Source organism: Arthrobacter sp. FW305-BF8, assembly GCF_021789315.1.
Lineage (GTDB): Bacteria > Actinomycetota > Actinomycetes > Actinomycetales > Micrococcaceae > Arthrobacter.
In genome coordinates, this window is sequence record NZ_CP084561.1 from 115,343 (window position 1) to 230,685 (window position 115,343).

106 protein-coding genes and 3 pseudogenes (2 of these 109 running past the window's edge) are annotated in these 115,343 nt (G+C 65.0%); 51 read left to right on the top strand and 58 right to left on the bottom strand.

Annotated features, from left to right (window positions below; genetic code table 11):
- Positions 1–47 carry the final stretch of a hypothetical protein gene (locus LFT45_RS00500; protein WP_236806018.1) on the top strand. The gene continues 217 nt to the left of window position 1, outside the view, so only the last 47 of its 264 coding nucleotides appear in the window; its start codon lies beyond the left edge, outside the window; it ends in the stop codon at positions 45–47.
- Positions 48–397: 350 nt separating this feature from the next.
- On the opposite strand, the gene LFT45_RS00505 is transcribed toward LFT45_RS00500, so the two are convergent.
- Positions 398–535 carry a hypothetical protein gene (locus LFT45_RS00505; protein WP_236806019.1) on the bottom strand — a complete coding sequence of 46 codons (138 nt, stop codon included), beginning with the start codon at positions 533–535 and terminating at the stop codon, positions 398–400.
- Positions 536–796: 261 nt separating this feature from the next.
- On the opposite strand from LFT45_RS00505, the gene LFT45_RS00510 reads away from it, so the two are divergent.
- Together LFT45_RS00510 and LFT45_RS00515 are read left to right on the top strand one after the other, a co-directional pair.
- Positions 797–1,237, top strand: a complete 441-nt coding sequence (locus LFT45_RS00510; protein WP_236806020.1) for a hypothetical protein — start codon at positions 797–799, stop codon at positions 1,235–1,237.
- 55 nt (positions 1,238–1,292) lie between these two features.
- A complete protein-coding gene (locus LFT45_RS00515) occupies positions 1,293–1,526 on the top strand; it encodes a hypothetical protein (protein WP_236806021.1) in 234 nt (77 codons plus the stop codon).
- Between the two features lie 96 nt (positions 1,527–1,622).
- Here the strand turns inward: LFT45_RS00515 and ilvD are convergent, their stop codons facing one another.
- On the bottom strand, positions 1,623–3,482 hold the full coding sequence (gene ilvD / locus LFT45_RS00520; protein WP_236806022.1) for a dihydroxy-acid dehydratase: 1,860 nt from the start codon (positions 3,480–3,482) through the stop codon (positions 1,623–1,625).
- Positions 3,483–3,567: 85 nt separating this feature from the next.
- On the opposite strand from ilvD, the gene LFT45_RS00525 reads away from it, so the two are divergent.
- Positions 3,568–4,413 (top strand): helix-turn-helix transcriptional regulator, encoded by an 846-nt coding sequence (locus LFT45_RS00525; RefSeq protein ID WP_236806023.1) that lies wholly within the window; start codon positions 3,568–3,570, stop codon positions 4,411–4,413.
- A gap of 338 nt (positions 4,414–4,751) precedes the next feature.
- Here the strand turns inward: LFT45_RS00525 and LFT45_RS00530 are convergent.
- The 9 genes and pseudogenes from LFT45_RS00530 to LFT45_RS00570 form a co-directional block, all read right to left on the bottom strand.
- Positions 4,752–5,113, bottom strand: a pseudogene (locus LFT45_RS00530) (recombinase family protein); the annotation flags it as partial.
- 1,157 nt (positions 5,114–6,270) lie between these two features.
- Positions 6,271–7,266: a sugar kinase gene (locus tag LFT45_RS00535; protein WP_236806024.1), complete on the bottom strand. Its 996-nt coding sequence runs from the start codon at positions 7,264–7,266 to the stop codon at positions 6,271–6,273.
- The gene (locus LFT45_RS00540; protein WP_236806025.1) at positions 7,263–7,838 is read right to left on the bottom strand and encodes a bifunctional 4-hydroxy-2-oxoglutarate aldolase/2-dehydro-3-deoxy-phosphogluconate aldolase; all 576 of its coding nucleotides are present in this window, start codon (positions 7,836–7,838) and stop codon (positions 7,263–7,265) included. The genes LFT45_RS00535 and LFT45_RS00540 overlap by 4 nt, the downstream gene beginning before the upstream one ends.
- A gap of 199 nt (positions 7,839–8,037) precedes the next feature.
- Complete coding sequence (locus LFT45_RS00545) at positions 8,038–8,766, bottom strand: FadR/GntR family transcriptional regulator (protein WP_236806026.1); 729 nt, start codon at positions 8,764–8,766, stop codon at positions 8,038–8,040.
- A gap of 173 nt (positions 8,767–8,939) precedes the next feature.
- The gene (locus LFT45_RS00550) at positions 8,940–10,097 is read right to left on the bottom strand and encodes a sugar ABC transporter substrate-binding protein (protein WP_236806027.1); all 1,158 of its coding nucleotides are present in this window, start codon (positions 10,095–10,097) and stop codon (positions 8,940–8,942) included.
- Between the two features lie 112 nt (positions 10,098–10,209).
- Positions 10,210–11,277, bottom strand: a complete 1,068-nt coding sequence (locus tag LFT45_RS00555) for an ABC transporter permease (RefSeq protein WP_236806028.1) — start codon at positions 11,275–11,277, stop codon at positions 10,210–10,212.
- An 8-nt stretch (positions 11,278–11,285) separates the two neighbouring features.
- A complete protein-coding gene (locus LFT45_RS00560; protein WP_236806029.1) occupies positions 11,286–12,293 on the bottom strand; it encodes an ABC transporter permease in 1,008 nt (335 codons plus the stop codon).
- Complete coding sequence (locus LFT45_RS00565; RefSeq protein ID WP_236806030.1) at positions 12,290–13,900, bottom strand: sugar ABC transporter ATP-binding protein; 1,611 nt, start codon at positions 13,898–13,900, stop codon at positions 12,290–12,292. Before LFT45_RS00565 ends, LFT45_RS00560 begins: the two co-directional genes overlap by 4 nt.
- A gap of 194 nt (positions 13,901–14,094) precedes the next feature.
- A complete protein-coding gene (locus tag LFT45_RS00570; RefSeq protein WP_021473239.1) occupies positions 14,095–14,799 on the bottom strand; it encodes a cysteine hydrolase family protein in 705 nt (234 codons plus the stop codon).
- A 384-nt stretch (positions 14,800–15,183) separates the two neighbouring features.
- Between LFT45_RS00570 and LFT45_RS00575 the strand changes: the two genes are divergently transcribed.
- The 7 genes from LFT45_RS00575 to LFT45_RS00605 all read left to right on the top strand — a co-directional run bounded on the left by LFT45_RS00575 (position 15,184) and on the right by LFT45_RS00605 (position 22,468).
- Positions 15,184–16,185: a dihydroxyacetone kinase subunit DhaK gene (locus LFT45_RS00575; protein WP_236806031.1), complete on the top strand. Its 1,002-nt coding sequence runs from the start codon at positions 15,184–15,186 to the stop codon at positions 16,183–16,185.
- A 2-nt stretch (positions 16,186–16,187) separates the two neighbouring features.
- A complete protein-coding gene (gene dhaL / locus LFT45_RS00580; RefSeq protein WP_236806032.1) occupies positions 16,188–16,832 on the top strand; it encodes a dihydroxyacetone kinase subunit DhaL in 645 nt (214 codons plus the stop codon).
- Positions 16,833–17,106: 274 nt separating this feature from the next.
- Positions 17,107–17,655 (top strand): type 1 glutamine amidotransferase domain-containing protein, encoded by a 549-nt coding sequence (locus LFT45_RS00585; protein ID WP_236806033.1) that lies wholly within the window; start codon positions 17,107–17,109, stop codon positions 17,653–17,655.
- A 270-nt stretch (positions 17,656–17,925) separates the two neighbouring features.
- Positions 17,926–19,524 carry a GMC family oxidoreductase gene (locus tag LFT45_RS00590; protein ID WP_236806034.1) on the top strand — a complete coding sequence of 533 codons (1,599 nt, stop codon included), beginning with the start codon at positions 17,926–17,928 and terminating at the stop codon, positions 19,522–19,524.
- A 15-nt stretch (positions 19,525–19,539) separates the two neighbouring features.
- A complete protein-coding gene (locus tag LFT45_RS00595; RefSeq protein WP_236806035.1) occupies positions 19,540–20,253 on the top strand; it encodes a gluconate 2-dehydrogenase subunit 3 family protein in 714 nt (237 codons plus the stop codon).
- Positions 20,254–20,341: 88 nt separating this feature from the next.
- A complete protein-coding gene (locus LFT45_RS00600; RefSeq protein ID WP_236806036.1) occupies positions 20,342–21,487 on the top strand; it encodes a mandelate racemase/muconate lactonizing enzyme family protein in 1,146 nt (381 codons plus the stop codon).
- Between the two features lie 102 nt (positions 21,488–21,589).
- Positions 21,590–22,468 (top strand): SMP-30/gluconolactonase/LRE family protein, encoded by an 879-nt coding sequence (locus tag LFT45_RS00605; RefSeq protein WP_236806037.1) that lies wholly within the window; start codon positions 21,590–21,592, stop codon positions 22,466–22,468.
- Here the strand turns inward: LFT45_RS00605 and LFT45_RS00610 are convergent.
- Positions 22,465–23,364 (bottom strand): annotated as a pseudogene (locus LFT45_RS00610) (IS5 family transposase). The gene LFT45_RS00605 and the pseudogene LFT45_RS00610 overlap by 4 nt on opposite strands.
- Before the next feature lie 481 nt (positions 23,365–23,845).
- Here LFT45_RS00610 and LFT45_RS00615 point away from each other — a divergent pair.
- Positions 23,846–24,516: pseudogene (locus LFT45_RS00615) on the top strand (NAD(P)-dependent oxidoreductase).
- Positions 24,517–24,900: 384 nt separating this feature from the next.
- On the opposite strand, the gene LFT45_RS00620 reads toward LFT45_RS00615, so the two are convergent.
- The 7 genes from LFT45_RS00620 to LFT45_RS00650 all read right to left on the bottom strand — a co-directional run bounded on the left by LFT45_RS00620 (position 24,901) and on the right by LFT45_RS00650 (position 32,544).
- On the bottom strand, positions 24,901–25,503 hold the full coding sequence (locus LFT45_RS00620) for a type 1 glutamine amidotransferase domain-containing protein (protein ID WP_236806038.1): 603 nt from the start codon (positions 25,501–25,503) through the stop codon (positions 24,901–24,903).
- A gap of 362 nt (positions 25,504–25,865) precedes the next feature.
- Positions 25,866–26,963, bottom strand: a complete 1,098-nt coding sequence (locus LFT45_RS00625) for a Gfo/Idh/MocA family protein (RefSeq protein WP_236806039.1) — start codon at positions 26,961–26,963, stop codon at positions 25,866–25,868.
- Between the two features lie 74 nt (positions 26,964–27,037).
- Complete coding sequence (locus LFT45_RS00630) at positions 27,038–28,033, bottom strand: sugar phosphate isomerase/epimerase family protein (protein WP_236806040.1); 996 nt, start codon at positions 28,031–28,033, stop codon at positions 27,038–27,040.
- 1 nt (position 28,034) lies between these two features.
- Positions 28,035–29,225, bottom strand: a complete 1,191-nt coding sequence (locus tag LFT45_RS00635) for a Gfo/Idh/MocA family protein (protein ID WP_236806041.1) — start codon at positions 29,223–29,225, stop codon at positions 28,035–28,037.
- An 82-nt stretch (positions 29,226–29,307) separates the two neighbouring features.
- Complete coding sequence (locus LFT45_RS00640; protein ID WP_236806042.1) at positions 29,308–30,168, bottom strand: carbohydrate ABC transporter permease; 861 nt, start codon at positions 30,166–30,168, stop codon at positions 29,308–29,310.
- Positions 30,168–31,148, bottom strand: a complete 981-nt coding sequence (locus LFT45_RS00645) for a carbohydrate ABC transporter permease (protein WP_236806043.1) — start codon at positions 31,146–31,148, stop codon at positions 30,168–30,170. The genes LFT45_RS00640 and LFT45_RS00645 overlap by 1 nt, the downstream gene beginning before the upstream one ends.
- A gap of 34 nt (positions 31,149–31,182) precedes the next feature.
- Complete coding sequence (locus tag LFT45_RS00650) at positions 31,183–32,544, bottom strand: ABC transporter substrate-binding protein (protein WP_236806044.1); 1,362 nt, start codon at positions 32,542–32,544, stop codon at positions 31,183–31,185.
- Between the two features lie 639 nt (positions 32,545–33,183).
- Between LFT45_RS00650 and LFT45_RS00655 the strand changes: the two genes are divergently transcribed.
- The 3 genes from LFT45_RS00655 to LFT45_RS00665 all read left to right on the top strand — a co-directional run bounded on the left by LFT45_RS00655 (position 33,184) and on the right by LFT45_RS00665 (position 36,476).
- On the top strand, positions 33,184–34,215 hold the full coding sequence (locus tag LFT45_RS00655) for a zinc-binding dehydrogenase (protein ID WP_236806045.1): 1,032 nt from the start codon (positions 33,184–33,186) through the stop codon (positions 34,213–34,215).
- A 43-nt stretch (positions 34,216–34,258) separates the two neighbouring features.
- Positions 34,259–35,116 carry a sugar phosphate isomerase/epimerase family protein gene (locus LFT45_RS00660; protein ID WP_236806046.1) on the top strand — a complete coding sequence of 286 codons (858 nt, stop codon included), beginning with the start codon at positions 34,259–34,261 and terminating at the stop codon, positions 35,114–35,116.
- 139 nt (positions 35,117–35,255) lie between these two features.
- Complete coding sequence (locus tag LFT45_RS00665) at positions 35,256–36,476, top strand: ROK family protein (protein WP_236806047.1); 1,221 nt, start codon at positions 35,256–35,258, stop codon at positions 36,474–36,476.
- Between the two features lie 236 nt (positions 36,477–36,712).
- Here LFT45_RS00665 and LFT45_RS23405 read toward each other — a convergent pair whose 3' ends face one another.
- The 4 genes from LFT45_RS23405 to LFT45_RS00680 all read right to left on the bottom strand — a co-directional run bounded on the left by LFT45_RS23405 (position 36,713) and on the right by LFT45_RS00680 (position 39,555).
- On the bottom strand, positions 36,713–37,324 hold the full coding sequence (locus LFT45_RS23405) for a Mov34/MPN/PAD-1 family protein (RefSeq protein ID WP_442863582.1): 612 nt from the start codon (positions 37,322–37,324) through the stop codon (positions 36,713–36,715).
- 745 nt (positions 37,325–38,069) lie between these two features.
- Positions 38,070–38,393: a GIY-YIG nuclease family protein gene (locus LFT45_RS00670; RefSeq protein ID WP_236806048.1), complete on the bottom strand. Its 324-nt coding sequence runs from the start codon at positions 38,391–38,393 to the stop codon at positions 38,070–38,072.
- Positions 38,375–38,845, bottom strand: a complete 471-nt coding sequence (locus LFT45_RS00675; protein WP_236806049.1) for a DUF4041 domain-containing protein — start codon at positions 38,843–38,845, stop codon at positions 38,375–38,377. Before LFT45_RS00675 ends, LFT45_RS00670 begins: the two co-directional genes overlap by 19 nt.
- Complete coding sequence (locus LFT45_RS00680; protein ID WP_236806050.1) at positions 38,842–39,555, bottom strand: DUF2510 domain-containing protein; 714 nt, start codon at positions 39,553–39,555, stop codon at positions 38,842–38,844. The genes LFT45_RS00675 and LFT45_RS00680 overlap by 4 nt, the downstream gene beginning before the upstream one ends.
- A 423-nt stretch (positions 39,556–39,978) precedes the next feature.
- On the opposite strand from LFT45_RS00680, the gene metH reads away from it, so the two are divergent.
- Positions 39,979–43,638 (top strand): methionine synthase, encoded by a 3,660-nt coding sequence (gene metH / locus LFT45_RS00685; RefSeq protein WP_236806051.1) that lies wholly within the window; start codon positions 39,979–39,981, stop codon positions 43,636–43,638.
- Here the strand turns inward: metH and LFT45_RS00690 are convergent.
- The 7 genes from LFT45_RS00690 to LFT45_RS00720 all read right to left on the bottom strand — a co-directional run bounded on the left by LFT45_RS00690 (position 43,628) and on the right by LFT45_RS00720 (position 53,100).
- Positions 43,628–46,543, bottom strand: coding sequence for an ATP-binding cassette domain-containing protein (locus tag LFT45_RS00690; protein ID WP_236806052.1), 2,916 nt, complete (start codon positions 46,541–46,543; stop codon positions 43,628–43,630). The two genes, metH and LFT45_RS00690, sit on opposite strands and share 11 nt — an antisense overlap.
- On the bottom strand, positions 46,540–47,097 hold the full coding sequence (locus LFT45_RS00695) for a hypothetical protein (protein ID WP_236806053.1): 558 nt from the start codon (positions 47,095–47,097) through the stop codon (positions 46,540–46,542). Before LFT45_RS00695 ends, LFT45_RS00690 begins: the two co-directional genes overlap by 4 nt.
- A gap of 88 nt (positions 47,098–47,185) precedes the next feature.
- Positions 47,186–48,106, bottom strand: a complete 921-nt coding sequence (locus tag LFT45_RS00700; RefSeq protein WP_236806054.1) for an AEC family transporter — start codon at positions 48,104–48,106, stop codon at positions 47,186–47,188.
- A gap of 78 nt (positions 48,107–48,184) precedes the next feature.
- Complete coding sequence (locus LFT45_RS00705; protein WP_236806055.1) at positions 48,185–49,513, bottom strand: enolase C-terminal domain-like protein; 1,329 nt, start codon at positions 49,511–49,513, stop codon at positions 48,185–48,187.
- Positions 49,510–51,114: an aldehyde dehydrogenase (NADP(+)) gene (locus LFT45_RS00710; RefSeq protein WP_236806056.1), complete on the bottom strand. Its 1,605-nt coding sequence runs from the start codon at positions 51,112–51,114 to the stop codon at positions 49,510–49,512. The genes LFT45_RS00705 and LFT45_RS00710 overlap by 4 nt, the downstream gene beginning before the upstream one ends.
- A 37-nt stretch (positions 51,115–51,151) precedes the next feature.
- A complete protein-coding gene (gene kdgD / locus LFT45_RS00715) occupies positions 51,152–52,066 on the bottom strand; it encodes a 5-dehydro-4-deoxyglucarate dehydratase (protein WP_236806057.1) in 915 nt (304 codons plus the stop codon).
- Positions 52,067–52,215: 149 nt separating this feature from the next.
- On the bottom strand, positions 52,216–53,100 hold the full coding sequence (locus tag LFT45_RS00720) for a LysR family transcriptional regulator (RefSeq protein ID WP_236806058.1): 885 nt from the start codon (positions 53,098–53,100) through the stop codon (positions 52,216–52,218).
- Between the two features lie 146 nt (positions 53,101–53,246).
- On the opposite strand from LFT45_RS00720, the gene LFT45_RS00725 reads away from it, so the two are divergent.
- The 8 genes from LFT45_RS00725 (at position 53,247) to treS (ending at position 60,529) form a co-directional block, all read left to right on the top strand.
- Entirely contained in the window at positions 53,247–54,248 is a 1,002-nt protein-coding gene (locus LFT45_RS00725) for a Bug family tripartite tricarboxylate transporter substrate binding protein (RefSeq protein WP_236806059.1), read from the top strand.
- Positions 54,249–54,253: 5 nt separating this feature from the next.
- On the top strand, positions 54,254–54,841 hold the full coding sequence (locus LFT45_RS00730) for a tripartite tricarboxylate transporter TctB family protein (protein ID WP_236806060.1): 588 nt from the start codon (positions 54,254–54,256) through the stop codon (positions 54,839–54,841).
- A 9-nt stretch (positions 54,842–54,850) separates the two neighbouring features.
- Entirely contained in the window at positions 54,851–56,383 is a 1,533-nt protein-coding gene (locus tag LFT45_RS00735) for a tripartite tricarboxylate transporter permease (RefSeq protein ID WP_236806061.1), read from the top strand.
- A complete protein-coding gene (locus LFT45_RS00740; protein WP_236806062.1) occupies positions 56,380–56,784 on the top strand; it encodes a universal stress protein in 405 nt (134 codons plus the stop codon). Before LFT45_RS00735 ends, LFT45_RS00740 begins: the two co-directional genes overlap by 4 nt.
- A 94-nt stretch (positions 56,785–56,878) precedes the next feature.
- Positions 56,879–57,196 (top strand): hypothetical protein, encoded by a 318-nt coding sequence (locus LFT45_RS00745; RefSeq protein WP_236806063.1) that lies wholly within the window; start codon positions 56,879–56,881, stop codon positions 57,194–57,196.
- Positions 57,197–57,308: 112 nt separating this feature from the next.
- The gene (locus LFT45_RS00750; protein ID WP_236806064.1) at positions 57,309–57,581 is read left to right on the top strand and encodes a hypothetical protein; all 273 of its coding nucleotides are present in this window, start codon (positions 57,309–57,311) and stop codon (positions 57,579–57,581) included.
- Between the two features lie 115 nt (positions 57,582–57,696).
- Positions 57,697–58,020 (top strand): hypothetical protein, encoded by a 324-nt coding sequence (locus tag LFT45_RS00755; protein ID WP_236806065.1) that lies wholly within the window; start codon positions 57,697–57,699, stop codon positions 58,018–58,020.
- A gap of 316 nt (positions 58,021–58,336) precedes the next feature.
- On the top strand, positions 58,337–60,529 hold the full coding sequence (gene treS, locus LFT45_RS00760; RefSeq protein WP_442863637.1) for a maltose alpha-D-glucosyltransferase: 2,193 nt from the start codon (positions 58,337–58,339) through the stop codon (positions 60,527–60,529).
- On the opposite strand, the gene LFT45_RS00765 is transcribed toward treS, so the two are convergent.
- Complete coding sequence (locus tag LFT45_RS00765; RefSeq protein WP_236806067.1) at positions 60,475–61,605, bottom strand: LacI family DNA-binding transcriptional regulator; 1,131 nt, start codon at positions 61,603–61,605, stop codon at positions 60,475–60,477. The genes treS and LFT45_RS00765 overlap by 55 nt on opposite strands.
- Positions 61,606–61,782: 177 nt before the next feature.
- Here LFT45_RS00765 and LFT45_RS00770 point away from each other — a divergent pair, with 177 nt between their 5' ends.
- The 6 genes from LFT45_RS00770 to LFT45_RS00795 all read left to right on the top strand — a co-directional run bounded on the left by LFT45_RS00770 (position 61,783) and on the right by LFT45_RS00795 (position 69,081).
- Positions 61,783–62,649, top strand: a complete 867-nt coding sequence (locus tag LFT45_RS00770; protein ID WP_236806068.1) for an ABC transporter substrate-binding protein — start codon at positions 61,783–61,785, stop codon at positions 62,647–62,649.
- A gap of 94 nt (positions 62,650–62,743) precedes the next feature.
- Positions 62,744–63,532, top strand: a complete 789-nt coding sequence (locus tag LFT45_RS00775; protein ID WP_236806069.1) for an amino acid ABC transporter permease — start codon at positions 62,744–62,746, stop codon at positions 63,530–63,532.
- Positions 63,529–64,314 (top strand): amino acid ABC transporter ATP-binding protein, encoded by a 786-nt coding sequence (locus LFT45_RS00780; RefSeq protein ID WP_272912733.1) that lies wholly within the window; start codon positions 63,529–63,531, stop codon positions 64,312–64,314. The genes LFT45_RS00775 and LFT45_RS00780 overlap by 4 nt, the downstream gene beginning before the upstream one ends.
- Positions 64,314–65,357: a Gfo/Idh/MocA family protein gene (locus tag LFT45_RS00785; RefSeq protein ID WP_236806070.1), complete on the top strand. Its 1,044-nt coding sequence runs from the start codon at positions 64,314–64,316 to the stop codon at positions 65,355–65,357. Before LFT45_RS00780 ends, LFT45_RS00785 begins: the two co-directional genes overlap by 1 nt.
- Before the next feature lie 100 nt (positions 65,358–65,457).
- On the top strand, positions 65,458–66,576 hold the full coding sequence (locus LFT45_RS00790; RefSeq protein ID WP_236806071.1) for an NAD(P)/FAD-dependent oxidoreductase: 1,119 nt from the start codon (positions 65,458–65,460) through the stop codon (positions 66,574–66,576).
- Between the two features lie 255 nt (positions 66,577–66,831).
- Complete coding sequence (locus LFT45_RS00795) at positions 66,832–69,081, top strand: putative bifunctional diguanylate cyclase/phosphodiesterase (RefSeq protein WP_236806072.1); 2,250 nt, start codon at positions 66,832–66,834, stop codon at positions 69,079–69,081.
- Positions 69,082–69,092: 11 nt separating this feature from the next.
- Here LFT45_RS00795 and LFT45_RS00800 read toward each other — a convergent pair whose 3' ends face one another.
- Positions 69,093–69,677 (bottom strand): hypothetical protein, encoded by a 585-nt coding sequence (locus LFT45_RS00800; protein WP_236806073.1) that lies wholly within the window; start codon positions 69,675–69,677, stop codon positions 69,093–69,095.
- A gap of 72 nt (positions 69,678–69,749) precedes the next feature.
- Positions 69,750–70,457 carry a TetR/AcrR family transcriptional regulator gene (locus LFT45_RS00805; RefSeq protein ID WP_236806074.1) on the bottom strand — a complete coding sequence of 236 codons (708 nt, stop codon included), beginning with the start codon at positions 70,455–70,457 and terminating at the stop codon, positions 69,750–69,752.
- A gap of 143 nt (positions 70,458–70,600) precedes the next feature.
- On the opposite strand from LFT45_RS00805, the gene LFT45_RS00810 reads away from it, so the two are divergent.
- From LFT45_RS00810 to LFT45_RS00820, 3 genes are all read left to right on the top strand, one after another.
- Entirely contained in the window at positions 70,601–72,043 is a 1,443-nt protein-coding gene (locus tag LFT45_RS00810) for a flavin monoamine oxidase family protein (protein WP_236806075.1), read from the top strand.
- Between the two features lie 51 nt (positions 72,044–72,094).
- Positions 72,095–73,609 carry an APC family permease gene (locus LFT45_RS00815; protein ID WP_236806076.1) on the top strand — a complete coding sequence of 505 codons (1,515 nt, stop codon included), beginning with the start codon at positions 72,095–72,097 and terminating at the stop codon, positions 73,607–73,609.
- Positions 73,610–73,725: 116 nt separating this feature from the next.
- Positions 73,726–74,208 (top strand): pyridoxamine 5'-phosphate oxidase family protein, encoded by a 483-nt coding sequence (locus LFT45_RS00820; RefSeq protein WP_236806077.1) that lies wholly within the window; start codon positions 73,726–73,728, stop codon positions 74,206–74,208.
- Between the two features lie 88 nt (positions 74,209–74,296).
- Here LFT45_RS00820 and LFT45_RS00825 read toward each other — a convergent pair whose 3' ends face one another.
- The 7 genes from LFT45_RS00825 to LFT45_RS00855 form a co-directional block, all read right to left on the bottom strand.
- The gene (locus LFT45_RS00825) at positions 74,297–74,611 is read right to left on the bottom strand and encodes a hypothetical protein (protein ID WP_236806078.1); all 315 of its coding nucleotides are present in this window, start codon (positions 74,609–74,611) and stop codon (positions 74,297–74,299) included.
- 127 nt (positions 74,612–74,738) lie between these two features.
- Entirely contained in the window at positions 74,739–75,827 is a 1,089-nt protein-coding gene (locus LFT45_RS00830) for a hypothetical protein (protein WP_336885594.1), read from the bottom strand.
- Positions 75,824–77,002 (bottom strand): cytochrome P450, encoded by a 1,179-nt coding sequence (locus tag LFT45_RS00835; RefSeq protein WP_236806079.1) that lies wholly within the window; start codon positions 77,000–77,002, stop codon positions 75,824–75,826. Before LFT45_RS00835 ends, LFT45_RS00830 begins: the two co-directional genes overlap by 4 nt.
- Before the next feature lie 49 nt (positions 77,003–77,051).
- Complete coding sequence (locus tag LFT45_RS00840; RefSeq protein ID WP_236806080.1) at positions 77,052–77,975, bottom strand: AEC family transporter; 924 nt, start codon at positions 77,973–77,975, stop codon at positions 77,052–77,054.
- Positions 77,976–78,179: 204 nt separating this feature from the next.
- The gene (locus LFT45_RS00845; protein ID WP_236806081.1) at positions 78,180–78,386 is read right to left on the bottom strand and encodes a hypothetical protein; all 207 of its coding nucleotides are present in this window, start codon (positions 78,384–78,386) and stop codon (positions 78,180–78,182) included.
- Between the two features lie 108 nt (positions 78,387–78,494).
- Positions 78,495–78,962 carry an SRPBCC family protein gene (locus tag LFT45_RS00850; RefSeq protein WP_236806082.1) on the bottom strand — a complete coding sequence of 156 codons (468 nt, stop codon included), beginning with the start codon at positions 78,960–78,962 and terminating at the stop codon, positions 78,495–78,497.
- Positions 78,963–78,971: 9 nt separating this feature from the next.
- A complete protein-coding gene (locus LFT45_RS00855; protein ID WP_236806083.1) occupies positions 78,972–79,565 on the bottom strand; it encodes a hypothetical protein in 594 nt (197 codons plus the stop codon).
- Between the two features lie 122 nt (positions 79,566–79,687).
- Between LFT45_RS00855 and LFT45_RS00860 the strand changes: the two genes are divergently transcribed.
- From LFT45_RS00860 to LFT45_RS00875, 4 genes are all read left to right on the top strand, one after another.
- On the top strand, positions 79,688–80,065 hold the full coding sequence (locus LFT45_RS00860) for a VOC family protein (RefSeq protein ID WP_236806084.1): 378 nt from the start codon (positions 79,688–79,690) through the stop codon (positions 80,063–80,065).
- A gap of 6 nt (positions 80,066–80,071) precedes the next feature.
- Complete coding sequence (locus tag LFT45_RS00865) at positions 80,072–81,088, top strand: PHP domain-containing protein (protein WP_236806085.1); 1,017 nt, start codon at positions 80,072–80,074, stop codon at positions 81,086–81,088.
- Between the two features lie 131 nt (positions 81,089–81,219).
- Positions 81,220–82,602, top strand: a complete 1,383-nt coding sequence (locus LFT45_RS00870; RefSeq protein WP_236806086.1) for an MFS transporter — start codon at positions 81,220–81,222, stop codon at positions 82,600–82,602.
- A gap of 31 nt (positions 82,603–82,633) precedes the next feature.
- Positions 82,634–83,410 carry an SDR family NAD(P)-dependent oxidoreductase gene (locus LFT45_RS00875; RefSeq protein WP_236806087.1) on the top strand — a complete coding sequence of 259 codons (777 nt, stop codon included), beginning with the start codon at positions 82,634–82,636 and terminating at the stop codon, positions 83,408–83,410.
- A gap of 16 nt (positions 83,411–83,426) precedes the next feature.
- Here LFT45_RS00875 and pdxA read toward each other — a convergent pair whose 3' ends face one another.
- Positions 83,427–85,763 (bottom strand): 4-hydroxythreonine-4-phosphate dehydrogenase PdxA, encoded by a 2,337-nt coding sequence (gene pdxA / locus LFT45_RS00880; protein WP_236806088.1) that lies wholly within the window; start codon positions 85,761–85,763, stop codon positions 83,427–83,429.
- 162 nt (positions 85,764–85,925) lie between these two features.
- On the opposite strand from pdxA, the gene LFT45_RS00885 reads away from it, so the two are divergent.
- The 12 genes from LFT45_RS00885 to LFT45_RS00940 all read left to right on the top strand — a co-directional run bounded on the left by LFT45_RS00885 (position 85,926) and on the right by LFT45_RS00940 (position 97,049).
- Positions 85,926–87,500, top strand: a complete 1,575-nt coding sequence (locus LFT45_RS00885) for an ABC transporter substrate-binding protein (protein WP_236806089.1) — start codon at positions 85,926–85,928, stop codon at positions 87,498–87,500.
- A 3-nt stretch (positions 87,501–87,503) separates the two neighbouring features.
- Positions 87,504–88,439 (top strand): ABC transporter permease, encoded by a 936-nt coding sequence (locus LFT45_RS00890; RefSeq protein ID WP_236806090.1) that lies wholly within the window; start codon positions 87,504–87,506, stop codon positions 88,437–88,439.
- Complete coding sequence (locus LFT45_RS00895) at positions 88,436–89,368, top strand: ABC transporter permease (protein ID WP_236806091.1); 933 nt, start codon at positions 88,436–88,438, stop codon at positions 89,366–89,368. The genes LFT45_RS00890 and LFT45_RS00895 overlap by 4 nt, the downstream gene beginning before the upstream one ends.
- A gap of 1 nt (position 89,369) precedes the next feature.
- Positions 89,370–90,302 (top strand): ABC transporter ATP-binding protein, encoded by a 933-nt coding sequence (locus LFT45_RS00900; RefSeq protein ID WP_236806092.1) that lies wholly within the window; start codon positions 89,370–89,372, stop codon positions 90,300–90,302.
- Complete coding sequence (locus tag LFT45_RS00905) at positions 90,295–91,119, top strand: ATP-binding cassette domain-containing protein (protein ID WP_236806093.1); 825 nt, start codon at positions 90,295–90,297, stop codon at positions 91,117–91,119. The genes LFT45_RS00900 and LFT45_RS00905 overlap by 8 nt, the downstream gene beginning before the upstream one ends.
- Before the next feature lie 86 nt (positions 91,120–91,205).
- Positions 91,206–92,195: an aldo/keto reductase gene (locus tag LFT45_RS00910; RefSeq protein WP_236806094.1), complete on the top strand. Its 990-nt coding sequence runs from the start codon at positions 91,206–91,208 to the stop codon at positions 92,193–92,195.
- Between the two features lie 53 nt (positions 92,196–92,248).
- Positions 92,249–93,025 (top strand): HpcH/HpaI aldolase family protein, encoded by a 777-nt coding sequence (locus tag LFT45_RS00915; protein WP_236806095.1) that lies wholly within the window; start codon positions 92,249–92,251, stop codon positions 93,023–93,025.
- A 3-nt stretch (positions 93,026–93,028) separates the two neighbouring features.
- Positions 93,029–94,321, top strand: coding sequence for a sialidase family protein (locus tag LFT45_RS00920; RefSeq protein ID WP_236806096.1), 1,293 nt, complete (start codon positions 93,029–93,031; stop codon positions 94,319–94,321).
- On the top strand, positions 94,318–94,998 hold the full coding sequence (locus LFT45_RS00925; protein WP_236806097.1) for an SDR family NAD(P)-dependent oxidoreductase: 681 nt from the start codon (positions 94,318–94,320) through the stop codon (positions 94,996–94,998). Before LFT45_RS00920 ends, LFT45_RS00925 begins: the two co-directional genes overlap by 4 nt.
- Before the next feature lie 68 nt (positions 94,999–95,066).
- Positions 95,067–95,858 carry a DeoR/GlpR family DNA-binding transcription regulator gene (locus LFT45_RS00930; RefSeq protein WP_111904651.1) on the top strand — a complete coding sequence of 264 codons (792 nt, stop codon included), beginning with the start codon at positions 95,067–95,069 and terminating at the stop codon, positions 95,856–95,858.
- Positions 95,859–95,902: 44 nt separating this feature from the next.
- Positions 95,903–96,250 carry a DUF3846 domain-containing protein gene (locus LFT45_RS00935; RefSeq protein ID WP_236806098.1) on the top strand — a complete coding sequence of 116 codons (348 nt, stop codon included), beginning with the start codon at positions 95,903–95,905 and terminating at the stop codon, positions 96,248–96,250.
- A 67-nt stretch (positions 96,251–96,317) separates the two neighbouring features.
- Positions 96,318–97,049 carry a GAF and ANTAR domain-containing protein gene (locus tag LFT45_RS00940; RefSeq protein ID WP_236806099.1) on the top strand — a complete coding sequence of 244 codons (732 nt, stop codon included), beginning with the start codon at positions 96,318–96,320 and terminating at the stop codon, positions 97,047–97,049.
- Between the two features lie 22 nt (positions 97,050–97,071).
- Here the strand turns inward: LFT45_RS00940 and LFT45_RS00945 are convergent, their stop codons facing one another.
- The 4 genes from LFT45_RS00945 to LFT45_RS00960 form a co-directional block, all read right to left on the bottom strand.
- Positions 97,072–99,231: a transglycosylase domain-containing protein gene (locus tag LFT45_RS00945; RefSeq protein ID WP_236806100.1), complete on the bottom strand. Its 2,160-nt coding sequence runs from the start codon at positions 99,229–99,231 to the stop codon at positions 97,072–97,074.
- A gap of 153 nt (positions 99,232–99,384) precedes the next feature.
- Positions 99,385–100,026 (bottom strand): DUF3618 domain-containing protein, encoded by a 642-nt coding sequence (locus LFT45_RS00950; RefSeq protein WP_236806101.1) that lies wholly within the window; start codon positions 100,024–100,026, stop codon positions 99,385–99,387.
- A complete protein-coding gene (locus LFT45_RS00955) occupies positions 100,023–100,454 on the bottom strand; it encodes a phage holin family protein (protein WP_236806102.1) in 432 nt (143 codons plus the stop codon). Before LFT45_RS00955 ends, LFT45_RS00950 begins: the two co-directional genes overlap by 4 nt.
- Positions 100,451–101,263: a hypothetical protein gene (locus tag LFT45_RS00960; protein ID WP_236806103.1), complete on the bottom strand. Its 813-nt coding sequence runs from the start codon at positions 101,261–101,263 to the stop codon at positions 100,451–100,453. Before LFT45_RS00960 ends, LFT45_RS00955 begins: the two co-directional genes overlap by 4 nt.
- A gap of 233 nt (positions 101,264–101,496) precedes the next feature.
- Here LFT45_RS00960 and LFT45_RS00965 point away from each other — a divergent pair, with 233 nt between their 5' ends.
- A complete protein-coding gene (locus tag LFT45_RS00965) occupies positions 101,497–102,327 on the top strand; it encodes a DUF2382 domain-containing protein (protein WP_236806104.1) in 831 nt (276 codons plus the stop codon).
- A gap of 86 nt (positions 102,328–102,413) precedes the next feature.
- On the opposite strand, the gene LFT45_RS00970 is transcribed toward LFT45_RS00965, so the two are convergent.
- Together LFT45_RS00970 and LFT45_RS00975 are read right to left on the bottom strand one after the other, a co-directional pair.
- On the bottom strand, positions 102,414–103,127 hold the full coding sequence (locus LFT45_RS00970) for a hypothetical protein (RefSeq protein WP_236806105.1): 714 nt from the start codon (positions 103,125–103,127) through the stop codon (positions 102,414–102,416).
- Positions 103,128–103,249: 122 nt separating this feature from the next.
- Positions 103,250–103,843, bottom strand: a complete 594-nt coding sequence (locus LFT45_RS00975) for a histidine phosphatase family protein (RefSeq protein WP_236806106.1) — start codon at positions 103,841–103,843, stop codon at positions 103,250–103,252.
- A gap of 145 nt (positions 103,844–103,988) precedes the next feature.
- Between LFT45_RS00975 and katG the strand changes: the two genes are divergently transcribed.
- Positions 103,989–106,283 (top strand): catalase/peroxidase HPI, encoded by a 2,295-nt coding sequence (katG, locus tag LFT45_RS00980; RefSeq protein WP_236806107.1) that lies wholly within the window; start codon positions 103,989–103,991, stop codon positions 106,281–106,283.
- A gap of 125 nt (positions 106,284–106,408) precedes the next feature.
- Here katG and LFT45_RS00985 read toward each other — a convergent pair whose 3' ends face one another.
- The 11 genes from LFT45_RS00985 to LFT45_RS01035 all read right to left on the bottom strand — a co-directional run.
- A complete protein-coding gene (locus LFT45_RS00985) occupies positions 106,409–107,011 on the bottom strand; it encodes a TetR/AcrR family transcriptional regulator (protein ID WP_236806108.1) in 603 nt (200 codons plus the stop codon).
- A 144-nt stretch (positions 107,012–107,155) separates the two neighbouring features.
- Entirely contained in the window at positions 107,156–107,665 is a 510-nt protein-coding gene (locus LFT45_RS00990) for a MarR family winged helix-turn-helix transcriptional regulator (RefSeq protein WP_236806109.1), read from the bottom strand.
- 21 nt (positions 107,666–107,686) lie between these two features.
- A complete protein-coding gene (locus LFT45_RS00995; RefSeq protein ID WP_236806110.1) occupies positions 107,687–108,775 on the bottom strand; it encodes a calcium:proton antiporter in 1,089 nt (362 codons plus the stop codon).
- Between the two features lie 46 nt (positions 108,776–108,821).
- The gene (locus LFT45_RS01000) at positions 108,822–109,124 is read right to left on the bottom strand and encodes a DUF4193 domain-containing protein (protein WP_003802821.1); all 303 of its coding nucleotides are present in this window, start codon (positions 109,122–109,124) and stop codon (positions 108,822–108,824) included.
- Positions 109,125–109,233: 109 nt separating this feature from the next.
- A complete protein-coding gene (locus tag LFT45_RS01005) occupies positions 109,234–109,443 on the bottom strand; it encodes a hypothetical protein (RefSeq protein WP_236806111.1) in 210 nt (69 codons plus the stop codon).
- A 277-nt stretch (positions 109,444–109,720) separates the two neighbouring features.
- Positions 109,721–110,374 carry an IclR family transcriptional regulator gene (locus LFT45_RS01010; protein WP_236806112.1) on the bottom strand — a complete coding sequence of 218 codons (654 nt, stop codon included), beginning with the start codon at positions 110,372–110,374 and terminating at the stop codon, positions 109,721–109,723.
- Positions 110,375–110,396: 22 nt separating this feature from the next.
- On the bottom strand, positions 110,397–112,091 hold the full coding sequence (locus tag LFT45_RS01015) for a thiamine pyrophosphate-binding protein (protein ID WP_236806113.1): 1,695 nt from the start codon (positions 112,089–112,091) through the stop codon (positions 110,397–110,399).
- 33 nt (positions 112,092–112,124) lie between these two features.
- On the bottom strand, positions 112,125–112,661 hold the full coding sequence (locus tag LFT45_RS01020; RefSeq protein ID WP_236806114.1) for a gamma carbonic anhydrase family protein: 537 nt from the start codon (positions 112,659–112,661) through the stop codon (positions 112,125–112,127).
- A 12-nt stretch (positions 112,662–112,673) separates the two neighbouring features.
- A complete protein-coding gene (locus LFT45_RS01025; RefSeq protein WP_236806115.1) occupies positions 112,674–114,038 on the bottom strand; it encodes a 2-hydroxycarboxylate transporter family protein in 1,365 nt (454 codons plus the stop codon).
- A gap of 72 nt (positions 114,039–114,110) precedes the next feature.
- Positions 114,111–114,986 carry a hydroxymethylglutaryl-CoA lyase gene (locus LFT45_RS01030; protein WP_236806116.1) on the bottom strand — a complete coding sequence of 292 codons (876 nt, stop codon included), beginning with the start codon at positions 114,984–114,986 and terminating at the stop codon, positions 114,111–114,113.
- A gap of 2 nt (positions 114,987–114,988) precedes the next feature.
- On the bottom strand, positions 114,989–115,343 hold the final stretch of the coding sequence (locus LFT45_RS01035; protein ID WP_236806117.1) for a CaiB/BaiF CoA transferase family protein. 881 nt of this gene lie beyond the right edge of the window; only the last 355 of its 1,236 coding nucleotides appear in the window; its start codon lies beyond the right edge, outside the window; its stop codon occupies positions 114,989–114,991.

The window sequence follows — 115,343 nt, forward strand, 5'->3', positions numbered from 1 at the left end:
ACCCGGTCGAACTCTTGACCACCGCCGGCACACCACCGGCGTTTTAGCAGCACCCGACGTCCCTGCAACTCCTCGCCATGGCTTGCATGGCGCCTGCAGCCCTCTTCCGAACCGCGGCCTTCGGCCAGAACCGGGCCAAGTCCGCATGGCGCAGGCTGAGCGCGCTGCAGACCCGTATGGTCTTCGACCGGAAGGCTCGGCCCGTTAAATTGTCCTCGTCGCTCGGCCCGTCATTCACATCTTGCGGCCAGGCTTCGACATGGCGCCTCGTGGGTGACCACACGGGGCCGCCGCCCTGAGTTATGTCGGGCCGGCGTCATCGGCGCCGTGGCGGCGCTGACCCCCGTGGACCACCGCGATACCTAGTCCGGCCAGTCCATCTTGTTCAGGGTCAGTCTCAGTCGTTCGGGTCGTCTGCAAGGGCTTCGCGGGTGGACCGGTCACATTTCTGGGCCACCTGTTCGCGGCGGATGCGCTTCGGGGCGCCGACGAGATCGGAGGGTACAGGCGGGTCCTTCTCATCGTCTGATGCCATGAGGCTTATCCTAGGGCGATGTCCGGCGCCCGTGCACTCGACGCCCTGAAGGCGCATGCCGCGACCATCAACGCCGCCGGTAACTGAATCGTCCCGCCCCAGAATTCACTGCCGCTGCAACTTCATCACGGACGCTCCTGGCACAGCAAGACACCCCTTACCCAGCCTCCCGCCACCGGGTCGGCCCCCAGCACCAAGAGTGAAACACCCTCGCCGGCAAAAACGCCCTACCTCCACCCGTTCCCGGCCCATCACCGGAATGTGGCGAGGGATGAAGGCCTCGAAGGGTTCAAGGACCGCGAGGCTGCTGACTATGTGACCAGGGCCGCTTCTACGGCCACGATCTGCGCATCCTGCGGCGTCTCCCTGACCGCTGAATGTCTACTGTCGCTGGTGGTGGACGTCGTTCACCACATCGCTCCGGACGGGACCGAGTACCGCACCTACAGTCCCTACATCAGCCACCGTCAGTGCCGCGAACCAGCCCTAACGGTAACCAGCAGCCCGGATCCGGTTCAGCTTCGAAGCCTCGGGGCCCAGTTCAATGTTCTGCGCCGGACCGAGGCCGGAAAGACGCTCGTCCCCGTACTGGCCTACACGATTGACCCGGTCGTGCTCTTCCGCGAGCCCGGCGGGGAACCCGTGTCCGCCCACATAGTCTCCTTGCTTAGCGCCGGGTTCCGGCTCTCCCCTCACCGATGATCTCCAGGGCGTTGTGGACGAAGCCCGGCCCGTGCCCGAAGGCGCCGAATGCCTGATGAGACGGGACGGCACCGTCTCCTTGGAGATACAGGGCGACAGCTTCCATCTGCGGCAGCTCGACGTCCACGACCCGTCCCACGCGGCATGGCTCCAGGCCGCAGGAAAGTGTGACGTGCTGGTCATCAGCGGCGACAACCTGGAGATTACAGAAACAAGCTCAGACGTAACGGCAGCCGCGAAAATCGGCACCCTCGCCGCCGGGTGGGTGCCGACCCGTGCCCCCAACTAATTACTGGCCGTATCCGCTGTCAGCACGAGCATGCTCGATGATCCGCTGTCTCTCGCGAACGTTCTGAATCAGCTGGATCTTTTAGGTGGGCGGCCGTTAGTTCTCGAGGAGGGAAATGTCGCGGACGGCGCCCTTGTCAGCGGACAGGGCCATGGCGGCGTACGCCCGCAACGCGGCGGACACTTGGCGGTCCCGGTCCTTGGGCTTGTAGCCGCCGTTGATCAGCAGTTTCTCGCGGCGTTCGGCGAGGAGCTCGTCGGAGACCTCCAGTTGCATGGAGCGCTGGCTGATGTTGATGCTGATGATGTCGCCGTCTTCCACCAGGGCGATGGTGCCGCCGGAGGCCGCCTCCGGTGAGATGTGCCCGATCGAGAGGCCGGAGGTGCCGCCGGAGAAGCGGCCGTCGGTGATGAGGGCGCACTTCTTGCCCAGCCCGCGGCCCTTGAGGAACGACGTTGGGTAGAGCATTTCCTGCATGCCCGGACCGCCCTTGGGGCCTTCGTAGCGGATGACCACCACGTCGCCTTCCTTGATGGTCTTGTTCAGGATCTTCTCCACGGCCTCGTCCTGGGACTCGCACACAACGGCCGGGCCCGAGAACGTCCAGATGGACTCGTCCACGCCGGCGGTCTTCACCACAGCGCCGTCGACGGCGACGTTGCCACGCAGTACGGCCAGGCCGCCTTCCTTTGAGTAGGCGTGCTCGACGGAGCGGATGCAACCGCCCTCGGCGTCGGTGTCCAGGGAGGTCCACTCGTTCGACTGGGAGAACGCGGTGGAGGAACGGACTCCGCCGGGAGCTGCGTGCCACAGGGCCTTCGCTTCCTCGGTGGCCTTGCCGCCGCGAACATCCCAGTCATCCAGCCAGCCGTCCAGGTCACCGGAGTGCACGGAGTGGACGTCCTTGTGCAGGAGGCCGCCGCGGTTCAGTTCGCCCAGCAGGGCGGGGATGCCGCCAGCTCGGTGCACGTCCTCCATGTAATACGTCTTGTCCTTGGCGACGTTCGGGGCCACCTTGGCCAGGCACGGCACCTGGCGGGACTTGGCATCCATCTCGGCCAGTCCGTAGTCCACGCCCGCCTCCTGGGCAGCGGCCAGCAGGTGGAGGATGGTGTTCGTGGAACCGCCCATGGAGATGTCCAGGGCCATGGCGTTGTCGAAGGCCTTGGCGGTGGCGATGGAGCGCGGCAGCACGGAGTCGTCGTCGCCTTCGTAATAGCGCTTCACCAGCTCGACGACGGTGGAACCGGCCTTCTCGTACAGCGCCTTGCGCGCGGTGTGGGTGGCCAGCACGGAGCCGTTGCCGGGCAGGGACAGGCCGATGGCCTCGGTGAGGCAGTTCATGGAGTTGGCGGTGAACATACCGGAGCAGGAACCGCAGGTGGGGCAGGCGTTCTCTTCGATGAGGTTGATGTCGGCATCGGAGATGGACTCGTCCACGGCATCGGCAATCGCGTTCACCAGGTCCAGGGAGCGCACTGAACCGTCGGTCAGGGTCACTCGTCCGGCCTCCATCGGGCCGCCGGAGACGAACACGGCGGGGATGTTAAGGCGCAGCGCGGCCATGAGCATGCCGGGGGTGATCTTGTCGCAGTTGGAGATGCACACCAGGGCGTCGGCGCAGTGGGCGTTGACCATGTACTCCACTGAATCGGCGATCAGGTCGCGGGACGGCAGCGAGTAGAGCATGCCGGAGTGGCCCATGGCGATGCCGTCGTCGACGGCGATGGTGTTGAACTCCCGCGGTACGGCGCCGGCGGCGAGGATCGCGTCGGAGACGATCCGGCCCACAGGGGCGAGGTGGGTGTGGCCGGGCACGAATTCGGTGAAGGAGTTGGCCAGGGCGATGATCGGCTTGCCGATGTCCGTGTTGGCGACGCCGGAGGCGCGCAGCAGTGCGCGGGCGCCGGCCATGTTGCGGCCGTGGGTGACAGTGCGTGAACGAAGAGGAGGCATGAATACCATCATGCTGGGCTCCGATGCCCGGTGGAAGATGCTCTTGATACTAGTACTGAGAGTAATAGAGTAATAGTATTTCCAGGTGCAGGATTCCGGCCGTCGCAAAGAACTGGGTCTTTTCCTTCGGGCGCGCAGGGACCAAGCCGTCCGCGCCGACTACGGCTTGCCGCCGATTGCCCGGAAACGCGAGCGGGGGCTGCGCCGCGAGGAGGTCGCGTTCCTGTCTGGCGTCAGTGTCACCTGGTACACGTGGCTTGAGCAGGGGAGGGACATCAGCCCGTCCCGGCAGGTGCTGGAGGCTGTCAGCCGTGCCCTGCATCTTTCGGATACCGGGCTGGGTTATGTCCTGTCGCTTGGCGGGTACGCCACAGCATCGCCAGCCAGTTCCGAGGCCGCCACGGCGCCGGCCCATATCCAGCGCCTGCTGGACGCTTTGGATCCCAATCCTTCCTTCGCCCTGTTCCCGGACTGGGGCGTGGCGGGCTGGAACAAGGCCTACGCGGCGCTGTATCCGAACATCGCGTCGGTGGCCTCGGCGGACCGCAATCTTCTGTGGCTGGTGTTCACCGACCCCTACGTCCGGGACCTGCTGCCCGACTGGGACGTCACAAGCAAGCGCTTCCTGGCGGAGTTCCGCGCCGAGACCGGGCAACGCCTCGGTGACCCCGACATCCAGCACCAGGTCGAGCGGCTGAAGGAGGCCAGCCCGGAATTTAGGGAAGGCTGGGACCGGTACGACATCCTGGGCTTCGAATCACGTGAGCGGCTGTTCCACCACCCTGCCGTGGGGGTCCTGCAGCTGGAACACCACCAGCTTTCGCCCTCGGACCGGCCCGACCTGCACCTCGTTGTTTACACCCCGGCTCCGGGGAGCGACGCCGCCGCCCAAATGCACTCAATCATGGCCGATGCTCCGGGGGCTTTCTGACGGCGGCTGCGCGGCATAGGCAAAGGGGAGGTCAGTGGCATTAAAGGGTGTCGACTCCATGCATCCCGGCTTCGCCGGGTGGGAGGTCGAGGAGCGTCTTGTAGCCGTCTATGCGGTGGTACATGCAGGTCCCCCTTTCGCCAGGACCCAGATCTGCTCGCCGTCGCGGGTGGCAGCGTCGACGGCTCCCTCCACCGGTGCAGATTCCTGGTCCGGCCGGATGAGGACGACGCTGCGCCCTCAACGAGTTCCCCCCCAGTCGGCGACGACCGGGCCGCGGTACCCCTGGAAGGTCTGCCGGGGGAGTGACGTCTATGCTGCGTCAGCGGGATGGCGGTCAGGGAGCTTTCAAAATCGGCGAACGCTGCCATGACGGAGAGCATGACGTTGGCCATGGGGAGTCCTCCCCGGTGAAGACCAGGTTCTCTTTGATGAACTCCACTCGCACGCCCTTGCGGGTCAGAGTCTGGACAAGGGCACGCAGGTCATCGAGGTTGTGGGCGAGCCGGTCCATGCTGTACACCACGATGGTGTCCCCGTCGCGGGCGAACCGCAGCAGCTCCGCCAGTTCCGGTCTGGACGTGTCTCGGCCCGAAGCTTTGTCTGCGAAGACCCGGTCCAGAACCTGGCCGTCGAGCTGGCGCTTCTCATTCCGGTCCAGCGTGCTGACACGCACGTACCCCATTCGCTGTCCAGCCACCGGTGCCTCCAAGACATCAGCCTGTCGGATTGAGTTCTAGGCCCTCTACAGAAACACGTTAAGAGACCAGAAACATCAACGTCAGGTTGGGGTGCACTCAGCCTGGCGACGGTGAAACTGCGGTCTCACAAGCTGAGGGTTGGGCTGCAGGTGTCAGCCTCGGTGTAGAAGGCACCGAGAATCGGGCGGTTTGGGCGATGGGCCCTGTCGCTGGCGTCAACCATGGATGGCAGCTACACGACCCGTAAGTACATGTTGGGGGGCGTGGTGGCCATACGATCAGCATCCCGAAGTCCTGCGCTATCGGCGCCGCCCATGACAGGTGGCGCCGACCGGGCGCGCTGCGGGGCCGGCCGATGATAGCCCGGGGATAATGGAGTGGTGTCCACGACCCCTGCCCCCTCAGAAGCCCGAAACTCCAACGGGCGCGGCGAGCGGCTGGCCTCCCGGTCAAAGGCTCCCCGGATGTCCGACGTTGCCCGGTCCGCCGGGGTCTCCCAGCAGACGGTGAAGATTGCCGCGCGAGGATCTAGGTTGCAGGGCTTCTTGCCAACCAGCAGAATTGTCCCTGCTCTCCGGCCGCTTTTGACTTGGGCTGATATTGGACAAAAAAGGGCCTCAAAGCTGTCCGGTTCTTTCAGGCTTCGTCGACGGCGAACGGATTCATCATGGCCGCTAGCGCGGATGTGCGGGGTTTTTTCCCTTGGGACGTCCTAGAGGCGTGGTACTGGGCAATCAACCATTTCTGACCGTCCCTGCGGAGCACGAGAGATAGCTGCACCTGCGCCGTTCTGGCGTCTGGGTAGGTGAAGCGGAGGGCGGCGAATCCGCAGACTAGATCTTGAGCCAGCTGGCGGGCTTGGATAATTTGGAAGGTTGCCTTGATACCGGGGGGGCAGGGCAGCGAAGCAGTCGAAAATTTCTTTTCGTCCGGTGAGCAGAGTTGGGCTGAGTCCCTGGAAGAGCGCATCGCGTGAAAAGAGCCTGACCATGTCTTCGGGCCTATGCTGGTCAAAGGCCCGTTTCCAGGCCGTTAGTGCCTCTGCCAGGATACCCTCATTAGGCGTGGCTGCCGGGTTGTTGATTTTCACCTTCGAGGTCTCCGTCCACTTTTGGGCTGGATTTTGCTTTCACACGGAGTGAGTGAGGTGCCGTGTTTATCGGGAGACCGGTTCTGTGGAGTCCAGGAGGTCCAGCTCGTTACGTCGGGGCATGCCTTCCCAGTCTCCGGGCACCAGACAAGCGAATGCGCCAGTCCGGACGGCGGTCAGAAGGCGCTGGGGAACGTCCCGGCCGTTGAGTAGCTCGGCGATGTATCCGGCGACGAAAGCGTCTCCTGCCCCTACTGTGTCAACGGCCCGGATGGGGACTGCACGTTGAGCGTGCGATTGGCCGTGGACGACTGCGACGCAACCGTCCGCGCCGAGTTTTATGACCGCCTGAGATGCTCCCATTTCGTTAATTCGTCGAGCGAGTTCCCAAGGGTCTTGTGCATCGCCTACTGCGATGGCTGCTTCAGCGTCCCCGGCAAACACAACGTCCGCTCTGGGTATTATTCGACGGTACTGGTCGCCCGCTTCTTCCTTGGACCAGAGCGCCGAACGGTAGTTCAAGTCAAAGGAGACCAGAGTGCCGGCGGCTTGGGCACAGTCGAGGGCGTAGCTGACCGCATCGGCGGCGCTTTCGGACAGCGCCGGGGTGATGCCGGTTATGTGCAGCAGTTTGGCTTGGGCGATCTGCTCGGCTGGCACGTCTTCGCGGCATAGGCGGGATCCGGCGCTGCCTTTCCGGTAGTACCATACCTTTACCGCCTCAGTGGTCCTACGTTCCTTAAGCATGAGCCCGGTGGGAGCTGTGTGGTCACGGGAGGCGTATGTGTCGATGGCCTCCGCCGCGAGTTCACGCAACACCATTTCTCCCAAGCTGTCGGCGCCGACTCTGCCTGCCCATGTCACGGAAGTGCCAAGCCTGCGCAGCGCTATCGCAAAGTTGCTCTCTGCACCGCCCATACCCAGGCTTAGTGAAGCGACGTGGGCAAGGGGCCCGGGGGACCCGGCCTTCATCAGCGCCATGGTTTCGCCCATGGTCACGACGTCGGTGACATTGTAGGGGGGGACAGCCGGGCTACCCGCCTCGGAATTCACAGTGATCACCGGATTGTGCCTTTACGGTCCTCGGTCGCCGCAGATACCAGTTCGGTCACGCGTCGTGCCCTTTCTGTGAGTTGGGCAAGGCTGCCGCCTTGGAAGGCGTCACCCAGCAGCGGGCCGCCGAGGCTGACGGCGAGAGCGCCGGCCGAAATCCACCGGGGTGCGTCCTCGATGGTGATTCCGCCACTCGGGATGAGCTGCATCTGGGGGAACGGGCCGTGGAGTTGGCCGATGTAATCCGGCCCGACAGTGGAAGCGGGGAAGACTTTGACGGCTACCGCGCCGGCGCTCCATCCAGCGTGCAGTTCGGTCGGGGTCAGGCCGCCGGGGACTATCGGTATTTCACGCGCCACAGCAGTATTGACGATGTCAAGGTTGGTAGACGGCGTGACCAGGAACTGGGCCCCGACGTCGAGGGCGCATTCCGCCTGTCCTGTCGTGGTAACCGTGCCGATGCCGATTTCCGCAGTGTCTCCGAAAACTGCCCTGATCTCCGCCAGATGATCGAATACGCCCTCGGTTGTGAGCGTGAGCTCGATGAACCGGACGCCGCCGGCGACCAGGCTTTCGATCACTGGCAGATATTTGCTCGCGTGTGTTGTGCGCAGCACCGCTATCACTTGACCCGTGAGCGGAAGCGTCGGGTGTGGGGGAGAAGATGCGACCATATCGCGTTATCCGTTCGTCCATGATGAGTTGGGCTCAGCGGAAAAATCCTGAAGGATTTGGCGTTTATCCTGCCGCGACCAACTATGGAGCGGCGGCGCTAGAGCCCTAGTTAGGTTGACTGGCTACCGGTTTTGCCAGGTTTTTGGCGATGTCCCTTTCGACGTCGCGAATATGGGCCACGGCGGCATCTCGCGCCTCCCGCACGCGGCCGTCGATAATGGCGTCAACAATTTTGCCGTGTCCTGCATGGGAGTCTTCGCGCCGTCCCGGCAGGGAAATCACCCGCAGTGAATACTTGAGCAGCATCGGCTCCAGGCTGCCGTAAATGGTTGCAAGCAGCTCGTTCTTCGAAGCCTTCGCGATTGTTTGGTGGAGCTTGATGTCCAGCTGCACGAATTCCTCGTCCGAGAGGTCGGGATTTGAGCACGTTTCCATGATGCTCTCCAGCGCGGCGGTGGTGGCGGGCGTGATTCTTTGCGCGGCCCAGCCGGCCGCGTCGCGCTCGATCATGCGCCGTACTTCGAACAGCTCAGGCACTGTGAAATCTTCGAACACGAGCAGGTCGGACTGGCCTTGGGCAGCGACGGTATTGCTGACCACGAAGACGCCCACGCCATGACTGCTGCTCACCAGGCCGCTTGCCTCGATACCGCGGATTGCTTCGCGCATCGAACTGCGGCTTACCCCAAATTCGTCTGCGAGGACGCGCTCGGCCGGTAGCTTTTCTCCCACGGCATAGGCACCGTTGGTGATCAGTTGCGTGAGCTGGGCAGCGACGGAGTCGGACACTCTAAGCCGCGCCACACGCTCGATCCTGCTTGTAGATTCGGTCATGATCCCTCTTTCGCCAACCCGAAAACGCTCGGTACATTCCTATGATACTGGTCCGGTGGCCTGAACACCTGCCCATTCGGAAAGAGAGGACCGGCGTGGCTGTGGGAAAAGTACAGCTTCACCCGACGAACCGTGGGAAGGGGCTTCACACCGAATCCCGATGGAGTGCGGGCTCAGTATGTTTTCTTCGGGGCCATGATGCCGTTGATGTAAGAGGCATAAGTTTCGACGTTGTCCTTGGTCACCAGATGCGTCGTGATGTTGGAGATCTTGGGGACATAGTTGTTCAGGACCACGGACTGGAAGGCAGTGTCGATCATTCTGATTGCGTTATCGACGGAATTCACGTCCACTGTGGCCGTCAGTTTGCCGTTCCGGATCGCGTCCATGCCCGAGAGCAGGCCATCCGCACCCACAATTACGATGCCTTGGGACCCGTCCCACTGTTTCAGTCCAGCAGCATCGACGGCCTGTGAGGCGCCGAGGGCCATGTCTTCGTTTTCTCCATAGATGGCATTGATGTCCGGGTGTCGCGTGAGGAGGTCTTGGGCGGCGCTGAGTCCCTTGTCGCGCAAGTAGCCGCCGTCCGCCGTTCCCACGACCTCGATGCCAGGGTTTTCGGCCAGGGCCTGGTTGAAGCCGATCAGCCGCGCCTTGGTCCAGTCGGAGCCCGAGGGACCCATGATCTGCACGATTTTGCCCTTGCCTTTAAGGGTATCCGCGATGAATTTTCCGGCCACATAGCCGGACTGTGCGCGGTTGTCGTAGCCAATATTGGAGACGGTGTTGATCTGATCCACTGGATAGAGCTCGACTGGCTGGTTGAACTGGAAGATCTTGGTGCCGGCGTTCATGGCGTTCTTATAGACGCCCTGCATGGTGGCGAAGTTGGCGCCCGTGCAGATGAAGACGACGTCGAACTTGCGGCTTGTCCAGGTCTGGACGGTGCTGATCTGTTGTTCAACGGCGTTGAAGTTGCCGGTGGGGGATGACTTTTCCCATTTCCATTTCACCCCGTAGAGGTCTTCCAGTTGCGCCATTCGCGTGAAGGCGGCGTTTTCCATCTGCGTGTAGTACTCGGACAGGACCGGAGGGGTGAATCCGACCTGGACGGTGCGCCCGTTGACGAGTTTTTTGAGGGCGTCGGTGAATTCGGCGCTGCCTTCGGCGCCGCTGCCTCCAGTGCCTCCAGCGGCGGCGGTCGACCCGCCAGGAGGAGTTGTGCAGGCAGTGAGAAGACCTAGCGTCCCCATCAGGGCGCCTGCCCCGAGAATGTTGCGCCGGGTGGCCCCTGACGTCCCATTCTCGTTTCGGGTCGGGGTTGTATCCATTGTATTTCTCCTTTGAAAGTCAGGCAGGGGTGCGGTGCGGTTGTTTGACGGGGGAGCGGGATCACTAGCAGCCGGTAGCGCTAGCGGGTCCCAGGCTTCGGGCAATAGTGGATTAGCTCAAGGCCTGTGTGGGCATCGCTGAGGGTGCCGATTCTTGCTGTTGCTGCGGGGATTGTTCGATTTCCGCGCTGTTCTGACGCTGCTGGAAGTAGGCGGTAATGCGGTCGAGAAGTACGGCAAGCAGCAGGATGATTCCAGTGACGACCTGCTGCCATTCGGACTTGACGCCAGCAATGTTCATGGCGTTTGCGATCAGGGTAATGGTCAGGGCGCCGAGAATCGCGCCCACCATCCGGCCGCGGCCTCCGGTAAGGGCGGCGCCACCGATGATTGCGGCCGTGATGGCCAGGATTTCATAGCCCGTCCCGAGAGTCGGGGCCACGTTGGTGGCCCGGCCGGCGAGTATGACTCCGGCGAGTCCGGCACACCCACCGCTTACGACATAGGCGAATGTTTTCACCTTCGAGACTGAAATACCCGAGAGTCGGGCCGCGTCCGGGCTGCCTCCGATGGCGTACAGGTAGCGTCCGATGACCGATTTGCGCAACATGAAGGAGACGAGGATGCACAGGATGACCGCAACGATGATCGGAACACTGATGATGCCGCCGAGCTTGACCTGGCCACCGACGATCCTGTACTCCGGGGTCATGTAGCGGGTGAAGGGCGTTCCCTTGGTCCAGAGGAACAGCACGCCCCGTGCTACACCCAGCATGGCGAGCGTGGCAACAAAATCGGGCAGCCCTAGCTTCGTGATCATCAGTGAATTCAGCAGGCCGCAAACGAGACCGCAGCCAATGCCCGCTAACAATGCGAGTGGAAAAATGAGCCCTTGGTTGATCAGGAAGGCCGCTACACCGGCCGAGAGGCCCATGACCGAACCAACGGAAAGGTCGATTCCACGCGCGATGAGCACGATCGTCATGCCGAGAGCGAGAAGCAGCACGAAGACCGCCTGGTTTGCTATGTTTTCCCAGTTGCCGAAACTGAGGAATGACGGTGCAACGAATGTCATCGCGATGATGAACAGGATGAGCAGGGCCACCAGGCCGGATCCGGGCTTCGCGAGGAGCGTTTCGATCCGGTTGCCGAGGGTGGGTGCGTTCAGGGGAGAAGACATGTCTGGCCTCACTGGGCGTTCTGGGTTGCGGCCGCTGCCGGGGACACCGGGCGCAGCGTGGACTGCAGCCATTTTTGGGCGCCGCGGTCGAAGGCTACCGCGGCCACGATGGCCGCGCCGGTCACGATCGAGAACCAGAGCGGGTCGACCCCGATCAGTTGCAGGCCGCGGCTGAGGATGGATAGGAAGAAGGCCCCGAGGGCAGCGCGCCAGATGCTTCCGCGGCCACCGGCGAGGGCTACTCCGCCCACTACGCACCCGGCGATCGCTGTCAGCTCATAACCGCCCCCGAGTCCGGGCTGGACAGAGTTGAGGTGGGATGCCAGGAGCACTCCACCGATGCCGGCAATGATTCCGGAGATGGTGAAGACCGAGAACTTGGTCCTGCGCACGCTGACGGCGGCCAGGTACGCTGCGTTCGGGTTGATGCCTACGGCGTAGATCGTCCGTCCGAAGGGTGTTTTTGTGAGCGCGACCTCCAGGATGAGCAGGATAACCGCTGTGATTAGCACCCCTGTCGGGATCCCCGCGATTTTTTCTCCCGCGAGGGCGAGGAAGGAACTGTCCGCGGTTCCGGTGAGCTGCGTATGGGACGTGAAGACCTGCAGCACACCAGCCCCGATGCTCAGTGTCGCCAGCGTGACGATAAAGTCGCTGACGCCCAGCCCTGCCACGAATGCCCCGTTTACGAGCCCGAAGATCAGCCCGGTGGCAACACCGGCAAGTACAGCGAGGACGGTGGGCGCACCGTTCATGGTGGCGAAGAGAGTTGCGGCCGCGCTCAGGCCGATGTTGGAGCCGATGGACAGGTCGATTCCGCCGCTGATCAGGACGAAGGTCAGGCCGGCGGCCAGCAGCACTGCGGAAACGGATTCGACGAAGGTGTTGTAAATATTGTCGGGGCTAAGGAAATACGGCGATGCGAGGGCAAAGTAAACGCACATGATCAGGAAGACGATCGAAACGGCGACGCCGTCAATCGCCAGTACTCGTGATGAACGCTGGAAGATGCTCATACTGCTACCGCTCCTCGGGTTGCCAGAGAGATAATTCGTTCGCCGAGTTCGCTGGTTTCGGAGGCTGTTTCGTCACGGCCGGTGCTCTCAAGTTCGCCCACTATGGTTCCTTCCCGCATCACGGCGATTCGGTCGGATACGCGGATCAGTTCGGGCAGTTCGGAGCTGATTACGATTGCCGCGCCTCCCTGGTCAACGAAGTCGTAGATCAGCCGGTAGACCTCGGCTTTGGCGCCGACATCGATGCCTTGGGTGGGCTCATCGAAAATAATCAGATCGGGTTCGGTGAAGAGGCAGCGCGCGATGACGACCTTCTGCTGGTTCCCCCCACTGAGATTGCGGATTTTTTCCTGTACGGAGGCCGTCTTTACGCCCAGGTCACTGACGTATCTTTTCGCGGTTGCCGTCTCCCGGCCGCCGCGGAGGAACAAGCCCGCAGCGGCTGTCCTGTTCAGGTCCGAGATTGTGATGTTCCGCTTGATTGAGAAGTCGCCGAGAATAGCGTGGGTTTTCCGCTCTTCAGGCACGTAGGTGATGCCTCTCTGGCGGGCGTCACGAGGATTGCGGATGACCAGGGGGCGGGAATGCAGGAAGATGGTTCCTGAGTCCGGGCGGTCGGCGCCCAGGATGACCATGGCAGTTTCGGTCCGGCCCGCACCGGCGATTCCGGCCAGTCCGAGGATCTCTCCCCGTCGGACGGAGAGGCTGACGTCATGAAGAAGGGGGTGACGGGTGATTGAATCCAGCCGCAGGACCTCGTCGCGGGCGCCGGTGAAGCCGTGGACCCTTCCTTCCTCGACGATCTCTTCCCGTGCTGCCAGGTTGGATCGCCCGACCATGAGCCGGACGAGCGATTCGGCAGTCTGTCCGGCAGGGTCCACGGTTGCCACGAGCTGGCCATCGCGGAGCACTGTGATGGTGTCGGCCAGTCCGAAGAGCTCATCGAGACGGTGTGTGACCCAGAGCAGGGAGATTCCCCTCTGGCGTAGCTGGCGCATGTAGCTGAACAATGTGAGGCGTTCGTGATCGGCCAAGCCGGATGTTGGTTCGTCCAGGATCAGGACCTGCGTCCGGAAGGCCAATGCTTTGATGATCTGCACGACGTGCTGCTTAAGGGCTCCGAGGGCTTCAACCGGGACCTTAATGTCGTGGTCGGTGAGACCGAACTCATGCGCGAGTTCAAGTACACGGGAGCGCATTTCTTTTTCGTCGAGAACCCCGGCGACCCGGTTTCTGCCAGTGATAAGTTCACGGCCGAGGAAAATGTTCTCCACGGCGGTGAGATTCGGGGCAAGTGACTGTTCCTGGTGGACTGTTGAAATGCCGAGGTCCTGGGCATCCCGGGGGCTCCCGATGGTGACTTCGGAGCCGGCAACCCGGACTGTTCCGGCCGTAGGGGACACCGTTCCGGAAAGGATGTTAATCAGCGTCGACTTTCCGGCGCCGTTCTCGCCAAGTAGCCCGTGGATTTCGCCGGGGCGCAGATCGATGTCGACGTTGGCCAGGGCCACGACGCCGGGGTAGACCTTCCCGACTCCGCGTACGGACACAATGGGATGATCGGCAGTTCCGGCCGCGCCGCTTAGGGAGTTTTCGTTGTTGTTCATTCCAACCTCATCGTCGAAATTGTTTCCGTGTGGTGGTATCCCGGTAACCCGGTGGTCTGATGACTTAGCGTGAACCTGAGGCGCAAGGTAGCCGGGAACGCCGGTTGTCGAGAATTGGAAAGCAGTTAGGAGAAGCTGCCGAGGGTACGTCCCGCCTAGTAGCCGGCGGGACGTACCAGTGAATCAAAGAGCGCTTAGACGGCGTCGATGAGTTCGAGGAATTCTTTGCTCGTGCGGACGTCGCCGTGGTTGGCCTGAATGTTCCTCAGCGCCTCCCAGTGCTGGCCATAGCCCAGCGGATCGTCCTGCCCCGAGGGGATGGCAGCACAGGTGTCAGCGAGAGTTATGATCTTGAAGTCCTGGTTCGCTCCGTCGATGGCGGTGGCAATCTGGCAGTTGCCCGTGGAGAGGCCGGCAATCACCAGCGTGTCGGCGCCCGCACGGCGCATGTACTCTGTCAGCGGCGTGCCGTAAAACGATGAGAAACGGTGCTTGCGGATCACCGGTTCGTCATCCAGCGGCTTGAGTTCGTCGACGAGCTCATCACCGCCATTGCCCCAGGAACCCGGGAAGCTGCCGAGCTGGCCTTCGAGGCCCCATTTGACGTCGGCGTAGCCAGCGTCCTTACCATCCCCGCGGAGACCCCAGAGTGACCACACGACAGGGATGCCCTTCGCACGGCAGGCTTCAAGCACGTTCTTGACCGGCTCGATGGTGTCCTTGCCCTCCGGCGCGCCTCCGACACTGGGAATGTACATCGCGCCGCCGGGCTCCGCACACGCCTTCTGCATGTCGAGTACAAGCAACATCGTCTTTTTGGGATCGATGGTCGGAGCAAGGTAGCGCGAACGGTCGATGACCTTGTCGATGTTTTCGTAGGTGTAGTCCAGTGAAGACATTTGTTCTCCTTGTTACAGGGCGGCAGCATTGCCGGCACCCAGGGTTTTCCGCGGTCGCGGCCTTCAAGCCTTACCGGACCTTGTTCCTGCCGCATGTGAGCTGGATGGCAGGTGATCCGGTGGTCTGAACACTACGAGACGCAAAATCCGCTGTCAATACTTTTCCATGTTTTCTACAAGGGGGCGCTGGATCGCCGGGCACATCCGGCCCGTGGAGGATCTTGTGACGCAAGTCCTCTTCATCACGCGGCCAGGGCAGGGGATTGACGCGGGCGTCTTTCTAGGGAAAGCTGTCTGGTCAGACCACCCGATCATCAAGCCACCGGCACCGCTGGCTGCAATGCGGAAGTACACGGGCTGGCGCCGGAGGTAAAAGGAAGGCAAATGAAAAAATTTTTGAATGAACCATCAGCTGCGGTGGATGACTACGTGACGGGACTTGTGGGAGCGCACCGGGAGATTCTGGAGTGGGACTGCACGAACCGGGTACTTCAACGCCGGGAGGACCCCCCTTTTCCGAAGGTCGGCCTCGTGGGGGGCGGCGGTTCAGGCTGCGAACCCACACATACGGGTTTCGTCGGTTACGGGATGCTTGACGCCGCCGCACCTGGGCAGATCTTCACGTCACCCGTCCCAAACCAAATCGTGGCCGCTACCCGCCGCGCAAATGCGGGAAGAGGAGTGCTCCACATCATCAAAAACTTTACGGGTGAGGTGATGAATTTCGGGATGGCTCAGGAGATCCTGTACTTCGAAGACATCCAGGTGGCCCAGGTTGTCGTCAATGATGATGTCTCGATCCCGGACGACGGGGAAACGGCTGGACGACGGGGGCTCGGGGCCACGGTCCTTGTTGAAAAGATTGCTGGCGCTGCCGCGGAGGAGGGCAGGGAACTGTCAGAGGTGCTGGCCGTTGCCCAGAAAGTGATCGGCCGCTCAGGAACGTTCGCGGTTGGACTCTCCTCGTGCACTCCTCCTGCACGCGGAAAACCGGTGTACGAACTTGCCGAAACGGACATGGATCTGGGTATCGGCATTAGCGGTGAACCGGGACGTGAACGGGTCCCGATGGCCAACGCCCGGGAGATTGCGCGTCTGATGGTCAACGAGGTCCTGTCCGACCTCATGCCGAAGGACGGGGGTGACCTTCTCATGCTGGTCAACGGGATGGGAGCCACGCCGCATCACGAGCTTTATCTTCTCGCGGGAGAACTGGCTGCGGCGGCAGAGGCGCGCGGCGCCTGCGTCACACGTCAATTGGTGGGAAATTTCGTGACTTCCCTCGATCAGGCGGGCGCCGCAGTAACCTTCCTTGAACTCGACCAGGAGCTAAAAGACCTATGGGATGCTCCGGTCCAAACAGCCGCATTGCGGTGGGGACGATGAAAATGACGACGGACACCAACCTGACAAGAATCGACCTGGAGCGGTGGATCCTGGATTTCGCAGACCAGATCATCCAACAGCACCTCATCCTCAGCGATCTGGACGCCGCCAGCGGTGACGCAGATCACGGCTCGAACATGGAGCGCGGAATGTCCGCACTGCTCAAATCCGTGCCTGATTGGGACGGAGCCGCGACTCCAGGGGAGTTCCTCAAGGATGTCGGCATGCATATCGTTTCCTCTGTCGGAGGGTCCAGTGGTGCGCTCTACGGAACCATCTTCCTTCGGATGGCAAGAGCGGTGGGCGGCGCGCCGACTATCAGTCCGGGACTGCTGTCAGATGCCTTTGAAGCGGCCGCCCAAGGCGTCAGTGAGAGAGGCAAAGTAAAACAGGGGGACAAGACCATGTTCGACGCCCTGGCGCCGTCCGTCCAAACACTGAAGGCGAAGTTGAAGGAAGAGAAGTCCTTGTCAGAGGCCCTGACGTCGGCGGCGACTGCCGCTGAAGCCGGCCGTGACGCGACTTCCGACATGGTCGCCCGCAAGGGCAAATCCAGCTACGCGCGGGAAAACTCCAGAGGGTTCATTGATCCCGGGGCCGTGTCCGTTGCCATGCTGATCCGCTCGGCGGCCCGAACACTGGCCTGAACCAAGGGCAGGCGTTCAGGCCGCCGCCGTCCGGCCCCGTCGGTATACGCGAGGGCCAGCCCGGTCGTGCCGTTCATTCCTTCAGCTCAGCGCTACCGAGGTGCCAAAACCTTGACACCGATGAGCAAATGCGGCAGAGTTCAGACCACCTGATAACCGGATGATTGGTGCGGGAAGGTCCATCAAGGCCAGCAACTCCCGCCCAGTCCACTTGGGGTACCACCTGAGGACCCTTGATCCCGATATCTGCACACAACGAGAAAGTGAGTCACCCATGAGTTTGCATGGAACCAAGATTGCCCTGTTGATCGAGGATGAGTACCAGATCCTGGAGGGCTGGTACCCGCTGCTCCGCCTGCAGGAGGCCGGAGCGGACGTTCGCGTGATCGGCAGCGGCACGAAGAACAGTTATGACAGCAAGGAGCACTACCCGATGGAGGTCGACGCGGCTGCGGCCGATGTCAGCGCCTCCGACTTCGACGCCGTTGTCGTCCCCGGTGGCTTCGCCCCGGACAACATGCGCCTTCACCCCGAAATGATCGGCCTCGTCCGGGACATGAACGAGGCAGGCAAACTCGTCACCGCCATCTGCCACGGCGGATGGGTCCTGGTCTCCGCCGGCGTGCTCAAGGGCAAGAACGCCACGGGCTACCTGCCGATCAAGGACGACGTCGAAAACGCGGGCGGCACCTGGGTCGATGAATCTGTTGTGGTGGACGGGAACGTCATCACCTCCAGGACCCCGGTCGATCTTCCCGACTTCACGCGCGCGATCATCGCTTACCTCGAAGGCCGCCCGACCGAAACCGGCGCGTCCGCCTGATAGGGGACGCCGCCAACCGCAGGCAAAAGCAACAGTATGTGTCGACCCGCGGATTGTGCGGACGGGCCGCGCTCCCGGGAAGTGGGCGGAACGCGGTCCAACCGTGCAGCACCAGTTCCTGCAGCCGAGAACTGAAAAAGACAGAAAGTGTGCACGGCACGTGGTGCCGTCATCGAACTTAGGAGAATGTCAGTGGCTACAACGAAGAAGCCAGAACCCGTTGACGTCATCGTCGTCGGGCTCGGAGCCAACGGCGGAACAACAGCCAAGGTGCTCAGTGAAGCTGGCCTGAAGGTGGTCGGTTTCGATCGAGGACCGTGGCTGCGCAACAACGAGCACTACTCTGGCGACGAGCTTAAATTCGTAAACCGTGACTACATGTGGCCCGACCCGGGCCTCTTTCCCCGCACAGTGCGGTATTCCGAGACCGAAGAGGCCAAGCGTTTCGCATTCTCCCCGACGCCACAGATGGTTGGTGGCGGCACGAATCACTGGGCAGGCTGGGTGCCGAGACCCCGTGAGTCCGACTTCATGCTGCGTTCCCTGCACGGCGAGCTCGAAGGCGCCAGCCTGGCCGACTGGCCGTTCCGCTACGAACACCTGGAGCCGTATCTGACGAAGGTTGAATGGGCCTTCGGCGTGTCAGGCATCGCCGGCGCAGACAAATATGAGCCGCACCGCAGCAAGGGTTACCCGAGCCCGCCGCTGCGACCGACCCGTTACGGCAAGCGCTTCTACGACGCGTGCAACAAAATGGGCATCAATGCCTTCCCCCTTCCGCATGCGATGGTCACAAACGATCACAACGGCCGAAACCCTTTCAATAAGACGAGCTTCTGGAACCAGTACGGTGATCCGTCCGGCGCCCGCTCGAACATCCTCACTACCTTCATTCCCGACGCGCTGGCCACGGGAAACTTTGAGGTTCGGGCGGAGAGCTTCGTCCGGGAAGTCAAGATGGGCAAGGACGGCAAGGCAACGGGTGTTGTCTACATCGATCCCGATGGCGACGAAATCGAGCAGGATGCCAAGGTCGTCATTCTCGCCCTGGGCGCGATCGAGTCTGCCCGTCTGCTCCTGATTTCCCGGAGCTCCCAATTCCCGGATGGCTTGGCCAACAGCTCCGGATTGGTGGGAAAGAACGCCACGTTCCATGAGTACTTGTTCGCGGTCGGACTGTTCGACAACGAAATCGATGAGCCGCTAAATGGTTTCGCCGGAAACTACATTTCCGGAGGCTCGCTGGAGTTCTACGAAACGGACACCAACCGCGGCCATATCGGAGGCAGCATCATTTCCGCGTCGCAGACTGCCCACCCGATCAACTGGGTCTTCCCGGGCCGCCCCAGCTGGGGCGAGGCGCTGAAGGACGCTGACCGGAACTACTTCAGTTACGCCATGAAGATCGGAATGATCCTGCACGACATGCCGGTCGAGTCGAACCGGGTGGATCTGGACCCGACCGTTAAAGACGCTTGGGGACTACCTGTGGCTCGCATCACACACAGCCCGCATGCCAATGACATCGCCATGGGCAAATGGCAGGTCGACAAGAACGCGGAGATTCTGGAGGCGGCAGGAGCGCGCAAAACTGTTCCCGTGTACCTGGACAAGATGACGGGCAATACCTGCCACCAGCACGGCACAGCCCGGATGGGCTTCGACCCGGCCAAGAGCGTCCTCAATGAATGGGGCCAGGCACACGACGTCGAAAACCTCTTCGTGCTCGACGGCTCGGGCTTCCCGACGGCCACCGGTGTGAACCCGACGCTGACCATGATGGCCAACGCATGGCGCTGTTCCGACTACATCGCCAATACCTATTCAAAGGGCCGCGTCGAGCGTCTCGCCGAGAAAACACTGATCTAGAAAGGAGCTGCAGTCATGACTCTCAAAGCGGACTGGGAAATCGTCGGGGCCCCCGTCGATCCGGACTCCACGGAACGACTGTTCTTCACGGAACACGAATGGAACACCATCGAAGCCGCCACGGCGCGCATCATGCCCACGGACCACGATCCCGGTGCCAAAGAAGCACGCGTCGTGGTCTTCATCGACAGGTACATTTCGGGAATCGGCTACGTTTACGCTGCCGCGGACGGCTCCGGATTCCTGAAGATGGCTGGCAAAGCAGCCGACGCCTGGCGCGCCCGACAGTTCAAGATGCAGGAACTCTACCGCCAGGGCATCAAAGAGCTGGATGCGCTGTCCGAGCGTTTGTTCGGCGGGAATTTCGTGGACCTCATCGATGACCAGCAGGACCAGGTCTTCGTGGAGCTCTCCGGGGCGCCCAAACCCACCAGGGTCACCCACGGAACGAAGGAGCCGGTAACCACCTTCCTGCAAGGCGTCTTCGACGAGGACCTCTCCTTCTTCGATACCTTGTGCCTGCACACCAGGCAGGGGTTCTACTGTGATCCGGTGTACGGCGGCAACAAGGATCAGATGGGGTGGAAAACCATCGGATTCCCTGGTCCGAAATCGCTCAAGGACACCATGGACGGGACTTACGACACCACGGAGTACTTCTATGACGGCGACTATGACTGGTACGACCTGATCCCGCACCTACGGCAGTCCGCTCCCCGCGATCACTAACCCTAAACACCGACGGCGGCCCGGTATTTCCCGAAGTGCCGGGCCGCCGTCGGCAGAATCCGCGACACCCGCGAAAGGACCTAAGAGCATGAAAATAACAGAGGTAAAGGCTTTCCCCGTCGGGGTGCCGCTGGATGAGCCGCTTCGCTGGGGCGCGATGGAAGTGAACGTCAAAGGCGGCATCATCGTTCGAGTAAAAACCGACGAAGGTATCGAAGGGATCGGTGAAGCCGGATTCTCGGCCGAATACTTCCCCACCGTGGGTCCCATCATCAACCACCAGCTGGGTCCCATGCTCATCGGGCGTGATCCACTGGACGTTGCGTCCATCTGGCAGGACATGCTCAATGCGACACACATGTGGGGCCGCCGGGGGATCGAGACCTACGCGCTGAGTGGCATCGACATCGCCCTGTGGGATCTTCTCGGCAAGGCAAGCAACCAGCCTGTCTACCGCCTCCTGGGAGCCTCCAAGTCGAAGGTGAAAGCCTACTACGCGCCGTCCCTAAAGCCGACGGAGCAAATAGTTGAAGAGTCTATAGCCGCCGTTGAGCAGGGTTTCTTCGCCATGAAGCTGCGTAATGGTCCGAGTCTGAGCAAGGGTGTGGACATGGTCGCCCGCGTCCGCGATGCGGTCGGGCCCGACGTTGACATTATGGTCGATGCGAACATGGCCTTTGACCGCCGGGAGGCGCTCACCCTTGCCACCGAACTCGAGCAATTGGGCGTGTTGTGGCTGGAAGAACCCATTCTTTCCCGCAGCCTCACCCAGTACATCGACGATCATTCGTGGCTCTCTGACCGGGTGTCGCTCAAACTCGCCGGCGGCGAATCGCTGCTTACCCGCTACGAGTACCTCGACCTTCTGCGCAAGCGGACCTTTGATGTCCTTCAGCCGGACTGCACCAGCGTGGGCGGAATCTCCGAATGCAAGCGGGTCGCCGATATGGCCAGCTCCTGGAACCTGTGGTGCGTCCCCCACATTGCCTGCAGCTCGGGAACCGGGGTGGCTCTGGCCGCAGGGCTTCATATGATTCTAAGCTGCGAAAATGCGCCAATGATCGAATTCGACGCCTACGGGGGTCCCGGTTGGGACGGGCTGCTGGAACAGCCCCTCACAGCAACCGGGGGATACGTTGAAGCACGTGAGGTTCCCGGGCTGGGCATCGACTTCGCAGATGGCGCCCTGGAAAAATACACGCTGACCGACGCACGGTTCGCCTCGGCTGCGTGAACGACACAAGCGGTGACGCTGGTGTCGCGCTTCCGGATGATGCGCGACACCAGGACCTCTTGACCGCACCGGAATGAAACCCCCGTTTGGAGATTCCTGATCATGAAAAGCAGGCACGTCGACATTGCCATCGATGCCGGAGCGGATCTTGCCGAGGGGCCGTGGTGGGACGAGCAGCGGCAGGAACTGCTGTGGGTTGACATCTTTGCCGGCAGGATTCACCTGCTCGATCCCGCATCGGGTCTGGACCGCAGCATCGACGTTGGCCAACCGGTTGGCATGGTCGCCCGGCGCCAGTCAGGGGGACTGGTGTGCGCAGTACGCGACGGAATCGGTTTCATCCACCCCGATGGGAACGCCTTCGAGCTCGCCGTCCCCATAGAGTCCGACATTGCCGGTAATCGGATGAATGATGGCGCGTGTGATCCTGCAGGGCGTCTCTGGGCCGGGACCATGGCCGCGGACCTTTCACCATCGGCCGGGAGCCTCTACCGGATCAGCAGCACACTCCACGTGACACCGGTACGCCCGAATGTTTCTATTTCAAACGGCCTGGACTGGTCCCCCGACGGCCGCACCTTCTACTTCACCGATTCGTCAACCAGAAGGCTGGATGCCTACGATTTTGATGTCGAAACCGGCCAGATCAGCAACGGCCGCGTTCTGGTGGATCTGCCCCATCCTATCGCCACGCCGGACGGAATGGCGGTCGACGCCGAGGGAACCATTTGGGTGGCCATGTGGGACGGGGGTTGTGTCCAGCGCTTCAGCCCCGAAGGCGTCTTACTGGAAACACTCGGCTTGCCCGTTAGCAGGCCGACCAGTGTCGCGTTCGGCGGCCCCGCTCTCAATCAGTTATTCATCACCTCCGCCCGCAACGGCCTGACGCCCCGGCAGCTACAGGACCAGCCCCATGCAGGTGCAATCTTCGTCCTGGAGCCGGGCGTCACGGGAAGATCCCCGTACTCTTTCCGCGGCTAGATCGTGTCTCCTAAAGCTGTCCGCCAGATGCTAATTGCCCGGAGAACGGCTCCTACGCGGTAGGTGAGTGCGAGTTTGTCGTAGCGGGTTGCCAATGCCCGCCACTGCTTGAAGGTGTTGAAACTCCGTTCAACGACGTTTCGGCCTTTGTAGTCCTCTTTGTCGAAGGCCGGAGGTCTGCCGCCGGTGGAGCCGCGTCGTTTTCGAGGCCGATCTGGTCGGATGGTTGCGGGATTAAAGCCGTGATGCCGCGGTCGCGGAGGTGCGCCCGGATTGCCCGGGATGAGTAGGCCTTGTCACCGCGGACACGGTCCGGGCGGGTTCTTGGCCTGCCCGGACCAGTGCGGTTGATCTTCAATTGGTCCATCAGGTGGGTGAACATCGGCGCGTCTCCGCCCTGCCCGGGGGCGATCAGCAGCACCAATGGCCTGCCTTTACCGTCGACCAGGGCGTGAATCTTGGTACTCAACCCGCCGCGCGAACGGCCAGTCGCATGATCGTCTGGTTCTTCAAACAGATTCATGTAATTCGACCGGGCCCCTGTGGCGCGGGGAAGGTTAGTGCCGTGCTGGTGGGCGCGGTTCACCGTCAAGTCCACTGAAATCGACCAATCCACTTCATGCCGGGCGTCAGCTTCCGTGAGCAGCCCGGCCGGGATTTTGTCCCCGGTGCCGTCGCCGCTGTAGCGGCGGTGCCGCTTCCAGATGGTCTGCCACGGACCGAACTCGGCCGGCACGTCACGCCAAGCGATCCCGCATCGGTACCGGTAGATGATGCCTTCCACCACGCGCCGGTCGTCCCGGAAGGAACGGGGGACCGCGGCGGCCAGCTGAAGTCAGCAGCAACGGCTGAATGCGGGCCCACTGACCATCAGTCAGAACAGAAGTACGAGACACTCATCCAGCATCCCGAACAACTGACCCAGACTTTAGGAGACACGCCCTAGCTAGGCTCGCACCACACCGGGAGCCAGTGCCGGTTGCCGCAGAGCCACCCGGCGAAGGGCACGTCCAGTAAAGAGCCCTAGGAAACGACACCATGAAAATCGTCATCGCCGACCCTAGCCTCATCGTCCACCGCCCCGCCTTTGAACTGGGGGTTGCTCCGGGAACGGTCATCTCTTGGCACAGATCCTGGGATGATTCCGGCGTACTGTCCGCGCTCAGGGACGCCGATGTCTTCGTCGGACCGCGCCTGACCAAGGCAATGGGAGCAGGGGCCAACAGACTCCAGCTGATTCATACCGCCGGCGCCGGCTTCGACGGCATCGAGCCGGAGGCCCTCAACACCGGAGCTGTGTGCGCGAACACCTTCCACCATGACGGATCGATCGCCGAATACGTGGCCACTGTCCTCGTCGCACTCCGGCGCGACCTCATGCGCCAGGACGCAGCCTTGCGGAAAGGCAAGTGGCACTCGAGCGTCTATTGCCGAGGCCTGCGTCAGCCCAAAACGCTCCGGGGTGCGGTTGTGACATTCCTCGGCTTCGGTCACATCGGGGCCGCCTCATGGAAGCTCCTGCAGTCCTTCGGCGCCGAAGGCCTCGCCGTCACCCGGACGGGATCAGTCGACGCGAAAGCACACGGGCTCCGGTGGGCCGGATCCGACGAGGATTTGCTCAGGGCCCTGATTGAATCTGACGTTCTCGTGATCAGTACCCCTCTGCGCCGGAGACCGCTGGGATCATCGGGGCAGCCCAGCTGGACGCATTGGGACCCGAAGGCCTTTTGGTCAATGTGGCGCGCGGTCCCGTTGTGCAGGAGGAAGCGCTTTATTCCGCGTTGAAACATCACGGCATTGCCGGAGCGGCCATTGATGTCTGGTATCGGTATCCCGAACCCGGTGGCATCGGAAAATCAAGCACCCTGCCCTTCGAATCCTTGGACCATGTCATCATGACGCTGCACTCTTCGGCGGTCACCGAAGAGACCTTCAGAGGACGATCCAAGGAAATCATTGAGAATATCAACCGGCTCGCCGCCGGCCAGCCAGTGCGGAATGTCGTGATGACGGGCCCGCCCCGTTCCGCTGCGGAACCGGCATCATGAAATCTTGAAGATGCCGCGAACCAGGCGGGTCCGGACACCGGTGAAGGAGCTTCCTTCCCGCCGCGGTTCCCTGAGCACTACCGTTGGCGCTCACCGGATTAAATCGCCGCGTGGTTGCTGAAACTGAATAGAGGGATTACCTGCAGGCGTGATTGCATGGCCGGTGACCTGCAGCGCCCGCCTTGCCCCGTCCGTCGAAACCTCGTCGGCCGGTAACCCAATCCTTCTGGACCTGCAGCAGCTCGTCCTTTAGGACGAGCAAGCAGCTTTACCCTGGGGCAAGGCAGGACTGATGTCTTTGGGACGGACACGGGTGGGCGGTCCCGGACCTGTTGTGGTCCGGGACCGCCCAGGGTCGCCGTGCTGGCGGGATTCGTGCCTTGTTCAGCCGCCGGTTCTGACGTTGTCCAAACCGGCGTGTTCATGTGTGGCGTGTTCATGTGTGGCGTGTTCGGTTTCGGTCGGGCGGCCTTCGAGGTAAGCGATGATCGAGCGCGTGAAGTCGGGAAGATCGACCGGGGTCCTGGAGGTGATGACGTTCCCGTCCACCACAACAGATTCATCGACCCAGGTGCCGCCCGCGTTTTCGACGTCGTCCTTGATCGGCAGGTAGCCCGTGGCGTTCTTGCCCTTGAGCACGCCGGCGGAGACCAGGACCCATCCGCCGTGGCAGATGGCGGTGACGAGTTTGCCTGCCTCGTTCATGTCCCGGACGAGGCCGATCATTTCGGGGTGAAGGCGCATGTTGTCCGGGGCGAAGCCACCGGGGACGACAACGGCGTCGAAGTCGGAGGCGCTGACATCGGCCGCAGCCGCGTCGACCTCCATCGGGTAGTGCTCCTTGCTGTCATAACTGTTCTTCGTGCCGCTGCCGATGACGCGAACGTCCGCTCCGGCCTCCTGCAGGCGGAGCAGCGGGTACCAGCCCTCCAGGATCTGGTACTCATCCTCGATCAACAGGGCAATCTTGGTTCCATGCAAACTCATGGGTGACTCACTTTCTCGTTGTGCTCTTTGTGGTGGTAATCCCGGCGGGATGCCGGACGGCGTCTGGCGAATCTTCGGGGCTGCCGGCCCCACGGGCTTGCTGCTCCTGCCCTGAACCCACGCGGTCGTCAGGCGTGTGGAGCTTACGGTCATGGCTGTGGAATGCGGAATCGCACGCCTTCCCAGAAGAACGTCAAGAGGCGCTGGCTCGGTGTCAGGTTGGGATGTGCCACAACTCGCGTATGCGTCTTGCAAGGCGCGAGTTGCTGGTCGCACGAATGCAAACGGCAGGGATATTGCAGGCGGGCCGAACTCGGTTGCAAGACGAATCTCCGGGCCCAAACGCAGGGTCCCGGAGCTTGTCATTCTGCATTTCCCGTTTGCGATGTCAACGACGCCGTCGGGGCGGCCCTGCTATGGGTTCTTGTGGAGTTGGTGAGCGACTCGGTCTGGGTGCTGCTGTCACGGGGTTCCAGTCCGATGGCTTTGTAGCATTCGTCGATTAGCTCCATCGTCCGGACGGAGTCTGCGCTGTCTGTGGGCATGGGGATTCCGTGCCGGATGAGGGCGGCGAAAGCGTCCAGCTGGTAGGTGTAGGAGGATCTTGTGCCCAGGTGCTCGATCCGTTGGCCACGATTCGTTTTCACCTTAAGGCTGTCGTCGGTATGAGGGAGGATGAAATTTGCCACTGTGGCTTGTCCCTTGCTACCAATGACGCGGTAGGTCATTTCGGCTCGGGTTCCATTCATGTTGCATTGTGCCGTCGCGGTGACTCCCGAGGGATAGACCAAGTCGGCGTCAACCCATTCGTCGACTCCGGGCAGGCCAGAGCGTTCGGCTCCCCGGGCGTTGATGAGAGTGGGATTGCCCCCTGCCAGGGGGGCCATGGCGCGGATGGCGTGGAGGCTGTAGCAGCCCAGGTCCATCAGTGCTCCCCCCGCCAGCGGCAGTGACCACCTTGGGTCTTCCGGTGGTGGAGGTGGAATCATCACCATGGTTTCCACGCGTCGAAGCTCGCCGAGTTCCCCCGAGGCGACGAGTTCGTGCAGCCGCTTCGTGACAGGGTGGTAGAGATAGTGGAAGCCGTCCACGACCTTGACGCCCGCACGTTCGCCTGCGGGGCGCACATTCCTGGCTTCTGTCGCGTTTGCGGCGAACGGTTTCTCGGACAGGACGTGTTTTCCTGCCGCGATGGCCGCCAGGTTCCAAGGGGCGTGCAGCGAGTTGGCCAGGGGGTTGTAGACCGCTTCGATCTCCGGGTCATTAACAAGATCTTCGTAGGAGCCGAGCACCCGTTCCACGCCATGCTGGCCGGCGAAGGCCTGTGCCCGGTCCCGGTCGCGGGCTGCGACAGCGACCAGCCGTGCACCCGTCAGCCTTGCAGGTTCAACGATGGATGTTGGGCTGATGCGGGATGCTCCCAGGATGCCGATGCGCAGCGGTGCTTCTTCTTCGTCCATCTGTCTGGTCCTTTCCGGCTTCTGTCGATTTCTCCATACCGTCTTGATCACGGCGCCGCACGCCCAGCGCCTGGCTATTGCTTGAAGGCTGCGTCGAAGCTGGTTTGGGAGGAGGGGAAGTCGAACTTCTTCAGCGCCGCGAGGGCTTCGGGGGCGCCGTGGAGGCGGTCCATGCCGGCGTCTTCCCACTCAATGGAGATGGGGCCGGTGTAGCCGATCGCGGTGAGGGCCCGGAAGGAGGATTCCCAGGGGACGTCGCCGCGTCCTGCGGAGACGAAGTCCCAGCCGCGGCGCGGGTCGCCCCAGGGCAGGTGCGAGCCCATCACGGTGTTCCGGCCGGTGGGGCGGAGCTTGGTGTCCTTGCAGTCCACGTGGTAGATCCGGTCCTTGAAGTCCCAGATGAAGGAGACAGGGTCGATGCCCTGCCACATGAAGTGCGAGGGGTCCCAGTTCAGGCCGAACGCTTCGCGGTGCCCGATCGCTTCGAGGGTGCGGACGGTGGTCCAGTAGTCGTAGGCGATCTCGGAGGGGTGGACCTCGTGGGCGAAGCGGACGCCGCATTCGTCGAAGACGTCCAGGATGGGGTTCCAGCGGTCGGCGAAGTCCTGGTAGCCGGCGTCGATGACCTTTTCGGGGACGGGCGGGAACATGGCCACGTATTGCCAGATGGAGGAGCCGGTGAAGCCGACCACGGTGTCCACCCCGAGGGCCTTGGCGAGGCGGGCGGTGTGTTTCATTTCCTCGGCGGCGCGCTGCCGGACGCCTTCGGGGTCGCCGTCGGCCCAGACCTTGGACCCGACGATCGCTTCGTGGCGGAAGTCGATCGGGTCATCGCATACGGCCTGGCCCTTGAGGTGGTTGGAGATCGCCCAGACCTTCAAGTTGTACTTCTCCAGGATGGCGAGTTTGGATTCGACGTAGCCGGGTTCGTCCCACCGCCAGGCGTCCAGGTGGTCGCCGGAGACGGCGATTTCCAGGCCGTCGTAGCCCCAGCCGGACGCGAGCTTGGCGACTTCCTCGAAGGGCAGGTCGGCCCACTGGCCGGTGAACAGGGTGTACGGGCGGGGCACGTCAGGCTCCTTCGGTCGGTGTGGCGGCTGCGGCGTCGGTGGGCTGGACGAGTTGGATGGACGCGCTTTTCGCGGCAGCTGACTCTTCGACGGCGGCGAGGACGCGCTGGACGGCGAGGCCTTCCTCGAACGACGGCGACGGCGCGTCACCGGTGCTGATCGCGGTGAGGAAGTCGCGGATCTGGTGGGTGAACGTGTGTTCCCACCCGATGATGTGGCCCTGCGGCCACCAGGAATCCAGGTAGGGGTGGTCGGGTTCGGTGACCAGGATCCGGCGGAATCCCTGCTCGCGCACCGGGGCGGTGGCGTCCAGGAAACCGAGCTCGTTCAGGTTCTCCAGGTCGAAGAGGATGGTGCCCTTGTCCCCGTAGATCTCGAGTTTCAGGGAGTTCTTCTGCCCGGTGGCCACGCGGGAGACCTCCACCGAGGCGATGGCCCCGGAGGCAAGGGACAGCGTGGCCCAGGCGGCGTCGTCGACCGTTACCTCCTCCAGCCCGGACGGGCCGGGCCGGCGGGTTGTGAAGGTGTGCAGCCGGCCGGAGACCTCGGTGACGGAGTCTCCGAGGAGGAACATGACCTGGTCGATCGCGTGCGAGGCGATGTCCCCGAGAGCTCCGGAACCCGCTGTTTCCTTGTTCAGCCGCCAGGACATGGGTGATGCAGGATCGCTGAGCCAGTCCTGCAGGTAGGCCGCGCGGACCTGCCGGACGGAGCCGAGGCGGCCCGCTGCGATCAGTTCCCGGGCCAATGCCAGGGCGGGCACCCGGCGGTAGTTGAATCCGACCATGGACTGGACCCCACGTGCTCGGGACGCCCGTGCCGCCTCAGTCATGGCCTCGGCCTCGGCCAGGGTGTTGGCCAGCGGCTTCTCCACAAGCACGTGCTTCCCGGCTTCGAGGGCGGCGACGGCGATCTCGGCGTGCATCCAGCCCGGGGCGCAGATGTCCACGATATCGATGTCGTCCCGCTCCAGGACCGAACGCCAGTCCGTCGCGGACTCGGACCAGCCGTACTTGGCCGCGGCGGCGGCGACCTGCCCGGCGTCCCGGCCGACGAGCACTTTCTGCTCGAAGGCCAGGACATCGAAGAAGCTGGCGACGTTCCGCCACGCGTTCGAGTGGGCCTTGCCCATGAAGGCGTAGCCGATCATGGCGACGCCGAGGGTTTTGGGCGGGGTGCTTTGATGGGACATTTTTTCGTTCTTTCTCATGCGACTTCGCGCGGGCAGGGCGTGCAGAGCGCCAAAGGGGACCTGGCCTGAGGCTATGGACGGATTACTTGACCGCTCCGAACGTCAGTCCGGCGACCATCTGCCGCCGCAGAATGATCATTAGGACCAGGATGGGTGCAACGATGAGCGTCGCGGCCGCGGTGATGTCCCCCCAGTCGGTGCCGTACATGCCGGTGAATTGCTGAAGACCCACTGGAGCGGTTTTGGCTCCGCTTCGCGTCAGGGACAGGGCGAACAGGAATTCATTCCAGGACAGGACGATGGTCAGTACCGCTGCTGTTGCTACCGATGGCACCAGCAGGGGCCAGATGATCCGTCGAAGGATATTCCAGGTCGAGGCGCCGTCCACCATGGCTGCCTCCTGGATCTCGTAGGGCAGCTGCAAAATCGAGCTGCGGAGAATCCAGACAACGATGGGCAGATTGAAGGCGGCGTAAGGGACTATCAGCACCGGGTAGGTGTCCATCAGTCCAAGCTTGCCCGCGAAGACGAAGATCGGGATGACGGCAACGATGGGCGGAAACATGTAGGTGGAAAGGATCCAGGAGGACAGGCCCTTCCGTGCGCGGAAGTCCCTCATGGTCAGGGCGTATGCTGCCGGCACTCCGACCGCGATGGCCAGGACTGTGGCGCCCAAGCTGACGATGGCGCTGTTCAGGAGGAGCTGTCCGAAGGTTTCGGATTTACCGCCGCCCGCTGAGAGGACCGATGCATAGTTTTCAAGCGTCGGCTGGAACAGCCAGGCCGGCGGTATCTGGTTTGCCAGGCCGGCAGGCTTGATGGAGGTGACGAGCATGAACACCAGCGGGATGAGTCCGATGAGGAGCCATGCCCACAGGAAGGTGCGGCCGACAATGGTCCGGGCTATTGCGCCGCGGCCGATGGTTGTTGAAGGGGTTGACATTACATTTCCTCAGGATCGGACCGGCGGCCAATGACGCGCAGCATCAGGGGTACGAGCAGGGACAGGATGATCAGGAAGATCACACCGAGGGCACATGCGAGTCCCACGTTGAAGCTTTGCAGGCCGACACGGAATATGCCGAGATTGATGATTTCGGTGGAGCTGCCGGGGCCTCCGCCGGTGAGGATCTTGAACGAGTCGAAGGTCTTGAAGGCCTGGATGGTGCGAAGAACTGCGGCGATGGCGATGAACGGGATCATCGCAGGCAAGGTGATATGGCGGAACATTTGCCAGGGCGAGGCGCCGTCGACCAAGGCGGCTTCCCGCGGTTCACCAGGAAGTGACTGGAGCCCTGCCATCAGAATGAGGGCGATGAAGGGGGTCCACTGCCATATGTCCAGGATCAGCAGGACGATCCATGCCGAGGTGGGGTCCCCGAGCAGGTCGACGCCCTTGGGGAAGCCGAGCTGGCCCAAGTAGTAGCCGACCCAGCCGTAGTTGGGGTTCAGTAGCTGCTTGAAGACCATGGCTGCCACGGCAGGTGTGACTGCGAATGGCAGCAGCATGAGGGCCGCTCCAACCTTGTTGGCAGTGGTCTGGGCGGCGAGCGGGAGTGCCAGCGCGAACCCAAGGAGCATTTCCAGGATGACGGCCCCTGCCACAAAGGCCAAGGTGATGAGGAATGCGTGGCGGACGGAGGCGTTGGAGACTGCTTCGATGAAGTTGTTGAACCCGACGAACCGCCCCACCCCGCCGAGGATTTTGTCGTTCCGGAATGCTGAATAGAAGATGAATGCCGCAGGTGCGACCGTCATCAGCAGCAGGACGATCATTGACGGGGCCATGTAGGCCCAGGGGAGTGAGCGCTTCTTCCAGGCCAAAGGCTTCCTGCCGGGCGGAACGGTCGGTGTTTGACCGCCCGCGCGACGGGAATCCTCGACCTGCAGCCCGGCTTTGGGCAGGGCAGCGGTGGATCTCATGATTGATGCTCCTTGGACAGGGTTGGGTGCAGGATCAGTAGCCAGCGGATTTCAGGAGTGTTGAAACCTTGTCAGCTGCTCCCTGGAGGGCCTGCTGTGGGGAGGCGGATCCTGTTGCTGCGTTGTTTACGGCCACGGCTATTTCGTGGCTGACTTCGGTGTAGTTGGTGAGGCGGGCGCGGCCGACGCCTACCTCCAGGGACTGCCCCAGCGTTTCGTAGAAACCGGCGAGGGGGTTGTCTTTCTTGATCGAGGTGTACACGGAGCTGCGGCTTGGGTGCAGGGACTTTTCTGTCATGGCTGTCTGCTGCTCTGCCGCGGTCAGCCAGCTGATTGCCTGGTAGGCCCATTCCTTGTTCTTGGAATTCTTGTTGACACTCAGCATCCAGGTGCCGAAGTGGGGGCCTGCGGCATCGGCCTTGGGAACGGGGGCGTACCCGATGGAGCCCTTGACGTTGTCCGCGAGCTTCAGGTCGTGGTAATTGATGGTCATGGCGGTCAGTCCGTTGTCAAAGGATTCAGCTGTGGTTCCCCAGTCGGCGGACGTGCTGCCTGGCGGTACGTGCCCGCTTTGGGCGAGCTTGGCGTAGTAGCTGAGTGCTTTGGCTCCCTCGGGGGTGTTGAAGGCCAGGCTCAGATCCTCGTTGACGAGGTGTCCGTTCCCGCCGAATGAAGCCAGAAGTGTTTTGAAGTCATCGGTTGCCCAGTCCCCCACGCCGGCCATGACAGTGGTTCCGTACAGTTTCTTGTCCGGCTGGGTGAAGAACTCGGCTGCCTGCGCGTATTCGTCCCAGGTCTGGGGAACCTTCAGGTCTTTGCCGTATTTGGCCTTGAAGTTTGCCTTCTGCTGGGGATCGTTGAAGAGGTCGCTGCGGTATGCCATTACTGCCACGTTGGACTGGATCGGCAGCCCGTAAATATCGAAGCCTGCATTCTTGATGGCGTCCGGGGCGGGCTTCTCTGTCTCGTTCGGGTAGCGCTTGATCGGGGACTCGGCGTTGTAGACGGCCGTGTCGTAAAAGACTTTCGGGATGAAGTCCCCGACGTTTGCGTCGCCGATGGTGTTGAGGTCCTTGTTTTGAATGTAGGGGGTGAGCGGCTCGAGGTTCTGCACGAGAGCCGGCGCCCAGGGTGTGTCGACAACGACGATGTCGTAGTAGCTGCTGCTGGACGCGAATTCCGAGAAGACCTTCTGCTGAAGGGCGTCGTAGGGCTGGTTGTCGATCTTCAGATCAATCCCGAGCTTCTCCTTGAACTGCGGGACCAGCGACGCCACAGCGGCACTGTTGGCTTCATCCGTGGTGTAAAGCATTCTGAGTTCGGCCGGCTTCGCGGCGCTGGCGCTTGGATTGGGCGATTCAGCGGAGCACCCGGTTGCGACCAAAGCTGTCGCCACGGCGGCTCCAAGTCCAGCGATCAGGCGGGACTTTGCTACTCGACTCTGAGTTTTGAACATTTGCCTGTCTTTCGTTGATCGGCTACCGAATGACGATTTTCTCGTCAGGGTGCGGAACGGGTAACGCGCCCTTGGCTACCTTGCAGAGATGCGAAGGCGGTGGGGAGGCTCACAAAAAGACTAGGGACACTTTTGCCATACGTCAAGCAAAAGTTGCATGTGGACTTCGCAGTAGTTGCACGTACGCATATAAGCCCACGCCGTCTCCCACTCTCCACGGTGGCCCTTCTGCGGCACCAGCCCGGCCGCGGCCCACTTTTCGACCGACTGACTATTGTCAGTTATTGAACAGACTTTTGTATGTGTATTGACATAGCCTATGTGTCCGGTGTCATAATCAGGGCATGGAAGTAGAGCGGGGATGCGGAGTCGGCAGCTCGGCCTGACCTGCCGCCGGCCCTCCGGTGCCGCTTGTTCCGGTCTGGCTGTCCCAGCTCGCAGTTGAGCGCGGACAGCAAAGTCGAGAACGGACGACCGGGCTTCCCTTGAACGGACAGAGGTGCCGCACAGGCAGCACTGATGCCGTGAACGAACCAATTTTGTACGGCGTAACCAGGCAAGAGTAGAAAGAGGCTCGAAGTGCGTGCAGTAATTCTCCCCGGCGACAAGAAGGTCGTCGTCGCCGATCGTGAACGTCCGGAGCCGAAACCCCACGAGGTCCTGGTGCAAACCAAGGCTTCCGCTATCTGTCGCAGCGATATGAGCCTGTACTACGGCAACCCAATCGTCGGCGGTGAGGCCGCAGAAACGGGTGACGTGGTCCCGGGCCATGAAGCGGCAGGAGTCGTCGTGGCGGTAGGCGACGCCGTCACCGGCGTGGCAGTAGGCGACCGTGTCGCGGCTCATCTTGCCGTTGGTTGCGGCCACTGCGAGTACTGCGGCGCGGGCTACACAATGCTGTGTCCCGACTGGAAATGTTTCGGCTTCGACTTCCCCGGCGGCGACGCCGAGTTCTTCACCATTGCGGCCCGAAATGCGCTCCCGCTGCCCGACCATTTCAGCTTCAAGGCAGGTGCGGTGTTGACCGACATGATCGGCAGCCAGTACCACGTCCAGAAGAAAATGGGTGTGAGCGGCAACAAGACAGTCGCCGTCATCGGTCTGGGTCCGATGGGCTCGGCAGCCGTCCTCGTCGCCAAGGGCTTCGGGGCGCGGGTTATTGCAGTTGACATCCTGGATGAACGGCTCGAACAAGCCCGGGTCCTTGGCGCGGACGACATCGTAAACAGCAGGGACACTGATGCCGCGGAAGCAATCCGGGAACTGACACACGGACGAGGCGTCGAAGTCGCCATCGACTGTTCGGGCAACCCTGCCGGCCAGAACACAGCCCTCGATGCCGCAGCAAAGCTCGGCTGCGTCGCCTTCGTCGGAGAATCCCGGGCCACGGAAATCAACCCGAGCGACCAGATCCTCCGCAAGCTGCTGACCGTCGTCGGCGGCTGGTATTTCCCGCTGGGCGAGTGGCCCGAAATCCTGCGTTTCATCGCGGACAACAAGGTGGATGTCGAAGCCATCATTAGCCACGAATACTCCCTGGAAGACGCCGAACAGGCGTTTGCTGCCTTCGATCGGCGCGAGACCGAGAAAGCCGTCTTCACCTGGAGCTGAAAGCGCCAGCACAAAGCCTCACATCGAGAAAGGACTAACAGCAATGTTCCGCTACACCGCAGAAATTCTCCCCTATCACGACATGCCGCTCGAGGATGCAGTCAGGGACCTGGCTGAGGTCGGGTTTACCGAAGTCAACCTATGGTCATCCGCATCACCGCTGGCCCACCACGTAAACCCGGGAGATGATCCGGGCAAAATCCGTGAGGTCCTCGACAAGTACGGCATGAAGGCGTGCGGACTTACCGTGTACGGCAAGAACCAGGACGAAATCCTGGAGCGCGTCCAGTTCGCGGCGGACCTGGGCATCGACACGGTCGTCTTCGATTGTGAGGCCAACTATTCGGACTTCGTAGGATCGTTCCTGCCGCCTATCGTGGAAGCCGGTGCCAAGGCGGGGGTCCGCATCGCCGTGGAAAACCACCTCACGGTCCCTTTTTCCGCCGACTTTGAAGCCGGGGGCAACGAAGACAAACGCTGGGACGAAGGCGTGGACACCTTTGCCCAAATCAGGCGTCTTGTACGGGACATCGACGATCCCTATCTCGGGGTCTGCCTAGCCCCGCCCCACATGTGGGTCATGCAGGAAACGATCAGCGAAGTCATTGCTTTCCTGACCGAGCGTAAAAGGCTGTACTACTACTACATCTGGGACGTCGACCGGGCATACCGCCACGGCGTGGACGGCTTGAACTTCGGACCCGGCGAGAAACAACTTCCCTCGCCCCAGGGAACATTGGACCACCGTTTCCTCCTATCGGAACTCAAGCGAGCGGGGTACGAGGGTGCCGCCAGCCTGAAATGCCACGGAACTCACGGGTGGAGCATGGAGAAGATCGGACGGGAGATCCGCAGATCCGATGCTTACATCCGCGACGCGTACGAGGCGCTGAAAAAGTAACAGGTACTTGAGGGTTGCGATGAGCAGTGAGCCGTTTTGATCTAATGGAGGACGTACACATGCGACATCCGGATGATTGCAGAACCAACCATGCAAGCCCGCTCGATGAGGCGGCGCTCTTTATCAGTAAGGGTATTTGATGACCGTGGTCCAGACGTTGCCTGCTGCAGACAGCCAGTCCAGGACGAAGAAAGCGGCACCGGGTTTCGGCGCCAGCGAGCTCTTTCAGATACTGAGGGACGGTCGCCCGCGCACACGCTCCGAGCTCGCGGCAGCAACCGGGTTTGCACGGTCCACCATCACGGCCCGCGTTGAGGAGTTACTGCACACTGGTTTCATTGCCCCTGTTGGTGATGCCGCTTCCACCGGGGGCAGACCACCCGCTCGTGTGGCGTTCAATCCGTCGGCGCGGGTGGTTGCTGCCGGTGATATCGGTGCCACGCACGCGACCGTGGCAATCATGGATCTCGCCGGGACCACCCTGGCGAAAGCAAGAGAACAAATACAGATTGCGGACGGTCCGGAATCTGTACTTGACTGGCTGACCGAAGCCGTCAGCAGCCTTCTGTCAAAGCTTCAGCGCGCCCCCGAAGACCTGATCGCAGTGGGAATTGGCTTGCCAGGGCCAGTCGAACACTCGACGGGGAAACCATCCCAGCCGCCCATCATGCCCGGCTGGGACGGCTTCGACGTGCCCCACTACGTTCAGCGCACCTTTGACGTCGCCGTTCTCGTGGACAACGACGTCAACATCATGGCGCTGGGCGAACGGGCGGCATGCTGGCCACAAACGGACAACATGCTATTCCTGAAAGTAGCCACAGGCATCGGATCAGGAATTATCAGCAGCGGGCAGTTGCAGCGCGGAGAAAAAGGCACCGCCGGCGACGTGGGGCACATCGCCGTCAACAGGGCCGCCGGGATTGCATGCCGCTGCGGCAACATCGGGTGCCTCGAGGCCATCGCCGGCCGCCCCGCCGTGGCCCGTGCCCTACGCGCTGCCGGCGTCGATGTTCCCAACGACTCGGACGTCATGGCACTGGTCCGCCAAGGCAACATACTCGCCAGCCAGATCATGCGCCAGGCCGGGAGGGACATCGGCGAAGTCCTCAACATGTGCGTGAGCCTACTAAACCCCGCCGTCATAGTGATCGGAGGTTCCATGGCTGAAGCCGGAGAACAACTCATTGCAGGGATCAGGGAAGTTGTTTATGCCCGCTCAACACCCTTGGCCACCCAGGACCTATCCATCGTGCAAGCCCGAACCGGAGCCGATGCTGGCATCACCGGCGCAGCCATCATGGCAGTGGACCACGTCCTAGCCCCGGAGAACCTCCAGATGCTCGCCGCCAGTCAATGACACACCTGCACCCTGACGGACCTAGCAAGGCTCCAGGAGGTCCTCGCCAGGCTGAACGCCATTGCTCGTCGTGGACATCTAACGGCCGTCGGGCTCCGGGACTTGCCGGAGGCACCCGCCAAGAAATGACAGACGCGTCTCGCAAGGACCGAGGATCACCAGTCCGACAAAAGTCATTCGCCGCCTTCATAGGCGGCGCGAGTGGCCCTGACATATGGACCCCAATTCACCCTTAGTCACGTCATTCTCCCTGGTACATCCCAAGGATCTGGAGCCCAGTATGTATCCGTCACCGTGAACTCGAACTCCGACCTCCCGAAGCCATAGGGTTGGCCAATAATCACCATGATGGGTTCAGGGCATCGTGCGGGGGAGTGCCGGGCAATTGCTTGCAGCGTCTCCAGGTCGCGTGCGCCGGGAGTTGGGAACGCACCGGGGTGGGTGTGCCAGTCGCCCAAATACGCTAAACGCCGGCCCGAGTCAGCGTAGAGCCGGGCTATCTGGTGCGACTGCCAGTCCGCATCCGGATTGAAGGACGCTTTATTGTGGGAGGCTCCGGGGCCCGGGCCAACTTCGTTGGTGACGCAGGTGTGTCCAGGGGAAACGCCAACCGGGCAGAATGCCGCCCGTCTCCAATGGGGCGCCTGCTGCAGCTTCTTCCCTGAGTGTTGCGGCCGGGCAGCATGGAGGGAAACTTCGTTGAGGTTGTATGCCGGACCGGCAAAAGTGGGCTCGGCGCAGCCTATGGGCTGGTTCAGGGGCCCAGCGCTGGCTGGCGGTTGAAGTTGTGGGTTACCCGATCGTGCCCACTCGAAACAAGAGAAGCACCATGAAGCGGATGCGGGCACGTGAACGGCCGCTCCGCCCAGCGCAACGTCAGGGCCCAAACGTCAATATAGGGATTAACTTGAGTGGCGAGAGCCGCTGCGGCACCCCGATCCGCTTACTACCTGCCGTTATTCGGAATGCCGTCAACATCGAATGCGGCAACTATCCGCCTCAAGATACCCATGGCGAATCTTCTGACGCCTGGGGCTATGCGAACCCTGATGGATGCCCAGGCTGCGAGGTGGGCCGGATGACCGACGATGTGACTTTGACTGACCAGGCGCTGCTTCCCCTCGACGTCACCCAGTGGCTTCGGATACACGCATGGACCCGGACAGCCGTACTTGGCAACATCGCCCAACGTCGGCAGACAGACACCTCCGGCGTTTTGGTTCCGATGGCAGTTGGGCCGCCGGATTTCACGTTGCGGTCTGAGATGCTGAATGGTTTGGCCAGCAGTTTCAACACTGACCCTGCCGGCGTACTGCTCGCGGTCGCCAAGTCTGGGTCGGACAATGCGGAGTTCCGGGCTTCGGGGCACATTGATGACTCGATCCCCCTGGGTGATGCGTCGACACTCATCGACTCCGTACGTCGATCAATACAGGCCTCCGCTAATTCGGCGCTCCAGCCCCGAAGTTATTACGGCCACAGCTTGCCGGATGCACCCGTGGATATGTGGTGGGCCGGTATCCTCATCCCATTGGCTAGAAAAACTGGTGTTGCGCATTTCCCCCTGCCACCGCCACTTTTGGCCTCAGGGCCTCATTCGGGCAAAGCTTCGGCCACGGGTGAGCTGAGGCGAAATTCCTCGGCTGCCGGCAATTCAGTGAATTCGACGAGTTCGACATGGTGTTCCTTGAGTACTTCCAGGACTTCGTGCGGGGTGACGCGGAAGAATTCGCGGCGAAGGTTGACCTTGGTGACGCGCTGCTCAGCGAACGTCCCGTGCAGCATGGCTTCGGTGGCGACGGCGTCATCGGAGTAGAAGAGAGCGTGTACGTCAAAGCGGAATGGCACGGAGGCGTCGCCGAGCTCGTTGACGCGGTCCATGGGTTCCAGACGCCGGGTCATGCCGATCTTGACCATGTGCTCTCCGAAGGCACCGATGTTGGAGATAACGTACACGTAGCCGGCACGGATGTTCGCCGCGCGCCGTTCGACGTCCGCAGAGCGAGTTCGTCTTCAGCAATTTTCGCCCGCATGCGTTCGGCGCCTTCGAGGTCGCCGTTGGCGATGAGCGCGTCAAGAGTGGCCTGGTGCATGGCGCGTTCCTTGGCGAGCTTCTGTCGGGCAGCGGCCAGCTCGGCTTCGGCCTTCTTCTGCTCGCGCAGGTCTTCGCGGCGGGCTCGCTCCATTTCTTTCTCGGCTGCCACGGCCTGGAGGTGTTCGGCGGCGAGAACCATTTCCTGGATGCGCAGGTGATGGTACTGCTCATCGATGCGTAGATTGATCATGGTGCCTTGGCGTTCGATCTGCGCTTTCGCCTTGGTGAGGCGGGAGGTCGCGGTGGCCAAATTGCCCGCTTTGACGGTTTTCACACAGTTTCGGCTTCGGCGTTGTAGGCGCGCAGCATAAGGGTGGACATCTGGTTCACAGACTTCTCGCCCTGCTTTGCGGAGTTGTTGAACGTGAAGTTGGAGGTGGCATGGATGGCCTGCTTAGCGCGGGCCATTTCCTTGTACTGTGCACGTAGCGCATCCAGCCTCGCGGCCAAGTGTGCTGAGTGCTCGGCGGGATGTTCGAAGTCGAAGACACCGACCTCCTGCAACGCCGCGGAAGCGCGGGAACTTACCAGCTGGCCTTCTGCTTGGGCGAGTTCGGCGCGCAGGGAATGGAGCTGTCCCTGCAGGCGCTGGCTTTCGGACGCCCATTCCTGGCGCTCGTTCTCTGCGATGTGGCGCAGCTTGTCCCGGCTGGCCTCTATCTGGTCGAACTCGAGCAGTCCGCGTTCGTCGAGGATCCTCTGCGGCCGCTCCGCGTCGGCCAGGGCCGTCTCGGCGGTCTTCTTCGCACCAAAAAACCCGACCTTGCGGACTGCTCCGCTGCGGCCCCTCTCCACATTCTGGGTCTGCTGCAAGTGCTGCTGCGGCTGAGCTGACACCTGGGGAGCGTGCGGCGGCTGGGCCGGCTGCAGCGGCACAGGCTGAGGCTGGATCGGCTGGATGTGAGCCGTCCATTGAATGCCGTCCCAGTAGCGGACAAGAGCAGGGTCTTGTGGGTCGTTGTACCAGCCAGCGGGAACGCTCACGAAGGGACCTATCGTCGTCGAAACAGCATCTGCGGGTTCATCGCGCAGCCGTGCGGATCAACGTGCGTAGTTCCCCCGAGATGATCTTGCCCCATGCCCGGTGGAAAGCTGAAGACGCCGCAAACTGTTTCTTGCTCACCGGCTCCAGCCGCTTGTACCCCTCTCTTGCAGCGCGTAAAGAAAGAGGCGGCCAATGCGGCCGACCATCGGCGATGTCCTCCGCCCACAAGCCCCGATTGTCTTCCTGCAACGTGCACACCGTGTCCACGCACCGCTGATCATGCAGGACCACCATGTCCGCTCGCGACGACCATACGGTCACGGGCGAGTGCTGCTCCGAAGGGGATGCCGGGCGCCAACCCAGCAGCCGTAGCACATGGAAATACGGCGCTCTGTTACGGGCCCCGGCCGTAGTCTGTTTACATGCCTCGTTTTGCGCTTGATATCGACTCCGTCCCCCGCCCCGTCCGTTCGCAGGAGCTTCTCGATGCGGTGAACCAGCGGGTCGTCATTGCCGACGGCGCGATGGGCACCATGCTGCAGGACCGGGAACTGTCGCTCGAGACAGATTTCCAGGGGCTGGAGGGCTGTAACGAGATCCTCAATGACACGCGCCCGGATGTCATCGGGGACATCCACGACGCGTACTTCGCGGTGGGAATCGACGCCGTCGAGACCAACACCTTCGGCGCAAACTGGTCCAACCTCTCCGACTACGGTATCGACGACCGCATCGAAGAGCTCGCCCGGAAGGGTGCAAAGATCGCCCGCGAGCGAGCCGAAGCGGCAGAAAAAACGGACGGACGCATGCGGTGGGTCCTGGGCTCGATGGGTCCGGGCACGAAGCTCCCCAGCCTTGGGCACACCAGCTATGACTACCTCAAGCAGACGTTCGCGCTGCAGGCCGAAGGCCTCATCGACGGCGGAGCGGACGCCTTCCTCATCGAGACGAGCCAGGACCTCCTGCAGACCAAGGCTGCGGTCAACGGCTGCAAGCAGGCCATCGTGGCCCGCGGCATCCGCCTCCCGATTTTCGTCGAGGTGACCGTCGAGACCACCGGAACCATGCTGATGGGGTCCGAAATCGGCGCGGCGCTCACCGCGCTCGAACCGCTCGGCGTCGACGCCATCGGCCTGAACTGCGCCACCGGACCCGACGAGATGAGCGAGCACCTGCGCCACCTGTCCAAGCAGTCCTCCGTGGCCATCGCCTGCATGCCCAACGCAGGCCTGCCCGTGCTTACCGCGGACGGCGCGCACTACCCACTGTCGCCTTCCGAACTCGCCACCTCGCACGAGCAGTTCGTACGGGAGTTCGGTCTGGGACTGGTGGGCGGATGTTGCGGTACGACGCCGGAACACATGGCCGCCGTCGTCGAACGTCTTGCGCCCTTCCGCAGCAATGAGAACGACGGCGGGACCAGCCCCGCCACCGGGAGCAAAACAGCCGGCCGCGTTCCCACCGAACGGGAGGCCGGCATCGCCTCCCTCTACCAGCACGTGAATTTCGACCAGGAGTCCTCCTACCTCGCCATCGGTGAGCGCACCAACGCCAACGGTTCGAAGGCGTTCCGCCAGGCGATGCTCGAGGAGCGCTGGGATGACTGCGTTGACATTGCCCGCGAGCAGATCCGCGTTGGCGCGCACCTGCTTGACGTGTGCATCGACTACGTGGGGCGCGACGGCGTGGCCGACATCAAGGAGGTCGTCTCACGTTTCGCTTCGGCCTCCACGCTCCCACTGGTGATCGACTCCACCGAACCGCCCGTGCTGCAGGCCGGGCTCGAACACATCGGCGGGCGCCCGGTCATCAACTCCGTCAACTATGAGGACGGCGACGGCCCGGACAGCCGCTTCGCACGCATCATGCCGCTCGTGAAGGAACACGGCACCGCCGTAATCGCCCTGACCATCGACGAGCACGGCCAGGCACGCACCACCGAGGGCAAGGTGGCGATCGCCTCGCGCCTCATCGACGCCCTGGTGGGTGAGTGGGGGATGCGCGTCGAAGACATCATCGTCGACGCCCTGACCTTCCCCATCGCCACCGGCCAGGAAGAGACCCGCCGGGACGGCATCGAAACCATCGAGGCCATCCGCCAGATCACCACGAAGTACCCCGGCATCCACACCACCCTCGGCGTCTCGAATGTGTCCTTCGGCCTGAACCCGGCAGCGCGAATCGTCCTGAACTCGGTGTTCCTGCACGAAGCCGTGGAGGCGGGCCTGTCCAGCGGCATCATCGACGCCGCCAAGATCGTGCCGCTGGCCTCCCTGCCGGAGGAACAGCGCAAGGTGGCACTGGACCTCGTCTGGGACCGCCGCGAATACGACGCCGACGGCAATGTCACGTACGACCCCCTGGCCAGCATGCTGGACATGTTCGCCGGCGTCGACACTGCGGCGCTGCGCGACCAGCGCGCAGCGGAACTTGCCGCGCTGCCCACCGGCGAACGCCTCCAGCGGCGCATTATCGACGGCGAGGGCAAGGGCCTCGAAGAGGACCTAGACCTTGCCCGCAGCGAAGGCATGAGCCCGCTCGGCATCATCAACGACCAGCTGCTCGAGGGCATGAAAGTGGTGGGCGAACGCTTCGGGGCCGGCGAGATGCAGCTGCCGTTCGTGTTGCAGTCCGCCGAAGTGATGAAAAATGCGGTGGCGCTGCTCGAGCCGCACATGGAGAAATCGGATGCCTCCGGCAAGGGCACCATGGTGATCGCCACCGTGCGCGGTGACGTGCACGACATCGGCAAGAACCTGGTGGACATCATCCTCACCAACAACGGCTACAAGGTGATCAACCTTGGCATCAAGCAGCCAATAGCCGACATCATCGCTGCGGCCGAGGAGCACAATGCCGACGTCATCGGCATGTCCGGGCTGCTGGTGAAGTCCACGGTGGTGATGAAAGAGAACCTGGCCGAGCTGCAGTCCCGTGGCCTTGGGAAGAAGTGGCCGGTGATCCTCGGTGGAGCTGCCCTGACCCGTGCCTACGTCGAGCAGGACCTGGCGGGGCAGTTCGACGGCGAGGTGCGCTACGCAAAGGATGCCTTCGAAGGCCTTTCGCTGATGGAGCCGCTGGTGCGCGTTGCCCGGGGCGAGGCCCCGGACGCCGTCGGCCTCCCCGCTCTGAAAAAGCGGATCCATAAAGGAGGCCCGAAGTTCAAGGTGACCGAGCCGGAGGCAATGCCCGGCCGTTCCGACGTCGCCTCCGACAACACCGTGCCTTCGCCGCCGTTCTGGGGCACCCGCATCGTGCGGGGTGTGGCCCTCCACGACTTCGCGGCGTTCCTCGATGAGCGCGCCACCTTCATGGGACAGTGGGGGCTCAAGCCCGGCCGCGGCGAGGACGGCGCCTCCTACGAGGAGCTGGTGGAACGCGAGGGCCGGCCGCGCCTGCGGTACTGGATGGACCGCATCCTCGGCGAGGGAATGCTAGACGCGTCGGTCGCCTACGGCTATTTCCCGGTGTTTTCCGAGGGCGAGCAGGTGGTGGTGCTGCACCACGGCACGGATCCCGACGGCGTACTCGGCACCCCGGGACTCCTCGCCCCAGACGGCGGGTCAGGCGGTCCGATCGGCACCGAGCGGCTGCGGTTCGACTTCCCGCGCCAGCGCCGCGACCGGCACCTGTGCCTCGCCGACTTCGTGCGCTCGCGCGAATCGGGGCGGATCGACGTGCTGCCGGTGCAGCTGGTCACCGCCGGCGGCAATGTCGATGAGGTGACCGCGAAGCTCTTCGCCGGCGATCACTACCGCGATTACTACGAGCTCAACGGTCTGGTCATGCAGCTCACCGAGGCGCTGGCGGAGTTCTGGCATGCGCGCATCCGCTCCGAGCTGGGCTTCGCGGCCGAGGAGCCGAAGGACAAGGCCGGCCTGTTCAAGCTCGACTACCGCGGCGCGCGCTTCTCGCTCGGATACCCCGCGTGCCCTGACATGGAGGACCGCCGCAAGGTGGTGGAACTGCTGCACCCCGAGCGGATGGGCGTGGTCCTGAGCGACGAGCTGATGCTGCACCCCGAGCAGTCCACCGACGCGTTCGTGTTCCACCACCCGGAGGCGAAGTACTTCAAGGTGTGAGCTGGCGCCGGTCCTTGTCCTGCACAGATTGAGCCCGGGCGGGTAGCCCGCCCGGGCCAGCACCCGCGCTGGAGACCGGCTTCACCCGCCGGAACGCGGCGAGAATTGCCCGCCCCACCACCGCGATACCGATGATCGTGGTGACGGCACGCAGGGTGTCCCATCCCGCCGTCGAGGTCAAAAGCGAATAGAGCAGGAAGCTGCTGAGGTTGGTGGCCAGCGGCGCGCCGGGCACGTAGGAGATGCCCGTGCCGGCGCCGACGGCGAAGGGCCAGAACCACAGATTGGTCAGGAGGCCGAACACGTAGGACGCCAGAACGCCATAGCCGCAAAGCATCCACAGTTCAGCCCGTCCCCGAACCCGGCGGGGGAGCAGACCTGCCCCGGCGCCCACCCACGCACAGGCGAAAATCTGGAATGGCGACCATGGGCCGATGCCGCTCCACAAGGCGCTTGAGACGGCGATGGTGGCGGCACCGAGGAGCATGCCGAAACGCGCGCCGAAGGCCCGGCCGGCCAGGATCAGCAGGATAAAGACTGCCTCCACACCCCCGACGCCGGTGCTGGCCACCCGCACCGCCGACCCGACGGCTGCCAGGACGCCGAGCAATGCCACCGTGTGTGCGGAGCGGACCGAGCCGTCGAGGGACAGCACGATGGCAACGACGGCAACGGGGGCAATGGCCAGCGCCGCGTAGGGGACGGCCGCGGCGGCATCCTCCGGGAGTGCCGCAGCGAGCAATGGCCAGCAGAACGCTGCGAGGGCCAGGAGGTTTGCCGCGGCGAGAACAGTGAGCTCGACGCCCCGCGGCATCCGGATGCCACGGGCTTTTTTGCCAGCTGGAGTTTCTGGCAGCGGCTCCACGAATCGCGGTGCTGCGATGCGTTCTGCTGTTTGAATTCGTTGCGCTGCGGCGCGTTGCGCTGTCTCGTCACTGGCCGGGCCGGATTCTGCCGCGGTTGCGGGGGCGAAGCCGTCACGCATCGGGAGGATCCGGGCGCCGAGGCCGTGTGCAAAATCGAGGTCGTGGGTGGCGATCAGGACCGCCGCGCCCTCGTCCGCTGCGGCCCGCAGCGCCGCCGAGACTGCTGTGCGCGCAGCCGCATCGAGTCCGCGGGTGGGCTCATCGATCAGGAGTACCTGGGGACTGTCCATGCTCTGCAGTGCGATGGCAAGGATCCTGCGTTCGCCTGCGGAGAGGTCCCGCGGATGCTCGTGGCCGATGGGCATCGTGGCGTCTCCGCGCAACCGGGCAAGGTGCGAATCCGCAGACCTTGGGGGAAGGCGGTCACTGCCAGAGCGTCGCCAGGCGCGCGTCAGGCGACGCTCTGCCGCGCGGAGCTCTGCTGCGACGGTGTCCCTTGTGAAGAGGTCGTCCGAAGCGTCCGGCACCAGGGCGACCCGGCCGCCGTCGCCCGTGCCGCCGTCGCCCGTGCCGCCGTCGACCGTTCCTTCAGTCAGTGTGCCTTCACCGAGGGCGAGTGCCACAAGGAGGGACGACTTCCCGGCACCGTTGGGCCCCACCAGGGCGACCACTTCACCGCGGTGCAGGGTCAGGGACGCGCTGCGCACGAGCGGCCTGCCCTCGCGGTGCACGGCGAGGTCGCTCGCTGCCAGCACAGGCGCGGGTTCCGCCCGCTTTTCCGGCGGCTGTGGCGGCGTTGGACGGCCGGCGGCCGGGGGCAAAGGTGCGGGAGCAACGCCCGGCACCAGGGCGCCGTCGTCGATGTTCCACCATGAGTCGGCAACGGGTACGAGCGGGTCCGCCCGGTGCTCCGCGACGATAACGCAGACACCCTCGTCGTGTGCAAGGGTGTTGAGCACCGCGATGACGCGTGCGCGTGCTGCGGTGTCGAGGTCGGCCAGGGGCTCGTCAACCAGGAGGAGGGCCGGATGCTCCACCACCGCGGCGGCGATGGCTACGAGCGCTGCCTCCCCAGCCGAGAGGGTGCTGACATTCCGGTCCAGCAGCGCCGACACCCCGATGCGCTCCGCGACCTCCAGCACCGGGACCTTGGCGGTGCTGGATGCCACGCCGCGCAGCTCAAGTGCGAGGGCGATTTCGTCCCGGACCCGGGTGGTGGCGAATGCGGCGCGCGGATTCTGCAGTACGGCGCCGATGAGGCGCGCGGTATCGCGCGGCGGTGCGGTGGCACGGTCCGTTCCGGCGACGCATACCGTCCCGGAAATTTCCCCACCGTCAACGTGGGAGAGGAGGCCCGCGATGCCCCGCAGGATGGTGGACTTGCCGGAGCCCGTCGGCCCGGTAATCACCGTGATCGAACCGCTCGACGGCGCAAAATCGGCGACGTGCACCTGCGCGTCACCGATACGGAATTGTGCACCCCGGACGAGAACCGGCGCTTCGATGCCACTGAGGGGGTGGTGTGCTGCCCGGCTCCCGAAGCCGCGCAGCTCCAGGGCCGCGGCAACCCGGCTTGCATGCTCGAGGGTGCGCTCGAGTACGGGAACCAGGGCGCGGGGCCCGAAGCGTTCGCCCCGCAACCGAAATGCCAGGCGCACGGACTTCACGGCGTCGGAGAGCGCCGGGAGCGCCGCCCAGGCCACCACAAGCATCCGGGCTAGGCCCTGCATGGGGCCGCCTCGGGCCAGGTGCACGAAGCCGCGGGCCACGTCCACCCAGGCGTTGAGCACGCCGAAACCCAGGATCATCCCGGCAATCGGCAGGGCGGACAGGACCGCCTCCCACAGGCCAGGTGCTGTGACCGGACCGAGGAGGACCACATGGGCGTACGGGGCAGGCAGCGGCACCGGGGGTATGTTGAGCAGAACCGGGCCATCGGTGCCCGCCCCGTTGAAAAGGATGCGGTAGATGACCCGCGCCGCGATGAAGACGGCAGCGAGAGCCGCCGCTGCGCGTAACGGCGCGGGTCGAAAGGTCACGCCGCGGGTGCGGCCGGTGCGCCGTCGACCGTGTAGAGCAGTTCCAGGCTCTGTCCCGGGCTCACCTTCAGGGTGGCCAGGCCTTCCTGCGCATATGCCCAGGCGCCGGAGGCAGGCTTAACCCAGAGCGACCAGTAGGCAAAGGCGGCCGGCACCTTCTTGCATTCTTCCCGGTACGTGCCGCCCTTGTGGGTGATGTCGAAGTCTGCGGCGGGCACACCGTTTACACGGCACACCAGTTCCTTGGGATATTGGTCAGTGCCCTCAGTCTTCACCTTGGCCTCGTCGAGGACCTTGGACGCGAGAGTCGGCGCGTCCACAGGCACGCAAACGGACGTATCGGCGGCGGCCTGCTTCAGGGCGCCCGAATCGACGATGACCTTCACACCGGCGCAGGGCCCGGCGGCGGCGCTGGATGAAGCCGCTGCCGTGGAAGCCGGTGCAGAGGTGGAGGGCTGGGTGGCGGCCGGCGTGGAGCAGGCGGCGAGCGTAAAGAGGAGACCTGCGGCGGCGAGGGAGCTCGCGGCGGCGGTGCGGATCTTAGTCAAAGTCACCAGTCAAGGGTAGGGCGTTGCCTGTCCGGATCAGGATGCCGTCGTGTTGTGTGACGTTGGATGCGGGCAAATAAGAATCCGCCAGGAGCTACCCGGCGGCCCACGCAACAACCAGCAGCGCCCCCACACACAGGATGGTGGTGCAGAGAATCACGTCGCGGGCCACGGTCATGCCCCGCCCGTAGGGGGAGGCGAAGAGGAACACGTTCTGCGCGGTGGGCAGCGTCCCCATGATCACGCTGGCGAGCAAGTGCTGCCCCTCCAGGCCAAAGACAAAACGCCCCAGCAGCCACACGATCAAAGGCATGCCGGCGATCTTCAGGAACGTGGCCACGAGGGTCTCGGTCCGGCCGTCATCCTTCTGCAGCGGCGCCCTCCCGGCAAGAGACAGGCCAAAGGCGAGAAGAACCATGGGAACGGCCCCGCCGGCCAGCATGTCGATGGGTTTCTGCAGCAGGTCGGGTTCCTGCCAGCCTGTCAGTGCCACCACGACGCCGAGCGCCGAGGCGATGATCATGGGGTTGGACAGCGGCTGGAGAAGCACCTTCTTCCACGAAATCCGTGCCCCGCCGAAGATTCCCAGCAGCATGAGGTAGAACGGTGCCAGAACCAGGAGCTGCACCAGCAGCACCGGCGCCACGTGCTGGGCGGTGCCGACGGCGTACAGCGAGACCGGAATGCCGATGTTGTTGGCGTTCGCGTAGCTGCTGGCCATCGCGCCGACGGCGGTTTCCGCGGCCGGGCGCCGGAAGAACAGGAAGCTGAGCAGCCAGTAAAGAAGCCCCACTGCCGCTGCCGAAAGCAGCGCCAGCGGGGCGTCGGTGCCGAGGGCCGCCCGGATGTCCGAGCCGGCAACCACGGTGTAAAGCAGGGCGGGGTTGGTGATGTAGAAGGCGGTGCGGGTCAGTGCGCCCTGGACTTCCGGCCCCAGAATGCGGAACCTGGCAGCGAGGTAACCGATGGCGATGACTGCCGAAACGATGAGTATTCCGGAGACAACGCCGCCCACTCTTGACCCTTCTGTTTATGTGCACTCCGCACGGCCGCCCCCTGTTGCGTGGGGGCGGCCGTGCGGAAGTCTAGTAACTTACCTGACCAGGCAGGGCCGCTTCGGGTCGAAGGACCAGCCGTCGATGTAGTACTGCATGCCGATGCTGTCGTCGCGGGCATCCAGTCCGTGCTTCAGGTACAGCTGGTGCGCCTTGTCCAGCGCCTCGCGGTCCAGTTCGATGCCGAGTCCCGGCGCGGCCGGAACCTCGATGGCACCGCCCTTGATCTGCAGCGGGTTCTTGGTGAGGCCCTGCCCGTCCTGCCAGATCCAGTGGGTGTCCAGCGCGGTGATCTCGCCGGGGGCGGCCGCGCCCGTGTGCGTGAACATGGCCAGCGAGATATCGAAGTGGTTGTTCGAGTGCGAACCCCAGGTCAGGCCGAACTCGTTGCACAGCTGCGCCACGCGGACAGAACCATGCATGGTCCAGAAGTGCGGGTCGGCCAGCGGGATGTCCACGGCGTTGCTGCGGATGGCGTGCGCCATTTCGCGCCAGTCCGTGGCGATCATGTTGGTGGCCGTTTTCAGACCGGTGGCACGGCGGAACTCGGCCATGACCTCGCGCCCGGAGAAGCGGCCTTCGGCGCCGCAGGGGTCTTCGGCGTAGGCCACGACGCCCTGCATCCGCTTGCCCAGCCGGATGGCTTCCTCGAGCAGCCAGCCGCCGTTCGGGTCCAGCGTGACACGCGCATCGGGGAAGCGCTTGGCCAGTGCGGTGACCACGTCCACTTCGTCGTCGCCGGACAGCACGCCGCCCTTGAGCTTGAAGTCGCTGAAGCCGTAGCGCTCCTGCGCGGCTTCCGCCAGCGCCACCACGGCCTCTGGGGTCATTGCCTCCTGGCGGCGCAGTTCCTCCCAGCAGTCCGACGGCGCCTCCTCCACGAGGTACGGCAGCTCCGTCCGCTTGTGGTCACCCACGAAGAACAGGTAGCCCAGCATCGGCACGGACGTGCGCTGCTGGCCGTCGCCGAGCAGTTCGGCCACCGGGACGCCCAGGAACTGGCCGTGCAGGTCCAGCAGTGCGGACTCGACGGCGGTGACGGCGTGGACGGTGGTGCGCAGGTCGAAGGTCTGCAGGCCGCGGCCGCCGGCGTCGCGGTCCGCGAACGCCGCGGCGATCTCGCGCAGCAGCGAGCGGTAGCGGGCCACCGGCCTGCCGGCGATCAGCGCGCCGGCTTCCTCGATGGTGGTGCGGATCTTTTCGCCGCCCGGGACCTCGCCCAGGCCAGTCCGGCCGTCGGAGTCGGTCACTATGACCACGTTCCGGGTGAAGAACGGCCCGTGCGCGCCGCTGAGGTTCATCAGCATGCTGTCGTAGCCCGCAACCGGGACTACCTCCACGCGGACGATTGTCGGCTGGGCGGTCATGCGTTCACCTCTGCTTTCTCTGCAACGGGAACAACTTCGCCGTCGATCCGGCGGTTCAGCTGCCAGGGGTTGGCGTCCTGGAGCGGTGCGGGCAGCAGTTCCTGGGGCAGGTTCTGGTAGGCGACCGGCCGGAGGAACCGGTTTATGGCCAGCGTACCCACGGAGGTGGTGCGGGTGTCAGAGGTGGCGGGGAAGGGTCCGCCGTGGACCATGGCGTGGCCGACTTCGACGCCGGTGGGCCAGCCGTTCACGATGATGCGTCCCACCTTCTGTTCCAGCGCCGGGATCAGTTGTGCCGCCGTCGGGTAGTCCTCTTCGGTGAGCTGCAGGGAAGCGGTGAGCTGCCCCTCGATCCGGTTGGTGGCTTCCACGAGTTCCTCGGCGGAGGAGTAGCGGATCACCAGGGACGCCGCGCCGAAGATTTCCGCGTGCAGCACCTCGTTGCTGATGAAGTCGCGGATTTCCGTGCCGTAGATGGCCGGCGCCGGGGCGTTCTCGGTGGGGCCGGGGGTGCCGGTCCCGACGACGGTCACGTTCTCGGCGGCGCCAAGCGCCTCGGCCCCGGAGGTCCAGGAGCCGGCGATGCCTGCGGTCAGCATGGTCTGTCCGGCGCAGGCGGAAACAGCGCGGCCGACGGCGGCAGCGAGTTTGTCGCCTGCCTCACCGGCGGGGGCGAACAGCAGGCCGGGGGAGGTGCAGAGCTGGCCGGAGCTGCCGGTCACGGCGGTGACGTACTGCTGTGCCAGGGCGTCTACGTCACCCTTGAGGGCGCCGGGGAAGACGAAGACCGGGTTGAGCGAGGACATCTCCGCGTACACGGGGATGGGTTCCGGGCGGGCGGCGGCGGTGCGCATCAGGGCGATGCCGGCGCTCTGGGAACCGGTGAAGCCCACGGCCTTGATGGCCGGGTCCGCCACGAGGGCCTGGCCGATGCTGCTGCCCGGGCCGTAGATGAGGGAAAAAACGCCCGGGTGCAGTCCGAGGTCAGCAACGGCCTTGGCGATGGCCTGGCCTACGAGTTCGCTGGTGCCGGGGTGGGCGTTGTGCGCCTTGAAAACGACGGGGCAGCCGGCGGCGAGGGCAGAGGCGGTGTCCCCGCCCGCCGTCGAGAAGGCCAGCGGGAAGTTGCTGGCGCCGAAGACGGCGACAGGACCGAGCGGGATCTGGCGCTGGCGGATGTCGGCGCGCGGCAGCGGCGTGCGGTCCGGGATGGCCGGGTCGATGCGGACGCCGCGGAAGTCGCCCTGGCGGACCACGTTGGCGAAGAGCCGCAGCTGGCCGGTGGTGCGGGCGCGTTCACCCTGCAGCCGGGCTGCCGGCAGGCCCGTCTCCTGGCCCGCGCGGACAATCAGGTCGTCGCCAATGGCTTCGATGTTGTCCGCAATGGCGTCCAGGAACGCAGCGTGGGTTTCGGGGTCAAGCGTGCTGAATGACGCGAAGGCCTCGGCGGCCGCGGCAGTGGCGGCCTTGAGCTGCTCCTCGCTGAGCAGGGTGTAGGCGGGCTCGAGCTGTTCATTGCTGGCCGGGTTGAAGGCGAAGGTGGTCTTGCCATCGCCTGCAACGGTTTGTCCGGCGATCAGGGAGTGTCCGGTAAGGGTCACAGTTTGTTCCTCCTGGGTAAAGGTGGGAGCCGAAAGGTTAGGAGACCTTGGCGATGAGTGCCTTGAGATCGGCCAGGTCCTGCGGTGCGAGGTTCTGCAGCGGGGGACGGACGCCGCCGGCGGAACGGCCGATGGCGTCAAGGCCGCCCTTGACGATGGACACGGAGTAGCCCTTCACGCGGTCACGGATGTCCAGGTACGGAATGACGAAGTCATTGAGCTTCTGGTTGACGGCTACACGGTCGTTGTTGCGGACGTCCTGGTAGAAGTCGAGCGCGAACTGCGGCACGAAGTTGTACATGGCGCTGGAGTAGGTGCTCATGCCCAACTGCAGGAGCGGCAGCGCGAAGGTCTCTGCGGTGGGGAGGCCGCCCAGGTAGAACAGGCGGTCGCCGAGCTTGGCGTAGACGCGGGCGTCGTGCTCGAGGTCGCCCACGCCGTCCTTGAAGCCGATGAGGTTCTCGTGGCGGTCGGCCAGCGTGGCCACCGTGGTGTCCTTGTAGATGGCGTTGGCGCGGTTGTAGATGATGACGCCGAGGGAGGTGGCGCGGCAGACGGCGCTGACATGCTCGATCAGGCCGCCCTGGTCGGCTTCGGTCAGGTACGGCGGCAGGAGCAGGATACCCTCGGCGCCGGCGGCCTCGGCGGCCTTGGCGTTTTCGATGGCCTGGGCGGTGGAACCGCCGGCGGAGGCCAGGACGGGGACGGTGCTGCCGACTTCCTCGACGGCGGCACGGACCACGCGGGCGGACTCGGCCGGAGTGAGCGAGAAGCCTTCACCCGTGCCGCCGGCGGCGAAGAGACCGGCAACGGGGTAGCTGGCCTGCCATGCCAGGTGCTTGCGGTAGTTTTCCTCGTCGAACTGCAGCTCTGCATCGAAGGAGGTCACGGGGAAGGACAGCAGCCCGTCCTTGAGGGTGTTGGCGAGTTCCTGGGGTGAAAGTTTAGCCACGGGATTGTCCTTGGAGTCTGTGCCGCAGGCGGCGGGGTCTGTGGTGGTGGTTCCTTTTCAGACTAGGGAGGCCCGTCCATGCCTGTCCAAGTGCATTTTTGTATCTATTGATACCCCAGGCGCATGGAGGCCGTTGAAGCTGAAGGCGCTCAGTTGGCGGCGAACTCCAAGTCCCGCAACAGCCGCACCAGGGCAGGGTTCTTTGCGTCCCGGTTCCAGATGGCGTGAAGCTCCACGGGCTCTTCCTCGCCGCTGGCCAGCCGCAGGAACGACACCCCCCGGATACCCAGCCCTGTTGCCGAGTGCGGCACGAAGGCCACCCCGCGCTTGGCGGCCACGAGCGAGACCATGGTGAGGATCTGGCTGACGGTGTGCACCACGTTTTCATGCCGGATGGAGTGCAGGCGGACCACAAGGTCATAGAAGTACCTCGCCTCCGTCGGGGAATGCATGATGAGCGGCTCGTCTTTGAGGTCCTCGTTCTCGATGTCCCGCTTGAGGCCTGCGAGGGGGTGCGACGCGGGAACCGCCAGCACCATCGATTCGCGGTACAGCAGATGGGAGTCGAAAATCTCGGTGTCGAACGGCGGCCGTGCCAGGCCGAGATCCAGTTCGCCGGTGAGCAGGCCCTGGATCTGCTCGCCCGTGACCAGCTCCTGAAGGTCGATGTCCACGTCGGGCACGATCGCACCGATCTCTTCCAGCAGTGGGCCCAGAATGCTGAAGCCGCTCGCGGCCGTGAAGCCGATGCGGAGATGGCCCTGCCGGCCGGAGGCGATCCGGCGTGCGGTCACGGGCGCCCTGCTGGCCAGCGCCATGAGTCTGCGGGCCTCGTCAAGGAAAGCGCGTCCGGCTGCCGTCAGCTCGACCCGCCGGTTGTCCCGTTCGAGCAGCTCGGCCCCCACGGTCTTCTCCAGTTTCTGGATCTGGCGGCTGAGCGGCGGCTGGGTCATGTTGAGGCGCTCGGCGGCCCGGCCGAAGTGCAGTTCCTCGGCGACCGCGATGAAGCCGGTCAGCTGGTCGAAGGTAAACATGATGCCCTCCCGGTATTACTTGATGCATATTTGGGCTTAGACATGCATCATAACGCCTCCCTACACTCGACCTAGCGAACCGGCAGTGACCCGGTTCACACAGACCTACGGGCTGAGGCAGCCCGCAGTGCAAACGAGGAGTTTCAATGATGCACTTCCCCACCCGCCGCGCCGTTCTCGGAGCGGCGTCGGCTATCACCCTGCTGGCCATGACCGCGTGCGGCAACGTTTCCGGCGGCAGCGCCGATTCATCGAAGTACCCCAACGGCCCGGTCACCCTGACCGTGGGCCAGGCACCCGGCGGCAGCACCGACCTCATCGCACGCGCCGTCTCCGAAGGTGCGGCAAAGACCCTCGGCGCCCCGATGCCCGTGGTGAACAAGCCCGGCGCCAACGGCGCACTCGCCAGCAAGGAGGTGGCGGGCAAGCCGGCCGACGGCCAGAACCTGCTGCTGCTCACCGCTTCCCTGATCACGATCACCCCGCTGGCCGTGACCGCGGACGAGGCTGTCAACATCGATGACTTCGACATCATCTCGGGCCTGTCCCAGGACGACTACGTGCTGGTTGCCAGCGAAAAGTCCGGTTTCAAGTCCATCAAGGACGTGACCTCGGCCGGCCGCAACATCACGTACGGCACCACCGGCGTCGGCACGGGCAGCCAGCTCGCCCAGACCGTTCTCTTCAAGCAGGCCGACGTGAAGGGCACCGACGTGCCGTTCGACAGTGGAAAGCCCGCCCTGACTGCAGTCCTGGGCAACCAGGTGGAACTGGCAACCATCCAGCTCGGCGAGGCCATGCCGCAGATTGAGGCCGGCAAGGTGTCCCCGCTGCTCGTCTTCTCCGAGGAGCGCAACTCCTTCCTGCCGGACACGCCCACCGCCAAGGAATCCGGCTACGACGTTCCGGTTGCGCAGTACCGCGCCGTCGCCGCCCCCAAGGGTACGCCGAAGGAAGTCAAGGACAAGCTCGTTGCCGCCATCCAGGAGACCCTGAAGTCGGATTCCTACAAGGAGTTCAACAAGAAGAACATGCTGACTCCGAAGGAAATCTCGGGTGAAGAAGTTGTCACCCAGTGGAAGGACTACGCAGCCAAGTACAAGGCGCTGGTGGAGAAGTACGACATCAGCCTCGCCGGGAACAAGTGATTCCAGTGCAGGCAGCATCACCGGTATCCGGCGGAGGGAACAGCTCCAACGCTGTTTCCTCCGCCGGGAACGGCACCAATGACCTTCCCGGCACCGAGTTGGATGACCTGACTCCAGAGCAGCTGGCAGCCCAGTGGGAGGAAGAAAAGCCTCCGGCCGCCGGTGCCCTGGCAAATGTCGGATCTTCGCTGGTGGTCATCGGCGTGGGCATCGGCGCCGTGGTCCTGTCCGTGGCCATGGGCTTGGGTACACCGTCCGCCCCGCAGCCCGGCCTGTGGCCGTTCATGATCAGCTGCGTGATGGTGGTCCTGGGCCTGTTCCAGCTGATCGTGGGCCGGCACAACCGGGACGCGGAGAAGTTCACCCGCATGTCCGCGGCCCCGCTGACCGGGCTGGTCACACTTGCCGCCATGGTGGCCCTCATGCCAATCGCCGGCTTCGAGCTGCCGGCCCTGGTGCTGTGCATCATCTGGATGCGCTTCCTCGGCGGCGAAACCTGGCGCTCCACGCTCCTGGTCAGCGCCGTCGTCGTGGCAGCTTTCTACGGCATCTTCGTGATGGCGCTCAACACTTCCATCCCCCACCTCTTCTAGGAGACCACCGTGGATTTCCTGAATCCCGTGATCAACGGATTTGCAGTCGTCCTGGAGCCAATGAACCTCCTGTACTGCCTGATCGGCGTCGTCATCGGCATGCTGATCGGTGTATTGCCCGGTCTGGGGCCCGCGGCAACCATCGCCATCCTGCTTCCGCTCACCTACAACGTTGAGCCCGTCACCGCCATCATCATGCTGGCCGGCATCTTCTACGGTGCCCAGTACGGCGGCACCATCACTTCTGTGCTCCTGCGCCTGCCCGGCGAGGCATCCTCGGTGGTCACCGTCTTCGACGGTTACCAGATGGCCAAGCAGGGACGGGCCGGCACGGCACTGGGCCTGGCATCCATCGGTTCGTTCATCGGCGGCACCGCGGCCATCATCGGCCTGACGTTCCTGGCCCCGATCGTGGCGAGCTTCGCCCTGGACTTCGGCCCCGCCGAGTACACGGCCCTGGCGCTGCTCGGCATCCTGCTGGTGGCCACGATCAGCAGCGGCTCCAAGACCAAGGCACTCATCGCGGCCGCGCTCGGCCTGCTGCTGGCGACCGTTGGCCGGGACATCTTCACCGGCGAAAACCGGTTCACCTTCGGAAGCCTCGAGCTGGCCGACGGCATCGACTTCGTCCCGATCGCCATGGGCATCTTCGGCCTCGGCGAGATCCTGTACAACCTTGAGGAGCGGCACCGCGCCGCGAAGGCGCCCTCCGCCGTCGCGAACGTCTGGCCCTCCCGGGGTGACCTCAAGCAGGCATCCGGCGCAATCGGCCGCGGTTCGGTCCTCGGCTTCTTCCTGGGCATCCTGCCCGGCGGCGGTGCCACGATCGCCTCGATGGCCTCCTATGCCATGGAAAAGAAGCGGGCCAAGCAGCCCGAGCGCTTCGGCAAGGGTGCGCCGGAAGGCGTGGCCGGGCCGGAAACCGCCAACAACGCCGCGGCGACGTCCTCCTTCATCCCGCTGCTCACCCTCGGCATTCCGGCCAACGCCACCATGGCACTGATGTTCGGCGCGCTCCTGATCCAGGGCGTCACTCCTGGCCCGCAGCTCGTGGAACAGGACCCGGGACTGTTCTGGGGCGTGGTGAACTCCATGTACATCGGCAACATCCTGCTGCTGATCATGAGCCTGCCGCTGGTGGGGATCTTCGTGAAGATCCTCCGCGTGCGCGCCGCCATCCTGGCGCCCATTACGGCGCTGATCACCCTGCTGGGCGCGTACACGATCAACAACAGCATGTTCGACGTCACGCTCGTGGTGGTCTTCGGCATCGTGGGCTACTTGATGAAGAAATTCGGCTTCGAGCCCGGCCCGCTGGTGCTGGCCTTCGTGCTCGGCTCCCTGCTCGAAAGCTCGCTGCGGCGCGCCCTGCTGGTGTTCGGCGGTGACCCGCTGGGCTTCTTCGGCCGGCCCATCTCCGCCACGCTCCTCATCGTGTTCGTCCTCGTGGCTGCGCTCCCGGGCATCCGCTCCGCGCTGGCCAAGCGCAAGGCCACCGTCCCCGCGGGAACCGCCGCCACAGAAATCAAGGAGAAGGTATGAGCATCATCGTTGGATTCGTCCCCACGCCGGCGGGGGAAGCTGCCCTCGCGGCCGGCATCGCGGAGGCCCGCCTCCGCAACCAGGACCTGGTGATCGTCAACTCCGCCCGTGAAGGCGCCCTGGTGGACAAGTCAGTTGCGCCGGACGAGGTCCTGGCCAAGGCCTCCAGGCAGGCAGCGGACGCAGGGGTCACGGCCCGGGTGATCCAGCCGCCCTACCAGCATGACCTCGCGGATGAGTTCCTCGACGTCGCCCGGGAGGAAAACGCCTCCCTGATTGTCATCGGGCTGCGGCACCGCACGCAGGTGGGCAAGTTCATCCTGGGCAGCCACGCCCAGCGCATCCTCATGCAGGCTGACCGTCCCGTTTTGGCCGTGAAGGCCGACGGCGGCCAGTTTTAGTACCCGAAGCACCGCTTGGTAAGAGGCGGGCCGGGACCCGTAGGGGATCCGGCCCGCCTCAGCCGTATCCCGCACTCTTCAAAAGGACCGACCCATGACCACTCTGATCGCATCCACTCCCCGCCAGCACCGCTCGCGGCAGCGGACCATCCCCGCAGGCGAGCCCGCCCGCCCCAACCCGCTCGAGCCCGTGCCCAACTGGTGCAAGCTTTCGCGCCGGGACGAGGTGACCGTGTGCCGCGACCGGCGGAAGGTGGCCACGGGCCGCGTTGACATGGTGGCGCTGGACGGCAGCGTCTTCTGGATCATCCAGGAGGACGGAAAGGGCCGCGCCATGATCCACCAGAAGGACGGGCTGACGGTCTTCCGGAAAGCCGGCAAGGCCCGCCGTCCCCGGCACTACGGAAACTAGCTCGCCCCGCCGTGACGTCGGACTCTTAAACTCCTTCAGCGGAATACCAGCCGCCGAAGGGGCCTTGTTTTAAGCGGGCTCCGACGATCGGCTGCCCCGCGAAAGGACATCTTTGCCTGCCTTTATCCCGTTCACCATGTGCGCCACCGTCCGCGACGGCCACAGCCGCTCCTTCGGCACCGACTTGGAACGCCTCACGTCCACCCACCGCGGCTGGGCGCCGCTGGACATGGTCAAGTCCACCAACACCAAGGCTCTCCTCCGCGGTGCGATCCCGCAGAGCGCTCATACGGCCACCGACGCGAGTCTTGCCCGCTACCTCCAGACCCGCCTTGCCGCCGACACCGACATCCATTTGGACCTCACTGTGAGCATCGAACGGTAAGGACTTTCGCCAGCCCCGGACCTTTGGGTCCGGGGCTTTCCTGTGCAGCGACACGAACGTTCCGGCAGGCATAAGCTAATACCAGAAGGTCGCTTCCAGCACCGGGGAGCTTATCGTGGACACTGAAACCGCCGCCGTGACCGGTCATGACGTCACCACCATCACCTGCGTGTGCGGCAACACCGTCAGCAGGGACGGACTGATCCAGGCCAACTCACAAGGCGTGCCCGTTTACGCCGGCGCGAACGCCTCCATCCCCGCGGAGCTCGCGCAATGGCCCGCCGATGAGGATCTTTACACACTCTGTCCCTCATGCGGCCGCGTGTACCGTGACACGACAATCGAAGAGACAGGGACCGCGCCCGTTGCTTTCCGGGTGGACGTCACCGTTAGTCCGATCGCAGAGGCAATCCGAGCGCACTGGAACCTCAGCACATAAGAACCGCGCCCGTAAAACAATCGTGATTCCCGCCGTCGTCGGCATAGGGTGGGCGAAGCGGACAAGCGTGAATACTCTCCAGACGCCGGGGTACGGAAGGACTTGAAGAACACCCCCGGGGGGAGGTGCCACGCAGGAACCACCGATAAAGGAGAACTCTGTGCGGGAAGCAAGCTTCAACAACAGCGTTTCAGCAGCGGACGAATTCACCGACGAGCCCGATGGCTTCGGGCAGGACGGTGCGGCGGTCCCGGCTGGCGAAGAGGCTGCGGCCGGCGACGCAGTCTCGGCTGACTCAGCAGCCGAAGCGCCTGAAGTGACCGAAGCGGCCGACATCACCTACGACGAGCAGTTCTATCCCGCCCGTCCCAAGGCGCTGCGGCCGATCGCCCGCCGCCGCCAGTTCTTTGCCGACCGCCCATCGCTGGAATTCGACGGGCGCAACGCGGCCTACGTTGAGTGGCTGCGGAATCAGGCCATGCTGGGGGATGCGAACGTCATGGCGCGGCAGCTCTCCGGCCAGGCCAGCATGTGGCAGAACTCGTATGCCCATCCGAACCCGCGGGCTGCCGTGGAACGCGCCCCCGTCTGGTTTACGGCCTACCCGCTGTCCTTCATCACGCGCCCGGGCCAGTCCTTCCTCTCCGCTCTGGGTGATCCTGAGCTGTGGGACGCCTTCCGCGAGATCGGCATCAGGGGTCTGCACACCGGCCCCGTCAAGCTCGCCGGCGGCATCAGCGGCTGGTCGCAGACGCCGAGCGTGGACGGGCACTTTGACCGCATCAGCATGGCAATCGACCCGGTGTTCGGCACCGAGGACGAATTCCGCAAGATGTGCGAGGTCGCGGCCGACCACGAAGGCACCGTGATCGATGACATCGTCCCCGGTCACACGGGCAAGGGGGCCGACTTCCGCCTGGCCGAAATGAACTTCCGGGACTACCCCGGCATCTACCACATGATCGACATTCCGGAAGAGGACTGGCACCTGCTGCCGGACGTTCCCGAAGGCGAAGACTCGGTCAACATCAGCCCCGATGCGGAGCAGGCACTGCAGGAGGCCGGATACATCATCGGCCGGCTGCAGCGCGTGATCTTCTACGAACCCGGGGTCAAGGAGACCAACTGGAGCGCCACCCGGGCGATCGTGGACACGGCAGGGAAAACCCGGCGCTGGGTCTACCTCCACTACTTCAAGGCCGGCCAGCCGTCCATCAACTGGCTGGACCCGACCTTTGCGGGCATGCGCCTGGTGGTCGGCGACGCCCTGCACTCGCTGCTCGACCTGGGCACTGGTGCGCTGCGGCTGGACGCGAACGGGTTCCTGGGCGTGGAGAAGAGCGCAGAGGAGCAGCCTGGATGGTCCGAGGGGCACCCGCTGTCCGAAGCGGCAAACCAGCTGATCGGGTCCATGATCCGCAAGGTGGGCGGGTTCTCCTTCCAGGAACTGAACCTGACCATCGACGACATCAAGGCCACCTCGGAGGCGGGTCCCGACCTTTCCTACGACTTCGTCACCAGGCCGGCCTACCACTACGCGCTGGTGACTGCCGATACGGAATTCCTGCGCCTGACCCTGCGGCTGGCCATGGAAATCGGCGTGGACCAGGCATCACTGGTCCATGCCCTCCAGAACCATGACGAACTGACCTACGAGCTGGTCCACTTCGCCGCCGGCCACAGGGACGACGTGTTCGAACTCAACGGCCAGGAGCTCACCGGCGCCGAACTGGCAGAGCACGTTCAGCAGACCCTCCGCGAACGGCTGACGGGCCCGGACGCGCCCTACAACGCGTTGTTCACCACCAACGGCATCGCCTGCACCACGGCCAGCGTCATCATGGCCGCCCTGGGCATCCAGGACCCGGAGAACCTCACCGACGAACAGCGGGCCCAGATCCTGGACGTCCATATCCTGCTGTCCATGTACAACGCCCTGCAGCCCGGTGTCTTTGCCCTGTCCGGGTGGGACCTCACCGGCATCGTCACCCTTGACCGCCAGAAAGTGCGGGAGCTTACCGCGCAGGGAGACACCCGCTGGATCAACCGCGGCGCACACGACATCATGGGCACCAGCCCCGACGCGGAGGCCTCCTCCGCCGGCATGCCCCGTGCCCGCAGCCTCTACGGACCGTTGCCCGACCAGCTCAAGGACCCGGCGTCCTTCGCCCGGCGGCTGCAGAAAATCCTCGCCGTCCGGGAACAGAGCGGCATTGCCACCAGCACCCTGCTGGACGTGCCGGAAGTTTCCCAGCGCGGCCTGCTGGTCATGGTTAACCGGCTGGGGGACGGGAACCTGCAGGCGACCGTGCTCAACTTCTCCGGCCAGGACATTGCGGGCAGCATCCAGTCGAGCCACCTGGTTCCCGGCAGCAGCGTCCACGACCTCTTCAGCGGCGAGGCCGTGGGGCAGGTCGACGACCTGCACAGCTTCTTCCTGGAGCTGGGCGCCTATCAGGGCACGGCACTGGTCCTGAAGGAAGGCGAGAAGGACGACGACGCCGAGTGAGCCGGCTCTGAGTCCGGCACCGCGCCTACCGAGCCCCGGCGGACCAGCGTGGCGTTGAACTCGGGCGCCGGGGCCAGAGGCGGGCGGCCCTCGATCTGCCTGATCAGGGCGCTCGCCGCCGCGGCCCCCATGTCGTAGACCGGCTGCGCCACCACCGTCAGTGGTGGCGTGGTCAGGCGGGTCCAGGCGAAGTCGTCGTACATGAGGAACGACACGTCATCCGGGATTCGAAGTCCCATCTCCTGGACGGCTTCCACCACGCTGAGGGCAATCAGGCCGTCTGAAGCCACGACGGCGGTGGCCGGGTCTGTGCCGAGCAGCACCTCGCGCGTGAGGTTCCGGATGGAGCCGGCATCGCCGGCGTTGAGCCGGACGAGGTCCCCCGGGAACTCGCGCCCCGCGTCAACAAAGGCCCGCCGCATCCCCGCCAGGCGGTCCGAGATTTGCGATGAATCCAGCCGCGTTCCCTCGGCGTACTCAGCGTCGGTGCGCAGCGTCGAAATGAAGGCGATCCTTCGGTGCCCGGCATCCAGAAGGTAGCGCGTTGATTCGTAGGAGATGGCGGCCATGTCGACGGCGACCGTCTCCAGCGCGAGGCCATCAGCAGAGCGGTCCAGGAGCACCAGCGGGCGGCCTGCTTCGTGGACCCGCCGCAGGTGCTGCGTCTCCACGGACGAGGCCGGCGCGACGATCAGGCCGTCCACCCTCTTGTCGAGCAGCACGCGGACAGCGTCCACTTCCGCCGCGGTGTTCTCGTCCGTGTTGATCAGGATGACGTTGTACCCGCTCTTCTTCGCGGTGTCCGTGATCCCCCTGGTGGCCAGGCCGAAATGCGGGTTTTCGATGTCGCCCACCACCACGCCGATGGTGTGCGATTTCCCGGTATTCATGCTGCGTGCCAGCTCGTTTGGCCGGTACTCCAGCTCTTCCGCGGCGGCAAGAACCCGCTCGCGGACGTCATCGCTGACGGCACCGTAGTTGCCCAGCGCACGGGCGGCCTGGGCTTTGGAGACCTGGGCAGCTTTTGCGACGTCGGCAACTGTTACGTCCCGCCGTCTTGCTCCGTCACTGCTCATGTTCACCTTTCAGAGGGGCTGTTGACGTAGCGTGTGAGTTCCGCTACATTTCTAGCAATCGATGTGAGTCCGGTCTCAATCGTAGGGACTGAGACCGGACTCAGCAAGACCTTCATCGACCAAATCCTTCGGCGGCCCCTGACAGCACCGCTTTCCCTCCCACGATTGGACACCGCTGTGATCAAACTGAACTTCCGCCCGGCAGCAGTGGCTGCGGCAGCCCTGGCGGCCATCCTGGTCCTCTCGGGCTGCGGCGGATCGTCCTCCGCCACCTCGAGCCCCGCCGAGAACCCGTACGGACTGATTGAACCGGGCACCATCCGGGTGGCCAGCCTGGGCGATTCGAAGCCGTATACCTTCACCGACGCGCAGGGTAACTTCACCGGCTTCGACGTCGAACTGTTCAAGGACGTGGCCCACCGCGCCGGCGTAGACAATGTGGTCTTCACCGGCCAGGACTTCTCCGGGCTGCTTTCCGCCGTAGCCAACGGCCAGTTCGACGTTGGCGTGGCTGCCATCGGCATCACGGACAAGCGCAAGGAAACCGTCGACTTCTCCAACGGCTACCTCGCCGGCTACCTGACGGTCATCACCACCAAGGCCTCCGGCATCAAGGACGAGGATGGCCTCAACGGCAAGCGCCTCGGCGTGGTGCAGGGAACGCTGCAGGAAGCCTACGCGGTCAAGAACTTCACCTCCGCCAACCTGGTGCGCTTCCCGGACAACAACACTGCCATCTCCGCCGTCAACAGCGGCTCCGTTGACGCGCACTTCCTCGACTACGAGGCCGCCAAGGCCTACCAGGAGCAGTACGGCCTGGTCAGTGCAGCTGACATCCCCTCCTTCGACGCCCCCGCAGGCTTCGCCATCGCCAAGGACAAGCCCGCCTTCAAGGAAGCGCTGAACAAGGGCCTGGCCGCAGCCATGGAAGACGGCACGTGGAAGAAGCTCTACCAGAAGTGGTTCCCGGGCTCGCCGATGCCGGAGCAGTACCTGCCCAAGGCCGAACAGACCGCCACCCCTGCCCCGACCGCAAGCAAGTAAGCCCGGATCGATTCACCACGATCCATGCCGGGCGGGCTGCACTCCATCACCCGCCCGGCACCCGAACAAAACAACTAACGTCTGAGAGCACTCAATGGACTGGCTCAACATCATCGGCCGTACCTTCTTCGACTTTGAAGCAATGCTCGAGGTGCTGCCCCAACTCCTCGGGGTTGGCCTCCTGAACACCCTGATCATCTCCGTCGCCGCCACCATCCTTGGCGTGGTGCTCGGCATGGTGGTGGCCGTCATGGGCATCTCGCGGTCCCGCTGGCTGCGCATTCCGGCCCGGATCTACACCGACCTCTTCCGCGGCCTGCCGGCCATCCTCACCATCTTGCTGATCGGCCAAGGCTTCGCCCGGTTCAGCCAGTCGGTGTTCGGGCCCTCGCCCTACCCGCTGGGAATCATCGCGCTGAGCCTGATCGCCAGCGCCTACATCGGCGAAATCTTCCGCGCCGGCATCCTCAGCGTGGACAAGGGCCAGGGCGAGGCCTGCCGGGCCCTGGGCATGAGCTATGCCAAGTCCATGGCCCTCGTGGTGGTCCCGCAGGGCGTCCGCCGGGTCCTGCCGGCCCTGGTGAACCAGTTCATCGCCATCGTCAAGGACTCCTCCCTGGTCTACTTCCTGGGCCTGCTGGTCAGCGAACGCGAGCTCTTCCGGGTGGGCCAGGACGCCGCGGTGCTCTCCGGCAACCTCTCGCCCCTGGTCATGGCCGGCATCTTCTACCTGGTGATCACGGTGCCCCTGACCCACCTGGTCAACTACTTCGACAACAGGTTCCGCACCGGCCGCCGACGGCCCACTCTGCCCACGTCCGGCCTGAAGGAAGTCACCGAACTCGACGCGGCCTCGCCGCTGATCACCGGGAGCAACACATGAACCTCGCAAGCAACACCGCCAGCACCAACAAGACGGTCGCGGGAAGCCAAACCTTCCACGGCTCCAGCCTGGAGCTTAAGAACCTGACCATGGCCTATGGGGACATTGAGGTCCTCCGGAACGTCAGCCTCTCGGTCGCCCCGGGCACCACCACCTGCATCATCGGGCCCTCGGGCTCCGGCAAGTCCACGCTGCTGCGCGGCGTCAACCGGCTGCATGAGCCCAAGAGCGGGGACGTGCTGCTGGCCGGCGAAAGCGCCCTGCAGGTCAAGCCGGACATCCTGCGCGCCCGGATCGGGATGGTCTTCCAGCACTTCAACCTCTTCCCGGACCACACGGCACTCGAAAACGTGGCGCTGGCCCTCTGGAGCGTCAAGGGAATGTCCAAGGCAGAAGCCAGGGAACGCGCCAGCCGCGGCCTGGCCGAAGTAGGCCTGGCCGAGCGCGCCGACCACCGGCCCCGCGACCTCTCCGGCGGCCAGCAGCAGCGCGTGGCCATCGCCCGGGCGCTGGCCATGGAACCGGAAGTGATGCTGTTCGATGAAGCCACCAGCGCCCTGGACCCCGAACTGGTCAAGGGCGTCCTGAACCTGATGGCAGGGCTCGGCCGCCGCGGCATGACCATGCTGGTGGTCACGCACGAGATGGGCTTCGCCCGAAAGGTCGCGGACCAGGTGGTGTTCATGGACGAGGGCGAGGTCGTGGAGGCCGGGACCCCGGCCGAGCTCTTCGACAACCCGCGCAGTGAACGCCTGCAGCGCTTCCTCTCCGAGGTGCTGTGATGGCGAACGGTACAGCGGCACCCATCCGGACCGCCGTCGTCGGCTTCGGAATCTCCGGCAAGGTCTTCCACGCACCGCTGGTCGCGGCGGACCCGCACTACTCACTGGACGTGATCGTAACGGCGGACCCTGCCCGGGCCGCCGAGGCGGCCACGCTCTACCCGCAGGCCCGCATCGTTCCCACGCCGGAGGCGATGTTCGCCCGGGCCGGGGAGCTGGACCTGGTCATCCTGGGCACCCCGCCGCACACGCACTTCGACCTCGCGGCCACCGCCATCGCCCACGGCCTCCACGTGGTGGTAGACAAGCCCTTCGTACCCACCTCAGCCCTGGGGACGCAGCTGATCGGCCTGGCATCCGAGGCCGGGGTGCAGCTCACCGTGTTCCAAAACCGCCGGTGGGACGCCGACTTCCTGACCCTGCAGAAACTGCTCCGGCAGCAGGCCCTCGGTGAGGTGCGCACCTTCGAATCCCGCTTTGAATGGTGGCGGCCGGAGGGCTTCGGGAACTGGCGCGACACCGTTTCCCTTGCCCAGGGCGGCGGAATCCTGCACGACCTCGGTGCGCACCTGATTGACCAGGCCGTCCAGCTGTTCGGCCCGGTGGAACAGAGCTACGGGGAGACGGCCAACCGGGGGTCCGATCCCGGCGCCGCCGACACGGAAGCGTTCGTCTCCCTGCTGCACGAGTCCGGCGTCCGCACCAGGCTGTGGATGAACGGCATGGCAGCCCAGGTGGGCCCGCGCTTCCACGTCCTCGGCTCGGAATCCGGCTACACCAAGTGGGGTTTGGACGGCCAGGAACCCGCCCTCGCGGCCGGCATGATGCCGTCGGATCAGGCCTACGGCGTTGACCCGCAGGAGTCCTGGGGGCTCCTTGGCGTGGATGGTGCCACCAGTCCCGTTCCTGCGGAGCGGGGCGCCTACCCCGAGTTTTACGTCCAGCTCGCCGCCGCCCTGCGCGGGGAGGGGCCGCTGCCCGTTGACCCTTCTGAACCGCTACAGGTCCTCAAAATCATCGAAGGCATCCACGCCGTCGTCTAGGGGCCTGGCCTGACCCTCACCGCCTGAACATTCCGGACGCGGCGGAGTCCAAAGCCGCGTCCCCATCAACCATGCCCAAACTCCTCAGAAAGGGAGAACCATGTCCTCCACCGACACCAAGCACGTCGCCATCATCGGCGGCGGCATCCTGGGCGTCTCCACTGCCGTCCACCTGCTCCGCGAAGGAGCCTCCGTCACGCTGCTGACCGAGAAGGGGCTGGCGAGCGAAGCCACCGGCCGTTCGCTCTCCTGGCTCAACTCCGCTGGCGAACGGTCCGCCCCGTACCACCAGCTCCGCCTCGCCGGCGTGGACCGGTACCGCACCCTGTTCGCTGCCGACCCCAGCCGGGAGTGGCTGCAGTTCGGCGGCGGGCTGATGTGGAACGCCGAAGGCCAGCGGGAGGCCACAGAGGCCCGCCATGCCTACGAGAAGTCCATCGGCTACGACTCCAAGCTCCTGGCCCCGAAGGACATTGCCGCCTTCACGCCGGGCATTGATGCGGCCGCCGTTCCGGAAAATGCCATCTTCAACCCGGGTGAGGGCTGGGTCAGCCTGCCGGACCTGGTGGAGTTCCTGATGGAGGAGTTCCACGAGCGCGGTGGCCGGCTGGTGCTGAACGCCGGAAAGTCCTCCGTGGTGGTCGACGGCGGCCGGGCCGTGGGCGTCGAGACGGAAGCGGGAGAGACGTACGACGCCGACGCGGTACTGGTGGCGTGCGGGGCGGCGACGCCCGCCGTCGTCGCGCCCCTGGGTGTGGACATCCCCAACGGTTCGCCGGTATCCATGCTGGTGCTGACCAAGCCGGTCGAACATGACGTGCGGGCCGCGCTGAACACCCCGCGGGCCGCCGTGCGCCCCAACCCGGGCAGCACCCTTGCCTTGGACCACGACTGGTACGAGGAGCACATCACGGAGCACGCGGACGGTTCGTTCAGCATCCCCGACGATGTGGTGCAGGAACTCGCGGACGAAGCCTCCAAGCTCATTGCCGGCAACCCCGAGCTCAAGCCAGCGAGCTGGAAGATCGGCTACAAGCCCATTCCGGGTGACGGCGAGCCGGTGCTGGGCGAGCTCGGCCAGGTCCCCGGCTGCTTCGTGGCATTCACCCACTCCGGTGCGACGCTGGGGCTCGTTGTCGGCGAACTCCTCGCCGGTGAGATCCTGACCGGGGCAAGGCACCCCATGCTGTCCACGTTCCGTCCGGCGCGTTTCTCCTGACCCCGGTTCTCCCGGGATAGGGAAGCGGAAGCCCCGCACCGTCTGCGAAAGACGGTGCGGGGCTTCTTTGGCGGATCCTCCGGGTGTCTGGGGTCCCGGAGTGCTTCCCTAAAGCTACCGGCCGGTAACCAGAAGTCAAGAGGCGGTCACAATCACGAGGCGCCTATCGGATGAACCGTGCCGGTGCCGTACGATACGAGTCACATGCGGTCACTGCTGGGCGCATCTGATGCTGGGGGGCGGATGAAGACAGGCGTGATCCGTAGATCGCTTCAGTCCGGTGGGCGGGCCGGACCTCGGCCCTGGCTGCTGTGGCTCATGTGGGCGTTTCTGGGCCTGTACCTGGCGGGTCTGATGGCGCACGGCGAGGGGTTCAATCCCCTGGTGGACCTCGGGTTGGGCATGCCCGCTTCGTGGGCGCCGGCTGCAGTGGCCTGGCTTGCGGCCTACCGCGCCAAAGAGCGCCGCGCGCTCGCCCTGGTGGCGATGGCGTTGACTGCCTTTGCTGCGGGGAGCACTTTCTACGTCTCCTCGCTGTCGGGGGCCAGTTCGCTGCCCTTCCCGTCGCCGGCGGATGTGGGCTACCTGCTGTTTTATCCGCTGGTCCTTGGTGGCTTGTTCGTCTATCTGCTCCCGCTGCGCCAGCGGCTGGCCTGGTCGGTGCTGCTGGACGCCGTCGTCGGCTCACTCGGTGCCGCCTCCGTCCTGGTTGTCCTGCTCAGCCCGCTGCTGTCGGCCGCCGGCGGATTCCCCTCGTTCGCCACGTCCGTTGCGGTCGCCTACCCTCTCATGGATCTTGTGGTTCTGGCCGTGACCGCGGGCATGGCTGCGGTGCCGGGCCTTGCCACCGGCCGTAGCGGGGTGATCCTGATGCTGGGACTTATGGTGTTCGCTGCGGCCGATGTTGCCTATGCCTTCAGGCTCGAAAACAACACTTACGTCCTGGGAACACCCCTGGATGCAGGATGGACAGCAGGTCTGTGCCTCATTGCAACCTGGGCGGACGGGTTCGCCCGGCAGGAGGAAAAAGCCCAGGGTGCCAGTGAAGGTTCGTGGACGCCGGCCGTTCCGATGGTTGCCACCGCCGCCGGGCTCGGTGTCCTGATCGTGGGCACCGGGGTCCCGGTGCCGGAACTCGCCGTCGGGCTCGCCGCGGCCACCCTGGTGTCAGCGGGCATCAGGACCCAGCTGGCCTTCCGCCAGTTGGTCACCCTCGCCGAGGTGCGCCGGCAGTCCAGGACGGACGAACTGACGGGGCTGCCGAACCGGCGGGCGCTGTATACCGACGCCCCTGCCGTGCTCGAGGCGCGGCAGGGTGCACCGTGCGCCTTCCTCCTGCTGGATGCAGACAGATTCAAGGAAATCAATGACAGCCTTGGCCACGACGTGGGGGACCGGCTGCTGATCCAGGTCAGCGAACGCCTTCGCCGGTGCCTTGGCCCCGATGATCTGATAGCCCGGCTGGGCGGGGACGAATTCGGCATCCTGCTCCTTGATGCCGGCGAGCACGAAGCCCTGCAGCTTGCCGACCGGCTCCGGGCAGCCCTGAGCGAGCCCCTTACCCTGAGGGGCATTGCCCTTCAGGTCGGTGTCAGCATCGGCATCGCCCTGTTCCCGGAGCAGGGGGAGGACCTGAAGACGCTGCTGCGCAAGGCGGACACGGCCATGTACCGGGCCAAAGCCTCGCGCAGCGGCAGGCACGTGTACGCCAGCGAGGACCACAGTCCCGGGGAAGAGCGGCTGAGGATGCTCCAGGAGCTTCGCGCCGCGCTCATCGAGGACCAGCTCGTGCTGCATTACCAGCCCAAGGTGGACGCGCTCAGCGGCGAAGCGAAGGGCGTGGAGGCCTTGGTCCGCTGGAACCATCCCCGGCACGGACTGCTGGCCCCCGGTTCGTTCCTCCTGCTGGCAGAGGAGGGCGGGCTCATGAACGCCCTGAATGACCGCGTGCTCACCCTGGCCCTGGATCAGGCAGCCGTCTGGCATTCGCAGGGCAGGTCAATGACCGTGGCTGCAAACCTCTCGGCCAGCTCACTCATTGACGCAGAACTGCCGGACCGGATTGCCGCCATGATCAAGGAGCGTGGCCTCGAGGAGTCGGCGCTGATGGTCGAGATCACCGAGGATTTCATGATGCCGGACCGTGTCCGCGCCAGGGATATCCTGTCCGCGCTGCAGTCCCGCGGCATACGGGTGGCCATTGACGACTTCGGCACGGGCTACAGTTCACTGGCCTACCTCCGGGACCTCCCCATCAACGAGCTGAAGCTTGACCGCTCCTTCATCGTTTCGATGACAGAGGACCCTCGGGCTGCTGCCCTGGTGGCCTCCACGATCAACCTCGCACACAGCCTCGGCCTGACTGTGGTCGCCGAAGGAGTGGAGGACGGGGGTGCACTGGACCAGCTGGGCAGCTACGGCTGCGACCAGGCGCAGGGGTTCCATATCCTCCGCCCCGTACCTGCAGCCGAGCTGGATGACTGGTTCGCCGTGTCCGCGCTGTAGCCGGCGTGTTGTCAGGCCAGGATTTTCTTGTGGAAGAACACGAGGTAGTCGCCCGTGGCGTCCTCGAACCCGAAATCCCTCCAGTACGCCCGCAGGGCCGATTTAGCCTCGTCATACGCCGGCGAGTCCTCCGGTGGGGATCCTTCCCCGTCGGTCGGCGCGGCGTGGACCACCACCAGGTTTACGGACCGGCCCACCGTTTCAACGATGGCGTTGAGCACGGAGTAGCCTGTCCTGCCGCCGCGGTACTCCGGGAAGATCTCGAGCGAGGAGACGATCATCAGGTCCCCGCCGTCCTGCAGGTACTCCCTGATCAGGTCCGGACGGTCCATGGTGAGCATCTCAACGGCCTTGGCCATCTCCCTGTCGGCCGCGCCGGTGGTGAGGAAGAGTTTGATCATGCCGGCTTTGGGAACAACCTGGACGACGGCGCTCCCCAGTTGCCGCTCCCCGTCGCCGCCGGGGATGGGACTTGGACAGCTCACCGCCACTTCCCAGCGCAACGGATAGTCCGAGGGATCATGCTCCAGTCCGGGCGTTCCGCGGTACCGGAGCTTGTACTCAAAGAACAGCGATTCCGGGTCGAACACGGTCATGGCGCCGTCCTTGAGCTCGCAACGTTGCGTATTAGGGAATTTTAGTCCCCTCGGACGATGCGGGAAATGGCATCAGCTCCGAAGGCCGCCCAGCCCGCTGATCAGTGCCTCAAGGCCAAGACTGAAGGCGACGTCGGCCGGCCGTTCGTGCCCCTGCTCGGCCAGGCTCCGGACGGCACCGGTGAAGCTGGGTGTCGCCTCCGCCATGGTTCCGGGATCGAAGATGTCCGCCGGTGCCGTGACGTCGTAAGCCGAGCCGAAGATGAAGGACTCCAGCGCGACGATCGAGGAGACGATCCGCTCCTCCGGAAAACCGGCGTCGCGGAAGCCGGCGCTGACCGTTTCATACATGGCCAGGGTCTGCGGCGCGTCGGTCACGGGCAGTACGGCGATGACCGGAATCAGCGGGGTGTGCTGGGAGAACACGTCGCGGTAGCTCCAGGCCCACGTCCGGACGGCATCCTCCCACGGGCCGGCATCGAACGCCGAGACATCCACGAGGGAGGCGAGATGGTCCTCCAGCAGCAGGAGCACGTCCCGCTTGGATTTCACATGGTTATACAGGGCCGACGGCGCGACGTTCAGTGAGCGGGCCAGTGCGGCCATGGTCAGGCCGTCGTAGCCCTTTTTCTCGATCAGCCGCAGCGCGGCTTCGGTGATGCCGGCCTTGTCCAGCACGCCGCCCACGGGGCGCCCGGCGCGGCGCCGGCTGCCCTGGCCATTTGTTGCTGAGCCAGCTGATGCTGAACCGGCTGTTGCTACGGCTGGTGATGCCGGCATGGCTGACCTTTCTCCGGGTGAACGTCCTTCGCATTATTCCATCAGGCTCTTCCGCTCCCTCCCCAAAGGCTCTATAGTTCTTTATAAATGAATGGCATTCATTTAGTGGTTCGCATCACTCGCGGCCACCGAGAAAGGACATCATGCTGAATCTTGACCGCGACGTAGTGATCGTCGGCGCCGGCCCCTCCGGCCTCACCGCCGCACGCGAACTGAAAAGAGCTGGACTGACCGTCGCCGTGCTGGAAGCCCGCGACCGCGTGGGCGGCCGGACGTGGACCGACACCGTGGACGGAGCCATGCTGGAAATCGGCGGCCAGTGGGTATCGCCGGACCAGACCGCCCTGCTGGCCCTGCTGGAGGAGCTCGGCCTGAAAACGTACTCCCGTTACCGTGAAGGCGAGTCCGTCTACGTCGGGGCGGACGGCACCCCGGTCCGCTACACCGGCGACATGTTCCCGGTCAGCGCCAGCACGGCTGCCGAGATGGACAAGCTCATCGCACTGCTCGATGAACTGGCGGCCGAGGTCGGCGCCACCGAACCGTGGGCGCACCCCAAGGCGCGGGAGCTGGACACCATCTCCTTCCACCACTGGCTGCGCCAGAACTCCCCGGACGAGGAAGCCTGCAACAACATCGGTCTCTTCATTGCCGGCGGCATGCTCACCAAGCCGGCGCACGCGTTCTCCGCCCTGCAGGCCGTCCTGATGGCCGCCTCCGCGGGCTCCTTCACCCACCTGACGGATGAGGACTTCATCCTGGACAAGCGGGTGATCGGCGGGATGCAGCAGGTCTCGCTGCTGCAGGCAGCGGAACTTGGGGCCGACGTCGTCCTTAATAGCCCGGTGCGCACCATCAACTGGAAGGCTGACGGTGAAAACGGTCATCGCGTCACGGCCGTTTCCGACCAGGCCACGGTGAACGCCCGCTTCGTGATCATGGCGGTGCCGCCCAACCTGTACTCGCGGGTTTCCTTCAACCCGCCGCTGCCGCGCCGCCAGCACCAGATGCACCAGCACCAGTCGCTGGGCCTGGTCATCAAGGTGCACGCCGTCTACAGCACGCCCTTCTGGCGCGAGGACGGGCTCTCCGGCACGGGGTTCGGCGCCGGCTCGCTGGTCCAGGAGGTCTACGACAACACCAACCACGGCGACACCCGCGGAACGCTCGTGGGCTTCATCTCCGACGAAAAGGCCGACGCCGTCTTCGAGCTGAGTGCCGAGGACCGCAAGAAGGCCATCCTGGAGTCGATCGCCGGCTTCCTGGGGGACAAGGCCCTCGAGCCCGAGGTGTACTACGAATCCGACTGGGGCTCCGAGGAATGGACGCGCGGCGCCTACGCTGCGAGCTACGACCTCGGCGGGCTGCACCGCTACGGCAAGGACCAGCACGCAGCCGTCGGCCCCATCTACTGGTGCTCCTCCGACCTCGCCGCCGAAGGCTACCAGCACGTGGACGGGGCGGTCCGCATGGGCCAGTCCACGGCCGCCCGCATCGCCGCAGCTGCCGCGTCCACCGAAGCACAGGCTGCACCTGAACTGAGCGGTGCACCTAAACTGGCGAACGCAACGGCCGCCGTCGGCTAACAGCGCAGCCGCGCATTTCCCATTCAACGATGAATGACAAGAGGCAATCCCATGAGTACAAAAGCCGCCGTCACCCCGGACGCGCACAAAAGCCTGAGTGAAAAGGGCCTCAAGGCCGGGTCCGTCGGGCTGATCGGGGCCGTGGTGATCGGGGTGTCCTGCATCGCTCCGGCGTACACGCTCACCGCGGCCCTCGGCCCCACCGTGTCCGAGGTGGGCGTGCACCTGCCGGCGGTCTTCCTCGTGGGCTTCATCCCCATGCTGCTGGTGGCGCTCGGTTACCGGGAGCTGAACAACGCAATGCCCGACGCCGGGACCTCCTTCACGTGGGCAACGCGCGCCTTTGGCCCGTGGATCGGCTGGATGGGCGGGTGGGGGCTGATCGCCGCCACCATCATCGTGCTGTCGAACCTGGCGGCGGTTGCCGTCGACTTCTTCTACCTGATGCTCGCGCAGCTGCTCGGCAACCCCGGGATCGCTGAGCTGTCAAAGAATCTGCCACTGAACATCGCCACCACCCTGGTGTTCATCGCGGCGGCGTGCTGGATCTCCTACCGCGGCATGGAAACCACCAAGGGCGTCCAGTACGTCCTGGTGGGGTTCCAGCTCCTGGTGCTGGGGTGGTTCGCAGTCTCCGCGTTCGTGCACGTGGCCAACGGGACCGCCTTCGACGCCACGGCCATCTCGCCGGACTGGTTCAATCCCTTCGCCGTGGACTCCTTCTCAGCCTTCGCGGCCGGGGTGTCACTGTCGATCTTCATCTACTGGGGCTGGGACGTGACCCTGACCATGAACGAGGAGACGCGGAACCCGGAGAAGACCCCCGGGCGGGCGGCGACGGTGACCGTGGTGGTCATCGTGGCCATCTACATGACGGCCGCACTGGCCACGCTGTCCTTCGCGGGCGTGGGGGAGGCCGGCCTGGGCACCGGCAATCCGGACAACCAGTCCAGCATCTTTGCGGTCCTCTCCGGGCCTGTCATGGGGCCGTTCGCAATCCTGATGTCGCTGGCCATCCTGAGCAGCTCGGCGGCGTCGCTGCAGTCCACCTTCGTCTCCCCGGCCCGGACGCTGCTGGCCATGGGTCACTACAAGGCACTGCCCGGGAAGTTCGGCAAGGTCAGCCCCACCTTCAAGTCACCGAGCTACGCCACGATTGCGGCGGCTGCTGCCGCAGCGGCGTTCTACGTCATCACCCGGACCACGTCGGAGAATGCGCTGTGGGACACCATCACCGCGCTGGGCATGATGATCTGCTTCTACTACGGGATTACGGCGCTCGCGTGTGTCTGGTTCTTCCGGGCCGTGGCGTTCAGCAGCCCCCGGGGATTCCTCTTCAAGTTCCTGGCTCCGCTGCTGGGCGGCGTGATCCTGCTGGTGATGTTCGTGAAGACGGCGTACGACTCCATGGATCCGGAGTACGGTTCCGGTTCATCCGTGGGCGGCGTGGGCATGGTGTTCATCCTGGGCATGGGCGTCATCCTGCTCGGCGTGGTCGCCATGCTGGTGATGGCCCGGATCCGGCCCGGGTTCTTCAAGGGCGAGGTGCTGGCGCGGGGGCTCTGATCACCGGGTACTGTGACTGGAAACTAAGCACGCTTACCAATAGGGTGGCGGGTAGGGCAATGACCCGGTCCAACTGAACGTACTGAGAACGTACTCGAGCAGAACGAGGTGACAGCATGACGGGCACAGAAAGCATCAGCAAGGTCACGGACATCATCAACGATTCCCACATTGGAATGTTCACCACCATCAATGAAGAAGGCGCCCTGGTCAGCCGGCCGCTGGCCGTCCAGGACGTGAAGGACGACGGCGACATGTGGTTCTTCACGGGCGAGGGAACCTCCCAGGTGGCCCACGTGACTGCCGACCCCAGGGTCAACGTGTCCTTCGGCAAGCGGACCGAGTGGGTCTCGGTCGCCGGCACCGCCGAAGTGGTGCGGGACAGGGCCAAGATCCGCGAACTGTGGAACCCGTCCGTCGAGGCCTGGTTCCCGGACGGGCCGGACACCCCCGAGGTTGTCCTGCTGCGCCTGGACTCCGACTCAGCGGAGTACTGGACCAGCCCCGGCGGCACCGCGGCGACTGTGCTGCAGTGGGTCAAGTCGAAGGTCACCCACAGCCGCATGAGCGTCGGCGAAAGCGGCACTGTGGAGCTGTAATTCCGCGCTGCAGACACCAACGCGGGGTCACTTAGCGCCGCATCTGGACCTCAGAATGGACGATATGTGACCCCGCGTTGCTGTTTCTTTAGGCTGCTGTTACTTCAGCCTCCTTGACCTTGAGGGGTTCGATCTTGCCCATGATGAACAGGTAGTTGGCGGCGCCGACCAATGACACCGCGCCGATTACCGCGAGCGGCGCGACGAACGATCCCGTCTGGTCCACCAGCACGCCGATCAGGATCGGAGTGAAGATGCCGGCCAGGTTGGAGGCGAAATTCTGCAGGACGCTGATGGAACCCACGTGCCGGGAGCTGGGTGCAACATCCGCCGGCAGCGACCAGGTGCCGGTGGCGGCAACGGTCAGGCTGGAGTAGGCCACGGACAGCAGGGCGAGGGCCATCCTCGGCGCCCTCACCAACCGGGTCGGCGCGGCAGAGGAACTCCCGGAGCAGACCTTCGGACCCCCGGCAGCTGTTCGGCTACCTCGAGGAGCAGCGGCAGTCGGCAGCTCACTTTTACCTCGGAAGTCAGATACAGGAGTAGTCGTAGTCGAAGCCGCCGGAGACGTACTGGGTTAGCGAGACTGAGCCGCCGCCCGTCAGCGCGGCATTGGAGCAGTTGCGGACGGCAGCGTTTAGGGTCCGTGCCCCGGCCAGCCAGCTGGGGAGCGTGAACAGCGGGCTGGTAGCCGGGACGGTGCCGGCGATCTGTGACCACTGGGTGGCGGTGGAGTAGATGCCTGTCCTCGCGTTGATGCTGCCGAAGTAGGCGACCATTCCCTCCAGATCAGCCTGGTTCGCCACCTTGTCACCCGACCAGGAGTTCCCGGTTTCCACATCCAGCCACCACGTGTAGCCGGACGGGTTGCTGATGCCGCGGATGTTCGCGTCGTCGTAGGCCTTGGCCCAGCCGTACATATAGGAGCAGGCTGGACCGACGTCGTTCGCTTTGCAGTCGCCGTAGGGGTTGAAGACCTTGGTTCCGGCGTAGGTGTTGCTGGTGGGCCACCAGCTGCCGGCCAGCCCAGGGTTGGCGGTGTTGACGTACAGCTGCACCTTGGGCTGTCCTGCGGTGCCGGACGACGACCCCGCCCATGTCAGCTGCGTGGCCAGGCACGGGTTCGTGGTGTTTGCGAGGCCGTTGTTGACTCCCACGATGCCGAAAGCCGGTCCCTTCGGCAGGGCCTTGCCGCACTGGGGCCACGACACATCATTGCCTACGCCCGCGTTGGCTGCCTCGGCCGGGACGGCCTGAAGCATCAGCAGAACGGTGGCGGCCAACGCCGGAAGCCACCGGAGTTTTAACAGAGCAGATCGAGTAGCGGACATCATCGGCCTTCCTCGCGCGGTGACAGAACGAAGAAACAAGCATCCGTTCCACGGGCTGCCGGGGTCAAGAGGCCGCCGGTCGAACTGCCTTTCAGTGGCCGCCCTTTCGGTGTAGTCGGCGGCGTCGTAATGCAAGCGCAGGGCAGCAATCTTGCCGTCGCTGATGCTGAAGAATTCGGCGAACCGCACTGTCCCGCCGGGCATCCGGGCATCGTAAAGAATCGCCGATCCGTGTAATCCGTGGACTTCCTGGAGCACTCCGGGCGCGTCGTCGCTAAGCGCAGTCACTGCTGCTCATTTGACGCCTGCCAAGAGACAGGCAGCTCCTTGACTCCGTAAATGATGGTGCTGTCCATCCGTTCGAGGCGGGCTCCCGGGGCGAGGGCCAGTCCGGGGAGCCGGTCCAGAATGCCCTGCAGCGCGATCTTGGCTTCGAGCCTGGCCAGCGGGGCGCCGAGGCAGAAATGGATGCCGTGGCCGAAGGCGAGATGCCGGTTCGGTGTCCGGTCTATGTCGAACTGTTCGGGACGTTGGAATTGGTGCTCATCACGGTTGGCTGAGCCTATCCAGGCAACCAGCGGGGCGCCGGCCGGGACCTGGACGGCGCCTACCGTGGTGTCAGCAGCTGTCACCCGGTACATCGACTGGACGGGAGAGCGGTAGCGCAGCACTTCTTCTATGGCCTGGGTGAGCAGGGACGGCTCGGCCCGGAGCCGTTCCATCGCTCCGGGCTGTTCGGTGAAACTGAGGACCGCGTTGCCGATGAGGTTGGTGGTGGTTTCATTGCCGGCCACGAGCAGGAGGCTGCAGAAGCCGAGCAGTTCGGCCACGCTCAGCTTCTGCCCTTCGATCTCTGCCACCAGAAGGTTGCTGATCAGATCAGTTCCGGGCTGGCGTCTGCGGCGTTCGATGAGGGCCAGGAAGTACTCGGTCATTTCCCGGTTGGTGGAACTGTGGTCGGCAGTCTGCGCACCGGTCTGCGTCTGGCTGACGATCACATCGGACCAGTGCTTAAAGCGGTCGCGGTCCTCGGCGGGGATGCCCATGAGCTCGGCGATCACAATCACCGGCAGCGGGTAGGCCAGCTCGTCGATGAGGTCTGCCGAACCCCGGGAAGCAATCCCGTCCAGCAGGTCGTCCGTTAGCGCCGAGATGCGCGGCGCAAGGGCGTCCACTGCTTTCGGGGTGAACGCCTGGGTCACGAGAGAGCGCAGCTGCCGGTGCCGCGGGGGATCGGCGGTGATCAGGCTCGCCGCGAACAGCTGGCCCGTCTCGGATGGATCGTCGCCTCCCATCCTCGAAGAGAACGTCCCGTGTTCGGACAGAACCCGCTGGACGTCGTCGTACCTGAAGACATGCCAGCTTCCGGATTGCTCGTCGTGGAAGACGGGAGCGGCTTCCCGCATCTTTTCGTACTGCGGGAAGGGATCCAGCGAAGGCCCATCACTGTTCACGAAGTCCATGGCAGAGTTTATGCCGGGAATGCGCCCGCCGTCAGCAGCTGGGCAGGACTCAGCCAAACAGCCAGGCCGCCCCCAGAAGCAGGGGGATTGCCAAAGCCGAGGTAATGACGGCCGTGGATTGCGCAAGGTTCTGGCCTACGCCGTACCGGACCGCGTAAAGGACCACGTTCTGCCCGGTGGGAAGGATGGCGCAGGCCGTGACAACGAAGGTGCTGAAGGTGTCGAGGTGGAACACAAACACGGCCAGCAGCCACGCGAGAGCCGGTTGGACGGCTGACTTGAGAATGACGGCGAACAGGGTGGGGACGCGGTCCACCGAGTCTTGGCGCGGTGACAGGCCGTGGAGCGACATGCCGAAGATGATCAGCATCAGCGGAACCGTCAGCTGGGCCACCAGCTTCAGGGGATCCAGCACCAGGTCCGGAAGCTCAATCCCGGCTGCGCTGACGATGACGCCGAGGATGGCTGCCACGGTAACAGGGTTGCGCAGGGGAGTGGACAGGATGCTCCACACAGACGTCTTTTTCCCGTCAGGATCGGTCAGATCCAGGATGGTCAGCGCCACCGGCGTCACAAGCGCCAGTTGGAACAACATGATCGGCGTGACGAACGTGGCACTGCCGAGAATGTACAGGGACAGCGGAACGCCGAGGTTCGTGGAATTGACGATTCCCCTGGCCAGCGCGCCGACGGTGGTGCGCCGGACGCCCCACCTGCCGATTGCCCCGCTGAGCGCGAACAGCGCCATGCAGCAAAGTGCTGTGACGACGGAGATGAGGCCTGTCTGGCTGAGGACTTCGGAGATGTGCCGCGAAGCGATCGTGGAGAACATCAGGCTCGGCAGCCCGACCATGAAGGTCAGGGTGGACAGCACCTTCGTCCCGTGCGGCCCAAGGGCGTTTGTCCTGGCCAAGATGTAACCAACGAGCAGGACCATGCCCACCACAAAGAATCCCTTTAAGACTCCATCCAAGCCGCTGTCCTCAATTCGTTCCGCTCGCGAGCCGAACGAGGTTGGACCCGCCCGCTGACACGTCGTCTAAGACTATATTTTTTCGTGATGCCGCCGGACGGGTGGCATGGCCGGGCAACATGCGGACGACGGGCCCCTTGAAGGAACCCGTCGCCCATGTACTGCGGCCCGGCCGGAGCCGGTTCTTGCTAGACCTCGATACGGCTACAGCCCGAGGCCCCCTAGCTTGTCCCCCAACCCGCCGGGAAGCTTGCCGAGCAGGTCCGCAGGATTGATGCCGAGCTTGGAGAGAAGCCCGGCGTGCTGGTCGGTGTCCACCTGGTCCGGCAGCTCATTTTCAGCCTGTGCGGCCTTGTCATTGTCGCCTTGCGACCTCAGGAATTCGAGGATTTGGGACTTGTCGATCTGCATGGGATTCTCCTTTTGCGATTTCCGGAACTGCTAAGGATGCTTACTACCATTCCGGAAAAAGGCCCCTCGAACAAGTGCAGGCAAGAACCCGCGGCCGAAGAAGCGGGACTAAGCCTGCCTGTTACCGACGGCGGTAGCCAGCGATGCCAGGCCCTTTTCGAAGTCGCGGCCTACCATCTTGTCCATGTTCATGAACAGCGCAAAGACCTTGCCGATGCCCTTGTGCTCCCCGACCATGGTCCAGGTGACGCGGGTTCCTCCACCCTCCGGAACGAATGTAAAGGCAGTGGGGTTGACTGCGGCGAACGGCTTAGTGAACTCGAGCCGGAGTCGAACGACGTCAGCTTCCTTCGACTCGACGATCTCCATGGTGCCGGCGCCGGCCTTGCGGTTACCGCTCCAGGCATACTTCGCGCCGACGCCGGCTTCCGCACCGGAGTACGTCCTCTTCATGTCCGGGTCCACGGACTCCCAGGGCGACCACTTGGGCCACTCGCGGAAGCTGTTGACCAGCGGAAACACGTCCTTGGCCGGGGCGGGGATGACAGTGCTGCGCGTGACTGAGTACGTTGACATGGGCCCATCCTACGGCCGCAGGCCCGCCGGGACCCCCGCTGCGCTTTCGGCGCGCTCGAGCGCCCGGCCGAGACGGTCCACGGCATGCGGATATCCGGAATCCCAGGCGGTTTTCAGCGTCTCGGCCTCCCGCAGGGCCTTCACGAAAGCAGCCGTCTCAGGCCGTGCCACGTCCGTAAGGTCCGGATAGCTGATGGTGAGTGCGGGGTCCAGTTCGTACCGCGCCCAGCGTCCCAGGATCTCTTCATGCACGACGGCGGCCGCCCGGCAGAGCGGGCCGTCCATCCGCCGGCGCCGCCGGGTTTCGTACCAGGAAAGCACCGCAGGGCTGCCGCGGTAGGCGGCAACGCCGCTCAGCACCGCCACGGCCACCATGGCCAGGCCTGCGGGCGGCGAGGTCACCGCAGGGATGAGCAGGGCCGGGGCAATCACCGCGGCGCCACCGAAAAGGTCCCAGAACAGCAAATCTGGACTGTCGCCGTCGGGCGTCTCTAAATGGTGCCGCACGACAAAAACCGTGCAGGCGACGGCGGCCGCCAGTACTGCGCTCCAGAGGACCAGTTGCAGCAGCCCCAAGGGGGCGGCTTCGGAAACTGCGGGCACCACTGCACCTCCCAAGGACGGGCGCTGCCCGGCATTTCGGGCCGCACTTAAATTGCATCCTGTACTGAAGCCCTGGTCAATGGGCTGGTTTGCAGCCGCAGCCGCGGCGTAGCGTAGGCGCCATGCGACTCAAAATGTGCAGCATCCATGTCCAGGACCCCGCCGCGGCGCACTCGTTCTACACGGAGACCCTCGGCTTCGAAACGCTCATGGCCATGCCCGAACATAACCTGTTCATCGTGAAGGACCCAGGGGAGGCCGGCACCGTGGGCCTGCTGCTGGAGCCCAGCGACAATCCCATCGCTGCGGCCTACAGCAAGGGGCTGCGAGAGGCCGGGCTCCCTGCCATAGTCTTCGGCACCCCGGATGTGCGGGCTGAGTATGAACGGCTGACCGCTGCCGGCGTCCGGTTCCAGGGTGAGCCTGCCGAGGACCCCTTCGGGATCACCGCAGTGTTCGACGACGGCTGCGGCAACTACATCCAGCTGCACCAGGACTGATACTGCATGGACGCCGCTGACGCCCTCAACGAGATTGCCTTCTGGCTCGAGCGCTCCGCCGCGCCGACGTTCAAGGTCCAGGCCTTCCGGAAGGCCGCCGGCGTCATCAGCGGGCTGACGCCGGCCGAGGTGGCGGAGCGCACCCGCGACGGGCGTCTCAAGCGGACGAAGGGGATCGGGGACACCACCTTCAACGTCATCCGGCAGGCTGTGGACGGCGATGTGCCTGACTACCTGGAAAAGCTGCGGCAGGGCGGCGCCACGCCACTCGCTGCCGGAGGAGATGGGCTCCGCGCGCAGCTGCGCGGCGACCTGCACAGCCATAGTGACTGGTCCGACGGCGGTTCCCCTCCTGAGCTGATGGCGGCCGCCGCCCGTCACCTGGGCCGCGAATACCTGGCCCTGACGGACCACTCGCCGAACCTCAAGATCGCGAACGGGCTGACTGCCGAGCGGCTCGCCGAGCAGCTGGACGTGGTGGCCGGGCTGAACGCCGACGCCGGCTTCCGGCTGCTGTCCGGCATCGAGGTGGACATCCTGGAAAACGGCGAACTGGACCAGACGCCGGAGATGCTGGACCGGCTGGACGTGGTGGTGGCCAGTGTGCACTCCAAGCTCCGCTCGGACCGGCGCACCATGACGGACCGGATGCTCGGCGGAATCCGCGATCCACACACCAACGTGCTAGGCCACTGCACCGGCCGCCTGCTGCAGGGGTCCCGCGGGACCCGTCCCGAGTCCGAGTTCGATGCCGAGCGGGTCTTCGCGGCCTGCGCGGAAGCCAATGTCGCCGTCGAGATTAACTCCAGGCCGGAACGGCAGGACCCGCCGGACAACCTGATGCAGCTGGCACTCGAGGCCGGCTGCCTTTTCAGCATCGACAGCGACGCCCACGCGCCGGGGCAGCTCGACTTCCTGCAGTACGGCGCCGAGCGGGCCGAATCCAACGGGGTTCCGGCTGAACGCATTATCACCACGTGGCCGCTGGACCGGCTGCTGGAGTGGCTGAACAGCAGGAACTAGCGGCAGCCAATAGAAGGGCGCCTTCGCTCAAGAATTTAGTAAGCATAATGACTATCTGTGCACGGAGTGGTAAACCTTAATTGTTCCGCCGAGGAACCCCGGCGGGTCCGTCTCTTCCTGCGAGGTGCACCATGAGCGCTGCGAATCCCGCGAACCATCTCGACGAACTTGGCCGGCGGACCCTTCGAAAAGTGCGCGGCCGGCTCATGCCACTCATTGTGCTGCTCTACTTCGTGGCGTACCTGGACCGGAACAACGTCGGTTTCGCCAAGCTGACCATGAGCGAGGACATCGGCCTCAGTGCCGCAGCCTACGGCCTCGGGGCCGGCATGTTCTTCATCGGCTACGCGCTGCTGGAAATCCCCAGCAACGCCGGCATGTACAGGTTCGGCGCGCGGAAGTGGATCGCGCGCATCCTGATCTCCTGGGGCATATTCGCCACGGCCATGGCGCTGGTGAACGGGGAGACCACCTTCTACATCATCCGCTTCCTGCTCGGAGCGGCCGAGGCCGGCTTCTTCCCGGCCATCCTCTTCTACCTGACGCTGTGGTTCCCCGCCGCCCAACGTGTGCTGGTGCTGGGCATCTTCATCCTCGCCCAGCCAGTCTCCAACGCGCTCGGCGCCCCGGTGTCCGGCCTTCTGCTGCAGATGGAAGGCATCGCAGGCCTGCACGGCTGGCAGTGGCTGTACATCATCGAAGGCATCCCGGCCATCCTCCTCGGGCTGCTCACCCCTGTGCTGATGACGGACAAGCCAAGCCACGCCCAGTGGCTCGCCGCGGATGAACGGGAATGGCTCACCCGGACCATGGACGAGGAACTGGCCCACAAGCAAAAGGGCCAGCCGCACCACTTCCTCGCCGGCCTGAAGGACTCCCGGACCATCGCCTACTCGGCGCTGTACTTCGGCCTGGTCTGCGGCATTTACGGCCTCGGCCTGTGGATGCCCACCATCGTCGCCGCGCTGGGCAAGTTCAACACCACGGAGGTGGGCTTCATCGTCGCCATCCCGTACACGATAGCCGCGGTGTTCGTTTACTACTGGGGCAGGCGGTCCGACCGCACCGGCAACCGCGTGCTGCACGCCAGCATCAGCATGGTGATGGCCGCCGTCGGCCTGGTGGCTGCCGGCAGCCTGGTGCAGGTCAACGCTATCCTGGCCCTGATCGCCCTGACCCTCGCGGCCATGGGCATTTACTCGGCCATCGCCCCGTTCCTGGCCATGCCGTCCACCGCGCTGGTGGGAGCGGCGGCCGCGGCCGGGCTCGCTATGGTGAATTCACTCGGCAACCTGGGCGGCTTCGTGGCGCCGTACATCGTGGGCGTGCTCAATGATGCCACTGGCGACAACCGCTCCGGCCTGCTCTTCCTGGCCGCCTGCCTCGCCGTCACCGCCGTCGCCACCTTCCTGTACGCCCGCAAACGTCCCGAAGGGCACGTGAAGCCGGGCACCCACGCCGCTGTCGGTGAAGAAGCAGTCGCCGCCGACGAATTCGACGACACCAAGTACTGACGCTGCAGCAAACGACGAGGGGATCACGGACATGACGCACCACGACACGTTCCCGGCCGAACGCACCGCGGTGCTGACCGGGGCCGCCTCCGCACGCGGCATTGGCCGCGCAACGGCGGAAATGCTCGCCAGCCAGGGCTGGTCCGTGGCCATCCTCGATATCGACGGCGACGCTGCCCGGCGCGCTGCGGAGGACATCTCCTCGGTGTACGGGGTGGCGGCCAGGGGAGCGGGCGCCGACGTCTCCGACCAAGCGGCCGTGAACGCCGCCATCGACGAGGTGGAGGCCAACCTGCCGCCCATCGTGGGACTGGCCAATCTCGCTGGCATCAGCTCGCCCACGGAATTCATGGACGAGACGCTCGAAGCCTGGGAGCGGGTGTTCCGGATCAACATGACCGGCACGTTCCTGGTCACGCAGCGCGTGCTCCGAGGCATGATCGAACGCAGGCTCGGCCGCGTGGTCAGCGTGTCCTCCATCTCCGCGCAGCGCGGCGGCGGCACCTACTCGAAGGTGGCGTACAGCTCGTCCAAGGCAGCCATCATCGGCTTCACCCGGGCACTCGCGCGGGAGATGGGCCAGCACAACATCACCGTCAACTGCATCGCCCCCGGCCCCGTGGACACCGACATCATGGGCGGCACCCTGACCGATGAACGCAAGGCGGACATGTCGAGGGACATCCTCGTGGGCAGGGTGGGCACGGTCCGGGACATCGCCGCCCTCATGGCGTTCCTGATGGGGGAGGACGCCGGCTACATCACCGCCGCGACGTACGACATCAACGGCGGCCTGCAGATTTCCTGACTGTCAGCGGTAGTGCTCAGGCTGCTGCTGGGCTGGGCGACATCTCCGCTGCCTGGCGCAGCGCCTCGATCATGCTGCGGACGTCCACGATGCCCTTGCCCGCGATGTCGAAGGCGGTGCCGTGGTCCACTGACGTGCGGATGACAGGCAGGCCCACCGTGATGTTGACGCCAGCCTCGATGCCGAGGACCTTGATGGGTCCGTGGCCCTGGTCGTGGTACATCGCCACGATGAGGTCATAGTCGCCGCGGCCGGCCAGGAAGAACGCCGTGTCCGCCGGCAGCGGGCCGCGGGCGTCGATGCCGTCAGCCTGGAGCTTCTCGATGGCCGGGGTGATCTTCTCCGCCTCCTCGCCGTAGCCGAAGAGGCCGTTTTCGCCGGCGTGCGGGTTGATGGCGCAGACGCCGATCTTCGGGGTGGCGATGCCGGCGCGCTGCATGGCGCCGTGGCCGCGACGCACGGTCCGCTCCACCAGGCCGGGCTCGATCTTGTTGATGGCGTCGATGAGGCCGATGTGCGTGGTGACGTGGATGACCTTGACCTTGGGCGTGGACAGCATCATCGAGACTTCCTCGACGCCCATGAAGTGCGCGAGCAGTTCGGTGTGGCCCGGGTAGATGTGTCCAGCCTTGTGCAGCGCAGCCTTGTTCAGGGGTGCCGTGCAGATGCCCTGGACCTGGCCGCCCATGCCCAGCTCGCAGGCAATCCGGATGTAGTGGTATGCGGCGTTGCCGGCCTCGGCGGATACCTGGCCCCATGGCAGGTCGGCCGAAAGCAGCTTCGGGTCGATCACGTTGATCCGGCCGGCGTCGAAGACCGCGTCGCCCACCGTCTCCACCTCGACGATGTTCGCTTCCACGCCCAGCGCCTTGGCACCCAGCTGCAGCCGGTGGACGTCGCCGATGACCACCGGGCGGCAGTCGCGGTAGGCGTTCTGGTCGAGAAGGGCACCGACGGTCACCTCGGGGCCGACGCCGGAGCCGTCGCCCATGGTCACGGCGATGAAGGGCCGGGCGTCCTGGTCGGTTGCGTTCACTGCAGATGTCATTGGAGCTCCAGGTGTGTGGAAGGGGTGGGAAATGCTGTTGGAAGACCGAAGGTCTTTGATGGCGGAGTAGAGCTGGACGAGGGCGTCGCTGTCGCCGAAGCTGCCGGGCTTGGTGCCCACCAGCCGCCCGTCGTCTGAGAGGCTGACCACGGCGCCGTGCTGTACGGACGCCAGCGGGGTCAGCGAACGGATGCCGAGGGCGTCGAGCACCTCGCGGGCCGTTTCGCCGCCGGTGAGGATCAGGTCCGAGGCTGACGCGGGACCTGCTGCTTGGGGACCAGTTGCCGCGCCGGCAGCGAGTCTGGCCAAGTTCCGCACGATCGTGCCGGACTCGTCGGGATTGACGACGGCGGCGCCGACAGTCAGCGCTGCCGGCCCGCCTGCCGCCAGAAGCTGCTGCGCTTCCCTGAGCCGTGAGTGGAAATCCTGAGGATGCTGCAGCTCGTCGGGAGCGATCCGGAGGGCGGTGAAGCCGCCGGCTTCCAGGTTCCGCAGCTGCGCCGCGGCCTTCGCCGAGGCGGAGCCGACGGCGGCCAGCACCGTCCGCGGTCCGTCCGCGGCCGTTATTCCGCGTGACCCCCGCTTTTGCGCGTTCCGCGCAGAGCTGCTGTCCAGCTTCTCCGCCAGCAGCAGGGCCATGCCGCCGGTTCCCGCCAGCACGATGCGACGTCCGCCGGCCCTGAAGTCCAGGTCCAGCAGCGCGTCCGCGACAGCCTCCAGATCGGCCGGAGTCTCACCGTCGACGATCACGGTGGCGGGAGCGCCACGGGAAAGGACATCGGACAGGAAGCCGGGCAGGCCGCCGGACCGCACCGTGGACAGTCCCGCAAGCTGCACCGCAGGGCCAGGGCCCAGCAGCTGCGCGATTTCCGCGGGCGGGGCGGCTGATTCTGCCCGCCACAGGTCCGTGCCGTCCAGCCGGACGCCGTCGGCAAAGGGTCGGCCCCCCACGACTGTCCGGTTCAGCTGGGGGAGTGCGCCAGCCACCACAGCGTGGTGGCCAAGGGCCGAAAGTGCTGTGAGTTCCGGGCCGACATTGCCCCGCCACAGGGAATCGATTTTCTTGAACAGGATGGCTGCGCCGTCTGCAGCAGCGCTGCTGAATACGGCAGCCGACGCCGCGGCTGCGACGTCCGGGGCCACGGCCCGCGAGTGCGTGTCGACCACCAAAACGTCCGGGGCGTATTCGGTGCCCCCATCCGCGGGGGACAGGAGGAGGCGCGTGTCGAGCCCCTGGGCTGCAAAGCACTGCCCCACTTCTGCTGCGCCGGAAAAGTCATCGGCCTGGATGAGTACTGCAGCCACGTCGTCCTCCCTTCTTCTGGTTGTCGGTAGCACCATGATGGCATGACTGCGCGAATTGCGCTAGAGCTGTTGCGCATTCTGCGCAGAGGTGGCAGAGTGATGCATGTAACACGGCGCAGGCCATCCGGCCCCCAGCCGTCCCATTCAACCGAGAGGTCAACGATGACCGTTCTTCCTCAAGGAAGTGAGATCTCACGGCGCCGCCTCCTGCAGTTCGGCGCAGCCGCCGGATTTCTCCTGGGCACAGGCTCCATGGCCGGGTGTGCCGGCCCAACGGGCCTGCCGGGACCCAGCACGCTGACGCTGGCCCTTAACAGGTCCCTCGTCAGCCTGGACAACAAGCTCAACCAGTTCGACGCCGCCGTCACCGTCCAGCGCGCCGTGCGGCAGGGACTGACGGCCATCGGCCCCGAAACCAAGCCGGTCCTGGTCCTCGCGGACCGCTTTGAGATGACCTCGCCCACCGCCTGGACCGTGCGGCTCCGCGAGGGCGTCCGCTACTCGGACGGCACCCCGGTGGCCATCGAGGACATCGCCACTGCACTGAAGATGTACCAGCAGGTGCAGGGATCCTTCGTCGCCGGGTTCTTCCCCGAGTTCCCCACGGTGGTTCCGGTGGATGACCGGACGTTCCGGATGGAGTCCAAGAACCCCATCCCCATCCTCGATTCCCTCATGAGCATGATCCTGATCAGCCCGGCAGCCAAGAACAAGCCGGAGGAGCTGCAGGAAGGCGTGGGCACCGGCCCTTATGTGGTTACCAAGTTCAACCGGGGCGCCGGCACCTACAGCCTCAAGCGAAACGAGAACTACTGGGGCCCCGCCCCCAAGGTGGACAACGTCGAGGTCCGCTTCCTGCCCGAGGAATCCAGCCGCGTCATTGCGCTGCGGAGCGGCGAGGTGGACGTTATTGACTCCATCACGCCCGACTCGCGCGAGCAGCTGGCCGGACTTCCCGGCGTCGTCCTTGCGGAGGCGTCAAGCCTCCGGCTGAACCAGATTTTCTACAACTTCCGCAAGCCCTCCAGCCACCCGCTGTCCGATGTCCGTGTCCGTGAGGCACTCAGCTGGGCGGTGGACGGCGAGGCCCTGGTCAAGGACGTCCTGGTCGATTCGGTCAGCGAGGCCGAAGGTGTGGTTCCGTCCAGCCTCACCGGCTTCTCCAAGACCGGCAACTACACCTACGATCCGGAGAAGGCCAAGGCCACGCTGAAGAGCCTCGGCGTCACGGACCTGAACCTGAAGATCATCTGGGAAACCGGCGAGTTCGCCTCCGACACCTCCGTGATGGAAGCCCTCGTGGAGATGTTCGGCAACATCGGGGTGAAGACCCAGCTGCAGCAGTTCGAGCCCGGCGGCAACATCCTGGCCTGGCGCCAGGGCAAGCAGGGTGACTGGGACCTGCTGGGCAACGGCTTCAGCAGCCCCACGGGCTTGGCCATCACCATGATGCAGGGCATGTACGCCGGAACCGCGGAAAAGGAAAAGACCCGCGACACCTACCAGGGCTACGTGGTCCCGGACGTTCAGGCCAAGATCCAGGCCGCATCCTCCGAGGTGGACCCGGTGCGCCGCGAGCAGCTGCTCGCCACTGCGCAGAAGGCCATTTGGGACACCTGGCCCTGCGCCTGGGCATTCGTTCCCAAGTCCGTGCTGGCCCACCAGAAGCGCGTGGCAGATCTGTCGCTGGCTCCCACCAACTCCTACCCCCTTGTTGACGTCCGGTTGGAGGCCTGAGTCATGACCAAGTACATCCTCAAACGGCTGGGCCAAGGCCTGCTGACCGTGTTCCTGACGGTTTCCACGGTCTTCATCCTGATCCGCCTGGCCCCCGGTGATCCGGCCGTGTCCTACGCCGGACCGCTGGCCACCACCGAACAGCTGGCCAAGGTCCGCGAACAGTTCGGCTTGGACCGTCCCGTGCTGGAGCAGTACTGGATCTTCCTGCAGCAGCTGTTCACCGGCAACCTCGGCACCTCCTACTCCTTCCAGGCGCCGGCCATGCAGGTGGTGGCGGAGCGGATGCCGTACACGCTGACGCTGGCCACCGCGGCAATCCTCCTGACCGCCGTGATCGCCATTCCGCTGGGCGTGTGGATGGCCCGCCGCCCGGACACCAACCGGGAACTCGGCGTCAACGTCCTCACCATCGCCGGGCAGTCCATGCCGGACTTCTGGACCGGCATCATGCTCCTCACCGGGTTCGCCGTCCTGATCCCGCTGTTCCCGGCCTCCGGCTTCGCCACCTGGGGCGGGCTGGTCCTGCCCACCGTCACTATCGCCATCCTGCAGATCGCGCTGATTTCCCGGATGGTGCGGCGGGAGATGACGTCCAACTTCGCCGCCCCTTACCTGACCGTGGCGCGGTCAAGGGGAGTGGGCAGTCCGGCGCTGACCTGGCGCTATGCCATGGGCAACTCCGCCATCCCGGTCTTCACCGCCCTGGGCACCCGCTTCGCCGCCATGCTCAACGGCGTGGTGGTGGTGGAAGTGGTGTTCGCCTGGCCCGGCGTCGGCTCCCTCATTGTCCGCGCCCTCGAAACCCGCGACTACCCCCTCATCCAGGCGACCGTCCTGCTGACGTCGCTGCTGGCCGTGGCCGTCCAGCTCGTCATCGACCTCGCCTACCCGCTTCTTGATCCCCGCGTTCGTCTTGGAAAGGCGGCAGCAGCATGAGCCTCAGCGACACCGCAACGCCGGCGGCCTCCGCCGCACAACCGCCCCGGACACCCTCGGCCAGCGCCGTCACCAAGGAGCTCATCGCGAAGGCCGGCGCCACCCGCCGCCGCAACGCGGCCAAGTGGAAGCTGCGCATCGGCGCCGTCTGCACGCTGATCGTGATCATTCCCATCCTGCTGGCCCAGGTGCTGCCGCTGCCGGACGCCAACCACCAGGACCTGTCCGCCCGCCGCCTCGCCCCGCTGGTGGACGGCCACCTGTTCGGCACCGACCAGCTGGGCCGCGACCTGCTGTCCCGCGTCCTGCACGGCGGCCAGGTCTCCCTGACCATCGGCATCCTGGCCGTGGTGGTCTCCGGCGCGATCGGCATCATCCTCGGTGCCGCCGCCGGTTACTTCGGCGGCTGGGTGGACACGGTGGTCTCGCGTGTTCTCGAGGCCCAGATGTCCCTGCCGCTCCTCATGATGCTGCTGTTGGTGGTGGCCCTCTTCGGCCCGTCCATCCCGGTGATCACCTTCGTCATTGCGATTGCGCAATGGCCGGAAGTGGCCAGGCTGACCAGATCCATGGTGCTCGTGGAACGTGAAAAACCGTACGTCTCTGCGGCGCGGATCCTCGGGCTGCACCGCATCCAGATCCTCATCCAGCACATCATCCCGAACGTCATCAAGCAGGCGACCCTCGTGGTGCTGCTGCTCCTGGCCCAGGCCGTCCTGCTCGAGAGCGCCCTCAGCTTCCTAGGCGCCGGCCCCCAGCGTCCGTTCGCCACCTGGGGACGCATCATCTCCGACGGCCAGGACTACATCACCACCTCCTGGTGGATGGTCACCCTGCCCGGCCTGGTGATCGTGCTGATGGTGGTGGGCGTGAACCTGCTGGGCGACGGCCTCCGCGACCGTCCCCGCCGCAAGAAGAAGGGTGCCTGACATGACCGCACAAGCTACGAGCCACACCGCCGAGCCGGCCCTGCTTGAGGTCCGCGACTTCCAGGTGGAGCTGATCACCGACGCCGGCATCATCCGGGCCGTTGATTCAGTGAACTTCAGCATCCACCGCGGCGAAACGGTCACCATCATCGGTGAGTCCGGTTCGGGCAAATCGACGACGGCGATGGGCATCCTGCGCCTGCTCCCGGACGATCTGGCGGTGCTTTCCGGCACCGTGCTCATCGACGGCGTGGACGTGGTGGCCGTACCCAAGGCCATCGACAAGGTCCGCGGCCGGACAGTCGCGCTCATCCCGCAGGACCCCATGACGGCGCTGAGCCCCGTGCACTCAATCGGCAGCCAGCTCTCCGAGGCCATCCGGATTGCCGGCGCCGCCTCCAAGGAGAAGGACGCCGTCCGCGCCCGCGCCATCCGGTTGCTGGAACAGGTCCACATTCCGACGCCGGAGGTGCAGCTGAAGAAGTACCCGCACCAGCTCTCCGGCGGCATGCTCCAGCGCGTGCTGATAGCGATCGCGCTGGCCAGTGAGCCGCAGCTCTTGGTGGCAGACGAGCCCACCTCTGCCCTGGACGTCACGGTGCAGGCCGGCATCCTGGACCTGCTGCTGGAACTCCAGGAGCAGCGCGGCATCGGCATTCTGATGATCACGCACGACCTCGGCGTGGCCCGGCTGATCTCGGACCGCATCCACGTGATGAAGGACGGTTCCTTCGTGGAGTCCGGGGATGTCCAGCAGGTCGTGGAGCAGCCGGCCACGGAATACACCCGCAACCTGCTGGCCGCCGTGCCGGTCCTGGGGCCCTGGGACGAAACCCCTGGCAACACCTCCCAATCCGCATTCAAGACCTCCGCATCCAAGACCTCTGCGGCCGGCGACGCCGCCCTGACCAGCACCGGAGTCCAGAATGACTAAGCCGTTCCTCTCCGTCGAGAACCTCGTGGTGGACTACCACGTTCCCGGCGGCACGTTCCGCGCCGTGGATGACGTGTCCTTTTCCGTGGACAAGGGCAAGACGATCGCCGTCGTCGGTGAATCCGGCTGCGGAAAGTCCACGATCGCCAAGGCGCTGATGCGCCTGGTGACGCCGGCCAGCGGCCGGATCGAACTGGACGGCACGGACCTGGCCGCCCTCAGCGAAGCCAAGCTGCGGCCGCTGCGTTCCAAGTTCCAGATGGTCTTCCAGGACCCGTACGGCTCGCTGGACCCGCACCTCACCGCCCAGGAGATCGTGGCCGAACCGCTGAAGCTGCAGGGCGTCCGGTCCAAGGCCGAGCGGCACAAGGAAGCTGCGAAGCTGATCGACCAGGTTGGCCTGCCGGCCAGGTCCCTGGACCGCCACCCTGCCGAGTTCTCCGGCGGCCAGCGGCAGCGCATCGGCATTGCCCGGGCGCTCGCCTCCAAGCCGGAGCTGCTGGTCTGCGACGAAGCCACTAGTGCGCTGGACGTGTCCGTCCAGGCCCAGGTGCTGCGGCTGCTGAAGTCCATCCAGGACGAAACCGGCATCACCTACGTGTTCATCTCGCACAACCTTGGCGTGGTGCAGGAGATCAGCGATAGCGTCATGGTCATGCAGCGCGGCAAGCTCGTGGAGTCCGGCAGCACTGCATCCGTGCTGACCGCGCCCAAGGAGGACTACACCCGCAAGCTCCGCCGTGCGGCGCTGGACCCGTCCACCATGCGCGGCCTCAAGCCGCGGCACGTGGTCCGGTCGCTGGCCCTGAAAGGCTGACGCCGCTCCACTGATCCGGCCGTTACCCGCCCCGAACCCAACCACATTGCAACCGCACAGACACTGCAACCACGGAGAATCAACGCATGAGCAAGCAGCCAGAAGGCAACCCGGTGGAAGGACTGAAGCTTCCCATCTCGCGGCTGGTCCTGGGCACCATGACGTTCGGCGACACCGCCGATGAGGCCACCGCCGGAAGCATGGTGGAGGAGTCGCTCGACGCCGGCATCACCACCATCGACACCGCCAACGCGTACGTCGGCGGCGTGACCGAGGAAATGCTCGGCCGCCTCCTCAAGGGGCGCCGCGATGAGGTCATCCTCGCCTCCAAGGCCGGCATGCCGCACCCGGACCACGGCCAGCACTCGCCGCTGTCCCCCCAAGGGCTGCGCAACAGCGTCGAGGGCAGCCTCCGACGGCTCGGTGTGGACAGCATCGACCTGTTCTATCTCCACCAGCCGGACCGTGCCACGCCGCTGCAGGACACCCTGCGCACCGTGGCGGAACTGGTGGAAGAAGGGAAGATCGGGGCGCTGGGCGTCTCCAACTTCGCGGCCTGGCAGATCGCCGACGTCATCCACGTTGCCCGCGAGGTGGGCGCACCCCGGCCCGTTGTCGCCCAGCAGCTCTACAATCTGGTGGCCCGGCGGGTGGAGGAGGAATACCTCGAATTCGCCGCCACCCACAACGTGCACACCATGGTCTACAACCCGCTCGGCGGCGGCCTGCTCACCGGCAAGCACAGCTTCGAGGCCAAGCCCTCGGAGGGCCGCTTCGGTGATTCCAAGCTGGCTGCCATGTACTCCCAGCGCTACTGGGACAAGCAGCTGTTCGTCTACGTCACAGCCCTTGGTGCCATCGCCGACGCGGCAGGCATCACTCTGGCCGAGCTGTCACTGCGTTGGCTCGCCTACCGGAAGGGCGTCGGCTCCATGCTGCTGGGCGGCTCCAAAGTGGAGCAGCTCCGCGCCAACATCGCCGCCGTGGCCAAGGGGCCGCTGCCCGAGGACGTCATCAGCTCCTGCGACGCCATCGGCTCCGGACTCCGCGGACCCATGCCGGCATATAACCGCTGACGTATATACAACTGCTCGCCGTCACACCCACGAACTGAAGGTAGAAGATACAGATGACATCGGACCTGGCCATTGAATTCGCCCGCAAGATCCGCGCCCGTGAGCAGGCCGTCGGCTACTGGGCCGTACTGGACGCGCCTGTGGCAACGGAACGCATCGGCCGGCTCGGGTATGACTACGTTGCGCTGGACGCCCAGCACGGGCTGCTCGGATACTCGGGCGTGCTGAACGGCCTCATGGCCATCGATGCCGGGCACACCGCCGTCGGCATGGTGCGCGTGGAGGCCAACGACTTCACCGCGATCGGCAAGGCCCTCGACGCCGGCGCCGTCGGAGTGATCGTCCCCCTCATCAATAACGCTGCGGACGCCGCGGCCGCGGTCGCCGCAGCGAAGTACCCGCCAATGGGCGGCCGCTCCTACGGGCCGATGCGCTCGGCGCTGCGCATCGGCCCGGTCCCGGCTGACTCCAACGCCGCCACCCTGGTCTTCGCCATGATCGAGACGCCCGAGGGGCTGGCCAACGTGAAGGAGATCTGCGCGACGCCCGGCCTGGACGGCATCTACGTGGGCCCCTCGGACCTGGCCATCGCCGTCGGCGGTGCTTTCCCGGGCGACCCCGCCATCGAGGCCGAGTTCAACGCCGCCCTGGAAACCGTCGCTGAAGCGGCCGCCTCGGCAGGCATCGCCGCCGGCATCCACACCGCGGCCGGGGAGATCGCCGCCCAGCGGCTGCGGCAGGGCTACACGTTCACCACCGTCGCGTCGGACCTGACACACCTGGAGCTGGCGGCAAAGGCGCACCTGGCGGCCGCCAAGTCGGAGGGCTGAGGCATGCAGACCACCAACACTGAGTACAGCACCATCACGCCCGACGGCGCCGTGAAGCGCGCTGACGGCGCAGACTTCGCGTATCTTCCGGCGCCCACCGTGCAGAGCCACGCCGCCAACCTCCTGACCCTGCCGGACGGCCGCCTCGGCTGCATCTGGTTCGGCGGCACGCAGGAGGGCGTGCCGGACATCTCCATCTGGTTCTCCACTCTGGAGCCGGGCAGCAGCCAGTGGTCACCGGCTCAGCAGCTCTCCGATGACTCCACCCGCTCGGAGCAGAACCCCATCCTGTTCACCGCCCCCGGCCCGGCTGGCCAGGACGGCGTTCTCTGGCTCCTGTACACCGCGCAAAAGGCGGGCAACCAGGACACAGCGGAGGTCCGCCGTCGTACTTCCACGGACAGCGGCCGCACCTGGGGGCCGGTGGAAACGGTGTTTCCGGCCAACGAAACGGGCGGCGTGTTCGTCCGCCAGCTGCCGGTGCTGCTGCCGTCCGGCCGCCTGATCATCCCGATCTTCCGCTGCATCACTACGCCGGGGGAGAAGTGGGTGGGCAACAGCGACGACAGTGCCGTGATGATTTCCGACGACGGCGGAGCCACCTGGCGCGAGCACATCCTGCCCGGGAGCCTGGGCTGCGTCCACATGAACATCCAGCCTGTGGCCGACGGTTCGCTGCTGGCGCTGTTCCGCAGCCGCTGGGCCGACTCGATCTACGAATCCCGCTCCACCGACGACGGCACCACCTGGAGCGAGCCCGTCCCCACCGAACTGCCCAACAACAACTCCTCCATCCAGTTCGCGGCGCTCGCCGACGGCCGCCTGGCGCTGGTCTACAACCACAGCCGCGCGGAGGAAAACACCGAGCGGCGCCTGTCGCTCTATGACGAAATCGACGACGACGGCCTGGCCGCCGAACAGGGCCAGCTGGCGGAACCGGCTCAGGTCCCGGGCGCCGGAACGGACGACGGCGAACGGCGCGCCTTCTGGGGGACGCCGCGCTCGCCCATGACGCTGGCCATCTCCGAGGACTCGGGCCGGACCTGGCCCATCCGGCGGAACCTCGACGTGGGGGACGGCTACTGCCTCTCCAACAATTCCCGGGACGGACTGAACCGGGAGTATTCTTACCCGTCCGTCCACCAGGGCCCGGACGGTGCGCTGAACATCGCCTACACCTACTTCCGGCAGGCCATCAAGTACGTCCGTGTGGACCCGCAGTGGGCGTACCAGGGCAGCAGCACTCCCGGAGGGGACGACGAAGCTGGCCACACTGGAGGGGGCGGCGCTCAGTGACCCGCACCCGCCACGCGATTGTCACTGGCTGCAGCTCCGGCATCGGCAAGGCGATCGCCGAACGCCTGCTGGCCGACGGCTGGGCCGTCACCGGGCTGAGCCGGAGCGAGACTTCCCTCGGACACCGGTTCCGGTGGCTGCACGCGGACCTGTCCGATCCGTCGTCGCTGGCGGAAACGGCCTCGGGGATCGACCCGGCGGACGCGCTGGTGCACGCCGCCGGATACCAGCGCACCGCGCTGCTGGGTGAGCTGGACCCGGAGGCGCTCGCCGGCATGTTCGCCGTCCACGTCGGGGCCGCCAGTGCGTTGGCCAACGAGGTGGTCCCGCGAATGTCCGACGGCGGCCGGGTGCTGCTGATCGGCAGCCGGACCTCCACAGGCGCGGCGGGCAAGAGCCAGTACGCGGCCACCAAAGCGGCGCTGATGGGCATGGGCCGGACGTGGGCGCAGGAGCTTGCCCCACGCGGCATCACGGTGAACGTGCTCTCGCCGGGGCCCACGGACACGCCCATGCTTGCCGACCCCGGCCGGGCGGCCACCCCGCCGAAGCTCCCGGCGCTCGGCCAGCTGGTGGATCCCGAGGACGTTGCGGCGCTCGCCGGCTTCCTGCTGGGGCCGCACGGAAAGTCCATCACCGGTCAGAACTACGTGATCTGCGGCGGCGCCTCGCTGTGAGGCGGCGATCCCGTTGAGCCTGTCGAAACCACGGGCCCTACGATGGTGAGAGCAAAGGAGAGCCACAGATGACCACCGCCAAAGCCAGGCGCGAAGAGATCTACCACCTTGCCGTCACCACGGGGCTGGCGTCTGTGGAGGAACTGTCACGTCATTTCCGGGTCACCGCCTCCACCATCCGGCGGGACCTTGCCCAGCTGAATGAGCAGGGGAAGCTGGCACGGACCTATGGCGGGGCGGTGGCGCTGGGCGCCCACCCCGAACCGTCCTTGCGGCAGCGGACCGGTGAGGCGTACGAGCAGAAGCACGCCATCGCAGCCTGGGCGGCTGCTGAGGTGAAGGACGGCGAGAACGTACTGCTCGACGGCGGCTCCACGGTCGGTGCCTTGGCGCACTCCCTGCGCGGCCGGGAGAACCTGTCCGTCACGACGCCGGGAATCAACACCTTGCAGGAGCTCGCCGACTCGCCGGGGATTCAGGTGGACTGCCTCGGCGGCCGGCTCCGGGGCGTGAGCCAGACGTTCGTGGGTCCCCTCGCCGAGGCGGCCTTGGAGCGGATGAGCTTTGACCGGGTGTTCCTCGGTGCGGATGCCGTCACCGCCAACGACGGGCTCTGCGAGGCGGACCACGCGCAGACCCGGCTCAAGGAACTCATGGCCCGGCGCGGCGAGGCTGTCTATGTCCTGGCCGACTCCGGCAAGCTGGGGAAGCGCCCGTTCCACGCCTGGGCCAAGCTTGCCCTGCCGTGGACCCTCGTGACGGACTCCGGCGCTGATCCGGGCCAGGTGGCGCTGTTCACGGAGGCCGGCGTGCAGGTTCAGCTGGTCCAGGTCCAGGCCGGAGAGCAGGCATCGGCCTGAGGGAACACCGGCACGCCTGCATTTGTTATTAACAGTGACCCAAAATGAGCACTGCACATACCGCCTTGATAGTCCCGCCCCGACTCGGCGAACCCCTCCGGGTTGTACCCGTGGAAGGGCCGGACACCCTGAAAGACCTGCTCGGAGGCGACTTCGAGTCCGTCGCCCGTGGCGACTGGCACCTTTATCTCAACGCCGAGGGAACTTCGGCCAACCTGCCGGTGAACCTCCGCGCCGGTCAACTGATGCACGACTGCGGCCTTGACCTGGCAGGCGCCGCCCGCGGTCCGGCGGTCATCGTCGGCCGTGACGCCAAGGGCAAGGACACCAGCATCCCGGAACACCTCCTGCGCCTCGCAGCGGAACTCTTCGGAACGCCGCAGGCAGCCTGAGGGAGCGGGCAGTCCGATTTTCCGCTTCCCCGGAACAACCGGGCCCTCTAACGTTTAGCATGGGGGAATGACTGAAGCGAACGAAGATTCGGCCGTCCTGCAACTGCAGGACATCCTGATCGGGGCCGAAAGCGTTGACGGCTTCCTCGACGGGCTGGCCGCATTTGCCGCATCGACGCTCACCGGTCTGGCAGGTACCGGCATTGAATGTGCCGTGACACTGAAGCGGCACCGGCACACGGCCACAGTTGCCGGCAGCAGCCCCCGGGCAGTAGAGCTGGACCAGATCGAGCAGCGCGTCGGCGACGGTCCTTGCATCCGTGCACTCTTCACGATGGCCCCCGAACTGCTGAACGACGTCAATACTGACGAACGGTGGCCGGAATATCAGAAGCAGCTTGCTCACCAAGGTGTGTACTCCACGGTGGGCGTTCCCCTGGACATCGGGGAAGGTGCCAGTGCGGCACTGAACTTTTTTGGCCCCGCCCCGGGCCTTTTTACGGCCGAGCTCTTCGACAGGGCGGTGGGATTCGGTGAGCTGGCCAGCCGCACGCTGCACCTGTCAGTCCGGATCGGGGCTGCCCAGGCCAAGGCGCAGAACCTTGAGGCTGCCATGCAGAGCCGGACCGCGATCGACGTCGCCTGCGGCGTCATCATGGCGCAGAACAGATGCTCCCAAAAGGAAGCCATGGACATTCTGGCAAAAGTCTCGAGCAACCGGAACCAGAAGCTGCGCGACGTCGCCGTGGAACTGCTGGGCAGGCTTCCGGGATCAGGTGTGGAGACGCATTTCGACTAGCCTTCGGACAGCCGCATCGAGGCTACTTGGCCCCCTTGCCGATCATGGACGCCGGGGGCTTGGGAAACGGTTTGGCTGGATACATCTTGGCGACCTTGAGCATGTAGTTGGCCCATTGCGGCCCGGCGATCATGTAGCCGTCAATGCGGTCGTAGTGTTTGCCGTTGATGGTGAGGTTCCTGCCCGGCCGCTTCTGGCCGTTCAGGGCGTCACCGAAGAAGGATGCGGTGGCCATGCCGCTGGTGTAGCCCAGTACCCAGGTGGCGCCGTTGCTGTTGTTGGTGCCGGTCTTGGCCGCCACAGGGACCTTGCTCTGGACCTTCGGGTTGATGTAGACACCTGAACCCTTCTTGAGCACGTCCTGAAGGACCGAGTTCACGCCGCGGGCAATCTGCGGCTCGACGGCGGCCCGGCATGCCGGCTTCTGGCTGGACAGCGCCCGACCGGCGAAGTCGGTGACGCGCTGGATGGCAATCGGCGCGCAGTAGCGGCCGTCGGCGGCGAAGGTGGCGAAGGCGGTGGCCATGCTGAGCGGTGACACGGCGGTGCCGCCGAGAATATTGCCCAGCTGGTGCATGTTGATCTCGGAGCCATCCAGCCCGCTTCGCAGGCCCACTGCCGCAACCATTTTGTCGATGCCGCAGATGTCCAGCTGTGCCACCTCGGCAAACGTAGCCGTGTTGATGGAGTTGTACAGCCCGTAGTTCGCTGGCATTCTGCGGTAGTAGCCCTCCGACGCGTTCTGCAGGTCGTCGGCAGCTTCGAGGCCGGCGCTGCGCTGCTTGCTGCTGTAGCCGCCCACTACCTTGGCGCACGAGTCCCGCCAGCCGAATCCCAGTGGGTACTCCCGACGTGAGGCGTCCACCTCTTCGGTGATCTTCCGTCCTTGGTGCAGCCACTCGGCGAACGTGAACGGCTTCATGGTGGATCCTGGCTGGAACCCTCCCGCACCGTTAAGGTCATTGCCGTTGGCATCCTTGGCGTCCACGTTGAAGTTCAGCTGTGTATCGAACTTGCCGGGCTCCGGGAGGAACACCGTGTTCTGCGCCATCGCCAGGATTTTTCCGGTGCCGGGCTGGACCGTCAGCAGGGAAGCTCCCCACTTGGCCGGGTTGGCGCCGGCGGTGGTGTTCACCTGTGACTGGGCCGCCGCCTGCAGCCGGCTGTCCAGCGTGGTGGTGATGGTCAGCCCGCCCCTGAACAGCTTCTGCTCCCGGGCTTCCGTGTCCGGTCCGTAGGCCCGGTTGTTGAGAATCAGGTGGGATACGTAATCGCAGAAATAAGGGGCAATGGCGGCTGCGGCGCAGCCTTGCTTCGAGCTACGAATTTTCAGGCCGACACCGGTGGCAGCGGCATCGTCATGCTGCTTCTTGGTGATCTTTTCTTGCGCCAGCATGGCGTCCAGGACCAGGTTGCGCCGCTTGAGCGAGTTCTCCGGGTTGCTCACGGGGTCATAGAGGCTGGGGCTGTTGACGAGTCCTGCCAGCATTGCAGCCTGGGGGAGGCTGAGCTTGCTGGCCGGAACGCTGTAGAAATGCTGCGCGGCCGCCTCGATGCCGTAGGCGCTGCGGTTGAAAAACACGATGTTGAGGTAACCCTCGAGGATCTGGTCCTTGGTGAATTTCTTCTCCAACTCAATGGCGAGCTTCATTTCCCGGACCTTGTCGCCGACGGTCTTCTCGCCGCTGAGAACCACCTCATCCTCGCGGCCGGAGGTGATCTTGGCTTCATTGGCCACGTTCGTGACGTACTGCTGGGTCAGGGTGGATGCGCCTTGCCGGTCCCCGCCGGCGACGTTGCTCACCAGCGCCCGCAGAACGCCCACGGGGTCGACGCCGCTGTGTTCGTAGAAGCGGCTGTCCTCTATCGCGACCACGGCGTCCTTGACGTAGGGCGACATCTCCTTGAGCGGGACCCGCACCCGGTTTTCCTCGTAAAACGAGGCGATCAGTTTGCCGTCGGACGTCAGGATCCTGGTGGTTTGCGCCGGCGGACGCACCGCAAGCTCAGAGGGGAGGCCGTTGTAGAAGTTCATCGAGCTGCTGACGGCGGCGCCGGCAGCAGCAAGTTGGGGAACGAAGTAGGCGGCAACGAGGGCGCCACAAATGCAGCTGAGGACCACGAACCCGAGCATCCTTGCCAGGGTCGTGTGAGATCTCGATGTCAGGCTTTTGCGTACCATCACTCCGGTTCACACCCCAAAAAAGCGTGTCTCCAGAATACGCGTCAGGTGACGGCCGATCCAGACCGTGGGCCCGGTTGGAAACGATTTGGCCGGCCTGCGTTGGGCGGGCCGGCCGGCGTCGTGCTTGGAGTCTTTGGGGCGTTCTCGGCGTTAGGGGTTTTGGACGTGGTCCTTGGCGTCCGTGGCGGTGGCTTTGACGTCTGAGGCGGCGGTTTGGCCTTCGTCCTTGACGTGCTGGGCGGCGTCGGTGGCGGTGGACTTGACGTTTTCCAAGGCTTCCTGGGCGGGTTCTTTCCAGCCCTGGGCCATGTCCTTGGCGGCCTCGGTGACCTGGCTGGTCAGGGGTTCGGCCGCGGTCTTGAGGGCGTCGGCGGCTTCGCGTTCCTTCTCGCTTGGCGGGATGAGGGAGGAGACGAGCAGCCCGGCGCCGAAGGCGATCAGGCCGGCGGCGAGGGGGTTGCCCTGGGTTTTGGCGGCGACTTTCTGGGGTGCGTCGGCGATCGCTTCGCCGGCGCCGTGGAGGGCGTTCCCGGCGGCGTCGGTGGCCTGGTGGACCCCGCCGCTGGTGTTGTGGGCGGCGTGGTGGAGGCTGCCGGAGGTGTTGTGGGTGGCGTGTTCTGCGGTGCCCATGACTTTGTCCTTTACTCCGAAGACGGCGTCCTTCACCTTGTTGGTTTGGCGGTGGACGATGTTGGAGGGGGTGACTTTGTCGGCGACGGCGTCCACGTTGGTGCCGAGGCGGGCGCGGGTTGCTTCGATGTCGGCGCGGATGGCGTCCGGGTTCTCACTCATCGGTGGTCTCCGTTCGGTTTGAGGGTGGGCGGGATTTCCTTGGCTGTCTCCATGGTCTGGGGCATGCCCTTGATGTGTTTGAGTTCCTTGCGTCCGACGCTGGCGAGGATCGTGGCGATGATGCCCCAGAGCACGGCGACGACGACGGCGGACCAGCCCAGGCCCATGAGTTCGCCGAGGGCGTACCAGAGGGCGATGGAGAGGAACAGGAGCACGAAGTGCCCGGCGACGCCGGCGCCGGCGAGCATGCCGCCGCCCTTGCCGGCGCGGGTGCCGGACTGTTTCAGTTCGGCTTTGGCGAGTTCGATTTCCTGCCGCATCAGGGTGGACAGGTCGCGGGTGACATCGCCCAGGAGGTCACCAAGGGAGGTGGTATCGGCCTTCGCGTGCGCAGCCGTCTGCGGGGTATCGGGTATCTGGCTGCTCACAGGGGATGACCCCCACCCTGAACGTACGGATCGTCAATGTCCCGCAGCGATCCCGCCGAGGAGCCGGTTGGAAGCGACTGCGTGGAAGCGGGTCCCGTGCCCGAGATGCTCGGCTCGCCGAAGGCGGGTTCGCCGAGGCTGGCCTCGTCATAGAAGGGCTCGCCTGCGCCGGTCGTGACGGTGTTCTCCGTTGTGGCGAGCCGGGCCGGTTGCGGCGAAGCGGTGCCGGTGGCGGTGCGCGTGTCCGGGGCGCCTGCCTGCAGGCTGCGGCCCAGGCGTCCGGCGAGCAGGCCCGCGCCAGCCGCGACGAGCAGGAAGGTGCCGGGGCGCTGGCGGGCAAAGGACTTCACCTCGTCCAGCAGTGAGCCCGGATCCCGGTTATCCAGCCAGGAAGCCACTGATTCGGAGCGGTCCGCGGCCTGCCGGATCAGGTCCGCGGCTACGCCCTGCTGGTTCGGTGCGTCGGCCATGGTGCGCAGCTGCGAGGAGATGGTGCGGATGCCTTCGGCGGCCTTCGTCTGCTGGGTGCCGGCCTGGTTGGCCAGGTCCGACTTCGCCTGGTGCAGCAGGTCCTTGGCGCTGTTCTTCGCCTCGTACGCGACGTTCTTCGCCTCGGTCTTGGCCGTCTCGGCAACGTTCTGGGCGGCAACTTTAGTCTCGCCGGCGACGCTCGCGGCCTCTTCCTTCGCCACGTCCTTCTTCGAGGAGCCATCGTCCTGATAGCCGGCGGTGCCCGTGTAATCACCCGTGTAGTCGGCGGTGTCCAGGCCGGGAGCGGACACCCCGGTGCCGTATGCGTTCTCGGTCATCGTTGCTCTCTTTCCTTGAGGATGAAGAACCAGCGGTGCTGGATCGGCAGCAGTCCTGGCTACCCAGAAATAGTAAGCACACTTGCTAATTAATCCGCAAGCCCAAAGGTCGGTTCCACGAAAATTGATAAGTATGCTTGCTAAAACCTTGCTAAGCATGCTTATTGTATTCGGGTGCAGCGTCCTGCAGGGAGGCGTTGCGAACCCGAAACATCTGAAATCCAAGGAGACGCATGCTCACCACGGAAAACATCGATGACCTGCTGCAGCGCAACGGAAGCGTTCTTTCTGCAGACGGGGACAAGATCGGGTCAGTAGGCCAGGTCTACGCCGACGACGCCGATGGCCAGCCGACCTGGGTGACGGTCAAGACCGGCCTGTTCGGAACCTCCGAATCCTTTGTCCCGCTGCAAGGCGCCCGCCTTGAAGGCAGCGACGTTGTGGTTCCCTACACCAAGGACCAGGTCAAGGACGCGCCCAGGGTGGATACGGACGGGCACCTCGAGCCGGCGGAAGAGGACCGGCTCTTCGGCCACTACGGCCTCGACGGACACCAGAACTACGCGGAAACGGGAACCCGCGGAGACGCAGGCTACGCCGGTACGGGCAATGCCACCTTTAGCGACACCCGGTCCGGCACGGCTGATGTCACCGGGACGGTTGGACGTGACACGTCCGGGCCCACCACGGATGACGCGATGACCCGCTCCGAGGAGCGCCTGAACGTCGGCACGGAAACGCAGGCCGCCGGGCGTGCCAGGCTTCGTAAATACGTGACCACGGAGAACGTCACCAAGACCGTTCCGGTCCAGCGCGAAGAGGTCCGGATCGAGCGGGAACCCATCACGGAGGCGAACCGGGGTGCGGCCCTGTCCGGGCCCGATATCAGCGAGGAGGAACACGAGGTGACCCTCCATGAGGAACGCCCCGTCATCGAGAAGGAAACCGTCCCGGTCGAGCGGGTCCGTCTCGACAAGGAAACGGTGACGGACGAGGTGACCGTCGACGAGGAAGTCCGTAAGGAACGCATCGAAACCGACCGCATCGACGACGTGCGGCGATAGCAGATAGCAGATAGCAGATAGCAGGCAGCAGGAAACCGTGAAAGCCAGGGCCGGATGCCGGCCCTGGCTTTCACGCTGCATCCCCCTTACGGCAGGTCAATGTTTGTCAGTTCCGACCGTTTGCCGCTTGGCTCCTCGACCAGGACCAGCGAGCTCACCTCGGGGCAGTAGTACTTGTGCTCCCGCGAGTTGAACTCCAGCGGCGTCCAGTCGTCCACCTTCACGCAGTCCTTGTAGGTGCCCATTTTCGTCGTGACGGTCTGGCCTGTGGCGATCGTATCCCGCATGTCTTCCGCATGCCCCAGGTAGTACTCCTGCCGGTAGGTGTCGCCCACGCGCTGTTCGGCCTTCATCCAGATGCCGGCCTTCGCCCCATCCTGCCCGTGGAGAAAGCTGCCGGAATGATCCTGCAGTTTGCCGTCCTTGTAGTTATCCACGTCCTCGCCGAAGTACCAGACATCGCCGTTCTTGTGCTGTGCCAGGTAGTCCTTGGTCGCTTCGACGAGCTGCCCGTTCTTGAATTCCCGGTCCAGGTAGATGATCGTTTCGACGCCCTCAATGACCCGCTTCTCCGGCAGGATCTCAATTTCGATCCTGTCCCCGCCAGTCCCGTAGGTCATTTTCTTGCCGACCGGAAGGGCGAAGTACTTGTTGGTGATTTTCGTCGTGAAGTCCGCCGGGGTGATCTGCGGATTGTAGTCGGCAGCCCTGCTTCTCAAATTATTGAAGTAAAAAAATGCCGCCCCGCCAGCAACCAGCAGCAGGACGATGATCCCCAGAATGATGGTTCGTGGCTTCATTTCCGGCCCCACTCCTCATTGAGTAGAAACTCTTTGCCGGTCCGGAGCGCCTTTGCTTGCCGGGCCCATAGCAAAAAGGTAGCCCTGTCGGGCCCCCGGGGGACAGGGACAGCCGCGATTTCCTAGCTGCGGGCGGCCTCCGCCACCCGTGCGCCGTTGAAGTATTCGAGCTGCCAGCCGTCCACGGCGTGATGGTGGGCAAGGTTGAGCACGGCGTTGTCGATGCTTGCGAGGGTGCTCCCGACGGCGCGGCTCAGGGTCAGGCGGAGAAGCGTTCCGTGGGCCACGACCAAAACGCGGCGTCCGCGGAACTCCTCGGCCAGGGCCTCCAGGGCGGCAAGGCCCCTGGAGCCCGCTTCGTCGTCGCTTTCCGCCCCGCGGAAGCCGCCGGGGATGCGCAGTGCCTCCAGTTCCGGGCCTGCCTGAAGGCCCTCCGCGGGCCCGAAGCTGCGCTCGGCGAGCTCCGGCACACGCCGGGCCACCGTGAGTCCGAGGCCGGCAGCGATCAGGTCTGCAGTTTCCGCCGCACGGCTCAATGGCGAGGACACCACGGTGTCCCACGCCTGCCCGGACAAAAAGGCGACGGCGTTGCGCGCCTGGCCGCGGCCGACGTCGTTCAGCGGAATATCGCTGGATCCCTGCAGCCGGCGCTGCGCATTCCAGTCTGTCTGGCCATGGCGGATGAGGGCGAACGTCGTGATGGTCATGCCTTCCATTGTGCCCGAGAGCCTCAGGACCTTTCTTCTCCGAGACGTACTCGCGAAGAGGGGCTCTCACCGCGCCACCCGACCATGGTCCAATAGGAGGGTTAGACCGGCTGCCCGAGTCCGACCGCGGCCTCGGCCATATGGAAGGAAGCTCATGACCGATCGCCAGGACCATCCTCCGGTTCCCACGCCCGGAAGTGCCCAGGGTCTGGACCGCAAAGTTGAAGGTGGCTGTCCGGTTGCCCCTGACAGCGCGACTTCGCACGGCAGCGAGAGCGAGAACCCGGCGATCGACTCGCCGCAGCCGAAGGCGCACCGGCCCCGCACGAACGCGGACTGGTGGCCGAACCAACTTGATCTCTCGGTGCTCCACGCGAACCACCCGGCAGGCAGCCCGCTCGCTCCCGGCTTCAGTTACCGGGAGGAGTTCCAGAAACTCGACGTCGAGGCCCTGAAGCAGGACATCATTGAGGTTCTGACCACTTCGCAGGACTGGTGGCCGGCGGATTTCGGCCACTACGGCGGCCTGATGATCAGGCTGAGCTGGCACGCTGCCGGCACCTACCGCGTCCACGATGGCCGCGGCGGTGCGGGGGAGGGCAGCCAGCGCTTCGCCCCGCTGAACAGCTGGCCGGATAACGCGAACCTGGACAAGGCCCGGCGGCTGCTGTGGCCGGTGAAGCAGAAGTACGGCCAGAAGGTCTCGTGGGCCGACCTGCTGGTCCTCGCGGGCAACGTCGCCCTGGAGTCAATGGGCTTCAAGACCTTCGGTTTCGCCTTCGGCCGTGAGGACGTGTGGGAGCCCGAGCAGATCTTCTGGGGACCCGAGGACACCTGGCTGGGCGATGAGCGCTACATCGGCGAGGGCAGCATGGCGGAGGATGTCGGCTCCACCGAGATGGGCCTGATCTACGTCAACCCCGAGGGTCCGATGGGCAACCCGGATCCCAAGCTCGCTGCAGAATTCATCCGCGAGACCTTCAAGCGGATGGCGATGAACGACGAGGAGACCTTCGCACTGATCGCCGGCGGGCATACGTTCGGCAAGACCCACGGCGCCGGCGATGCCGACGCGCACGTGGGCCCCGAGCCCGAGGCCGCGAACCTGGAGGAACAGGGTCTGGGCTGGATCAGCACGCACGGCAGCGGCAGGGGAGGCGACACAATCACTTCCGGGCTCGAGGTCACCTGGACCGACCGGCCGACGGAGTGGAGCAACCGCTTCCTGGAGATCCTGTTCGAGTACGAGTGGGAGCTGACCAAGAGCCCGGCGGGCGCCAACCAGTGGGTGGCCAAGGACGCCCCGCAGATCATCCCGGACGCGCACAATCCGGAGAAGAAGCACCGGCCGACCATGCTGACGACGGACCTGTCACTGCGCTTCGATCCGGCCTACGAGAAAATCGGGCGCCGTTTCCTGGAAAACCCGGACGAGTTCGCGGTGGCCTTCGCCAAGGCCTGGTACAAACTGCTGCACCGCGACATGGGGCCGGTCGGCCCGCACCTGCTCGGACCCTGGGTCCCGGAACCGCAGCTCTGGCAGGACCCGATCCCGACGGCGGACCACGAGCTGATCGGCGAAGAGGACATCGCGGCCCTCAAGGCCCAGCTCCTGGACTCGGGCCTCTCCGTCTCCCAGCTCGTCACGACGGCGTGGGCCGCGGCCTCCATCTTCCGCAAGACTGACAAGCGCGGCGGCGCCAACGGCGCCCGCATCCGCCTGGAGCCCCAGCGCGGCTGGGAGGTGAACCAGCCCGGAGAGCTGGAGGCGGCGCTGCAGGCGATCGAGGGGGTGCAGCAGCAGTTCAACAGTGGCCAGAACGGTGGCAGGAAGGTTTCGTTGGCGGACCTGATCGTCCTCGGCGGCTGCGCGGCCGTGGAGAAAGCCTCGAGCGACGCGGGCTTCAACGTTTCTGTGCCGTTCCGGCCCGGCCGGGCCGACGCCTCCCAGGACCAGACCGACGTCGAGTCCTTCCAGTACCTGCAGCCGCGGGCGGACGGGTTCCGCAACTACGTTCGCCCCGGCGAGAAGCTTCCACCCGAAACCCTCCTGCTTGATAAGGCTTACCTGCTGGATCTCTCCGCACCGGAGATGGCCGTGCTCATCGGTGGCATGCGGGCCCTCGGCGGCAACGTGGGCGGCTCCGCGCATGGTGTGCTCACCGACCGGCCCCAAGTCCTGACGAACGACTTCTTCGTCAACCTGCTCGCACCGGGCACCCGTTGGAAGGCTTCGGAGGCGGAGGAGAACGTCTACGAGATCAGCGATGTGGCCACAGGGGAGCTGAAGTGGACCGCCACGCCGGTCGACCTGGTCTTCGGCTCCAACTCCCAGCTCCGGGCGCTGGCCGAGGTTTACGCGAGCGATGACGCCAGGGAGAAATTCGTCAACGACTTCGCCGCGGCATGGGTGAAGGTCATGGAGCTCGACCGCTTCGACCTGCGCTGACCCAGTCACCAGGGGCCGGCTGCATCTGACCGCCGTCGTTCTTTAAGGGAGGAACTAAGGGAAGTGCGACTCCGGCCGGTCACCTTTTGCGGTGACCGGCCGGCGTCGGTGGTTCTAAAGTAAAACTATTCCGGCAGGCGCTTCGGCCGGTGGTCGGCAATCAGCCCGCTGGCCATGTGCCGGGCGCGGCCGGCCGCCCCTCTGTCACCCTCGGCGGCGGCAATGATCGAGCCCTTCATGAGGATGTGCCAGGAGAGGGCGAACGCCTCGGAGTCCTCCAGGCTAGCTTCATCGGCGAGGAGCCGCACCTGTTGCCGGATCCGGCCCAGGTACTCGATGCTCGCCTGCCCCAAGGGATGCGTTGCCCCCATTTCCAGGAGCACCTTGACGAAGGAACACGCTTCGAAGTCATCGTCCTGGAACCACTGATGGTAGACGTCGAAGATGGCCAGCAACTGGTCCTCAGGGTTATCGGCCCTGCTTCGGGCTTCCGGGACCACGGATCCGAGCATCCACAGCTCGTCGCGGCGCTTCAAAAAAGCCAGCGCCACGTCGTCCTTCGACGGGAAATGCCGGTAAAACGTCGCCTTGGCGACGCCCGATACACGGATCAGCTCATCGACGCCCACATCACGGATTCCCCGGTGGGAAAACAAGTCGTAAGCGGTGACCACAATACGGGTACGGACATCGTCAGGATTCTCAAGATTGTCTGCGACTGTCCTCATGCCAGGAAATTCTACCTTTCCGGTGCCACATTCGGCCGGGGGAGGGCCGATCGCCGTCGAACTTTGGAGTTTTGTCCACGTATCGCGACCTGCGGGCCGTTTAGCGCCCATTATCTGCGCAAAAACTCCGAAGGCGAGCCCCGCCTAGGCCGTTGCCTCGTCTTCCAGGTTGGGATCAGCTTCCACGTTGGGGTCAACAGGCGTGTGATCCGTCTGGGCTGATTCGATGAGCTGCGTCATGGCCACGTGGATGTCTTCGGCCTGGGCGCGGGTGAGGCCGAGCTTGGCGAGCATGGTGCCGGGCACACCCAACGCCTTGTCGCGGAGAGCGGTTCCTTCGGGGGTCAGGCCCACCGCGAGGGAGCGTTCATCTCCGGGAACGCGCCGGCGGGTGACATATCCCAGGGCTTCGAGCCGCTTGAGCAGCGGCGACAGGGTGGCCGGGACCAGGAGAAGGGCGTCGCTGATTTCCTTGACGGAACGCGGGCTCTTCTCCCACAGCGCGAGCATCACCAGGTACTGCGGGTGGGTCAGGTTCAGCTCCTGCAGCACAGGCCGGTAGGCGCCGACGACGGTGCGCGAGGCGACAGCCAGCGCGAAGCAGAGCTGCCGCTCGAGCAGGAGGTCTTCGTCGCTCCCTGAAGGGGAAGTCATGAAGCCATGATATCGAAGTGCCTACGGGAACATGGCGAGGAACAGGAACGCGGCGAACAGGACCAGGTGGATGGCGCCCTGCAGCCGCGTGGCGCGGCCGGGCACAACCGTCAGTGTTCCCACGATGACAGTCAGCAGGAAGAGGACTATCTGCGTACCGCCTAGCCCAAGCGTCAGCGGTCCCGGCAGCCAGATGCTGGCGATGGCGATCGCGGGAATCGTCAGGCCGATGCTGGCTATCGCCGAGCCGTATGCCAGATTAAGGCTGATCTGGATCCTGTTCCGCGAGGCGGCCCGGGAGGCTGCGAGGCCCTCCGGCAGCAGGACCAGGAGGGCGATGATCACGCCCACGAAGGACTCCGGGATCCCGGCACGGCTGACGCCCGCTTCGATCACCGGGGACACAGTTTTGGCCAGCCCGACGACGGCGACCAGCGCCGCGCACAGCAACGCCAGGCTGGTGTAGGTGGCCCGGTTGGTGGGTGCGGGGCCGTGCAGGTCGTCGTCGCCGTCCCCGGGGGACAGGACGGGAAGGAAAAAATGGCGGTGGCGGACGGTTTGGGTCAACACAAACACGCCGTAGAGCGACAGCGAGGCCACGGCGGCGAAGCCCAGCTGCAGGGGTGAAAACTCGGGTCCGGGCCGCGACGACGTGAAGGTCGGCAGGACCAGCGTCAGGGTAGCCAGCGTGGTGACCACGGCCAGGGCGGCACCCGCTCCCTCCGGGTTGAACCGCGGGATGCCGTATCTGCGGGCGCCCACCAGCAGGGCAATGCCCACGATGCCGTTGGCCGTGATCATGACGGCGGCGAAGACGGTGTCCCGTGCCAGGGAATGGCTTCCCTCGCCGCCGGACGCGATCAGCGTGACTATGAGGGCCACCTCGATGACGGTGACGGCGACCGCGAGGACAAGCGAACCGAAGGGCTCGCCGACGCGCTCAGCCACCACTTCGGCGTGATGCACCGCCGACAGGACGGCGCCCATCAGGACCACCGCGATGGCGGTGGCCAATACCGGGCCGGGAGAAACTCCCCAAGTCACGGCCAGCACGATCAGGCCGACGACGGGAACGACGGCGGTCCAGGATGATCGGAGCCGGGCCAGCACAGCGCTATCTTCTCAGTGCTGGCCCTTCAGAGCTAGCCCTCTGGTACTAGCCTTCACACTCCGAGCAGTACTTCTTGCCGTCCTTTTCCCGCGCGAGCTGGCTGCGGTGGTGGACCAGGAAGCAGGACATACAGGTGAACTCGTCCTCCTGCACCGGAACAACCTGGATCAGCAGCTCTTCGTGCGACAGGTCGGCGCCGGGAAGGTCGATGCCTTCGGCGGTGTCGGCCTCTTCGACATCAAGCAAGGCAGTCTGCGATCCGCCCTGCCGGGACTGGATAGCCTCCAGGGATTCGTTGGCCGGCTGGTCCTCTTGGGCCACCCGAGGGGCGTCGTAGTCAGTTGCCATGGTTTTTACTCCTTCGGCTGAGCGCCGGACGACGCTCTTTCGCAGGACTCAACGAGTGGGCGCCGCCAGGTATTCCCGGTAACCGGGGACGGGTCAAGGTCCCCAAAGTTTAGAGGATAATTTCGCGGGTCATGCCGAATGGAACCTGCTCGGAAAGCGTGGCGGTGTAGCTTCCGGGCCTGTTGCGCGTGACGATGATGCCGTGCGTTCCGGTGAGCATGGCCGCTTCCTGGAGATCCTTGACGGCTGCATCGAGCCTTTCATCGAGGATCTGGCGGTGGTCTACGTGGATGTCGATGGTCGTGGTGGTGCTGGGCATGGATGTCCTTTGAGGTGTAAAAATGTTTGGGCTGTTCAGAGTTTTGGGCCGCGAGCGAATCGGCGGCAAGGAGCGCTCCGGGATCGCTGCGAACGCAGCGTCTATCGGACGACGCCTGTACGGGCGGCCTGTAGGCCGCTGGTGCACCGCCCCCACGGGCTCTGATGGAAGCCTGTCCACGCGCATGGTCTCGCGTGCATCATGTTCGGTGCTCTGCGAAAAATTAGACCTTGACGTCAAAAGTCTGTCAAGCCTCTGGACCCTAGCCCCCAGGACCCTAGCCCCCTTCCCGCACTGCCTCTGCGATCCTCCGTGCTGCCTGCACAACGACGGCGCCGTGGTCCTGGCCCGGCGAGCCGGTGACCCGGGCCAGGGGCATGGCGAGGCAGACGGCCGCGATGATTCCTTCCTCTGTCTGCACGGGTGCGCTGATGGACCCGAGGCCGGGCGTACGGGAGCCGACCGATTCGATCCAGCCCGCCGAAGCCAGCTCCGCCAGCACTTCGTCGTCGGCGGCGAGGAGCCGGCCGCTGGAGCCGGCGGGCAGGGGGAGCCGCGAACCCGGCGGCAGGGTGGCGCGCAGTTCGTGCCGGCTGTCCGCGCTGAGGAGGCATACCCTTTCGTCACCACGCCGGACCCAGAGTTGTGCGCTTTCGCCGGTGCTGTCGCGGAGTTCGTGGAGCACGGGCAGGGCGGCGTTCTCCAGGGCCGAACGGACGAACCGCTGGCCCAGGCGGAAGGTGCCGCTTTCAGTCCTGCGGAGGAAGCCGTAATCCACCATCTGCAGGGCCAGCCGGTGTGCGGTGGACAGGGACAGGCCGGTCCGCCGGGACAGCTCACTGGCTGACACGGCGGACCGGCCCACCGCGTCGAGGATCGCGGCGGCACGCTCCAGCGTGCGGTTGCTTCCGTTCTGTTCAGTAGGCGGCATGTGGCCAGCTTATGACGCCGGCTCAGCCCTTGGCGGCCAGCGACTCCGCCATGAACTCGGCAACCACCTTCTGTGATATCGCCACGTCCAGAACGAACACGCCGTCGTCGTGGGTGGCCAGCCAGCCCTCAAGCTGCCCCAAATCGGCAAGGGTGTGGGCCTTGATTCCGTCAGCACCCAGGGCGCGTCCGACGGCGGCAAAGTCCACCTCGTCGATCAGCATCGCCTGGCTGTGCAGCCCCTTTGCGGCGTACTGGTGCAGCTCCGCGCCGTACGCCGAGTCATTGAGCACGACGACGACACCCTTGCGGGTGGCCCGGAGGAACGTCTCGAAGTCGGACAGCCCCATCAGGCCGCCGCCGTCGCCGCTGACCAGGACGGTGGTGCGTTCGGGCCGGGCAACGGAGACGCCGGCGGCGGAGCCGAAGCCGAGCCCGATGGACTGGAAGGCGGTCCCCACCAGGACCATCGCGTACGGGTCCGGGACGGAGAGGTACATCGGCGCCCAGCCGATGAAGTGCCCGCCGTCCATGACCACGGATCGTTCGGCCGGCAGGATCCGGTCCAGGGCAGCGACGACGGCGCGTGGGTTGAGTCGGCCGTCCGCCCCGAACTCGACAGGGTCCTCCACCGGGCTGGACGAACGGAAATCCGGTCCCGACACTTCGGGGACAGAATCCCGCCACGTCGGCGATGCCGCGGCCGGCACCCTTTCCAGCAGTCCCTCGGCGAACGGCAGGATGTCCGCGCGGACGTATTCGGCGCCGGCGTTCTGCCCGGCGTCGGGTTCGTTGTCGAGGCGGATGATCCTGGCGTCTGCCGGGAACAGTGTTCCGTACCGGGTCTGGAAAGTGTTGAGGCTTGCCCCGACCACCAGGACGAGGTCCGCCTGGCGTGCGACGTCGAGGCGGTGGCTGCGGGTGAAGCCGCCCGCGATGCCGAGGTCCCACTCACTGCGGAAGGCGTTGGCGGCCATCACGGAGGTCATGAAGAGGGCGCCGAGCCGGTCGCCCACTTCCCGCAGCGGGGCTGTTGCACCGGCCAGAAGTACGCCGCGCCCGGCCAGGATGAGCGGCCGCTGCGCCGAGGCGAGCTGTTCCGCCACCCGGTCCAGATCGTCAGCTGCCGCCGGCCACGCGGGTTTGGCCGGAAGGGGTTCAAGCGGCGCCGGGGCCTGCAGGGGAGCCGTGGCGAGGTCGTAGGGAATGGCGAGCACCACCGGCTGGACTGTCTGCAAAGCGAGGTCGAATGCTCGGTGGGTCATTGCGGCGGCGTTGTCCGGGCGGGCCACCAGTGTGGTGACGCCGGCGGCTTCGGCCGCCTTGGCCTGGTCGATGTCGAACAGCCGGCGGCCGCTGGCCGGGGCATCTCCGACGACGAACACCAGCGGAATGCGGGCCAGCCGCGCTTCGGCAAGGGTTGTGAAGGCATTGGTGAAGCCGGCGCCGTAGGTGGTGGAGGCCGCCGCCACGCCGCCGGTGGCGCGGTGGTAGGCATCGGCCATGGCAACGGTCGCGGCCTCGTGGCGGGCCGACGTGAAGGGGAAGCCGCGGCGTGTGAGCCGGCTGATGAGGTGGGCGTTGCCGTTGCCCATCAGCCCGAACAGGTGTCCCGCGCGTTCCGCCAGGACATCGGCGACGGCCGCCGAGACGTGGCCCTCATCAGGAAGTCCGGGCGCCGAGGCGCTTTGCCGTGAGGTGGCTGAGGTGGTGGTCATTGGCTGTCCTTGCGTTCGTGGGGTGGGAACTGGTCAGGCCGGCTGCGCCGCGGTAGTGGCGTCCCGGTGCCTCAGCGTAAGTGCGGCGTACGTTGCAGCGTTCTGCCGGCAATGCTCGATCTCCTCCGGGGTGAGGGCCCGGCGCACCTTGGCCGGTACGCCCGCCATGAGCGAGCCTGGCGGCACCTCGGTGCCCTCGAGGACCAGCGCGTTGGCTGCCACCAGGGAGCCGGCGCCTATGATGGCGCCGTTCAGGACCGTGGCATTCATGCCGATGAGTGCCCCGTCGCCCACCGTGCAGCCATGGAGCACCGCGCCGTGCCCCACGCTGACGTGGTTGCCCACGCGTGCAGGGTAGCCGGGGTCGGCGTGGACGACGGCGGTGTCCTGGAGGTTGCTGCCCTCGCCGAGGCTGATGTCCTCCATGTCCGCCCGGATGACGGCGCCGTAGAAGATTCCCGTTCCGGCGCCGATGGTGGCAGATCCGACGACCGTGGCGGTGGGCGCCACCCACGCGTCGCCAGAGATCTGTGGGGAGCGGCCGCCGACGGCCAGGATGTTGTCAGTCACGATGGACCTTTCTTAGGTGAGGAAGGGGACGATCAGCGACGTCACGAAGAGCACCAGCGCGCCGCCCAGGCGGTTGGTGAGGGCCGCAAACGGCATCAGGTGCATGCGGTTCGCCGCGCTCAGGACGGAGACATCGCCGCTGCCGCCGGTGTCCGCCATGACCAGCCCGGGCGTGATGGAGGCCTCGACGAAGTTGAACTTCACGAGCCAGCCGAGAACGCCGGAGGTCAGGGTCGCGATGACGACGGTGCAGATGGTCAGGAGGATAAAGAGGGGGTTGCTAAGCGAGGCGAGGACATCGGTGATGTCGATGTAGGTCAGGCTGACGCCCACCAGGAGGGCCGGGACCAGCACGGCGCCGATCAGGTCACCCCAGTCGGCTGTGGAGTCCTCTACATCCTGGGGGAGCAGCCCGAAGATCTTGACGGCGGCGGCAGCAATGATGGCCCAGGCGTAGGGGTGCAGGCCGGGGAGGAATGCGGCCATCAGGTTGCCGAAGACGAAGAGGCTGCCGGCGATGAGAAGGCCCTTGCCGAGGGCGACGAACGAGGAGGCGTCGCGCTTGGGCGGCAGGGTGAGCTCGTCGGAGCGGCCCTTGATCCGCATGAGCTGCCCGTGGCCGTTGAAGCCGACAAAGAGTTGCTTCTTGCGCTTGCCCAGCCCGTTGTAGATGCCGGCGATGAGGATGCACACAACGTTGGCCATGACGACGGCGGACATCAGGTCACCCATGAAGGTGGCAGAGTCGCCGCCGGTGGCCGAGGCGTACATCTCGGACATGGGCAGGGCCCCGACACCCAGCCCGCCGGCCATGATGGGCGCGGCGACAAAGAGTATGCCTTCGATAAAGCCGAAGCCTGTGAGGGCCGCGATGAGCCCGACCAGGACGAAGGTGGCGATCAGGCAGCCCACGACGGGTACCGCGAAGCGCGGGCCGGCCTTCAGCAGGAGGGCGCGGGGCATGCCGAGGATGGACCCGGCGATGATGCCGACGACGAAGAAGTCCAGGAAGCCGTGTCCGTCGATGAAGTTCTGCACCACGGTGACGAGGTTCCCGGGCATCAGGCCGAGGACAGCCAGCGTGGCCGGAGCGAAGGTACAGAGGATGGTCGGCAACCCGAAGTCGCGGACCACCGGGAACAGGTTGCCGATCCAGATGAAGAGCCCGCCGAGCAGGATGGTGGTGGCAAAGCCAGCCACCATCGTGTCCGGAAGGTTGCCCGTGATTGCCGCTGCCAGGACCAGCCCGGCGAGGACGAGGTAGAGCGGGGCCGGAATGCTGGCGATCCTGAGCCGCACACGATCCTGGCTCTTCTCGCGCATTGGCCGGTCCGTAGGTTCGATGGTGAGGTCCGTGGTACGTGAATTTGTAGACATCATTGTCCCCAAAACGTTTGGTGGGTAGACCGCCGCGGCGGCCTGTGGACGGGGGTTGAAGCAGTAAAGGGTTTAGCGGGCGGGATCGAGAACGCCGGCCGCCGGGGAATGGGCGAGGACGTCGCGGGCGAGCCGCACAGCCCCGGCGAGGCGGTCCTCGTCGATGCCGGTCTGGTGTCCGGCGTCGTGGAGGTGCCGGACAAGCTCCTCCGTGGCGATGTTGCCGTGTGCGCCGGGGGCGAACGGGCAACCGCCGTAGCCGCCGAGGGCGGCATCGAAACGCACAACGCCGGTCTCCACTGCGGCGCTCGCGGTGGCCAGCGCCTGGCTGTGAGCGTTGTGCAGGTGCAGGTAGTACGTGAGGTCCGGTTCGGCGTCGCTGACGTGGTGCAGGCTGGCCATCACCTGTTCGGTGGGCGTGGTGCCCAGCGTGTCCGCGAGCCCGACGTCGGTGATGCCCATGTCCTTGAAAGTGCGCACCACGCGCAGCAGGTAGGCCGGGTCGATTGCGCCCTCGAACGGGCAGGTGAAGGCGGTGGAGATGCCGGCGAAGAACCGGATTTCCGGGAACCCGGCCACGGCCGCGCCGAGGCTGGCCAGGGCGTCCTCGATGGCCTGGCCGGCGTTGGCGTTGCTGTGCGCCTGACTTGCGGAGGTGACCACCTGAATGTCGGTGGCTCCCGCCTCGACGGCCCGCTGGATGCCGCGGCCGTTGAGCGCCAGGCTGGTGTACGTGACCCCCGGAACTGCCGGCAGCGACGCGACTACCTCGGCGGCGTCGGCCATCTGCGGCACCCGCTTCGGGTTCACGAAGGAGGCAACCTCGATGCGCCGCAGTCCGGCGTCGACCAGTGCCCCGGCGATCTCCAGTTTGTGGGCCGTCGAAACGATGACAGGCTCGTCCTGGAGTCCGTCCCGCAGGAACACATCAGTGATTTCGACCTTCATGTTCAGCGCGCCTCCTGCAGTCCGAGGCCGGCGATCTCGTCTGCATTCATGCCGGCGAGCTCCTGCAGGACCTCGGCCGTGTGCTCGCCGAGTTCGGGGCCGACCCATTTGACCCGGCCCTCGTGGCCCGGGATCTTCGGCACGACGCCGGGGAACCGGATCAGTTCGGGCTCGTCCTCGATGACCACCTCGTGGGTCTGGATCATGTCGCGGGCCAGGTAGTGACGGTCGACGGCGATGCTGGGGGCGTCGTAGACGGGACCGGCCGGCACGCCGGCGTCATCCAGCTTGTCGAGGACTGCGGTGAGGGGCATGCTGCCGGTCCAGGCAGAGATGGCGCCGTTGAGCTCTTCCTCC

Bases quoted from the DNA above. Each gene is read 5' to 3' on its own strand.
- LFT45_RS00705 (WP_236806055.1), bottom strand. From the start codon at position 49,513: ATGACCGCCCAGCCGACAATCGTCCGCGTGGAGGTAGTCCCGGTTGCG.
- LFT45_RS00990 (WP_236806109.1), bottom strand. From the start codon at position 107,665: ATGACTTCCCCTTCAGGGAGCGACGAAGACCTCCTGCTCGAGCGGCAG.
- LFT45_RS00805 (WP_236806074.1), bottom strand. From the start codon at position 70,457: ATGCCGGCATCACCAGCCGTAGCAACAGCCGGTTCAGCATCAGCTGGC.
- LFT45_RS00570 (WP_021473239.1), bottom strand. From the start codon at position 14,799: ATGTCTTCACTGGACTACACCTACGAAAACATCGACAAGGTCATCGAC.
- LFT45_RS00585 (WP_236806033.1), top strand. From the start codon at position 17,107: ATGAGTTTGCATGGAACCAAGATTGCCCTGTTGATCGAGGATGAGTAC.
- LFT45_RS00900 (WP_236806092.1), top strand. From the start codon at position 89,370: ATGACCGCACAAGCTACGAGCCACACCGCCGAGCCGGCCCTGCTTGAG.
- LFT45_RS00865 (WP_236806085.1), top strand. From the start codon at position 80,072: ATGGACGCCGCTGACGCCCTCAACGAGATTGCCTTCTGGCTCGAGCGC.
- LFT45_RS00595 (WP_236806035.1), top strand. From the start codon at position 19,540: ATGACTCTCAAAGCGGACTGGGAAATCGTCGGGGCCCCCGTCGATCCG.
- LFT45_RS01030 (WP_236806116.1), bottom strand. From the start codon at position 114,986: ATGAAGGTCGAAATCACTGATGTGTTCCTGCGGGACGGACTCCAGGAC.
- LFT45_RS00785 (WP_236806070.1), top strand. From the start codon at position 64,314: ATGGCGAACGGTACAGCGGCACCCATCCGGACCGCCGTCGTCGGCTTC.
- LFT45_RS00660 (WP_236806046.1), top strand. From the start codon at position 34,259: ATGTTCCGCTACACCGCAGAAATTCTCCCCTATCACGACATGCCGCTC.
- LFT45_RS00745 (WP_236806063.1), top strand. From the start codon at position 56,879: ATGACCACTCTGATCGCATCCACTCCCCGCCAGCACCGCTCGCGGCAG.
- LFT45_RS00945 (WP_236806100.1), bottom strand. From the start codon at position 99,231: ATGGTACGCAAAAGCCTGACATCGAGATCTCACACGACCCTGGCAAGG.
- LFT45_RS00970 (WP_236806105.1), bottom strand. From the start codon at position 103,127: ATGAAGCCACGAACCATCATTCTGGGGATCATCGTCCTGCTGCTGGTT.
- LFT45_RS00875 (WP_236806087.1), top strand. From the start codon at position 82,634: ATGACGCACCACGACACGTTCCCGGCCGAACGCACCGCGGTGCTGACC.
- LFT45_RS00515 (WP_236806021.1), top strand. From the start codon at position 1,293: ATGAGACGGGACGGCACCGTCTCCTTGGAGATACAGGGCGACAGCTTC.
- LFT45_RS00555 (WP_236806028.1), bottom strand. From the start codon at position 11,277: ATGTCTTCTCCCCTGAACGCACCCACCCTCGGCAACCGGATCGAAACG.
- LFT45_RS00550 (WP_236806027.1), bottom strand. From the start codon at position 10,097: ATGGATACAACCCCGACCCGAAACGAGAATGGGACGTCAGGGGCCACC.
- ilvD (WP_236806022.1), bottom strand. From the start codon at position 3,482: ATGCCTCCTCTTCGTTCACGCACTGTCACCCACGGCCGCAACATGGCC.
- LFT45_RS00810 (WP_236806075.1), top strand. From the start codon at position 70,601: ATGCTGAATCTTGACCGCGACGTAGTGATCGTCGGCGCCGGCCCCTCC.
- LFT45_RS00920 (WP_236806096.1), top strand. From the start codon at position 93,029: ATGCAGACCACCAACACTGAGTACAGCACCATCACGCCCGACGGCGCC.
- LFT45_RS00600 (WP_236806036.1), top strand. From the start codon at position 20,342: ATGAAAATAACAGAGGTAAAGGCTTTCCCCGTCGGGGTGCCGCTGGAT.
- LFT45_RS00985 (WP_236806108.1), bottom strand. From the start codon at position 107,011: ATGAGGACAGTCGCAGACAATCTTGAGAATCCTGACGATGTCCGTACC.
- LFT45_RS00560 (WP_236806029.1), bottom strand. From the start codon at position 12,293: ATGAGCATCTTCCAGCGTTCATCACGAGTACTGGCGATTGACGGCGTC.
- LFT45_RS00825 (WP_236806078.1), bottom strand. From the start codon at position 74,611: ATGGCCCTCGCCCTGCTGTCCGTGGCCTACTCCAGCCTGACCGTTGCC.
- LFT45_RS00910 (WP_236806094.1), top strand. From the start codon at position 91,206: ATGAGCAAGCAGCCAGAAGGCAACCCGGTGGAAGGACTGAAGCTTCCC.
- metH (WP_236806051.1), top strand. From the start codon at position 39,979: ATGCCTCGTTTTGCGCTTGATATCGACTCCGTCCCCCGCCCCGTCCGT.
- LFT45_RS00930 (WP_111904651.1), top strand. From the start codon at position 95,067: ATGACCACCGCCAAAGCCAGGCGCGAAGAGATCTACCACCTTGCCGTC.
- LFT45_RS00940 (WP_236806099.1), top strand. From the start codon at position 96,318: ATGACTGAAGCGAACGAAGATTCGGCCGTCCTGCAACTGCAGGACATC.
- LFT45_RS00950 (WP_236806101.1), bottom strand. From the start codon at position 100,026: ATGAGTGAGAACCCGGACGCCATCCGCGCCGACATCGAAGCAACCCGC.
- LFT45_RS00975 (WP_236806106.1), bottom strand. From the start codon at position 103,843: ATGGAAGGCATGACCATCACGACGTTCGCCCTCATCCGCCATGGCCAG.
- LFT45_RS01010 (WP_236806112.1), bottom strand. From the start codon at position 110,374: ATGCCGCCTACTGAACAGAACGGAAGCAACCGCACGCTGGAGCGTGCC.
- LFT45_RS00815 (WP_236806076.1), top strand. From the start codon at position 72,095: ATGAGTACAAAAGCCGCCGTCACCCCGGACGCGCACAAAAGCCTGAGT.
- LFT45_RS00890 (WP_236806090.1), top strand. From the start codon at position 87,504: ATGACCAAGTACATCCTCAAACGGCTGGGCCAAGGCCTGCTGACCGTG.
- LFT45_RS01005 (WP_236806111.1), bottom strand. From the start codon at position 109,443: ATGCCCAGCACCACCACGACCATCGACATCCACGTAGACCACCGCCAG.
- LFT45_RS01025 (WP_236806115.1), bottom strand. From the start codon at position 114,038: ATGTCTACAAATTCACGTACCACGGACCTCACCATCGAACCTACGGAC.
- LFT45_RS00905 (WP_236806093.1), top strand. From the start codon at position 90,295: ATGACTAAGCCGTTCCTCTCCGTCGAGAACCTCGTGGTGGACTACCAC.
- LFT45_RS00640 (WP_236806042.1), bottom strand. From the start codon at position 30,168: ATGTCAACCCCTTCAACAACCATCGGCCGCGGCGCAATAGCCCGGACC.
- LFT45_RS00965 (WP_236806104.1), top strand. From the start codon at position 101,497: ATGCTCACCACGGAAAACATCGATGACCTGCTGCAGCGCAACGGAAGC.
- LFT45_RS00740 (WP_236806062.1), top strand. From the start codon at position 56,380: ATGAGCATCATCGTTGGATTCGTCCCCACGCCGGCGGGGGAAGCTGCC.
- LFT45_RS00895 (WP_236806091.1), top strand. From the start codon at position 88,436: ATGAGCCTCAGCGACACCGCAACGCCGGCGGCCTCCGCCGCACAACCG.
- dhaL (WP_236806032.1), top strand. From the start codon at position 16,188: ATGACGACGGACACCAACCTGACAAGAATCGACCTGGAGCGGTGGATC.
- LFT45_RS00625 (WP_236806039.1), bottom strand. From the start codon at position 26,963: ATGGACGAAGAAGAAGCACCGCTGCGCATCGGCATCCTGGGAGCATCC.
- LFT45_RS00960 (WP_236806103.1), bottom strand. From the start codon at position 101,263: ATGACCGAGAACGCATACGGCACCGGGGTGTCCGCTCCCGGCCTGGAC.
- LFT45_RS00605 (WP_236806037.1), top strand. From the start codon at position 21,590: ATGAAAAGCAGGCACGTCGACATTGCCATCGATGCCGGAGCGGATCTT.
- LFT45_RS00725 (WP_236806059.1), top strand. From the start codon at position 53,247: ATGATGCACTTCCCCACCCGCCGCGCCGTTCTCGGAGCGGCGTCGGCT.
- LFT45_RS00850 (WP_236806082.1), bottom strand. From the start codon at position 78,962: ATGTCAACGTACTCAGTCACGCGCAGCACTGTCATCCCCGCCCCGGCC.
- LFT45_RS00720 (WP_236806058.1), bottom strand. From the start codon at position 53,100: ATGTTTACCTTCGACCAGCTGACCGGCTTCATCGCGGTCGCCGAGGAA.
- LFT45_RS00935 (WP_236806098.1), top strand. From the start codon at position 95,903: ATGAGCACTGCACATACCGCCTTGATAGTCCCGCCCCGACTCGGCGAA.
- LFT45_RS00860 (WP_236806084.1), top strand. From the start codon at position 79,688: ATGCGACTCAAAATGTGCAGCATCCATGTCCAGGACCCCGCCGCGGCG.
- LFT45_RS01000 (WP_003802821.1), bottom strand. From the start codon at position 109,124: ATGGCAACTGACTACGACGCCCCTCGGGTGGCCCAAGAGGACCAGCCG.
- LFT45_RS00635 (WP_236806041.1), bottom strand. From the start codon at position 29,225: ATGTCCCATCAAAGCACCCCGCCCAAAACCCTCGGCGTCGCCATGATC.
- LFT45_RS00645 (WP_236806043.1), bottom strand. From the start codon at position 31,148: ATGAGATCCACCGCTGCCCTGCCCAAAGCCGGGCTGCAGGTCGAGGAT.
- LFT45_RS00765 (WP_236806067.1), bottom strand. From the start codon at position 61,605: ATGAGCAGTGACGGAGCAAGACGGCGGGACGTAACAGTTGCCGACGTC.
- LFT45_RS00620 (WP_236806038.1), bottom strand. From the start codon at position 25,503: ATGAGTTTGCATGGAACCAAGATTGCCCTGTTGATCGAGGATGAGTAC.
- LFT45_RS00800 (WP_236806073.1), bottom strand. From the start codon at position 69,677: ATGACCGTGTTCGACCCGGAATCGCTGTTCTTTGAGTACAAGCTCCGG.
- LFT45_RS00780 (WP_272912733.1), top strand. From the start codon at position 63,529: ATGAACCTCGCAAGCAACACCGCCAGCACCAACAAGACGGTCGCGGGA.
- LFT45_RS00835 (WP_236806079.1), bottom strand. From the start codon at position 77,002: ATGGACTTCGTGAACAGTGATGGGCCTTCGCTGGATCCCTTCCCGCAG.
- LFT45_RS00845 (WP_236806081.1), bottom strand. From the start codon at position 78,386: ATGCAGATCGACAAGTCCCAAATCCTCGAATTCCTGAGGTCGCAAGGC.
- LFT45_RS00775 (WP_236806069.1), top strand. From the start codon at position 62,744: ATGGACTGGCTCAACATCATCGGCCGTACCTTCTTCGACTTTGAAGCA.
- LFT45_RS00820 (WP_236806077.1), top strand. From the start codon at position 73,726: ATGACGGGCACAGAAAGCATCAGCAAGGTCACGGACATCATCAACGAT.
- LFT45_RS00505 (WP_236806019.1), bottom strand. From the start codon at position 535: ATGGCATCAGACGATGAGAAGGACCCGCCTGTACCCTCCGATCTCGTC.
- LFT45_RS00575 (WP_236806031.1), top strand. From the start codon at position 15,184: ATGAAAAAATTTTTGAATGAACCATCAGCTGCGGTGGATGACTACGTG.
- LFT45_RS00665 (WP_236806047.1), top strand. From the start codon at position 35,256: ATGACCGTGGTCCAGACGTTGCCTGCTGCAGACAGCCAGTCCAGGACG.
- LFT45_RS00870 (WP_236806086.1), top strand. From the start codon at position 81,220: ATGAGCGCTGCGAATCCCGCGAACCATCTCGACGAACTTGGCCGGCGG.
- LFT45_RS00670 (WP_236806048.1), bottom strand. From the start codon at position 38,393: ATGGTCAAGATCGGCATGACCCGGCGTCTGGAACCCATGGACCGCGTC.
- LFT45_RS00915 (WP_236806095.1), top strand. From the start codon at position 92,249: ATGACATCGGACCTGGCCATTGAATTCGCCCGCAAGATCCGCGCCCGT.
- LFT45_RS00790 (WP_236806071.1), top strand. From the start codon at position 65,458: ATGTCCTCCACCGACACCAAGCACGTCGCCATCATCGGCGGCGGCATC.
- LFT45_RS00885 (WP_236806089.1), top strand. From the start codon at position 85,926: ATGACCGTTCTTCCTCAAGGAAGTGAGATCTCACGGCGCCGCCTCCTG.
- katG (WP_236806107.1), top strand. From the start codon at position 103,989: ATGACCGATCGCCAGGACCATCCTCCGGTTCCCACGCCCGGAAGTGCC.
- LFT45_RS01015 (WP_236806113.1), bottom strand. From the start codon at position 112,091: ATGACCACCACCTCAGCCACCTCACGGCAAAGCGCCTCGGCGCCCGGA.
- LFT45_RS00545 (WP_236806026.1), bottom strand. From the start codon at position 8,766: ATGACCGAATCTACAAGCAGGATCGAGCGTGTGGCGCGGCTTAGAGTG.
- LFT45_RS00565 (WP_236806030.1), bottom strand. From the start codon at position 13,900: ATGAACAACAACGAAAACTCCCTAAGCGGCGCGGCCGGAACTGCCGAT.